At 61.3% G+C, this 114,019-nt stretch carries 109 protein-coding genes, 1 tRNA gene and 1 riboswitch (2 of these 111 only partly in view); of the genes, 48 read left to right on the top strand and 62 right to left on the bottom strand.

Annotation, left to right across the window (positions count from 1 at the left end):
- On the bottom strand, nt 1-113 hold the 5' end (the start) of the coding sequence (locus EDF61_RS06285; protein ID WP_133833588.1) for an acetate uptake transporter. 502 nt of this gene lie to the left of the window's left edge; only the first 113 of its 615 coding nucleotides appear in the window; its start codon is at nt 111-113; its stop codon lies beyond the left edge, outside the window.
- A gap of 122 nt (nt 114-235) precedes the next feature.
- Between EDF61_RS06285 and EDF61_RS06280 the strand changes: the two genes are divergently transcribed.
- Complete coding sequence (locus EDF61_RS06280) at nt 236-1,093, top strand: helix-turn-helix transcriptional regulator (RefSeq protein ID WP_133833587.1); 858 nt, start codon at nt 236-238, stop codon at nt 1,091-1,093.
- A gap of 58 nt (nt 1,094-1,151) precedes the next feature.
- On the opposite strand, the gene EDF61_RS06275 is transcribed toward EDF61_RS06280, so the two are convergent.
- The 3 genes from EDF61_RS06275 to EDF61_RS06265 are packed head-to-tail and all read right to left on the bottom strand — an operon-like array spanning nt 1,152 to nt 4,047.
- Nucleotides 1,152-2,024 (bottom strand): 3-hydroxyacyl-CoA dehydrogenase family protein, encoded by an 873-nt coding sequence (locus tag EDF61_RS06275; protein WP_133833586.1) that lies wholly within the window; start codon nt 2,022-2,024, stop codon nt 1,152-1,154.
- Between the two features lie 2 nt (nt 2,025-2,026).
- Nucleotides 2,027-2,821, bottom strand: coding sequence for an enoyl-CoA hydratase/isomerase family protein (locus tag EDF61_RS06270; protein ID WP_133833585.1), 795 nt, complete (start codon nt 2,819-2,821; stop codon nt 2,027-2,029).
- Nucleotides 2,822-2,823: 2 nt separating this feature from the next.
- The gene (locus tag EDF61_RS06265) at nt 2,824-4,047 is read right to left on the bottom strand and encodes a thiolase family protein (RefSeq protein WP_105656942.1); all 1,224 of its coding nucleotides are present in this window, start codon (nt 4,045-4,047) and stop codon (nt 2,824-2,826) included.
- A gap of 336 nt (nt 4,048-4,383) precedes the next feature.
- Here EDF61_RS06265 and EDF61_RS06260 point away from each other — a divergent pair, with 336 nt between their 5' ends.
- The gene (locus tag EDF61_RS06260; protein ID WP_133833584.1) at nt 4,384-5,811 is read left to right on the top strand and encodes an MFS transporter; all 1,428 of its coding nucleotides are present in this window, start codon (nt 4,384-4,386) and stop codon (nt 5,809-5,811) included.
- Between the two features lie 72 nt (nt 5,812-5,883).
- Here EDF61_RS06260 and EDF61_RS06255 read toward each other — a convergent pair whose 3' ends face one another.
- A complete protein-coding gene (locus EDF61_RS06255) occupies nt 5,884-7,323 on the bottom strand; it encodes an amino acid permease (protein WP_105656944.1) in 1,440 nt (479 codons plus the stop codon).
- Between the two features lie 185 nt (nt 7,324-7,508).
- On the opposite strand from EDF61_RS06255, the gene EDF61_RS06250 reads away from it, so the two are divergent.
- From EDF61_RS06250 to EDF61_RS06240, 3 genes are all read left to right on the top strand, one after another.
- Entirely contained in the window at nt 7,509-8,471 is a 963-nt protein-coding gene (locus EDF61_RS06250) for a 1,4-dihydroxy-2-naphthoyl-CoA synthase (protein ID WP_181148809.1), read from the top strand.
- 27 nt (nt 8,472-8,498) lie between these two features.
- A complete protein-coding gene (locus EDF61_RS06245) occupies nt 8,499-9,626 on the top strand; it encodes an AMP-binding protein (protein ID WP_105656945.1) in 1,128 nt (375 codons plus the stop codon).
- 75 nt (nt 9,627-9,701) lie between these two features.
- On the top strand, nt 9,702-10,586 hold the full coding sequence (locus tag EDF61_RS06240) for a 1,4-dihydroxy-2-naphthoate polyprenyltransferase (RefSeq protein WP_105656946.1): 885 nt from the start codon (nt 9,702-9,704) through the stop codon (nt 10,584-10,586).
- A gap of 133 nt (nt 10,587-10,719) precedes the next feature.
- Here EDF61_RS06240 and EDF61_RS06235 read toward each other — a convergent pair whose 3' ends face one another.
- The gene (locus tag EDF61_RS06235) at nt 10,720-11,010 is read right to left on the bottom strand and encodes a DUF4229 domain-containing protein (protein WP_105656947.1); all 291 of its coding nucleotides are present in this window, start codon (nt 11,008-11,010) and stop codon (nt 10,720-10,722) included.
- Nucleotides 11,011-11,063: 53 nt separating this feature from the next.
- Here EDF61_RS06235 and EDF61_RS06230 point away from each other — a divergent pair, with 53 nt between their 5' ends.
- Complete coding sequence (locus EDF61_RS06230) at nt 11,064-11,507, top strand: PLD nuclease N-terminal domain-containing protein (RefSeq protein WP_105656948.1); 444 nt, start codon at nt 11,064-11,066, stop codon at nt 11,505-11,507.
- Nucleotides 11,508-11,773: 266 nt separating this feature from the next.
- Here EDF61_RS06230 and ccsB read toward each other — a convergent pair whose 3' ends face one another.
- The 5 genes from ccsB to EDF61_RS06205 are packed head-to-tail and all read right to left on the bottom strand — an operon-like array spanning nt 11,774 to nt 16,515.
- Complete coding sequence (ccsB, locus tag EDF61_RS06225) at nt 11,774-12,838, bottom strand: c-type cytochrome biogenesis protein CcsB (protein WP_105656949.1); 1,065 nt, start codon at nt 12,836-12,838, stop codon at nt 11,774-11,776.
- The gene (gene resB, locus EDF61_RS06220; protein WP_133833583.1) at nt 12,831-14,459 is read right to left on the bottom strand and encodes a cytochrome c biogenesis protein ResB; all 1,629 of its coding nucleotides are present in this window, start codon (nt 14,457-14,459) and stop codon (nt 12,831-12,833) included. The genes ccsB and resB overlap by 8 nt, the downstream gene beginning before the upstream one ends.
- A complete protein-coding gene (locus tag EDF61_RS06215) occupies nt 14,459-15,214 on the bottom strand; it encodes a cytochrome c biogenesis CcdA family protein (RefSeq protein WP_105656951.1) in 756 nt (251 codons plus the stop codon). Before EDF61_RS06215 ends, resB begins: the two co-directional genes overlap by 1 nt.
- 8 nt (nt 15,215-15,222) lie before the next feature.
- Nucleotides 15,223-15,816: a TlpA family protein disulfide reductase gene (locus EDF61_RS06210; protein WP_332485937.1), complete on the bottom strand. Its 594-nt coding sequence runs from the start codon at nt 15,814-15,816 to the stop codon at nt 15,223-15,225.
- 36 nt (nt 15,817-15,852) lie between these two features.
- Nucleotides 15,853-16,515, bottom strand: a complete 663-nt coding sequence (locus EDF61_RS06205; protein WP_133833582.1) for a histidine phosphatase family protein — start codon at nt 16,513-16,515, stop codon at nt 15,853-15,855.
- Nucleotides 16,516-16,688: 173 nt separating this feature from the next.
- Between EDF61_RS06205 and EDF61_RS06200 the strand changes: the two genes are divergently transcribed.
- Nucleotides 16,689-17,465 carry an AI-2E family transporter gene (locus tag EDF61_RS06200; protein ID WP_105656954.1) on the top strand — a complete coding sequence of 259 codons (777 nt, stop codon included), beginning with the start codon at nt 16,689-16,691 and terminating at the stop codon, nt 17,463-17,465.
- A gap of 106 nt (nt 17,466-17,571) precedes the next feature.
- Here EDF61_RS06200 and EDF61_RS06195 read toward each other — a convergent pair whose 3' ends face one another.
- Nucleotides 17,572-18,246, bottom strand: coding sequence for a redox-sensing transcriptional repressor Rex (locus EDF61_RS06195; RefSeq protein ID WP_286134124.1), 675 nt, complete (start codon nt 18,244-18,246; stop codon nt 17,572-17,574).
- A gap of 27 nt (nt 18,247-18,273) precedes the next feature.
- Entirely contained in the window at nt 18,274-18,519 is a 246-nt protein-coding gene (locus EDF61_RS06190) for a glutaredoxin family protein (RefSeq protein ID WP_332485935.1), read from the bottom strand.
- A 62-nt stretch (nt 18,520-18,581) separates the two neighbouring features.
- On the opposite strand from EDF61_RS06190, the gene EDF61_RS06185 reads away from it, so the two are divergent.
- On the top strand, nt 18,582-19,388 hold the full coding sequence (locus EDF61_RS06185) for an HAD family hydrolase (RefSeq protein ID WP_105656956.1): 807 nt from the start codon (nt 18,582-18,584) through the stop codon (nt 19,386-19,388).
- A gap of 102 nt (nt 19,389-19,490) precedes the next feature.
- On the opposite strand, the gene EDF61_RS06180 is transcribed toward EDF61_RS06185, so the two are convergent.
- The 5 genes from EDF61_RS06180 to EDF61_RS06160 all read right to left on the bottom strand — a co-directional run bounded on the left by EDF61_RS06180 (nt 19,491) and on the right by EDF61_RS06160 (nt 23,452).
- Nucleotides 19,491-19,589, bottom strand: a complete 99-nt coding sequence (locus EDF61_RS06180; RefSeq protein ID WP_005504750.1) for a 30S ribosomal protein bS22 — start codon at nt 19,587-19,589, stop codon at nt 19,491-19,493.
- A gap of 139 nt (nt 19,590-19,728) precedes the next feature.
- On the bottom strand, nt 19,729-19,953 hold the full coding sequence (locus EDF61_RS06175) for a helix-turn-helix domain-containing protein (RefSeq protein ID WP_013349804.1): 225 nt from the start codon (nt 19,951-19,953) through the stop codon (nt 19,729-19,731).
- A 256-nt stretch (nt 19,954-20,209) separates the two neighbouring features.
- Nucleotides 20,210-21,553, bottom strand: coding sequence for an NADP-specific glutamate dehydrogenase (gene gdhA, locus EDF61_RS06170; protein ID WP_105656957.1), 1,344 nt, complete (start codon nt 21,551-21,553; stop codon nt 20,210-20,212).
- A 190-nt stretch (nt 21,554-21,743) separates the two neighbouring features.
- Nucleotides 21,744-22,187: an ArsR/SmtB family transcription factor gene (locus tag EDF61_RS06165; RefSeq protein ID WP_353615988.1), complete on the bottom strand. Its 444-nt coding sequence runs from the start codon at nt 22,185-22,187 to the stop codon at nt 21,744-21,746.
- A gap of 95 nt (nt 22,188-22,282) precedes the next feature.
- On the bottom strand, nt 22,283-23,452 hold the full coding sequence (locus EDF61_RS06160; RefSeq protein WP_208294237.1) for an acetoin utilization protein AcuC: 1,170 nt from the start codon (nt 23,450-23,452) through the stop codon (nt 22,283-22,285).
- Between the two features lie 205 nt (nt 23,453-23,657).
- Between EDF61_RS06160 and EDF61_RS06155 the strand changes: the two genes are divergently transcribed.
- Both EDF61_RS06155 and EDF61_RS06150 read left to right on the top strand, forming a co-directional pair.
- Nucleotides 23,658-25,091: a TrkH family potassium uptake protein gene (locus EDF61_RS06155; protein WP_105656958.1), complete on the top strand. Its 1,434-nt coding sequence runs from the start codon at nt 23,658-23,660 to the stop codon at nt 25,089-25,091.
- A gap of 25 nt (nt 25,092-25,116) precedes the next feature.
- Complete coding sequence (locus EDF61_RS06150; RefSeq protein WP_105657082.1) at nt 25,117-25,755, top strand: potassium channel family protein; 639 nt, start codon at nt 25,117-25,119, stop codon at nt 25,753-25,755.
- A 75-nt stretch (nt 25,756-25,830) separates the two neighbouring features.
- Here EDF61_RS06150 and proC read toward each other — a convergent pair whose 3' ends face one another.
- The 6 genes from proC to EDF61_RS06120 form a co-directional block, all read right to left on the bottom strand.
- Nucleotides 25,831-26,673 (bottom strand): pyrroline-5-carboxylate reductase, encoded by an 843-nt coding sequence (gene proC, locus EDF61_RS06145; RefSeq protein WP_105656959.1) that lies wholly within the window; start codon nt 26,671-26,673, stop codon nt 25,831-25,833.
- A gap of 4 nt (nt 26,674-26,677) precedes the next feature.
- Nucleotides 26,678-27,502: a sugar phosphate isomerase/epimerase family protein gene (locus EDF61_RS06140; RefSeq protein ID WP_105656960.1), complete on the bottom strand. Its 825-nt coding sequence runs from the start codon at nt 27,500-27,502 to the stop codon at nt 26,678-26,680.
- Nucleotides 27,503-27,556: 54 nt separating this feature from the next.
- Complete coding sequence (locus tag EDF61_RS06135) at nt 27,557-28,576, bottom strand: Ppx/GppA family phosphatase (protein WP_105656961.1); 1,020 nt, start codon at nt 28,574-28,576, stop codon at nt 27,557-27,559.
- Between the two features lie 32 nt (nt 28,577-28,608).
- The gene (gene topA / locus EDF61_RS06130) at nt 28,609-31,398 is read right to left on the bottom strand and encodes a type I DNA topoisomerase (protein ID WP_133833581.1); all 2,790 of its coding nucleotides are present in this window, start codon (nt 31,396-31,398) and stop codon (nt 28,609-28,611) included.
- A gap of 149 nt (nt 31,399-31,547) precedes the next feature.
- Nucleotides 31,548-32,198, bottom strand: a complete 651-nt coding sequence (locus EDF61_RS06125) for an ArsR/SmtB family transcription factor (RefSeq protein ID WP_105657083.1) — start codon at nt 32,196-32,198, stop codon at nt 31,548-31,550.
- Nucleotides 32,199-32,221: 23 nt separating this feature from the next.
- Entirely contained in the window at nt 32,222-33,811 is a 1,590-nt protein-coding gene (locus EDF61_RS06120; RefSeq protein WP_133833580.1) for a DUF7059 domain-containing protein, read from the bottom strand.
- Nucleotides 33,812-33,884: 73 nt separating this feature from the next.
- Between EDF61_RS06120 and EDF61_RS06115 the strand changes: the two genes are divergently transcribed.
- Nucleotides 33,885-34,463 carry a GNAT family N-acetyltransferase gene (locus EDF61_RS06115; RefSeq protein ID WP_105656964.1) on the top strand — a complete coding sequence of 193 codons (579 nt, stop codon included), beginning with the start codon at nt 33,885-33,887 and terminating at the stop codon, nt 34,461-34,463.
- Nucleotides 34,464-34,517: 54 nt separating this feature from the next.
- Here EDF61_RS06115 and trhO read toward each other — a convergent pair whose 3' ends face one another.
- Nucleotides 34,518-35,417, bottom strand: a complete 900-nt coding sequence (gene trhO, locus EDF61_RS06110) for an oxygen-dependent tRNA uridine(34) hydroxylase TrhO (RefSeq protein ID WP_105656965.1) — start codon at nt 35,415-35,417, stop codon at nt 34,518-34,520.
- 165 nt (nt 35,418-35,582) lie between these two features.
- Here trhO and EDF61_RS06105 point away from each other — a divergent pair, with 165 nt between their 5' ends.
- Both EDF61_RS06105 and EDF61_RS06100 read left to right on the top strand, forming a co-directional pair.
- On the top strand, nt 35,583-36,239 hold the full coding sequence (locus tag EDF61_RS06105; protein WP_105656966.1) for a GNAT family N-acetyltransferase: 657 nt from the start codon (nt 35,583-35,585) through the stop codon (nt 36,237-36,239).
- A 98-nt stretch (nt 36,240-36,337) separates the two neighbouring features.
- A complete protein-coding gene (locus EDF61_RS06100) occupies nt 36,338-38,668 on the top strand; it encodes a DEAD/DEAH box helicase (protein WP_133833579.1) in 2,331 nt (776 codons plus the stop codon).
- Nucleotides 38,669-38,683: 15 nt separating this feature from the next.
- Here the strand turns inward: EDF61_RS06100 and EDF61_RS06095 are convergent, their stop codons facing one another.
- The 7 genes from EDF61_RS06095 to EDF61_RS06065 form a co-directional block, all read right to left on the bottom strand.
- Nucleotides 38,684-39,079: an Rv3654c family TadE-like protein gene (locus EDF61_RS06095; RefSeq protein WP_133833578.1), complete on the bottom strand. Its 396-nt coding sequence runs from the start codon at nt 39,077-39,079 to the stop codon at nt 38,684-38,686.
- Entirely contained in the window at nt 39,076-39,411 is a 336-nt protein-coding gene (locus EDF61_RS06090) for a TadE family type IV pilus minor pilin (protein ID WP_105656969.1), read from the bottom strand. Before EDF61_RS06090 ends, EDF61_RS06095 begins: the two co-directional genes overlap by 4 nt.
- Before the next feature lie 3 nt (nt 39,412-39,414).
- The gene (locus EDF61_RS06085; protein WP_105656970.1) at nt 39,415-39,597 is read right to left on the bottom strand and encodes a DUF4244 domain-containing protein; all 183 of its coding nucleotides are present in this window, start codon (nt 39,595-39,597) and stop codon (nt 39,415-39,417) included.
- Nucleotides 39,598-39,723: 126 nt separating this feature from the next.
- Nucleotides 39,724-40,260 (bottom strand): type II secretion system F family protein, encoded by a 537-nt coding sequence (locus EDF61_RS06080; protein WP_133833577.1) that lies wholly within the window; start codon nt 40,258-40,260, stop codon nt 39,724-39,726.
- Complete coding sequence (locus EDF61_RS06075; RefSeq protein WP_133833576.1) at nt 40,257-40,937, bottom strand: type II secretion system F family protein; 681 nt, start codon at nt 40,935-40,937, stop codon at nt 40,257-40,259. Before EDF61_RS06075 ends, EDF61_RS06080 begins: the two co-directional genes overlap by 4 nt.
- Before the next feature lie 3 nt (nt 40,938-40,940).
- On the bottom strand, nt 40,941-42,182 hold the full coding sequence (locus tag EDF61_RS06070; protein ID WP_133833575.1) for a TadA family conjugal transfer-associated ATPase: 1,242 nt from the start codon (nt 42,180-42,182) through the stop codon (nt 40,941-40,943).
- Entirely contained in the window at nt 42,179-43,303 is a 1,125-nt protein-coding gene (locus EDF61_RS06065; protein WP_133833574.1) for a CpaE-like family protein, read from the bottom strand. The genes EDF61_RS06070 and EDF61_RS06065 overlap by 4 nt, the downstream gene beginning before the upstream one ends.
- Nucleotides 43,304-43,390: 87 nt before the next feature.
- On the opposite strand from EDF61_RS06065, the gene EDF61_RS06060 reads away from it, so the two are divergent.
- On the top strand, nt 43,391-45,040 hold the full coding sequence (locus EDF61_RS06060) for a bifunctional 3'-5' exonuclease/DNA polymerase (protein WP_133833573.1): 1,650 nt from the start codon (nt 43,391-43,393) through the stop codon (nt 45,038-45,040).
- A 6-nt stretch (nt 45,041-45,046) separates the two neighbouring features.
- On the opposite strand, the gene EDF61_RS06055 is transcribed toward EDF61_RS06060, so the two are convergent.
- Entirely contained in the window at nt 45,047-45,724 is a 678-nt protein-coding gene (locus tag EDF61_RS06055; RefSeq protein ID WP_133833572.1) for an NUDIX hydrolase, read from the bottom strand.
- The gene (gene nth, locus EDF61_RS06050) at nt 45,721-46,515 is read right to left on the bottom strand and encodes an endonuclease III (RefSeq protein ID WP_105656977.1); all 795 of its coding nucleotides are present in this window, start codon (nt 46,513-46,515) and stop codon (nt 45,721-45,723) included. Before nth ends, EDF61_RS06055 begins: the two co-directional genes overlap by 4 nt.
- A 203-nt stretch (nt 46,516-46,718) precedes the next feature.
- Between nth and acs the strand changes: the two genes are divergently transcribed.
- Together acs and aroQ are read left to right on the top strand one after the other, a co-directional pair.
- Nucleotides 46,719-48,695, top strand: coding sequence for an acetate--CoA ligase (gene acs / locus EDF61_RS06045; RefSeq protein ID WP_105656978.1), 1,977 nt, complete (start codon nt 46,719-46,721; stop codon nt 48,693-48,695).
- A 130-nt stretch (nt 48,696-48,825) separates the two neighbouring features.
- The gene (gene aroQ, locus EDF61_RS06040; RefSeq protein WP_133833571.1) at nt 48,826-49,278 is read left to right on the top strand and encodes a type II 3-dehydroquinate dehydratase; all 453 of its coding nucleotides are present in this window, start codon (nt 48,826-48,828) and stop codon (nt 49,276-49,278) included.
- Nucleotides 49,279-49,287: 9 nt separating this feature from the next.
- Here the strand turns inward: aroQ and EDF61_RS06035 are convergent, their stop codons facing one another.
- Complete coding sequence (locus EDF61_RS06035) at nt 49,288-50,478, bottom strand: MarP family serine protease (RefSeq protein WP_286134139.1); 1,191 nt, start codon at nt 50,476-50,478, stop codon at nt 49,288-49,290.
- 204 nt (nt 50,479-50,682) lie between these two features.
- Here EDF61_RS06035 and EDF61_RS06030 point away from each other — a divergent pair, with 204 nt between their 5' ends.
- Nucleotides 50,683-51,360, top strand: a complete 678-nt coding sequence (locus EDF61_RS06030) for a Crp/Fnr family transcriptional regulator (RefSeq protein WP_022874282.1) — start codon at nt 50,683-50,685, stop codon at nt 51,358-51,360.
- Between the two features lie 68 nt (nt 51,361-51,428).
- Here the strand turns inward: EDF61_RS06030 and EDF61_RS06025 are convergent, their stop codons facing one another.
- From EDF61_RS06025 to sp36, 3 genes are all read right to left on the bottom strand, one after another.
- Nucleotides 51,429-52,343 carry an NUDIX hydrolase gene (locus EDF61_RS06025; protein ID WP_105656981.1) on the bottom strand — a complete coding sequence of 305 codons (915 nt, stop codon included), beginning with the start codon at nt 52,341-52,343 and terminating at the stop codon, nt 51,429-51,431.
- A 61-nt stretch (nt 52,344-52,404) separates the two neighbouring features.
- Entirely contained in the window at nt 52,405-52,881 is a 477-nt protein-coding gene (locus EDF61_RS06020) for a RidA family protein (protein WP_105656982.1), read from the bottom strand.
- 32 nt (nt 52,882-52,913) lie between these two features.
- Nucleotides 52,914-53,069: a Sp36 family protein gene (gene sp36, locus EDF61_RS19260; protein ID WP_013349841.1), complete on the bottom strand. Its 156-nt coding sequence runs from the start codon at nt 53,067-53,069 to the stop codon at nt 52,914-52,916.
- A 37-nt stretch (nt 53,070-53,106) separates the two neighbouring features.
- Between sp36 and EDF61_RS06015 the strand changes: the two genes are divergently transcribed.
- From EDF61_RS06015 to EDF61_RS06000, 4 genes are all read left to right on the top strand, one after another.
- Complete coding sequence (locus tag EDF61_RS06015) at nt 53,107-55,407, top strand: transglycosylase domain-containing protein (RefSeq protein WP_105656983.1); 2,301 nt, start codon at nt 53,107-53,109, stop codon at nt 55,405-55,407.
- Nucleotides 55,408-55,526: 119 nt separating this feature from the next.
- On the top strand, nt 55,527-56,480 hold the full coding sequence (locus tag EDF61_RS06010; RefSeq protein ID WP_105656984.1) for a metallophosphoesterase: 954 nt from the start codon (nt 55,527-55,529) through the stop codon (nt 56,478-56,480).
- 174 nt (nt 56,481-56,654) lie between these two features.
- Entirely contained in the window at nt 56,655-58,478 is a 1,824-nt protein-coding gene (locus tag EDF61_RS06005; RefSeq protein ID WP_133833570.1) for an ABC transporter ATP-binding protein, read from the top strand.
- Nucleotides 58,475-60,283: an ABC transporter ATP-binding protein gene (locus EDF61_RS06000; protein ID WP_133833569.1), complete on the top strand. Its 1,809-nt coding sequence runs from the start codon at nt 58,475-58,477 to the stop codon at nt 60,281-60,283. The genes EDF61_RS06005 and EDF61_RS06000 overlap by 4 nt, the downstream gene beginning before the upstream one ends.
- A gap of 85 nt (nt 60,284-60,368) precedes the next feature.
- Here the strand turns inward: EDF61_RS06000 and EDF61_RS05995 are convergent, their stop codons facing one another.
- Both EDF61_RS05995 and purD read right to left on the bottom strand, forming a co-directional pair.
- Nucleotides 60,369-61,274 (bottom strand): phosphoribosylaminoimidazolesuccinocarboxamide synthase, encoded by a 906-nt coding sequence (locus EDF61_RS05995; RefSeq protein WP_133833568.1) that lies wholly within the window; start codon nt 61,272-61,274, stop codon nt 60,369-60,371.
- Nucleotides 61,275-61,289: 15 nt separating this feature from the next.
- Entirely contained in the window at nt 61,290-62,576 is a 1,287-nt protein-coding gene (gene purD / locus EDF61_RS05990; protein WP_133833567.1) for a phosphoribosylamine--glycine ligase, read from the bottom strand.
- A 302-nt stretch (nt 62,577-62,878) separates the two neighbouring features.
- Between purD and EDF61_RS05985 the strand changes: the two genes are divergently transcribed.
- The 4 genes from EDF61_RS05985 (at nt 62,879) to purM (ending at nt 66,441) form a co-directional block, all read left to right on the top strand.
- Nucleotides 62,879-63,259: a sterol carrier family protein gene (locus tag EDF61_RS05985; RefSeq protein ID WP_105656988.1), complete on the top strand. Its 381-nt coding sequence runs from the start codon at nt 62,879-62,881 to the stop codon at nt 63,257-63,259.
- Between the two features lie 4 nt (nt 63,260-63,263).
- Nucleotides 63,264-63,590 (top strand): hypothetical protein, encoded by a 327-nt coding sequence (locus tag EDF61_RS05980; protein ID WP_105656989.1) that lies wholly within the window; start codon nt 63,264-63,266, stop codon nt 63,588-63,590.
- Nucleotides 63,591-63,695: 105 nt separating this feature from the next.
- Entirely contained in the window at nt 63,696-65,219 is a 1,524-nt protein-coding gene (gene purF / locus EDF61_RS05975) for an amidophosphoribosyltransferase (RefSeq protein ID WP_105656990.1), read from the top strand.
- Nucleotides 65,220-65,298: 79 nt separating this feature from the next.
- Complete coding sequence (purM, locus tag EDF61_RS05970) at nt 65,299-66,441, top strand: phosphoribosylformylglycinamidine cyclo-ligase (protein WP_133833566.1); 1,143 nt, start codon at nt 65,299-65,301, stop codon at nt 66,439-66,441.
- Nucleotides 66,442-66,686: 245 nt separating this feature from the next.
- Here the strand turns inward: purM and EDF61_RS05965 are convergent, their stop codons facing one another.
- Both EDF61_RS05965 and EDF61_RS05960 read right to left on the bottom strand, forming a co-directional pair.
- Nucleotides 66,687-67,577: a Sir2 family NAD-dependent protein deacetylase gene (locus EDF61_RS05965; protein WP_133833708.1), complete on the bottom strand. Its 891-nt coding sequence runs from the start codon at nt 67,575-67,577 to the stop codon at nt 66,687-66,689.
- Nucleotides 67,578-67,768: 191 nt separating this feature from the next.
- Entirely contained in the window at nt 67,769-67,987 is a 219-nt protein-coding gene (locus tag EDF61_RS05960) for a DUF3073 domain-containing protein (RefSeq protein ID WP_105657086.1), read from the bottom strand.
- Between the two features lie 222 nt (nt 67,988-68,209).
- On the opposite strand from EDF61_RS05960, the gene EDF61_RS05955 reads away from it, so the two are divergent.
- Nucleotides 68,210-68,851, top strand: a complete 642-nt coding sequence (locus EDF61_RS05955) for a septum formation family protein (RefSeq protein WP_133833565.1) — start codon at nt 68,210-68,212, stop codon at nt 68,849-68,851.
- 73 nt (nt 68,852-68,924) lie between these two features.
- Here EDF61_RS05955 and clpB read toward each other — a convergent pair whose 3' ends face one another.
- Complete coding sequence (gene clpB / locus EDF61_RS05950; RefSeq protein WP_133833564.1) at nt 68,925-71,513, bottom strand: ATP-dependent chaperone ClpB; 2,589 nt, start codon at nt 71,511-71,513, stop codon at nt 68,925-68,927.
- 170 nt (nt 71,514-71,683) lie between these two features.
- On the opposite strand from clpB, the gene EDF61_RS05945 reads away from it, so the two are divergent.
- The 3 genes from EDF61_RS05945 (at nt 71,684) to EDF61_RS05935 (ending at nt 74,169) form a co-directional block, all read left to right on the top strand.
- The gene (locus EDF61_RS05945) at nt 71,684-72,178 is read left to right on the top strand and encodes a DinB family protein (RefSeq protein WP_133833563.1); all 495 of its coding nucleotides are present in this window, start codon (nt 71,684-71,686) and stop codon (nt 72,176-72,178) included.
- Between the two features lie 30 nt (nt 72,179-72,208).
- On the top strand, nt 72,209-72,676 hold the full coding sequence (locus EDF61_RS05940) for a GNAT family N-acetyltransferase (RefSeq protein WP_133833562.1): 468 nt from the start codon (nt 72,209-72,211) through the stop codon (nt 72,674-72,676).
- A gap of 308 nt (nt 72,677-72,984) precedes the next feature.
- Nucleotides 72,985-74,169 (top strand): TerC family protein, encoded by a 1,185-nt coding sequence (locus tag EDF61_RS05935; RefSeq protein ID WP_105656995.1) that lies wholly within the window; start codon nt 72,985-72,987, stop codon nt 74,167-74,169.
- Nucleotides 74,170-74,242: 73 nt separating this feature from the next.
- On the opposite strand, the gene EDF61_RS05930 is transcribed toward EDF61_RS05935, so the two are convergent.
- Entirely contained in the window at nt 74,243-74,653 is a 411-nt protein-coding gene (locus EDF61_RS05930; RefSeq protein ID WP_105656996.1) for a YccF domain-containing protein, read from the bottom strand.
- 126 nt (nt 74,654-74,779) lie between these two features.
- Between EDF61_RS05930 and trmB the strand changes: the two genes are divergently transcribed.
- Nucleotides 74,780-75,637, top strand: coding sequence for a tRNA (guanosine(46)-N7)-methyltransferase TrmB (gene trmB, locus EDF61_RS05925; RefSeq protein WP_133833561.1), 858 nt, complete (start codon nt 74,780-74,782; stop codon nt 75,635-75,637).
- A gap of 50 nt (nt 75,638-75,687) precedes the next feature.
- Nucleotides 75,688-76,314 carry a GNAT family N-acetyltransferase gene (locus EDF61_RS05920; protein WP_105657088.1) on the top strand — a complete coding sequence of 209 codons (627 nt, stop codon included), beginning with the start codon at nt 75,688-75,690 and terminating at the stop codon, nt 76,312-76,314.
- Here EDF61_RS05920 and EDF61_RS05915 read toward each other — a convergent pair.
- The 4 genes from EDF61_RS05915 to dnaK all read right to left on the bottom strand — a co-directional run bounded on the left by EDF61_RS05915 (nt 76,311) and on the right by dnaK (nt 80,361).
- Entirely contained in the window at nt 76,311-76,739 is a 429-nt protein-coding gene (locus EDF61_RS05915; RefSeq protein ID WP_105656998.1) for a heat shock protein transcriptional repressor HspR, read from the bottom strand. The genes EDF61_RS05920 and EDF61_RS05915 overlap by 4 nt on opposite strands.
- 113 nt (nt 76,740-76,852) lie before the next feature.
- Nucleotides 76,853-77,827 carry a DnaJ C-terminal domain-containing protein gene (locus EDF61_RS05910; RefSeq protein WP_105656999.1) on the bottom strand — a complete coding sequence of 325 codons (975 nt, stop codon included), beginning with the start codon at nt 77,825-77,827 and terminating at the stop codon, nt 76,853-76,855.
- 85 nt (nt 77,828-77,912) lie between these two features.
- Nucleotides 77,913-78,494, bottom strand: a complete 582-nt coding sequence (locus EDF61_RS05905; protein ID WP_105657000.1) for a nucleotide exchange factor GrpE — start codon at nt 78,492-78,494, stop codon at nt 77,913-77,915.
- A gap of 13 nt (nt 78,495-78,507) precedes the next feature.
- Nucleotides 78,508-80,361: a molecular chaperone DnaK gene (dnaK, locus tag EDF61_RS05900; RefSeq protein WP_105657001.1), complete on the bottom strand. Its 1,854-nt coding sequence runs from the start codon at nt 80,359-80,361 to the stop codon at nt 78,508-78,510.
- Between the two features lie 249 nt (nt 80,362-80,610).
- Here dnaK and EDF61_RS05895 point away from each other — a divergent pair, with 249 nt between their 5' ends.
- On the top strand, nt 80,611-80,829 hold the full coding sequence (locus tag EDF61_RS05895; protein ID WP_105657002.1) for a PLD nuclease N-terminal domain-containing protein: 219 nt from the start codon (nt 80,611-80,613) through the stop codon (nt 80,827-80,829).
- An 82-nt stretch (nt 80,830-80,911) separates the two neighbouring features.
- On the opposite strand, the gene EDF61_RS05890 is transcribed toward EDF61_RS05895, so the two are convergent.
- The 3 genes from EDF61_RS05890 to EDF61_RS05880 all read right to left on the bottom strand — a co-directional run bounded on the left by EDF61_RS05890 (nt 80,912) and on the right by EDF61_RS05880 (nt 85,565).
- Complete coding sequence (locus tag EDF61_RS05890) at nt 80,912-81,385, bottom strand: small multi-drug export protein (RefSeq protein ID WP_105657003.1); 474 nt, start codon at nt 81,383-81,385, stop codon at nt 80,912-80,914.
- Between the two features lie 191 nt (nt 81,386-81,576).
- Complete coding sequence (locus EDF61_RS05885; RefSeq protein WP_133833560.1) at nt 81,577-83,118, bottom strand: DEAD/DEAH box helicase; 1,542 nt, start codon at nt 83,116-83,118, stop codon at nt 81,577-81,579.
- Between the two features lie 305 nt (nt 83,119-83,423).
- Entirely contained in the window at nt 83,424-85,565 is a 2,142-nt protein-coding gene (locus EDF61_RS05880) for an MMPL family transporter (RefSeq protein ID WP_133833559.1), read from the bottom strand.
- A 129-nt stretch (nt 85,566-85,694) separates the two neighbouring features.
- Between EDF61_RS05880 and EDF61_RS05875 the strand changes: the two genes are divergently transcribed.
- The 4 genes from EDF61_RS05875 (at nt 85,695) to EDF61_RS05860 (ending at nt 89,472) form a co-directional block, all read left to right on the top strand.
- Entirely contained in the window at nt 85,695-86,207 is a 513-nt protein-coding gene (locus EDF61_RS05875; RefSeq protein WP_133833558.1) for a MarR family winged helix-turn-helix transcriptional regulator, read from the top strand.
- Nucleotides 86,204-86,827, top strand: coding sequence for a LysE family transporter (locus tag EDF61_RS05870; protein ID WP_133833557.1), 624 nt, complete (start codon nt 86,204-86,206; stop codon nt 86,825-86,827). The genes EDF61_RS05875 and EDF61_RS05870 overlap by 4 nt, the downstream gene beginning before the upstream one ends.
- A gap of 139 nt (nt 86,828-86,966) precedes the next feature.
- A complete protein-coding gene (locus tag EDF61_RS05865) occupies nt 86,967-87,476 on the top strand; it encodes a low molecular weight protein-tyrosine-phosphatase (protein ID WP_105657007.1) in 510 nt (169 codons plus the stop codon).
- Entirely contained in the window at nt 87,463-89,472 is a 2,010-nt protein-coding gene (locus EDF61_RS05860) for a chorismate-binding protein (RefSeq protein WP_133833556.1), read from the top strand. The genes EDF61_RS05865 and EDF61_RS05860 overlap by 14 nt, the downstream gene beginning before the upstream one ends.
- A gap of 33 nt (nt 89,473-89,505) precedes the next feature.
- On the opposite strand, the gene cls is transcribed toward EDF61_RS05860, so the two are convergent.
- Nucleotides 89,506-91,002, bottom strand: a complete 1,497-nt coding sequence (gene cls, locus EDF61_RS05855) for a cardiolipin synthase (RefSeq protein ID WP_286134130.1) — start codon at nt 91,000-91,002, stop codon at nt 89,506-89,508.
- Nucleotides 91,003-91,168: 166 nt separating this feature from the next.
- On the opposite strand from cls, the gene EDF61_RS05850 reads away from it, so the two are divergent.
- Nucleotides 91,169-92,044 (top strand): aminodeoxychorismate lyase, encoded by an 876-nt coding sequence (locus EDF61_RS05850; protein ID WP_105657010.1) that lies wholly within the window; start codon nt 91,169-91,171, stop codon nt 92,042-92,044.
- Here EDF61_RS05850 and EDF61_RS05845 read toward each other — a convergent pair.
- Both EDF61_RS05845 and EDF61_RS05840 read right to left on the bottom strand, forming a co-directional pair.
- Nucleotides 92,041-94,368 carry an ATP-binding cassette domain-containing protein gene (locus EDF61_RS05845; protein WP_133833555.1) on the bottom strand — a complete coding sequence of 776 codons (2,328 nt, stop codon included), beginning with the start codon at nt 94,366-94,368 and terminating at the stop codon, nt 92,041-92,043. The two genes, EDF61_RS05850 and EDF61_RS05845, sit on opposite strands and share 4 nt — an antisense overlap.
- Nucleotides 94,365-94,973: an ECF transporter S component gene (locus EDF61_RS05840; protein ID WP_105657012.1), complete on the bottom strand. Its 609-nt coding sequence runs from the start codon at nt 94,971-94,973 to the stop codon at nt 94,365-94,367. Before EDF61_RS05840 ends, EDF61_RS05845 begins: the two co-directional genes overlap by 4 nt.
- A gap of 65 nt (nt 94,974-95,038) precedes the next feature.
- Nucleotides 95,039-95,159, bottom strand: a riboswitch (TPP riboswitch).
- A gap of 84 nt (nt 95,160-95,243) precedes the next feature.
- On the opposite strand from EDF61_RS05840, the gene EDF61_RS05835 reads away from it, so the two are divergent.
- On the top strand, nt 95,244-95,486 hold the full coding sequence (locus tag EDF61_RS05835) for a DUF4235 domain-containing protein (RefSeq protein ID WP_105657090.1): 243 nt from the start codon (nt 95,244-95,246) through the stop codon (nt 95,484-95,486).
- A gap of 56 nt (nt 95,487-95,542) precedes the next feature.
- On the opposite strand, the gene mnhG is transcribed toward EDF61_RS05835, so the two are convergent.
- From mnhG to EDF61_RS05805, 6 genes are read right to left on the bottom strand one after another with little or no spacing between them, the layout of a single operon-like run.
- Nucleotides 95,543-95,947: a monovalent cation/H(+) antiporter subunit G gene (gene mnhG / locus EDF61_RS05830; protein WP_105657013.1), complete on the bottom strand. Its 405-nt coding sequence runs from the start codon at nt 95,945-95,947 to the stop codon at nt 95,543-95,545.
- On the bottom strand, nt 95,947-96,213 hold the full coding sequence (locus EDF61_RS05825) for an MrpF/PhaF family protein (protein WP_105657014.1): 267 nt from the start codon (nt 96,211-96,213) through the stop codon (nt 95,947-95,949). The genes mnhG and EDF61_RS05825 overlap by 1 nt, the downstream gene beginning before the upstream one ends.
- 1 nt (nt 96,214) lies before the next feature.
- The gene (locus EDF61_RS05820) at nt 96,215-96,844 is read right to left on the bottom strand and encodes a Na+/H+ antiporter subunit E (protein ID WP_105657015.1); all 630 of its coding nucleotides are present in this window, start codon (nt 96,842-96,844) and stop codon (nt 96,215-96,217) included.
- Nucleotides 96,845-96,852: 8 nt separating this feature from the next.
- A complete protein-coding gene (locus EDF61_RS05815; RefSeq protein ID WP_133833554.1) occupies nt 96,853-98,454 on the bottom strand; it encodes a Na+/H+ antiporter subunit D in 1,602 nt (533 codons plus the stop codon).
- Nucleotides 98,451-98,900, bottom strand: coding sequence for a Na(+)/H(+) antiporter subunit C (locus tag EDF61_RS05810; protein WP_105657017.1), 450 nt, complete (start codon nt 98,898-98,900; stop codon nt 98,451-98,453). Before EDF61_RS05810 ends, EDF61_RS05815 begins: the two co-directional genes overlap by 4 nt.
- Nucleotides 98,897-101,866 (bottom strand): Na+/H+ antiporter subunit A, encoded by a 2,970-nt coding sequence (locus tag EDF61_RS05805; protein ID WP_105657018.1) that lies wholly within the window; start codon nt 101,864-101,866, stop codon nt 98,897-98,899. The genes EDF61_RS05810 and EDF61_RS05805 overlap by 4 nt, the downstream gene beginning before the upstream one ends.
- 226 nt (nt 101,867-102,092) lie before the next feature.
- Here EDF61_RS05805 and EDF61_RS05800 point away from each other — a divergent pair, with 226 nt between their 5' ends.
- The gene (locus EDF61_RS05800) at nt 102,093-103,415 is read left to right on the top strand and encodes an MFS transporter (RefSeq protein ID WP_133833553.1); all 1,323 of its coding nucleotides are present in this window, start codon (nt 102,093-102,095) and stop codon (nt 103,413-103,415) included.
- 80 nt (nt 103,416-103,495) lie between these two features.
- Here EDF61_RS05800 and dcd read toward each other — a convergent pair whose 3' ends face one another.
- On the bottom strand, nt 103,496-104,077 hold the full coding sequence (dcd, locus tag EDF61_RS05795; RefSeq protein WP_013349886.1) for a dCTP deaminase: 582 nt from the start codon (nt 104,075-104,077) through the stop codon (nt 103,496-103,498).
- A gap of 189 nt (nt 104,078-104,266) precedes the next feature.
- Between dcd and EDF61_RS05790 the strand changes: the two genes are divergently transcribed.
- Nucleotides 104,267-105,127 carry a M15 family metallopeptidase gene (locus EDF61_RS05790; protein WP_166650712.1) on the top strand — a complete coding sequence of 287 codons (861 nt, stop codon included), beginning with the start codon at nt 104,267-104,269 and terminating at the stop codon, nt 105,125-105,127.
- A 400-nt stretch (nt 105,128-105,527) separates the two neighbouring features.
- Here EDF61_RS05790 and EDF61_RS05785 read toward each other — a convergent pair whose 3' ends face one another.
- Nucleotides 105,528-107,234 carry a fumarate hydratase gene (locus tag EDF61_RS05785; protein WP_133833551.1) on the bottom strand — a complete coding sequence of 569 codons (1,707 nt, stop codon included), beginning with the start codon at nt 107,232-107,234 and terminating at the stop codon, nt 105,528-105,530.
- A gap of 111 nt (nt 107,235-107,345) precedes the next feature.
- On the opposite strand from EDF61_RS05785, the gene EDF61_RS05780 reads away from it, so the two are divergent.
- The 8 genes from EDF61_RS05780 to EDF61_RS05745 form a co-directional block, all read left to right on the top strand.
- Complete coding sequence (locus EDF61_RS05780) at nt 107,346-107,831, top strand: SseB family protein (protein WP_105662527.1); 486 nt, start codon at nt 107,346-107,348, stop codon at nt 107,829-107,831.
- A gap of 105 nt (nt 107,832-107,936) precedes the next feature.
- Nucleotides 107,937-108,007: transfer RNA gene (locus EDF61_RS05775), tRNA-Gly, on the top strand.
- 69 nt (nt 108,008-108,076) lie between these two features.
- Nucleotides 108,077-109,006 (top strand): AEC family transporter, encoded by a 930-nt coding sequence (locus tag EDF61_RS05770; RefSeq protein ID WP_133833550.1) that lies wholly within the window; start codon nt 108,077-108,079, stop codon nt 109,004-109,006.
- A gap of 87 nt (nt 109,007-109,093) precedes the next feature.
- Nucleotides 109,094-109,921, top strand: coding sequence for an amino acid ABC transporter substrate-binding protein (locus EDF61_RS05765; protein ID WP_105657024.1), 828 nt, complete (start codon nt 109,094-109,096; stop codon nt 109,919-109,921).
- Nucleotides 109,922-109,994: 73 nt separating this feature from the next.
- Complete coding sequence (locus EDF61_RS05760; RefSeq protein ID WP_105657025.1) at nt 109,995-110,660, top strand: amino acid ABC transporter permease; 666 nt, start codon at nt 109,995-109,997, stop codon at nt 110,658-110,660.
- On the top strand, nt 110,647-111,414 hold the full coding sequence (locus EDF61_RS05755) for an amino acid ABC transporter ATP-binding protein (protein WP_133833549.1): 768 nt from the start codon (nt 110,647-110,649) through the stop codon (nt 111,412-111,414). The genes EDF61_RS05760 and EDF61_RS05755 overlap by 14 nt, the downstream gene beginning before the upstream one ends.
- 18 nt (nt 111,415-111,432) lie before the next feature.
- Nucleotides 111,433-112,968: a helicase HerA-like domain-containing protein gene (locus tag EDF61_RS05750; RefSeq protein ID WP_133833548.1), complete on the top strand. Its 1,536-nt coding sequence runs from the start codon at nt 111,433-111,435 to the stop codon at nt 112,966-112,968.
- A 66-nt stretch (nt 112,969-113,034) separates the two neighbouring features.
- A protein-coding gene (locus tag EDF61_RS05745) for a zinc ribbon domain-containing protein (RefSeq protein WP_133833547.1) crosses the window boundary here: on the top strand, nt 113,035-114,019 show its 5' portion. Its footprint extends 38 nt past the window's final position; 985 of the gene's 1,023 nt are visible here — the first part of the coding sequence; the start codon lies at nt 113,035-113,037; its stop codon lies beyond the right edge, outside the window.

Below are 114,019 nucleotides of genomic sequence, written 5' to 3'. Positions count from 1 at the left end.
GTCAGCGCAAAGGCGCCCAATCCCAGTGCCGCGGGGTCAGCCAGGCCCGGCTTGGCCGGTGCGGCTGGTGAGGCGATTCCAACGGGGTCTTCTCGGGTCAGCAGTGCGGTCATGGCGGATACTCCATCGTGTCAGCGTTCAGTTCAATCCAGGCAAGTGATGCCGATCACTTGCCTTTAGCAGGTATCCTAAATTGATGGTGAGTCGGATCACTACCATCTAAAGGAGGTAGCCGGTGACCACTGATTCTTCGCACGAAATAGCCCTTTTGGACCGCACGCTCAATACTTTGGCGGCACGCACCGGCCTGCCAGTTGCCTTTGGCGGTTTCGCCCGGTCCACGGGTACGAACCTGACTTGTTTCGCAGGAACCCGCACCGGTTCGCTGCGTGGCCTGGTGGTCAAGCCCGGTGAGGGCCTAGGCGGCTTGGCGCTATCGCGGCGTCAATTGGCTGCCACGGATTCGTACCATGAGACCCCGGAAATCATTCACAGCTATGACCGGGAAACTGGCGGCGAGGGAATACTGGCCTTGCTGGCAGTACCGGTCGTGGTTGACGACCAGGTGCGTGCGCTGATCTATGCCGGACTGCGAAACCGCCGGCAGCTGACCGATGGAATGCTGTCCGCCGCCGCAGCAGAGGCCCGCCGGCTCGCTTGGGAACTATCGGTCCATGAAGAGACCCAGAGGCGCATGGCGGTGCTCAGTGCCTACGAACCGCAGGCCGCGCACCCCTCAGAGATGGCATTGAGCCAAGAAGATTTCAATGCGCTCTACACCGAGCTGCGCGATATTGCGCGGATGGTGCAGGATCCGGAGCTCGCCGCACGGCTCAGCACGGCCAGCACGATGCTGCGCCCAGGGCAGGGGCCAGCGCCGCAGGCAATCGACGGCCCCTCGAACCTTTCGCCGAGTGAGCTGGATGTGCTTTGCCATCTGGCGCTGGGCAAGCGCAACGCCTTGATTGCGACGCATCTGGGATTAGCCGAAAGCACCGTCAAAAGCTATCCGGCCTCGGCCGTGCGAAAGCTGGGTGCCACGAATCGCTTTGATGTGGTGTTGCGCGCTCGCAGCCGGGGCCCGATCCCCTAGGCGGCCATTCCGGCGACCCCGGGCCCGGGCTACGGGCGTCGCAACTGGCTTCAGCCGTTTACCAGCTGTAGAAGCCCTGGCCGGTCTTGCGTCCGAGCTTGCCCTGGGCCACCAGGTCCTTGAGGATCTGCGGCGGAGCGAAACGCTCCCCCAGAGTCTCGTGCAGGTACTGGGCAATGCCCAGGCGCACATCCAAACCGACAATGTCGGTGGTCTTCAGCGGGCCGGTAGGGTGCTTGTATCCCAGGACCATCGCGTTATCGATGTCTTCGGCACTGGCTACGCCGTCCTCGACCATGCGCATGGCTTCCAGAGCGATAGCCACGCCCAAGCGGGAAGAAGCGAACCCGGGAGCGTCATTGACCACCACTGCGGTCTTGCCCAGTGCTTGAACCCATCCGCGCGATGCGTCCACCAGGGTCTTATCGGTCTGCTTGCCGATCACGACCTCGATCAGGGTGGAGGCGGGAACCGGGTTGAAGAAGTGCAAGCCCAGGAAGTTCGCGGGACGCTGCAATTCCTTGGCCAAGCCGCTGACCGACAGCGACGAGGTGTTCGAAGCGAGCACCGCCTCGGCGTTCAGCGCCTGCTCCACGGCCTGCAGGGAAGAAACCTTCAGGTCCCAGATTTCCGGAACGGCTTCAACCACCAGCTGCGCGCTGGCGAACTGCTCGTAGTCGGTACTGGTGGAGAAGCGGGACAAAAGCTCTTCGCGGCTTTCGCTGATCTGGCCACGGGCAATGGACTTGTCCACGGATCCGGCTACGCGCTCATAGGCCGCCTGCGCCGCCTCGTCGTCGCGTTCAACAACGAGAACGGTGCTGCCGCTGGTCAAGAAGGCGTGGGCGATGCCTGCACCCATGCGTCCGCCGCCGAGCACGCCCATCTGCTGCGGCAACGCTCCGGTGGTGAAGCTGGTTTGTGCACTCATGGTTACTTCTTCTTTCGATCTAGGAATGCTTGCATGCGGTCGAATTTGGCTTGGGACTCGAAAAGCATGCCCTGGGCCAAGGTATCGATCAACGGATGGACTTCGCGCGGAGCATGGAAGACGGACTTGGTGATGCGCACCGCCAGCGGATCCTGGGCTGCTATGCGATCTGCCAGTGCATCGGCGGCGGCATCCAGCTCGGCAGCCGGATGCAGTTCGGTCACCAGGTTGGCGGCCAGGCATTGCTCGCCGGTGAGCACCTTGCCAGCCAGCAGGATTTCCTTGGCCAGCGGCTCGCCGACCAGTTCCTTCAGCCGCCAGGTGGCGCCTGCGGCGGCCATGATGCCCAGATTCGTTTCCGGGTTGCCCATGCGCAGCTCGGGGGTGCCGATGCGGAAGTCCGCGGCGTAGGCCAGTTCAGCGCCCCCGCCCAGGGCGAAGCCGTCCAATGCCGCAACCACCGGCATCGGCAACTTGGCGATCCTGTCGAAGATGCCCGAGTTGATCCCGGCGAGCGCGTCATCCCGGCGGCGTTCGCGCAACTGGGAAATATCGGCTCCGGAAGCGAAGATGCCCTTGCGCCCCTTGGGATTCGCTTCGCTCGCTGCCTCTGCGGGGGTGCCAGCCATAATCAGGATCTTGGGATTCTTCTCCAGATAATCGCAGATGGTGTGCAGCTCGTCGACCATGGCCTGGTCAATGGCATTGCGGACCGCTGGGCGGTGCAGGCGCACCCAGAGGCGGTCATCGGTTTCCGTCAGCTTGAGGGTGGTGAACCCGCTGTTCAAATCGCCCACTTCTAGACGCCTTCCAGCAAGATCGCGGTGCCTTGGCCCACGCCAACGCACATGGTGGCAATGCCCAGCTTGCGCTGCTCGGAAGCCAGCTCCCGTTCCATGCGCCCCAGCAGGGTGATGACAATGCGGGAACCGCTGGAACCCAGCGGATGGCCCAGCGAGATGGCGCCGCCGTCGCGGTTGACGATTCCTGCATCGACCCCCAGCTCGCGCATGCTGGCCAGGGACTGGCTGGCGAAGGCTTCATTGATTTCCATGGCACCGATCTGGTCAATGCCCAGTCCCGCGCGTTCAAGTACCTTGCGGGTCGCCGGGACCGGTCCCATGCCCATGATTTCTGGTTCCAGGCCCGCGGCCTGCCCGTCGACGATTCGGGCGCGCGGCGCCAGTCCGTACTTCTTGATGGCCCGTTCGGAGACCACGAGGATTGCCGACGCTCCGTCGTTCAGCGTCGACGCATTGCCAGCAGTGACGACGCTTCCTCCCTTGACTACTGGGCGCAGGGCGGAAAGCACATCCATGGTGGTCCCTGGCCGTGGCCCCTCGTCGGTGTCCACGATGCTCTCTGCCTTGCGTCCCTTGACAGTGACCGGAACGATTTCATCGCGGAAATGCCCGGCCTCGATGGCGGCAATGGCCTTGGCGTGGGATTCGACGGCGAACTGGTCGCAATCCTCACGCGAGATGTTGTAGACGCGGGCGACTTCCTCGGCGGTTTCCGGCATCGAGAAGGTGGCTTTGCCATCGCGCGAGTACTGGCCGGAGAGGAATTGCGGGTTGGTGAAGCGCCAGCCGATGGAGGTGTCGAAGGTTGCTCCTGGCTTGGCGAAGGCCTTGGATGGCTTTTCCATCACCCAGGGGGCGCGCGACATGGATTCGGTGCCGCCGGCGATCACGATGTCCGCAGCTCCTGCCTTGATCATATGGCTGGCCATCGTAATGGCGCTCATGCCCGAGGCGCAGAGGCGGTTGACCGTGATGCCCGGGACGGTCACGGGCAGGCCGGCCAGCAGCGCAGCCATGCGGGCAACATTGCGGTTCTCTTCGCCCGCGCCGTTGGCGTTTCCGTAGATGACTTCATCAACGTCGGCCGGATCGATGCCCGCGTCTTCAATGACTCGGCGAATAGTCAGCGCTGCCAGGTCATCGGGGCGCACGGCACTGAGCGCACCTCCATAACGGCCTACCGGCGTGCGTGCTCCACCTACGAGAAATGCCTCGGTCATCTGTGCTCCTTATGCCAAAATGGTTAGTGACCCTCAACACCTAAACTTACCGACCATTCGTTCAATAATAAAGTCGCGGGTCGCCGGATTTTCACAATTGAGCATTTCAAGGCCGCCGAGACCACATGGCCGGGCCACGGGCCAACCCCCGTTCTGTCCGCAATTGCGGGCAATCAATTCCATGTCAGTGGTTGATTTTAGAAATTGATTCGAATAGCCTCTGGTATTTAACCGACTCCGGGGAACTCCCGGATCGTGGACCGCGGCCAAGGCGATGAATTCCTATCTGGCCTTAGGGCGATCGGTCGACGGAAAGCTGAAAACAACGGAGCAGCAATGCAACCGGAACATAGCCAGCCAAACGACAACTCGAATGCACATAATTTCACTCCCGACCTGGACCATGACATCGGGCCGGACATGAACACGCAAGAAGGCCGGCAAGAAGTTCGCAAGGCCACTGCGGCATCGGCCATGGGCAACATGACCGAGTGGTTCGACTACGGTGTCTATGCCGTGGCCGTCACCTACATCACCGCCCACTTCTTCCCCACCGAGGGCGGCACCTTCATGGCCTTGGCCACCTTCGCCCTCTCCTTCCTGGTCCGCCCGATTGGCGGCCTGGTCTGGGGCCCGCTGGGCGACAAGCTGGGCCGCAAGAAGATCCTGGCCTTGACCATCATCATGATGTCGCTGGCCACCTTCCTCATCGGCATCCTGCCAACCTTCGAAGCCATTGGCGTCGCCGCGCCAATCCTGCTGGTGCTGCTGCGCATGATCCAGGGCTTCTCCACCGGTGGCGAGTACGGCGGCGCGGCAACCTTCATGGCCGAGTATGCGCCGGATCGCAAACGCGGCTTCTTCGGTTCCTTCTTGGAATTCGGCACTTTGGGCGGTTTCGCCCTCGGCACCGCCGTGATGCTGGGCCTGCAGGTGGTGCTCAGCGAGGAGGCCATGATGGCTTACGGCTGGCGCATCCCATTCTTCCTCGCTTTGCCCATGGGCCTGATCGGCCTGTACCTGCGTAGCAGATTGGAGGACACGCCGGTCTTCCAGGAGATGGAAGAATCCGGCGAAGCCCAGCAGGGCGGGTCTCTCAAGGAACTGGTGTTCACCTACTGGCGCCCCATGCTGACCATGACCGGACTGGTCATTGCGCTGAACGTCGTGAACTACACGTTGCTCAGCTACATGCCGACGTACCTGGAAACCCAGTTGGGGCTGGACCCCAACGCTTCGCTGGCCACCATCCTGATCGGCGAGGTGGCCATGATGGCCGTAATTCCATTTGCGGGCTCGCTTTCGGACAAGGTCGGACGCAAGCCAATGTGGTACGCCTCAGTCATTGGCCTGTTCGTCTTGGCAGTACCGATGTTCTGGCTGATGGGCAAGTCCTTCGCCTGGGCCATTGTCGGCTTCGCCGTGCTGGGTCTGCTCTACATTCCGCAGTTGGCCACGATTACCGCGACGTTCCCGGCGATGTTCCCTTCGCAGGTGCGCTTCGCAGGATTCGCGATTACCTACAACATCGCTACGGCGGTCTTCGGCGGCACCGCCGCGATGGTCAATGAAGCGGCCATCAATGCCACCGGTTTCCTGCTCTTCCCGGCCATCTACATGATGGCAGCGTGCGTGATTGGTGCGATCGCCATCAAGTTCATGCCGGAGACCGCCGGCGCTTCGCTGCGCGGCACCGCGATTCCCGATGCCTTGGACACCGGCATCCTCGCTGCGGTGCAGCGCGATGAAAACCGAACGTCCTGAGCCATCCAGCCGCCAAGGGGGCGCATCAGTTGAACTGCTCCCTTTAGCGGCTGGCGCATAATCGCTGGCGGCCTAGAAATCAATGCCCGGCCGGGCGTGCTTGCGAGCAAAATGCCATCCGCCCCACAACAGCAAGGCGAACACCGGAATTGTGGCGATCGTGTACAGCCCCACCGGGAAGACCTCGCCGTTTTCCCCGGTCAAGGTATCGAAAGAAATCAGGACGGTGATAACCAGCAAGGAAATCAATCCGACCCAACCGGTAATGGGCGACCCGGGCATGGGCAGCGAGGAAACAGAGCCCTTTTTCTTGCGCAGCATGAGCTGGCATCCGAAAATCGAGGCCCAGGTGAACAGCACGCCGATGGATGCGGTATTCAAGGCAAGGTCGAAGGCGAAGGAATCTCCGAGCCAGATGTTCAGGATGACGCCGGCAAGATAGACCACGCCCACGGTGATAATGCCGGTCGAGGGAACAAAGTGCTTGTTCATCTTCGCGAGCCACTGCGGAGCATGCCCATTGCCGCTCATGGTGCGCAGGATGCGGCCGATGGAATACAGGCCCGAGTTGCACGAGGACAGCGCAGCGGTAATCACCACCAGGTTCATCGCGCTGCCAACCCAGCCCAGGCCCATCTTCTCGAAGACCGTGACAAACGGGCTGACCCCGGATTCGTATTCGTTCCATGGCAGCACCATGGCCAGCAGGGAGACGCTGCCTACGTAGAAGACCAGGATGCGAACGACCACCGCACGGATTGCCGATGGAACTTCCTTTTCCGGGTTCTCCATCTCGCCGGCGGCAATGCCCACCAGTTCAATGGCGTTATAGGCGAAGATCACCGAGTTCAGGACCAGGATGCTGACGAAGAAACCACGGGGGAACATTCCGCCCTCGCCGTTCTCATCGCCGATGAAGAGGTTGGCCACCGACGCGGTGTGGTCTCCCACCTGTGCGTTGGTCACCACCATGTATGTACCCACGGCCAGGAACAGGACGATCGCGGTCACCTTGATGCAAGCTGCCCAGAACTCGAATTCTGCGAAAGCCTTGGCGCTGAAGAGGTTGATGGCCACCAGCAGCAGCAACGCGCAGAACGCGGAAACGGTTACCGGAACATTCGGGAAGAAATACTGGAAGTACAGGCCGATGGCGATCAGCTCGGCAATGCCGGTCATGATCCAATTCAGCACGTACATCCATCCGGAGATGAAGGCGCCCTTGGGGCCGAAGAGCTCAGCCGCATACGAGACGAAGGAACCGGAAGTCTGGCGGTACATGATCAGTTCGCCCAGTGCCCGCATCAGCAGGTAGGCCAATGCGCCAGCTACCAGATAGGACAGCACCAGCGCCGGACCGGTCGAGGCCAGGCGCCCGCCGGAGCCCATGAACAGGCCCACACCGATGGCTCCGCCGATCGCGATCATCTGGACGTGGCGGCGGCTCAGGGATTTCTTGTAGCCCTCGGCACTGATTTCCGGGGTTGCCGGGCGATGCTGACCAGATGGCATAGATGAACTCCTGACCTACGGACGCGTTCAATGAATCCGTGCAAAAATCGTGAAATGAATCCGGTGATTCACTGGATGGTCCAAGCCGTACGGGCGGGGATTCCACGCGCAACCGCGAGTCGGGCCGTGAAAAGTCTACTCCTCCTTTCTTAGAGTTCCGGACGAAACCGACTAGCATTCATAGGGTGAGTAGCCTGAATAATTCCGCATTGCCCGAGAAGGTCTCCGATGTCTTCGATCCAACGCGCTGGCGCGTGGTCGAGGGATTCGACTTCACCGACATCACTTACCATCGCCAGGTCCAGCGAGCGGCGGATGGAAGCATCGTGCGCGACCTTCCGACCGTGCGCATCGCTTTCGACCGCCCCGAGGTGCGCAACGCCTTCCGCCCGCACACCGTGGACGAGCTGTTCCGCGCCATGGATCATGCCCGCATGACCAGCGACGTGGCCACTGTCCTGCTGACCGGCAATGGCCCCTCGGAAAAGGACGGCGGACACGCATTCTGCTCCGGCGGCGACCAGCGCATCCGTGGCCGTGACGGCTACCGCTATGCCGAAGGCGAGACCCGCGAATCCATCGACCCGGCGCGTGCCGGGCGCCTGCACATCCTGGAAGTCCAGCGCCTGATGCGCACCATGCCCAAGGTTGTCCTCTGCGTCGTCAACGGCTGGGCTGCCGGTGGCGGCCATTCGCTGCACGTGGTCTCGGATCTGACCATTGCCTCGAAGCAGAACGGCAAGTTCAAGCAGACCGACGCTACCGTCGGTTCCTTCGATGCCGGATACGGTTCGGCATTGCTCGCCCGCCAGGTCGGGCAGAAGACCGCCCGCGAAATCTTCTTCCTTGCCCGCGAGTACTCGGCCGATGACATGGTCCGCATGGGCGCCGTCAACGAGTCGGTAGAGCACGAACGCCTCGAAGAGGTGGCCCTGGAGTACGCAGCCGACATCGCCCGCCAGTCCCCGCAGGCCATCCGCATGCTGAAGTTCGCTTTCAACTTGGCCGATGACGGCTTGGCCGGCCAGCAGGTCTTCGCTGGCGAAGCCACCCGCATGGCGTACATGACTGATGAGGCAGTAGAAGGACGCGACGCGTTCCTGGGCAAGCGCGACCCGGATTGGTCCAACTACCCTTACTACTTCTAATCTTCCGCGACGGAACGAGGACCGGATATGGACAGACAACTCTCTGAACTGCTCGCAGCCTTGGCCACGGCGGCCAATGACGGGGGGCCGGCCGTTGAGGTATTGCTCGATGAGAGCAACCCCAACGGCTGGCGCATCGAGTACTTGGCACCACAGGACCTGCCAGGTTTCGAGCAGCCCATGGCAGTGGTGCGGACTTCCGGTTCCACCGGCCGGGCCAAGCGCACGGTGCTCAGCGTTTCGGCGTTGGCATCCAGTGCGCAGGCCACGGCCGAGTTCCTCGGCTTCGAAGGCCAGTGGCTGCTGGCCTTGCCGGTGCACTATGTCGCGGGACTGAGCGTGCTGACGCGTTCATTGTTCGCCGGCACCAAGCCCGTGGTGATGGACACCGAGGGCAGCTTCTCGGCCACGGCATTCACCGAAGCCGCCAATCAAATGATCGACTCCCGCCGGATCACCTCGCTGGTTCCAACCCAGCTTGCCCGGCTGCTGGATAACCCGGCGCCGGAAACCTTGCAGGCGCTGAAGCGTTTCGACGCCATCCTCTTGGGCGGCGCGCGAGCCAGCAAGGACCTGCTGGTTAGCGCCCGACACCATGGGCTGAAGATTTTCCAGACCTATGGGTCCTCGGAAACTTCCGGCGGCCTGGTCTACAACGGCACGGCCCTTCCCGGCGTGCAGCTGGCAGCGCATGAGGGGCGCATCTGGGTCGCCGGCCCCATGCTCGCCGACGGATACGCCAACTCCCCCGAAGCCACCGCCGAGCACTTCATTGAACGCGATGGTGTCCGCTGGTACGTCACCGATGACCTGGGCACCGTTGAAAAACAGCGCTTGAAGATCATTGGACGCATCGATGATGTGATCAATACCGGGGGCATCAAGCTTTCGGCATCGAAGATTGAAGGGCTGCTGGAAGAATTCTTCACGCAGGCAATCGTGGTCCCGGTGCCCGATCCGCAATGGGGCCACAGCGTTGGCCTGGCCTATGCGGGCCCGACCAATACCGCCGATGCCTTCGAAGCGGTGCGCCGGACCTTGGGCAAGGAAGCGGTGCCCAAGCACGTGCGCCACTACCCTCTTGGCTTGCCGCAGCTGCCTAATGGCAAGTTCAATCGACAACTGGTCATCGAAGAACTAGGCGTTCGCGACTAGTCTCGATTCGCCTTGCACGCCTAATCGCGGGAAACTAGAGGGTACGAGTTTCCGCTTGCCCTGAAAGGACAGAAAGTGGCCACACTTTCCCAGTGGGTTTCTGGGGCGCGTTTGCGCACCTTGCCTATCGTCATTGCCCCGGTTGTCATCGGTACCGCAGCCGCGCTGGGCGAAACTGGAACCGTTCATTGGTTCCGTTTCGTCTTGGCTCTGCTGGTGGGCCTGCTGCTCCAGGTCGGAGTGAACTACTCCAACGACTACTCGGACGGCATCCGAGGCACCGATGACGAACGCGTCGGCCCGCTGCGCCTGACCGGTTCCAAGCTCACCGAGCCGAAGAACGTGCGCAATGCCGCTTTCGGCTGCTTCGGGCTAGCCGCCATCTTCGGTCTGGTCCTGGTCATCATTTCTTCCTCGTGGCCGCTGCTGCTGGTAGGCGTCGCCGCGATCTTCGCCGCTTGGGGCTACACCGGCGGCAAGAACCCCTACGGCTACCGTGGCTTGGGCGATATTTACGTTTTCATCTTCTTCGGCTTGGTCGCCACCTTGGGTACCACCTTCACCCAGATCAACCAGCTGACCATGGCTTCGCTGTGGGGTGCCATCGGCACCGGCCTGATTGGCTGCGCCCTGCTGATGGCCAATAACGTGCGAGACATTCCTACCGATAAAGAGGTGGGAAAGATTACCTTGGCTGTGCGCCTTGGCGAACACAATGCCCGCTTGAGCTACGTGCTGATGCTGACGGTAGCCATCCTGCTCCCCTTGCTGGCCACCAGCGCCTTCCCGTGGATGTGGCTGATCCTGCTCACCTTCGTTCCTGCAGTGGCTCCATCGCTGCTGATGCTTCGCGAGCAGCAGCTGCCAAAGCTGGTGCTGGTGCTCAAGCAGACCGGCATGGTCAATGTCGTATATGCGGTGCTCTTCTCCTTGGCTATCGCCATCGAGGTTTTGGCCTAGCCACCGCTGCAGAAGGAAAAACGAGATGGGCTGGCCGGATCAATTGATCCGGCCAGCCCATCTCGTTAATTGTTCTGCCGGCCATGCGTGAATGGCTGGCTATGCAGTTCGAGGTGAACCTGCGTGGGGAAATTTACTCGGCGCCAGGGGTCTGCTTGCGCTGTGATTCGTCGAATTCATCCTCAACGGCTTCATCAGCTAGCTGCATCCTGGTCTTGTTTGCCGAGGTCTTGCTGAAAGCGTTGCGGATATCTTCGTTCGCCTTTAGCCGAAGTTTATTGAAGAAAAGGTAGGCCACCGCGAAGGCCACGACCAGGCCAATGATTCCGGAAACGAAGATTGGCCACTTCATACCTAACCAGAGGCCCAAGAAAACGGCTAGGAATATGCCTAGGCGGATAACGGTATATTTCACAAACTGCATAGTCTCAATTCTACCGGTGAACCTGTGAACAGGATTATCACTAGAATGGAAGCATGGTCCGCTTATTGATTTTCGCCGCAGTGGTTTCGGTTGCTTTGACGATTTATACCCTGATCGAATGCGCTCGTGCAGAGCGCCGCAGCATTCGTTCATTGCCTAAGCCTGCGTGGATTGCGGTCGTCATCCTCCTTCCGCTAATCGGAGCCGGTTTGTGGTTCCTCCTAGGTCGCCCTGTTGCGTCAAATGGCACCCCTGCGCAGAAGTCCATGGCTCCGGACGACGATGAGGATTTCCTGCGCCAGCTGGAGGTCTGGCGCCGCCAGCAACAGCGTGAAGCCGACTCGAAAGCGCGTGAGCAAGACCTCACTAAACGTGAAGACGTGCAGAAGGCCGATGGCGAGAAACCAGCCAAGCCTGAGGCCAAGGAACCGAAGCCAGGTGCAGAACGCAAGAACAAGCCAGAAGGCACCGACAGCTCTTCGTCTGAAACCGAATAACCCCCTAGTACTGCCGGGATCCCGGCAACCAGCCCAGCACGCGTGCCAGCGCCGCTGGGCTTTTTCATGCCTCGCGAGAACTTCGGGCATTCTTGCAGGCGGCCAGGGACGCGGGGCTTCCTCTACGGGCGCTGGAGGGGCGGACGGGGGGCAGGCGCCGGTCAGTGCCCCGCACTTGAGTACCAGGGCCCGCAACGAACGCTTAAAGTACTGCGAGCGGCCTCCCCGCTAAAGGGAAACCGCTCGCAGTGCTGGATTCTTAGGAACTAGACTCCGGCGTAGGAGTGCAGACCGTCGAAGAAGATATTCACGATGGTGAAGTTGAAGACCACGCACAGGAAACCGATGATCGACAACCAGGCCGAGCGTGGGCCCGTCCAGCCACCGGTGGCACGGGCGTGCAGGTAGCCTGCGTAGACAACCCAGATCACGAAGGACCAGACTTCCTTTGGATCCCAGCCCCAGTAGCGGCTCCAAGCGGCCTCAGCCCAGATCGCACCAGCGATGACAGTGAAGGTCCACATCACGAAGCCGATGGTGTTGATGCGGTAGGCGAAGTTCTCCAATGCGCCGGCACCTGGCACCACGCGCATGAAGGGCAGCTTGTCGTCCTGTCCAGCGGCCAGCCGGTTCATGCGAGCATGCTGTACCAGCTGCAGCACATTCATGGCGAAGCTGATGGCGAACAGTGCCGATGCCAGGACGGCGATGGAGACGTGAATGACGATCCATGGCGACTGCAGGGCAGGAACGAGGTGGCCAACCGGTGTCGGGAAGCCGATGGTGGCACCGCACAGCATCAAGGTGACCAGGCCGGAGATGAAGGATCCCATGAAGCGCAGGTCCTTGAAGATCAGCACCAGCAAGAAGACCAGAGCCACCAGGAATGCACCGGTGGACAGGAACTCGTACATGTTGCCCCAGGGCACTCGGTGCGCGGCTATCGCACGGGAAACCACGGCACCGCCGTGCAGGGCAGCGGCCAGCCACATCAGCACCACGGCAATGCGAGCCGTGGGGCGCTTGGCCGACAACTGCGTGTACTCCATCTTGTCGGTCACGATATGCTCGCCGACGTTGTCGGCACGCACAGCGGCACCCCGGCGCGAACGGGGCTTGGTGCCCACGGCGCCGCCGGCGCTAACCAGCAGTTCCTCGTCGCGCTTGAGCGCTTCGGAATCCATTTCGCTGATGGACTTGTTGGTCTTTGCCAGGTCCAAGGCGAAAATGATGAAGACCACTCCGTAGACCATGGCGGCCAGCAGCATGAACAACTGGCTGTATTCACCCAGCGTTTCATTGATTGGCGCTAATGCCCCAGCGTTATCCATTTACTGCTCCTTGGTTCTGCTCCTGGCTTGCCAATGGCCAAGCCTTGTCAAAGATCTTCTGTAGTTCTGCAGCTTCGCGTTCCAGACGCGGATCCTCGCCACGTGCCAGCAGTGCGTACTCGATACTACGCTTGCCGTTTTCTTGTTTCAGCTTCACCCAGACGCGGCGACGCGGGGTGAACAGCGAGACCGCAAGGCCGATCAGCGCCAGACCTGAGAAAATGCCGATTGGCAGCTTGCCCGGGTCATGATTGATGTCCAATGCAACGAAGCGCTTGAGGTCGTCAAAGGTAATCGAGCCCTTGCCGTCGGGCAGCTCGTAGGTCTGCCCCGCTTCGAGGATGATGCCGCCGGCATCCAAATCACGGCTGTTCAGCGGTTCCATCTTCTCCGTGTCCAGCACGAACACGTTTTGCGGGTTGCCGTCGTCAAGGCCCAGATCCCCGAAGTACGAGTTCAGGTGCAGCTGGGGGTTGATGGCGTTGGGATCGCCCGAGATGCCGAAGCCGTTCTCATCCACCAGTGCGGTTGGCAGCAAGAAGCCCTGGAAGCCCAGCTGCGATGGCTCGGCGTCCGGAACCTTCAGCACGAACATCGAGGTGTAGACCGAATCCTGCGGAATGGAAACCGCCGGGCCGGAATAGGAGACATTGCCGTTGCCATCCTTGACGGTGATCACCGGGGCGTAGCCATTGCCGACCAGGTACACGTCACCGCCGCTGATCCGCAGCGGATGGTTGACCTTCAGCTCCTGCTTCACTGGCTCGGCATCGGGCGATTCGCGCACCTTGACGTGGGCGGTGAAGTCCAGCGGCTGTCCGAAATGCGATTCGGATTCGCGGTCGAAGATGATGTCGAATTTGTCCAGCGTCACAGCAAAGGGCGGCAAATTATCGGCATTGAAGCCGGTGCCCGGGGTGAAGGAGTCGTAGGCCACCAGCGAATTCACGAAGGTCTCCCCCTCGACAACCACGCGCTGCCCGGTGTAGCCCAGGGCTCCGCCGATCGCGGCCGAAGCCAGTACGCCCATCAGCGAGATGTGGAAGAGCAGGTTGCCGATTTCGCGGGTATACCCGCGCTCTGCGGCAACCGAGGCCCCGGTGGCATCCTCGCGGCGCTCGACACGGTAGCCGCGCTTCTTCAGGATCCTGAACGAATCCTCGATGACCTGCTGGTCATCGGGCGTATCCGTCTCGCCTTCCAGAATTTCATGCGAGCTGTACTGGGGAAGTCGTTCCAGGCGCACCGGGGTCCTCGGCGGCGGGGTGCGCAAGGCTTTGGCGTGCTTCTTCACACGCGGGATGATGCAGCCAATCAGCGAGACGAACAGCAAGATGTAGATCGCGGAGAACCACACCGATGAATACACTTCGAACATCTGGAAGCGATCCAGCCATGGACCAGCGGTGGTGTGCTGTTCCAGGTACTGGGCTACAGATTCGGGGTTGGCGTCGCGTTGCGGGAAGATCGATCCCGGTACCGCAGCGACGGCGAGCAGCAACAGCAAGAACAAGGCTGTTGGCATCGATGTCAGCTGGGTCCAGATCCAACGCATGGAACCCATGAATCCCAGAGCAGGCGCGTCGCCAGTTCCCTTGGAATTCCGTTGTTGTTTCGCCATTAAATTGGCAACCTCACTTCATTGGCAAACCAGTTTTGCAGTTCTGCTACCCATGTTCCCCACAGACCGGTCACCATGACCAGTCCCAAGGCAATGAGTAGTACCCCGCCCAAACGCATGATGAAAACCTGGTGCTTGCGGAAGAACGCCAGCGCCTGCATGCCGCGCTGCAACCCCATTGCAATCAGGATGAAGGGCAAACCCAATCCGAGGCAATAGAACACAGTCAGGAGCGTTCCACGCCCTACGTTCGCGTCCACACCGGTGGACATGATCAGTACCGCACTCAAGGTGGGGCCGATGCACGGTGCCCACCCCAGGCCGAAGGTCAGCCCCAGAACCGGGGCACCCCACAGGCCTGCGGGCGGTTTCCTGTGGATCTTGCGGTCACGCTGCATCCAGGAGAAGCCGCCCATGAACACGATGCCCATGAAGACCACGACCAGGCCCAATGCCTGGGTGACCCAGGAGCCGTTGAACCTGAGCCACGCGGAGGCCTGGCTGAAAAGCACGCCCGCTGCGATGAAGACCACGGAGAATCCCAGGACAAAGAGCAGTACGCCGGAGACCACGCGGCCGCGCCGGTGCTCCTTCAGATCCGCACCAGTCAACCCGGTGACGTAACCGAGGTAGCCCGGCACCAGCGGCAGGACGCAAGGCGAAAGGAAGGAGACCAGCCCGGCCAGCAGTGCTACTGGGGCAGCCAGCAGCAACGACCCGTCCAGGACGATGTCGGCAAAGGGATTAGTGGTCACTGATCAGCTCACAACTCTTCGGTCAGAGCGGAGTCGATCAATGACTTCAGGGTGCCAGGCTCTACGGCACCGATCACGCGGGCACGGACACGGCCCTGGCGGTCCAGCACCAAGGTGGATGGAACCGCTTGCAACGGGACGTACTTGGTCATCGCCAGCTGGATGTCCCCGGAGGTATCCTGTACCGACTCATAGGGAATCTCGAAAGTGCGCTCGAAGGCCTTCGCCGCTTCGGCTTCATCGCGTACGTTGACGCCAATGAATTCGACTTTCTCGCCGAAGCCTTCAGCGATTTCCTTCAGATCCGGTGCCTCGATGCGGCACGGAGCGCAGGCGGCATACCAGAAGTTCATGACTACGGGCTTGCCCTGCCACTGCGTGAAGTCGATATCGGTGCCATGGTAGGTGGTGGCCTTGAGGGCAACCGGTTCGCTGCGCTTGGAAACTTCGTACTCTTCCACGGCGCCGTCGCCAGCGATGTAGTTCTTGCCGTCGCCGCTGTTTGCTTGCGCGGTCAGCGCATCTTCCTTGCCGCTGCAGGCAGCCAAGGGCACCACGGCGGCGGCAACCATGAGCGAACGCAACATGGTGCGGCGGCTCAAGTGGCGAGGATTAGGCACAGGATCTGTCATTTTGCTTTAGGCTCCAGGGATATTCGCCGCGCCGGCAAGCAGCTCGGGGCACGGTTCGGTGTAACGCACGGAGACCAATTCGTCTCCCTCAAAATCAAAGCTGGTGATGGAAGCCAGGGTGCACTCGCGCTGGCGCGGATCGTGCCACAGCGGCTTCTTCTCGGCGGCGCGGCGCGTAACCCAGATCGGCAGCTGGTGGCTGACGATAATGACTTCCGCTCCTTCGCCGTGCTCGGCGAGGGCGGCCTTGCGGTGCTCATCCATGGCCAGGCGCATGCGAGCAACCTGCTGGGCATATGGTTCGCCCCATGAAGGCTTCAGCGGGTTGACCAGCAGCGGCCAGTACTTCGGCTGACGCAGGTGCTCCGCAACCTTGGACAGCCCTTGCAGCTTGTTGCCGGCTTCGATAACCCGCTCGTCGGTGTGGACCTGCAGATCCAGAGCATTGGAGGTCGGCGCGGCTGTCTGCTGGGCTCGCAGGAGCGGTGAGGCCACCAGACGCACCACGTTGCCGCCTTCTGCTTGGCGCTTGGCAAAATATTCTCCTGCCCCATCGGCCATCTGGAATCCGAGTTCCGAGAGCCCGAAGCCGGGGATCCTGCCGTAGAGCATACGGTCAGGGTTGAAAACTTCCCCGTGGCGCAACAAATGGACGGTCGATAAAGGCATGCCTCCAGTGTCTCAAATATTCGGTGCAAATTAGCCATATTGTGGCCACCGTCAACTATTCACAGGACACGCATTGGAATCCCATATGGAAAAACCATCCTTTCGGAGGGGTTGCTCACAATCGACTGCCACTACGCTTAGTCAATAAGACAGTTCGACCAGAAGGACGCATCATGAGCGACAACGATCCTAACCAGCCGGGCCAGCCCTACAACCCGGGCCCTTCCGGCCAGGGTTCATCGCAGAACCCGTACGGCGAAAACCCCTACGGCCAGCAGCCCTCGCCGTACGGCCAGAACCCGTACGGCCAGAATCCGAATCCTTACGGGCAACCGCAGGCACCGGGCTACGACCAGTATGCCCAGCAGGGAGGTTACGCCGGCGTGCAGCCGCCGACCGAGCGGCCACGGACCTTGGCTATCGCCTTTGGCTTGATCATGCTCGCGGGCATCTTCAGTGCCCTCGCCAGCTGGCTGATGACCAACTCCAACATGATGGCCAACATGATTGGCCAGCAGTGGTCGCTGGTGCAAGAAGAGTTCCAGAACCAGATGCAGAGCACCCCGGGCATGGAGCAGGATCCACTGGTTGAACAGATGATGGCAAGCCCTGAGGCCTTCATGGCCCAGGTTAATTCCATGATGTCGACCTTCGTGATTATCTCCATGATCATCACCTTGGCCCTGTATTTCCTGGTGGGCTTCTTCGTTGGCCGCGGCGTGGGCGCCATGCGAATTATCGCCACGATCCTCGGTGCGCTTTCACTGCTGAATCTGGTGACTATCGTTCCAATGATCAGCATGTTCGCTGACACTCAAGCCGGAATTATCAACGCTGTCTACGTTGTGGGCATCTTGTTGGGCATTGCAGGCGTGGTCTTCGCCTGGTTGCGCCCTTCTTCGCAATACATTGCGCAGCGCCGCCAGGCTCGCCTGGCCGGCTTCCGCTAAACGCATGGCCGAGCCTCTTCGCGAGGCCCTGCAGGGACAATAAAGGCGTAGCCGCTCCATCCACCCAAGGGATGACGCGGCTACGCCTTTTCTCGTCTGCGCGGCTTCAGCCTTGAACGGCGAGGTATGCCAGGATCTGCAATTCAGTGGAAAGATCAACGCGCCGCAGGTTCATGCCCGCGGGTACGCGAAGCGGCATCGGTGCGAACGAGAGCACCGAGCGGACCGAAAGCGCGGCCAGTTCGTAGACCAGGTCCTGCGCAGCATCGCCCGGAATTGCCAGAACAGCGATGTTGATTTCTTCGCGTTCAACCACTGCGGCCAAGTCCGCGATCGCTTCCACGTGCAGCTCGCCGACCGGGCTGCCGACCAGTGCGGGGTCGATATCCAGGATCGCCTTGACGTTGAAGCCACGAGTCCTGAAGCCTGCATATCCGCTGAGCGCGCGCCCCAGGTTACCGGCGCCGAGGATGGCCACACGCCAGTCCTGGTTCAGGCCGAGGGTGCGGCTGATATGTTCTGCCAGTTCGCGGACCACGTAGCCCACCCCGCGGGTTCCGTAGGAACCCAACCAGGAAAGGTCTTTGCGCAGGATGGAGGGGTTCACTCCAGCTTCCTTGGCCAGCACCCCGGAACTGGTGCGTTCCAGGCCCTGGGCTTCCAAGGCGTTCAGCGCGCGCAAGTACTGGGTCAGTCGAGCCAGCGTGGCCTCAGGCAGGACCCGGGCTTCAAGCTCTGACATCTTCGTTCTCCCGCACTTTTCGGTGCTCTTGAAGAGCACAACGCATTTTCATTTATTCGGCAGCGGCTAGCTGCTCAGTAGTCGTTCCAGACGCTGTGCGTCGATGTGCCAGAAGTCGCGGACTTCTCCGTTGATCAGCAGAACCGGCACTTCCTCGTGGTGCTTGGCCAGCAATTCAGGGTGCTGGTCAATATCCAGTTCGGAAAACTCCATATTCAACCGGCCAGTCACCTCGGCCACGGTTGCGCGTGCGGCCTGGCACAGGTGGCAGCCTTCTCGAACCAACAGCTGGATCTGATTCAAAGTACTCACCTGCCTATAATCTCACGAGCCGTAACCGCCCTTAAACTTGGCAATGAAATAAACTGGATCAAATGTCTTCCATCGATCATCACCCCAGCCCGAATTCCGCCCTGGCTCCGGACACGGTCGCCGCTTTCTTCGATGTAGATAACACCCTTGTGCGCGGTGCATCGCTGTATCTGCTGGCCCGGAAACTGCATGAGCGCCGCTTCTTCCAATTCCGCGAAATCCTCTGGTTCGCGCTCAAGCAGTTGCGCTTCGCCGCGCGCGGTGAGCACCTAGGGGACATTCACCAGATTCGCGACCGTGCGTTGATGATGGTCCGAGGGATCCCGGTGTCCGAGATCGAGAAGATCGGCAACGAGATCTATGACGAATACATCGAACCCAAGCTATGGACCGGTACGGTAGCCATTGCTCGCCAGCATCGGACGGTGGGCCGTGAAGTCTGGCTAGTCACTGCCACTCCCCTGGAAGTGGCGAATGTCATCTCGCAACGTCTCGAACTTACCGGTGCATTGGGCACTGTAGTGGCCAGCGAAGACGGTTTCTACACCGGAGCGCTGGCCAGCCCGATCCTGCACGCTGCGGAAAAAGCGCAAGCGGTGCGCACCCTGGCGAAGGCTCGCGGCATCTCGCTGTCGAAATCATGGGCATACTCGGATTCCTACAATGATGTTCCCTTGCTTGAAGCTGTGGGACACCCCGTATGCATCAATCCCGATGCGCGGCTTCGCGCCTACGCCAAGCGCCGCGGCTGGCAGGTCTACGATTTCCGCACCGGCCAGCGAGCTGCCAAACTAGGCCTGAAGGCCGCTGGAGTGCTTGGTGCGCTCTGGGCGGCGCGACGGTCCATTCTGCGCCGTTCCGGCTCTTAGGCCGGCGCTGGGCGGCTTTGGATAAAGCAATCGCCACCGTTCAACAGTTTCACTGTGAAGCGGTGGCGATGATTGCCAAGCGGCAAATGCTCAGAAGTAGATTTACTTCTTATTACGACGCTGGTGGCGGGTCTTACGAAGCAATTTGCGGTGCTTCTTCTTCGACATACGCTTGCGGCGCTTCTTGATAACAGAGCCCATAGTGGTTCCTCACAAACTAAATAAATGCGTCAACCCCAAATGCCTGCTTGCGCGCGAGCCCAAGGACAAGGTTGACCGGACGTTAAACGTTCCTTAACAGATTACCCGCTTTTCGGTCATGCTCTGACCATCGCGCGGACTATCGACCGTAAGAACCGGTACCGTGCTGCGGATCAATGGCCGCGGCATTCAGATATGATTCCACGGCGTTTTCCGGAACGCGATAGGAGCGACCGAACTGAACAGCAGGCAAATCACCGGCGTGGATCAGCCGATAAACGGTCATTTTGGAAACGCGCATCATGTCGGCCACTTCGGCCACAGTCATGAAACGGGCTCCGGCAAAATTCTGTTTATCCGTCATGCGGGATATTCTCCTGACGCTGATCTCTTATTCGTCGCGTTAATTTAGCGAAGATGAACTTACACGACTTTGGATCAACATCGGCGGTTCAGGTTCACGTTCGCTTTGTACTAGTCTAATCGCACTTTTGTAACTTTTGCATCACGAAACACACACGTGACCATCTGAATCACATTTTTTGATGCCTGAACGAGACAATCCGCGTGATTTCACCGGGTCCCCAATGAATTCACGCGGATTGCAGCGCTGCAGATTATTAGATGACGCCCTGTGCGAGCATTGCGTCTGCGACCTTCACGAAGCCCGCGATGTTGGCGCCGGCGACGTAGTTCCCCGGCATGCCGTACTCGTCTGCAGTAGCAGCACAGCTGGTGTGGATGCCGACCATGATCTCAGTCAGGCGACGCTCGGTGTGCTCGAAGCTCCATGCATCGCGGCTGGCGTTCTGCTGCATCTCCAGAGCGGAGGTAGCAACACCACCAGCGTTGGCTGCCTTGCCCGGGCCGAAGAGCACCCCTGCATCCTGGAAGATCGAGGTCGCTTCAGCGGTAGTAGGCATGTTGGCGCCTTCGGCCACTGCGATGGTGCCAGCAGCAACCATCTTCTTTGCGGCCTCAGCGCCCAATTCGTTCTGGGTTGCGCAGGGCAGCGCCACGGTGCCTGCAACGTCCCAGACGCTGCCACCGGCAACGTACTTCACCTTCTTGGTGCCACGGCGTTCGGCATACTCGGAGATGCGGCCGCGCTCAACTTCCTTGATCTGACGCAGCAGATCCAGGTCGATGCCGCCCTCGTCAACGATGAAGCCGGCCGAGTCGGAAGCCGTAACGACCTTCGCTCCCAGTGCCTGCGCCTTCTCGATGGCGTGGATTGCCACGTTGCCCGAACCGGAAACGACCACGCGCTGGCCATCGAAAGTCTGGCCGCGGGTCTTGAGCATTTCTTCAGTGAAGATCACTGCGCCGTAGCCGGTGGCTTCCGGGCGAACCAGGGAACCGCCCCAGCTCAAGCCCTTGCCCGTCAGCACACCGGACTCGTAGCGGTTGGTGATGCGCTTGTACTGGCCGAAGAGGTAACCGATTTCGCGGCCGCCAACGCCGATATCGCCGGCTGGCACGTCGGTGTATTCGCCAATGTGGCGGTAGAGCTCAGTCATGAAGGACTGGCAGAAGCGCATGACTTCGCCATCGGACTTGCCGCGCGGGTCGAAGTCCGAGCCGCCCTTGCCGCCGCCGATGGGCATGCCGGTCAGGGAGTTCTTGAAGATCTGTTCGAAGCCCAGGAACTTGACGATGCCAAGGTAAACCGATGGGTGGAAACGCAGACCGCCCTTGTATGGGCCCAGAGCCGAGTTGAATTCAACGCGGAAGCCGCGGTTGATCTGCACGCGGCCTTCGTCGTCAACCCATGGCACTCGGAAGATGATCTGGCGTTCAGGTTCGCACAAACGCTGCAGGATTGCGGCTTCGGCGTATTCAGGATGCTTGACCGATACAGCTTCAAGGCTGTCGAATACTTCCGTGACGGCCTGGTGGAATTCTGCTTCGCCGGGATTGCGGCGGAAGACTTCGTCGCGAATCGTCGCTAAGTGCTTATCCAAGTTTTTCTCCTCATCACTTGGGGCAGGCACAGGCGCACAAGGGGCCTCATTGCCGGCGTCACTGCCCCGCACACGAGAATGCCATGCTGGGCATTCTGAACAAAATTTTCATGTTATAAAACAGGATTGCGCGCGTAACTTAAAAGATTGACCATATTGCACGGTTGCAGCGCCGAAGACTGGACAAGAGCTAGCGCCGACGCCCGAACCGCGGAAGTTTCTCGAAAAACTCTTGCGCACGTCCAGTAACTTGTTCCAGGCCTTGGCCAACGCGCCGCCCGATCTGCTGAGCCGTTGGATTCGATACCGCTGCCAGCTGCCCCTCGGCTTCGGCCTGCGTGGTTGCCAGCTCCTGGCCCTCCGGTTGGGCAGGTACCAAATCGGCGCACCAGCGCACGAGATCTTCCAGCGCTGAGGTATCAATGCTGTAGATGCGCCGCTGCCCGGCAGCGGCCATGCTCACGAGTTCAGCTTCGCGCAGCACCTTCAAGTGCTTGGAAACAGTCGGCTGCGAGATCTCCAGTTCAGTGACCAGAGTGCCCACTGCTTTCGGCTCGTTCTTGAGCGCTTCTATTATCTTTCGTCGGGTTGGTTCAGCCAACGCCGAAAACACTTCATCAATTGCCACACACATAACCCTAACGGCATATGAACGGTTGGCAATCGATTTCCATGCCTAAAATGCTGTGAGGTCTCGCCTCTGTCTCCGTTGGCCGCAGCCATGCGAGGCTAGTCGAACCATGGATCGAGCCCGAAAAGCGGGAATATCTCCTTGCGTGTAGCAATGATGGTTCGGTCTACCGGATCGGCCGGATCATAGCCGACTTCCCAATTGCGCCACCACAGCTGGGCGTCATCGCCCATGAGGTAAGGCATGGCACGGCCGTACCTTTCCAGAACGTAGCGGCGGAAGGTCTCGGGAACATAGGTACGCAACGGCACCGGCTTGCCGGCAACAATCGCCGTCAGATGGGTCCAGGTACGCGGCACGACGGCGGTGACGTTGTATCCCCCGCCTCCGGTAGCCAGCCACCGGCCTTCGCACAGCTCATCTGCCAACTGGGATATGTCCAGGGCCGCCTGGCGTTGCGCATCAACAGACAGCTTCAAGTTGGTCATGTCATCATCACGGTGCGCATCGCAACCGTGCTGGGAGACGATGATTTCGGGCTTGAAGGCGCGTACCAGCTGCGGAACGATCGCATGGAAGGCACGCATCCACCCGGAGTCCCCGGTCATTGCCGGCAGAGCAACATTTACTGCGCTGCCTTCGGCGTTCTTGCCGCCAATTTCATTGGCGAATCCCGTACCGGGGAACAGTGACAGCCCGGATTCATGGATGGAAATGGTCAGCACGCGTTCGTCATCCCAGAAGATCGACTCGGTGCCATCCCCGTGATGCGCGTCCACATCGATGTAGACCACGCGTTGGGCACCCTGTTCCAGCATGCGATGGATCGCGGCAGCAGCGTCATTGTAGATGCAGAAACCGCTGGCCTTGCTTTTCGCGGCGTGGTGCATGCCTCCGGCGAAGTTCACTGCACGGACCACGTCATGGTCCATGATGGCTTGGGCCGCTGCTACCGAACCGCCAACAATGCGCCCGGCGGCTTCATGCATCCCGGCGAATACCGGGTCGTCTTCGGTGCCCAAGCCGAATTCTTCGGCAACGAGTGTTGGATCCTTGCTCACCCGCCGCACCTGATCGATATAGCTCTGGTCATGGACGGAGCCGATGACCGCATCGTCGGCAATATCCGGAGCCTGTATCGTGACGTTCGGCGCATCGAAGATATCCAGCTCATCGCTGAGCCGATAGGTCAGTTCTAGCCGCGAAGGGTGCATGGGATGCCAGTCGCTGAATTTGTACTTCAGATACTCTTCATCCCACATCACCATGGTGGGCCGTGGGGCATGCTGCGGATCTAACACGATTTCAGGCTACCCGATAGTGACCCAACTCATGAATTCATGGCAGTTTGCGCGGCTTGTCGGGTCTTTAGCCGGGCAACACAAGCGTTTAGCGGTGGAAACGCGTAAATTACTAGAAGGACTTCAAATCCTCATGGCAAAGAACTGTTCCCCAGGAAACGGCGAGTAATAAATGAGCACAGCCAGTGCATCGGGCCCCAGCGCCCGGGCAGCTGAAATGCGCGAACAGCGACGCAAGAAATGGCTGACCGTTCGCATCGCAGTTGCGGACTTCACCGTGCGCTCCCCCGCGCGCTTGACTCTTGGCGCCTTCTTGCTGGCAATCACGTTGTTCACCTCGCTGCTCGCGGCGCCGTTTTCCTCGGCCACGGGGGAAGCCACCGCGCTGCATGACGCATTATTCACCGCTGTGTCGGCAGTTTGCGTTACTGGCCTAACGACCGTCTCCACCGCTGTGCACTGGTCATTCGCCGGTCAGCTGATCATGCTGGTCGCAACGTTCATGGGCGGCCTGGGCATTTTGACCCTGGCCTCCATCATGTCCCTGGCGGTATCCCGCAAGCTGGGCGTGCGAGCCAAGCTGATGGCGCAGAATTCGATGAACAGTTCTGGAGCCTCAGCCCTGGGTGAAGTAAGTTCATTGCTGCGCATCGTGATCCTCACAGCGATCAGCCTGCAGGCGGTCATCGCGCTCTTTCTGATCCCGCGCTTCTACATTCTGGGTGAAAGCGTCCTGTCCGCCATCTGGCATGGAATCTTCTATGCCGTCTCGGCTTTCAACAATGCAGGCTTCACCCCGCACTCCGACGGATTGGTTCCCTACGAAACCGACCTGTGGATCCTGGGCCCATTGATGGCCGGCGTGTTCACCGGTTCCTTGGGTTTCCCGGTGATCATGGTGCTGCTGGCGCACAAGTTCAATATGAAGAAGTGGAACCTGCACACCAAGCTGACCATGCTCACCACCACCATCCTGCTCTTTGCCGGATCCTTCCTGTGGCTGATTTTCGAATGGGCCAATCCCAAGACCATCGGTGGCTTATCCATCAGCGACAAGCTCATTCATGGCTTCTTCGCCTCCACCATGACCCGTTCTGGCGGCTTCAACCTGGTGGATCAGAACGACATCCACCAGGTGACCATCTTGTTGACCGACGCATTGATGTTCGCCGGTGGCGGTTCAGCTTCTACTGCTGGCGGCATCAAGGTCACCACCATTGCCGTGATGTTCTTGGCGATCTTGGCCGAGGTCCGTGGCGATACTGACGCGAAGGCCTTTGGCCGGCAGATTCCGCAAGGCACCATGCGCGTGGCCATCTCCGTGGTCGCCATGGGTGCTTCGCTGGTGATGGTCGCTACCGGCGCACTCGTGACCATCGACGAATCGGTGGGCTTCTCGCGAGCCCTGTTCGAGTCGATCTCGGCCTTTGCTACCGTGGGCCTGAGTAGCGGGGTTTCGCAAGAAGTGCCTCCGGCCGGCAAGTATGTGCTCAGCGCGTTGATGTTTGCCGGACGCATCGGCAGTATTACGCTCGCCAGCGCGTTGACCATGCGCCACCGCAATACGCTGTTCAGACTCCCAGAAGAAAGGCCGCTCATTGGCTGACAAGAACATAGACCACAATGCCCCGGTGCTGGTTATCGGCCTGGGCCGCTTCGGTGCATCTGTCGCTGAAACGCTGGTCAAGCAGGGGCGCGAAGTGCTGGCCATTGAGCGCAGCCCGGAGCTCGTTCAGCAGTGGGCCAGCACCTTGACCCACGTGGTCGCGGCCGACGCGACCAATATTGACGCCCTGCGCCAGCTCGGCGCCCAGGAATTCTCCTCTGCCGTCGTGGGCGTGGGTACCTCCATCGAATCATCCGTGCTGATCACCGTGAACCTGGTGGATCTGGGCATTGAGCATCTGTGGGTCAAGGCCATTACGCCCTCCCATGGCAAGATTCTTACCCGCATTGGTGCCAACCACGTCATCTACCCGGAAGCCGATGCCGGTGTGCGTGCCGCGCACCTGGTCGGTGGCCGCATGCTCGACTTCATCGAATTCGATGACGGCTTCGCCATCGTGAAGATGTACCCTCCGAAGGAGACCCAGGGCTTCACCTTGGCCCAGTCCCAAGTCCGCTCCAAGTACGGGGTGACGATCGTTGGTGTGAAGTCCCCGGGCGAGGATTTCACCTACGCCATGCCGGATACCATGGTGACTCGCCGAGATGTCCTGATCGTCTCGGGGCACGTGGACCTGCTCGAGCGTTTCGCAGCACGCCCGTAGGGCACGAGGATCGTGAATACGGCGGTGGCCGGCAACCAATCGGTTGCCGGCCACCGCCGTATTGAATGCTCGTTCCTAGCCGAGCTCTTCACTCAGCTGCGCTGCACGGGCGGCTGCCGCTTGCGTGCCCGCAGCAATAATCTTTGGAATTCCCTGCTCATCGAAGGTGGCGATAGCCTGCTCGGTGGTGCCCTTCGGGCTGGTTACCGCCTTGCGCAGGGTCGCGGGATCCGCGTCAGGGTTCGAGAGCATCTTGCCGGCACCGGCCACAGTGGCACGTGCCAGCGCGATTGAAAGCTTTTCATCCAAGCCCATGGCCACACCGGCATTGGCCATGGCCTCAGCCAGGTAGAAAGCATAGGCCGGACCGGACCCGGAAATTGCCGAGAGCGCATTTTGCTGCTCTTCGTCGATGACGTGCACGTCGCCGGATCCGGAGAGCAGATCGGTGACCAACTTGGTCTGCTCGTCGCTCACGCTTGCCGCCGGGCTGATTCCCACCACGCCGGCACCGACCATCAAAGGGGTGTTCGGCATGGAACGGATGACCGGCTGGCCAGCTGGCAGATGAGACTGCATGCTGCTCAGGGTGATAGCGGCGGCTACGGAAACAACGACCTTCTGCGCGTCCAGCGATCCGGAAATCTCCTCGCACAGTTCGGTGATGCCTACCGGCTTCACGCCCAGGAAGATAATGTCTGCGCTGGCGGCAGCCCGGCGGTTGGCTTCGGGATCTTCCTCGCTGACCAAGACGTTGATGCCCAATTCGCGCAGTTCCGCTACGCGGTTATCGCTTCGCACGGTAGCGGTGATGAGCTGCGGGTCATGGCCCGAGGCGATAATGCCACGCAGGATGGCGCCGTTCATGGAGCCGGCGCCGAGGAAGGACAGGGACAGATTCTTTGTTGCTTCACTCATATGGCTATTGTGTCATTGGCTTGGGGTCGCTGCCGACTGTTAAGTGCTGGCGGGCAAATTCTAGGGTCTTTCCCAGCCATTCTTCTTTTTGCCCGGTGTTGCGAGCTTTGCGTGTGGAGACCTCGACCGCTACGGTTCCGCTCCAATTGGCATCACGCAGATATTGCAGCGTTTCGGCCACCGGTTGGGTGCCCAGGCCTGGCACAAGGTGCTCGTCTTTGCCGTTATCCAAACCATCGCACAGATGAACGTGCGCCAGTCGCTGGCCCAGGTCCTCGACGGCTTGGCGCGAATCCATATTGGCAATCGCCGCATGGGAGAAATCCCAGGTCACATGCTGGTAGTGCTGCGGGACTGGGTTCCAGTGCGGAAGGTACATTTTCGCTTCACGGCCCCGGGCACGCCATGGGTACATGTTTTCCACGGCGATTTTCATCCCCGTGGTCTCAACCAATCGCTGCACGCCTTCGGCGAATTCTTCGGCGTAGGCGCCCTGCCACCTGAATGGCGGATGGGCGACAACCACATTTGCGCCGACCGCTTGGGCCAGGATGACCGAACGTTCGATCTTGGCCCAAGCAGAGCCCCACACCTGCTGGGTGAGCAGCAGTGTCGGTGCGTGGATGGCCATGATCGGCAGTTGGTACTTGTCCATCAAGGCTTTGAGCGCGGTCGCAGATTGGCTGGCTGCGTTGCCGGTAATCAGCACTTCCAGCCCGTCGTATCCCACGTCCTTGGCCATCGCGAAGGCGTCATGGACGGTCAGCGGATAAACTGACGCGCTAGAGAGGGTGACTGGCACCTTCATTGTGCTCTTCTGGTCTTCCATGCTCTTGCCTCCTGTTACCGTGTCCACTGTGCGGGCACCGCTTAGCCAAGAAGGTTAGCTGCTGGGTTTGGCGAGAAATTTGTACTTCTCGTTATCCAGAGCTACTTCCCCAACTCCAACGCTACTACTGAGCGGTGTCGCAGAGTCAAACATCACGTGATCAAAACGTCGCAGCATCAAGCCTTCACGAATCGCCCAAGGGCAAATCCGCACAGATTTCAGTTTCAAGGCATTCATCGCTTCGTGAGCAACAATCGCCCCGGCAAGCAGTTGCGGGGCGCGAATCTCCGAGACACCGGGCAATTCTGCCCGTTCAGCCCAGCTCATCGCGGTCAATCGGTTGGTCCACAATTTCAATGCGTCACGATTGAGCACGCGCTTAACATAGGGGCCTTCCGTGCTCGGCGCGGCTCCGGTGATGCGAGCCAGCGAGCGGAAAGTCTTGGAAGTAGCGGTGGCCAAGGTGGGCTTGCCATACTGGCGCAGCTCGGTAGTCGGGTCCGTGAGAACGTCACGCACGTACGTACGCAGTTCCTTGACTTCCTTGATGGACGGCAGGTCGTTAGGAAGCCATTCGCGGGTCAGCCGGCCGGCACCCAGGGGCACGGAGAAGGCTGTTTGCGGGAACTCGTCAACGCCCAAGGCCAGCTCCAGCGAGCCTCCGCCCATATCCAGGTTCAGGATGGATTCCGAAGACCAGCCAAACCAACGGCGTACGGAGTAGAAGGTCATGCCGGCTTCTTCTTCGCCGGTCAGTTCCATCAAGCTCACGCCTGTCTCGACTTCGACGCGTTCCAGGACGGCAGCACCGTTGGAGGATTCGCGAATCGCTGAAGTGCAGAAAGCCATGAAGTCCTCAACCTGGTGGTTTTCGGCGAACTTGGCGGCTTCCTTGATGAAGGAGATCAGCTCGCGCTGGCCCTCTTCAGTTATGGCGCCATACTCATTGAGGTAGCGCACCAAGGACAAGGGTCGCTTGTGCGAGGCATAGGGAACCGGGCGGGCTCCCGGATATGCATCGACGAGCAACAGGTGAACGGTATTCGAACCGATATCCAATACACCGAGTCTCATGGTGCGCTCCTCGTTAGGCCTGGCAAGAAAGACTAGTCAGTCTTTTTCGCGGTCGTCTTCTTGGCCGTAGCCTTCTTCGCCGGGGTCTTCTTGGCTGCTGGCTTCTTGGCCGGCGCCTTCTTTGCCGTGCGCTTCACCGGTCCGCGGGCACGTTTGTCGGCCAGCAGCTCGATAGCCTGCTCGCGTGTCAGTTCCTCCATGGAGGTAGTGCGCGGAACAGTGATGTTGGTGACGCCGTCGGTGATGTATGGACCGAAGCGGCCATCCTTGACCACGATGTTCTTCTCGCTGGTCGGGTCCACTCCGAACTCGGCCAATGGCGGTACCGCGGCACGACGGCCACGCTGCTTCGGCTGCGCGTAGATCGCCAGCGCTTCGTCCAAGGTGATCGTGAAGATCTGCTCTTCGCTCTCGATCGAGCGCGAATCGCTGCCCTTCTTCAGGTACGGACCGAAACGGCCGTTCTGCACGGTGATCTCTTCGCCGTCAGCGTCAGCACCCAGTACACGAGGCAGGCTCATCAGCTTCAGGGCATCTTCCAAGGTCACTGATTCGACAGTCATGGACTTGAACAGCGACGCGGTGCGCGGCTTGACCTTGGTTGGCTTCTTCGGCGGCTTCGGCTTGCCATTCTTGTAGTACTCGACCGGCTGGGCCGCCAATTCCTCTTCGGTTGGCTCCGGGATGATCTCGGTGACGTAGGCGCCGTAGCGGCCATCCTTGGCTACGATCTGGCGACCGGTTTCCGGATCAATGCCCAAGTGCATTTCGGAGACCTGCGAGTTGGCAAAGAGCTCCTCTGCCTTTTCGGCAGTCAGCTCATCCGGGGCCAGATCCTCAGGCACGTTGGCGCGCTGCGGCTCGGTGCCTTCCTCGGCGCCTTCCGGGATGGCACGTTCCAGGTACGGGCCGAACTTGCCCACACGCAAGGTGATGTCGTCGGTGACCTTGATCGAGTTGATCGCACGGGCGTCGATGTCGCCGAGGTTATCGACCACATGCTTCAAGCCTTCGGATTCGGTCTCCGCGCCCTTGCCGAAGTAGAACAGGTTCAGCCAGTCGGTGCGGGCACGATGGCCCTTGGCGATCTCATCGAGATCATCTTCCAGGCGGGCGGTGAAATCGTAGTCCACGTACTTCGCGAAGTGCTCTTCGAGCAAGCGGATCACCGAGAAGGCGATCCAGCTCGGCACCAGGGCGCCGCCTCGCTTGGTGACATAGCCGCGGTCCATGATCGTGGAGATGGTTGGCGCGTAGGTCGACGGGCGGCCGATCTCGCGCTTTTCCAGCTCGGCCACGATCGAAGCTTCGGTGTAACGAGCCGGCGGGGAGGTTTCGTGGCCTAGAGCGGTCAGCTCATCGCCGGCCAGCTGCTGGCCCACAGCCAGCTGCGGCAGGCGGGCTTCGGCATTCTCTGCCGCGGCTTCCAGGGCCTGTTCGTCCTTGCCCTCCTCATAGGCGGAAAGGAAACCGCGGAAGGTGATTACGGTGCCGGAGGCCGAGAACTCGGCCACGCGCTGATCGCTGGCGGTGCCCTGCAGCTTGATGGTGGCGGTGAAGCCCTTGGCATCGGCCATCTGCGAGGCGACGGTGCGCTTCCAGATCAGCTCGTACAATGCGTACTCGTCCTTGGACAACGAGGAACGCACGTCCTTCGGGCGGCGGAACATGTCACCGGCCGGGCGGATTGCCTCGTGGGCTTCCTGCGCGGCATCGTTCTTCGCCTTGTAGACGCGCGGCTTGGCTGGAACGGAATCCGCGCCATACAGTTCGGTTGCCTGCTTGCGCGCGGCATTCACTGCCTCGCCCGAGAGGAAGACCGAATCGGTACGCATATAGGTGATGTAGCCGTTTTCATACAGCCGCTGAGCGATCTGCATGGTGATCTTGGAGCTCCAGCGCAGCTTGCGGGATGCTTCCTGCTGCAGCGTGGAGGTGGTGAAAGGGGCGGCCGGACGACGGGTGTACGGCTTGTCCTCGACGGAGGTCACCGCAAAGCCGGTGTCCGACAGGTTCGCCACCAGCGACTGGGCCGACTCCTGATCCAGGTGGGCCAGCTTATTGCGGGTGGTCTTCAGCTGGCCGCGGTCATCGAAGTCACGGCCGGAGGCGACACGGGCGCCGTCCACTGCCGAGAGCTTCGCTGCGAAGCCTTCGCCTTCACTGGTGGCGAAGTTGCCCTTCACATCCCAGTATCCGGCGGGGATGAAGGCCATGCGTTCGCGTTCGCGCTCGACGACCAAACGGGTTGCCACGGACTGCACGCGGCCTGCGGACAGCCCGCGAGCCACCTTGCGCCAGAGCACCGGTGAAATTTCGTAACCATAGAGGCGGTCCAGGACACGGCGGGTTTCCTGGGCGTCGACGAGGTCGGTATCGAGCTCGCGCATGTTTTCCAGTGCGCGGGCGATGCCTTCCTTGGTGATTTCGGTAAATGCCAGGCGGCGTACCGGAACCTTTGGCTTCAGGACCTGCAGCAGGTGCCACGCGATGGCTTCGCCTTCGCGGTCCGCATCGGTTGCGAGGTAAAGTTCGTCAGCTTCTTTGAGCTTCGCCTTCAGTTCGGAAACGCGCTTCTTCTTGTCCGGGTAGACCATGTAGTAAGGCTCAAAGTCGTTGTCCAGATCGACAGCGAACTTGCCTACTGAGGTCTTTTTCAGCTCGGTTGGCAGTTCTGAGGGCTGCGGAAGGTCGCGGATATGGCCCACTGAGGCATCCACGTCAAAGCCTTCACCCAAATATTTGGCGATCGACTTCACCTTGGCAGGAGACTCCACGATTACGAGTTTCTTACCAGTCTTTTCCTTGGCCTTGGGGGGCACAGCACTCCTTTAGACAACACGGACCTAGGACACCCATTTCCGGGCCCTGATCGATCCGCCATCGCAGCTTCGTTCTTCATGCCTACTCTATAAGCACATTTCCCGATGATCTTACACCGAAGAATCTGCGCTCCCTGAGCCGGGCATACTTATGATGATGCCTCCCCCATGCTCTGGTATTCGGGAAGCAATGAGATTAAGTAGAACATACGCCGCGAATCAATACTGCGTTCCTCGGCTGTTGCCTGTGCCTCGTATTCGTAGACCAGATCCAGCATTCTGCGGTTGAACTCGCGTTGCTTGGCTTCCGAGAGGAAGACCAAACCGCTAGTCAGCATCGGCGGACGATCCGGGTCCGGAGCGATTCCGGTCTTCGCTTCTGCCTCGCGCCGCTGGACTTCAGCATTGAGCCGGGTGCGGAATGCGTTCAATTGCACGTTCAAGTACGCAGTTTTGGCGTTCGCCGAGTCGATCTGCGTGTTCAGCTCTAGCCGTTCACCAGCCGCTCGCCACCGCCGCTCGCGTGCGTCTCCTTCGCTGGCAGCACGAATCACGTACCCGTACTTCTCCAGGGCCCGGAGGTGATAGCTCATGGCGCTAGGTGTCAGCGCACACAAGGATGCAAGTTCTGTAGCGGTGCGGGTGGTCTGCGAAGCAAAGAGCTCATCCAAGACGATCAGTCGAGCGTCATGGGCCAACGCTCGAATCGCCTGAGGGTCAGTGATCGAGACAACTTGTGGGATTTCCGCCTCATCGCGCGAGGCGGCCCCACCTTGTTCCTCAATTGTGTTCCGTGTCATAGGGAAAAACTTTAGCGCTTGTTTCACATTTTCTGAAGCAGGCCATGTCGCAAGAGTCGCTTCACTGCTTCATAAAGCAGGTCCGCGAAGTCTTCTTGCCCTTCTCCAATCAAGGAATCCAACGCGTTGACTAGTTGCGATACCGACAAATCACCATCGCAGGCGGAAACAAATCCTGCCTGCGCGGTATCAAGCAATTCAGTACGGCGCAGCCCTGCCCCCTGCCGCAGCAAGATCACGCCGGGGTGCTCCGCCCCCGGACGCTGATGGCGCTCCTCAGTAACATCCTCGGCCACCAGCAGGTGCCAATCCTTGAACCCTTCATTGGCGGCGGCCAGCTGGTCGGACATGGCAATGTCCCGCTGCAGGGTCGGGGCCAGCGGCTGTTCCACCTGGTGCGAGATCTGCTCGTAGCGCTGCAGTACCGGATGGCCTGCGGCTGGACGGCGGAAGTACACCAGACCGAAGCCGATGGCACCCACGCCGCGGGACTCGAAGTCATCGAGGTATGCGTTGTAGGCGGAGATGTATGAAGTGCTGTCCTCGGTCTGGGAAGCGTCGCGCAGCCATGTCTCGGCGTAGCCGCTTGGCGTTGTTTGCTCGCGCTCGATCACCCATACGTCCAGCTGGTCGCCGAACCACTGGCGCACGCGGGCATCCCACGGCTGGTTGGATTCATCATCTAGGCGAGGAATCTCCCAGTTTGACAGCATTTGCATGCAGCCACCCGGCGCCAGGAAGCCAGGAGCCTGCTCGATCAAGGTGCTCACCAGCGTATCGCCGGCCATCCCGCCATCACGGTAGGTGAACCGGTCCTTGGCGCGCTCGTTGCTGCTTCGCGGGGTAATCACGAACGGCGGGTTGCTGGCGATCAGGTTGAAAGTGGATCCAGCCACCGGATCGAACAGGCTTCCCTGGAGCAGGGTGACCCGCGATTCGAGGTTATCCGGATCCAGCTCCAGGGCCTGGTAGTTGAGCATCAGGTTGAAGCGGGTGAAGCCCAGGGCTCGGGCCGACAGGTCTGTGGCCGTAACATGCTCCGCGTGCGATAGCAGATGGAACAGCTGGATGCCGCAGCCGGTACCCAAGTCCAGTGCGCGCTCGACCTTTTCGCGGATCGTGATCTGCGCCAGGGTCAGGGACGCCTGGCCAATGCCCAGCACATGGTCGGTGCGCAACACGCCGGGACGCTGGTGGGCACCCAGGTCGTGGGCCACCCACAATTCACCGTCAGCATCGGAGGAATGCAGCGCCAGGGCAATCTTGGCCCGGTAACCGGTAGCCCAGGACTCGATCAGGCCCAGCTTGAGCAATCCGTCGGTCTTCAATGTCGGGAAGGCGGCATTGATGGCCGCGTCTTCCTGGGTCTGGCCCATTTGGAAGAGGCGAACCACACAGCCAAGCGAGCTATCTGGCCTGCTACGATCCAGGTTTCGCAAGGCAGGGTGGAGCTGGTCGCGGGCAAATGCTGCCGCAGCTTCCTCACCAAGCAGCCCCGCAACATTTTCATAGTTGTACCCGACATCAGTGAGGTCTTTGGCTAGCGAGTCGATGAGCAGTTGATTGTAGCTCTGGGGAGCGTCATCAATGGAAGAAAATTCAGCAGCATTCACACCTCCAAGTCTACCGAGTAACTCAACGGGTGATAGCTAGGCCAGGCAAACTACGGCGACCTATGATGTGGGCATGACCCAAGTAACGGTGACCTATCTCCAGCAACTCGACTCCGCTGATGTCATTCGCTCGGCCAAGTCCTTGCCCGAGGACGCCCGGATCGAGCTGGCCAAGGAGATCACCCCGGAATTTTCGCGGTTTCTGTATCAGAGCGTGGGCAGCGAATTGAACTGGTCTGACCGCCTGGGTTCGACCCGAGACCAGTGGGACGAAGTGCTCCGACGCCCGGGCTCAGAAACCTGGGTGCTCTACCAGCACGGTGCTCCCCAGGGGTACGTGGAGCTCGTCACGGAAGTCGCGGACGCCGGCAGCGAGGTCGAGATCTTCTACTTCGGCTTATTTCCCGAAGCTACCGGCCGCGGCCTTGGCGGGGTGCTGCTCAGCGAAGCACTGCAACAGGCCTGGGCCCTGGGTTCACGATGGCCGCAGCTGCCTGAGGTCAGCCGGGTATGGCTGCATACCTGCTCACTGGACGGACCGGCGGCGCTACCGAACTACCAGGCGCGAGGGCTGAGAATCTACCGGACCGAGGTGGAACAGGTCGACGTCAAGGATGCGTCGCGCGGAATGTGGCCGAAGGTGACCGCATAGAAAACGCGGCCTGGACTTATGGAAAGTCCAGGCCGCGGTTGGTGAAAGCTGAAGTTAGGCGTCTACGGTGCTGCAGTCTGGGCAGCGGCGCAGTGCTTCGTCCTTTGCGCAGTCCTCGCAGAACAGGCGCAGGTTGCGGCAGGCCGGGTCCGAACAGTTCTCGAACTTGTTGGTTGGACCTTGGCAGCCCACGCATTCACCGATGGTGACAGCGTCTTCGGAGAATTCGGTATGCATGCGCTTATCGAAAACGTAGAGAGAGCCTTCCCATAGGCCTTCATCCCCGTACTTCTCGCCATAGCGGACGATGCCGCCCTGCATCTGGTACACCTCTTGGAATCCGCGTTTGACCATCAAAGCCGAAAGCACTTCGCAGCGAATGCCGCCGGTGCAGTAGGTGACCACCGGCTGGTCCTTCAGGTGGTCGTACTTGCCCGAATCCAGCTCGGCAACGAAATCGCGGGTGGTGTCCACTTCGGGGACAATCGCGTCCTTGAACTTGCCGATCTGCGCTTCGAATGCGTTGCGGCCATCGAAGAAATGGACCTTCTCGCCGGTCTTCTTCTTGTTGTCAACCAGCTCGTGAAGTTCTTCGGGGCGCAAGTGGGTGCCACCACCGACAACACCGTTCTCGTCAACTTCCAGTTCGCCAGGAGCGCCGAAGGTCACGATCTCGTCGCGAACCTTGACGGAGATACGCGGGAAGTCTTCTGCCGAACCTTCCGACCACTTGATATCCATCTTCTTGAAAGCTGGCAGTTCTCGCGTGGCCTTGACGTAGGCCTTGACTGCGGAGATCTCGCCACCAACGGTGCCGTTGATGCCGTCTTTGGAGATGATGATGCGTCCGCGCAAGCCCCAGCGCTCCAGCAGCGAGCGCTGCCAAAGGCGGATTGCCTCCGGGTCTGGGAGCGGAGTAAAAGCGTAATACAGAACAATACGATGAATGGCCACCCTACAATGTTAGTAGCTTTTGGCCGCGAAACGCCGAGGAAAAGAGCAATGTCACATTGATCTTTCCCGAAAATATCGAGCTCTCGGCCAGTGCAATAGTTCCAAGTAGGCAACGATTAGTTCAATGTCAGCTAATTCCTAGGAAAGACAAGGTAGGGTCAAATTATGGCATCAAACGCAAGCGATGAACTGATTGGCACCTGGGTAGCAGGCTGGGCTGGGGCTCGTGGTTATGAAACCCGCAACGAAGGACGGGTCCACGCTGCGCTGCGCCACGACACCACTGAAGACTGGGAATACGTCATCTATGGTCCCTCCAAAGAGGAACTCGCAGCAGTAGCCGAGACCCTGACGAAGCACCCGAACCGTCGGCTGACGGCTTTCGACGACTCCGCCGAGAATCTGGTTGCCATTGCGGCTGAAGTAGGCCTGCAGGTCACTGCCGATGACGAAGCACTGATGGTCACCGAACTAGCCGTGCACGACGTCGAGGTCCCACTGCCTGCAGACGGGTTCGTCTTCCAGATTGAACGCGATGGCACTCATGCCTACGTTTCGCTGCATCCCGAGGACAACCAGGAAGTCGTTGCGGCATCCGGCCATGTCTCAGCAGTTGGCGGATACGCAATCTTCGACCGCATCATCACCGGCGCCGATTTCCGCCGCAAGGGCCTAGGTACCCTGATCATGCGTGCGCTGGCTTCGCTGGCTCAAGAACACGATGTTGATGAAGGCCTGTTGATCGCTTCGGTCGATGGCCAGCAGCTTTACGCTTCGCTGGGCTGGACTTCGCTGGGCAAGGTTGTCATGTTCAAGGCCTAGGGCCTCCAAGATTACTCTTATCGCCGTGCTTGACGCTTCCGCGTCAAGCACGGCGATAGTCTTTAACTCCAGCAGTTCTCGGTCCGGAAGGCGTCCTCGTGAAGTCAGTGCGTTCTCTCTTAGATCCCTATGACCGGACCAATGATCCCGATGCTGTGGTGCACCGCCGCACCAGGACTGCCAAAGACGAGATCACCAGCCAATGGCCAGCGTGGCTCAGCGCTGAACTAGTTGGGATATTCCAGGGACTGGGCATCCAACAGCCTTGGCTACACCAGGCCCAAGCAGCCAACCTCATCCACGAGGGCCACCACACCATAGTTTCCACCGGTACCGCCTCAGGCAAGTCCATGGCCTACCTGATGCCAAGTCTGGAACAGTTGTACCAGGCGAAGGACAGCGGATTCAACGATGCTGATGCCGGTGCATCGGTGCTTTATATCTGCCCAACCAAAGCACTGGCAGCCGACCAGCTTTCCGCTGTGGAGTCCCTAGGCGTTCCCGGGGTCCGAGCCGCTCCCTACGATGGCGATACCGACCAGGCCACCCGTGCTTGGGTACGCCAGCACGCCAACTTCGTCTTCACCAACCCAGATATGCTGCACCGCGGCATCCTGCCCAACCATCCGGCCTGGTCCAGATTCTTCAAGCGCCTTCGCTACATCATTATCGACGAGGCCCATTCCTACCGTGGGGTCTTTGGCGCACACGTAGCCAACCTGATGCGCCGGTTGCGTCGCATTTGCGCCTATTACGGCAGCTGCCCGGTCTTCATCGGTGCGTCCGCGACGAGCTCAGACCCCGAAGCATCCTTCGGGCGTCTCATTGGGGCGCCAGCTCAGGCGGTGACCAACGATTTCTCCGCCAGCGGTGAACTGGTGATGGCCTTGTGGGAACCTCCGATGAGTGATCACCGCGGTGAAAACGGTGCGCCGGTACGGCGTACCGCCATCGCCGAGAGCGCTTCGATCCTCACCGATCTGATGGCTGATCATATTCGAACCATTGTCTTCATCAAGTCCCGCCGCGGTGCTGAAACAATCGCAACGCTCACCCGCAAGCATCTGGAAAAATTTGCACCGGATCTATCCGTCCGGCTTGCAGCGTACCGCTCGGGCTACTTGCCTAATGAACGCCGTGAGGTGGAAAAGCAATTGCGCAGTGGCGAGCTGCTGGGTGTCACCTCAACTTCGGCGCTGGAACTGGGTATCGATATTGCGGGGCTGGACGCGGTAGTGGTGGCTGGGTGGCCAGGCACCCGCGCATCGTTCTTCCAGCAAATCGGCCGTGCCGGACGTTCGGGCCAGGATGCGCTGGCGATCTTTGTCGCAGCTGAAGATCCGTTGGACACCTACCTGGCACATCATCCCGAAGCCATCTTCGATTTGGGTGTCGAAGCGACAGTCTTTGATCCGCAGAATAAGTATGTGCTTAGCGGCCACCTCTGCGCCGCCGCGCAAGAATCTCCCCTGCGCCCGGAGGAGTTGGAAATTTTCGGTCCGCAGACCGAACAGCTTCTGGATTCGCTGGTGCAACGCGGCTACTTGCGCCGGCGCCCGGCTGGATGGTTCTGGACGCATCCGCAACATGCGGCAGGGATGTTCTCCATTCGGGCCGATGGCGGTGGACCAGTGGACATCATCGATGCGGAAACCGGCGCTCTGCTAGGCACGATGGATTCCCCGCAAACGCATTATCAGGCGCATCCCGGGGCCATCTACGTCCATCAGGGTGCCAGCTACCATGTGGAAGAACTTGATGAGCAGAACCACGTGGTGATCGTGACTCGGGTGAATCCTGATTACTACACCACGGCGCGTGATCTCACCACGGTTGCCATTGATTCCGAGGAACGCAGCCGTAACCACCGAGAACTGACGATTCATTTCGGTGAAGTCACTGTGACCACCCAGGTCGTGTCTTTCCAGCGGAAGTCGGTGGCTTCTAATGAAGTGCTGTCCGAAGAACCGTTGGAGCTTGAAGCCCGGGATCTGAATACCAAGTCCATTTGGTTCACCCTGACCGAGCAGCGATTGCTTCGAGCTGGTTTGGAGGTAGATCAGTTCCCCGGAGCCTTGCATGCTGCCGAGCATGCCATGATCGGGTTGCTGCCGCTGGTTGCTACCAGCGACCGTTGGGATATCGGCGGAGTATCCACTGCGCTACACATGGATACCGGCCATCCGACAATTTTCGTCTATGACGCGCAGCCTGGCGGTGCTGGATTCGCCGAGCGTGGTTTCGAGCGCTTCACCGATTGGATCCGGGCCACCCGGGATGCCATCGAGGCCTGCGAATGCCAGCACGGCTGCCCAAGCTGCGTGCAGTCCCCCAAGTGCGGTAACCGCAATAATCCATTGGACAAGGCTGGAGCGATCTTGCTGTTGACGGCCGTGCTTGACGACGTGGAGCCAGCGCACCACCGCTAACCGCTTCCGCCATGCTCACCGCCCCGGTGCATCCAGTGGCGGTGCTCCCGCCCGTGCCTGGGCTTCGGCCAGATACAGTTCTATGCCCAGGGCACGGAATCCGACAGGAACGTTAGTCGTAACGCGCACCGACTGGCCGTCGGGTTCCACCGTGCATGCTGCCAGCAGTGCACCGTTGGATTCGGCCAACAACGCCGCAACTGTGCAGGGGTCCCCGGGGCGCAACCCGCGGGCCGTATCCGCAGCAGCCAGCGCCGACAGATCGGCGGCGCTGGCAGCCTGCATCGCGGCTCGGGTTGCTGCAACCCATGCTAAAACGGCACCGGCAATTAGCAGTGCAACAACCACGAGCGCTGTTGCCATGACCGTTCCGCTACCCTGTTCGCTTCGAAGGCTCCGCCGCTTTTTCATTCGACGGCCACACTGGCTTGTCCATGGATTTGAAGGCTGCCAACGATTGGAAGGCTCACCGATTTGCTGACGTGAACCTGCCAGTAGCCGTTGGCTGTTGAGAGCGAGAAACGGGCTTGGCTTCCTGCCAGCCTCACGCCGCTGGCGCGAGCGGTTGCATCGTCCTCGCCGCGGGCCAATTCCCTGGCCATGGCACCGGCTGCCTGCTGAACTTGGATCTGCTGGATCCCGACGACACCCAAGCACAAACCCAAGGACAGCATCATGGCAACCGCGGGTAGCAGCACCGCAAATTCGGCGGTACTGCTACCCGATTCGTCGCTGAAGCTCATGGCCTACAGCGACAGCGCTTTAGTAATCAGGCCCATCAGCATGCCACGTACGTCGCCGCTGGACAGGATGCTGATCAGCAAGCCGGCAAAAGCCACGGCAGCCAGCGTGACCATAGCAAATTCGGCGGTGGTGGATCCCTGCTCTTCTCGCAGCAGATCCCTGATTTCCCGGAACCGTCGGTTCATTGTGTTGTCCTTTCTAGACTGTCATCCCCGGCGTCGATACCGTGGATGTTGTGCTTCTACCATCGGCGAGCGCCGCGGGCAGCAACATGGGTTTCCTACGAGCTGGGCATAACCTTCGGCCGGGGATTACTGGTAGCTGGGGAATAGCGCGATGATCAGTGGAACCACGCCCAGGGCGATGAAAGCCGGCAGTGCGCAGGCCCCTAGAGGCAGTACGAGCCTGGTACCGAATTGTGCTCCGAGGCGCGCGACTTTCTGTGCATGTTCACGGCGTTGCAGAATCGCGGTATTTCGTAGCAGATTGGCTGCCGGCGCTCCGGTCATGTGGGCAAAGTGCAGTGCTTTCCGCAGCGGGTCGAGCCAGGGCGGAACGGCTTCCCAGGCTTTGTCCCACGCCATGTTCATTTCCAAGCAGCGCGCTACGCTGCGCAGCACCGCGCACTGTTCAATGCTGTGACCGAGCAGATCGAGGATCTCGGTGATGGGCATCCCCGAGTCCAACAGGCTGGCGCTCAGATCCAGGATCAGCTCGACAGGTTTTTCATCTTCCTGCCGTCTTTTCCCAAGGCACTGCGGCGCCTTGCCTTCTCGACTTTTCGAGTTGGGCCGTCCTAATGCCAAAGCGATGGAAAGCGCCCCTAGAAGCAGAATCAGAACGATCATGACAGTGCCTGGCTAGTGGTTGCCTGCATGAGCCGCCGGCACCAGATCCGGTTGGCGATCCACAGCAATGCTCCAATGAGCACGCTGAGTTGCGCCGCCCATGATCGGCCTATTGTGCCCAGAACATCAATGCCCACAAGCAGACCGAATCCAAACCCGACTAGTGGAAGCCATGTCAGCAACTTAGTCGTTGCTTTCGGGCCAGCCATAGCCGCCTCGAATGCTTGCTGGGCTACTAGGGCGCATTCGAGGTCTTCGGCTAGCCGTTCCAGCACATCGGCAAGGCTTGCGCCGCTGCGTTCGGAGAGTTCCAGGCACCAGTGCAGTCGTCGCACCGCTGGACCTTGTCCCTGCTCCGCCGGAAGACCGGGTCCGGGAGCGCTGTTGCTTAGCCGATGCGTTGCTTGGAGGTCTTTGAGCGCTCGGATGATGTTCCCGCTGTCGTCCTCGGCCTCCAGCAACGCATCAACTGCGGGATGGAAATCCAATCCGCTTCGGAGCAGCGCCGAGAGTTCACGAATGATGCGGGCATCGGTGCTCAGTACCTGGTCATCGTCCGTGTGGCGTTCCGCCCCGCGATCCCGGAGCCTGCGCAGGGAACCCGCTTTGATTTTGCTTGCCGGGTGCGCGGGGATCCACAGCCACAAGGCCAGTGCGCCAAAGATGAGGATCAGCATTGGTCAACGCTCCTTGGCGTGCTCATCGCCTAGCGCCTTGGCAATGGTGCACGTGAGCGATGGGCCAAATCTGTTCGCCAGGAAGTTGTGCCCGTAGTCGGCCAGCGGTTCGGCGGCGTCCAGGTCTATCAGGCGCCGCATGTGCATCTGGCCATCGCTACCGGTGTCCAGGCATCCAAGGGCCACCGGTCCGCGCTGCCCTTGGCTCCCCCTGTTCATGTGAATGACAAGATCCAAGGCGCTGGAGGCCTGCAACGAAGTCGCCTGCACGCTCCATCCGGCGAGCGCACCCAGCGCCGCCAAGCGGGCCGGAACTGACTGCGGGTTGTTGGCGTGCATGGTGCCTGCGGCTCCCTGATGCCCCGTGTTCATGGCTGCCAGAAAATCGCGTATTTCCTCCCCACGGCATTCGCCAACGACCAGACGGTCAGGGCGCATGCGCAGGGCTTGGACAACCAAATCCTTCAGCTGCACCTGGCCGGCAGATTCGACGTTGGCCGACCGGGTTTGCAAGGACACAACATGCGGGTGCGGTACATGCAGTTCTTGCGAGTCTTCCACGATGACCAGACGGTGCCGCGGATTGGCTTCGGCAAGCATGGCTTGCAGGAGGGTAGTTTTGCCGCTGCCTGTTCCTCCGGTAATCAGGAAGTTCATCTGGCGTTCCACGATGGCTTGAAGCAGCGGTAGCCAGAACCCGTTCGATCCTTCCAGGACGGTGCCCAGTTCGAGCTGGGCACTGCGCTTGACGCGAATCGAGATCAGCGGTCCGGCTGTGGCAATTGGAGGCAGTACAGCGTGGACGCGGTAATTCTTCAAGCTCATGTCCATGAACGGGCTAGCTGAATCGAGCCGTCGGCCCGCAAGGGTTGCAAGATGGACGGCCAGGGTCCGAACCTGCTCTGGGGAAGAAAACCGGAATTCGGTGGGCTGCAGGCCGGCCGGAGAATCCGTCCAGACCATCCCTTGCCCGTCGACCAGGACATCGGTCACCTCGGGCCGCTGTGCGAAAGGCTCGAGGATTGATAATCCTGCCACTTCGTTCTGCAGCGATTCCAGCGATTGTGCGGCACCTTGGGAACCCAGAGCCGCGCCGGAGTCGTGAACGGCTCCTGCCAAGGCAATCGCATCAAGCTGCCCGCCGGTGAGCAATGCGCGTTCACGCACGGATTCAAGGATTTTGGCATCCAGCACAGGCCCGCCCGTTGATGGGTTGGCGTTGTGGCTATGCCGGCCCGGGCTCATGGGTGCTGCTCCTTCATTTGCGGTATCAGGCAGAGGTTGGACAGGTGCTGGCGCAATGCCCGGGATTTGAAACTGTCGTATAATTGGCCGCGCTCGATCGCTTTGCTGATCCGGGGAAAATCGGGGAAGGCACCAAGAATCTGAGGAAAACCCGCAGGGGTGCTGCGTAGTTTCTGTTCCCCGCACAGCACCACTTCCCCAGAGGCTGGCACGGTCAGCGAACTGACAGTGGCGATATTCCGGTCTATGAATTGGTTCAGTGCCAGCCGTTGCGGATGCGGTGCGCGCCCGGCATCCACTACGACCAGATCGAATCCTTGCCGGGCGGCGGCCAGCAGGCGGATCACCAGCTGGTCCTCCAGCTCATGCGTTCTGCTTGCCTGGGACCAGGTCAAGATCGCGGTATCGCGAAGCTTCGGCAGCGTTTCAGCCAGTTGATGAGCAGCAAGCGCGCCACCGGATTGCCGCAATTCTTCCCATCCAATTCCCGTTGGCGGTTGGGTGCAAACCAGCGGCCAAGCGCCCTGGGAATGCGGATCCAGATCAATCATGGCGCTGCGAAGACCACTTAATGTCCCGGCATGCGCCAGCAACAGGGCCAGGGTCGTTGTTCCCAGCCCGCCTGCTGTGGAATGCAGTGCCAGTGTGTGTCCATGCCCTGCCCTCATGGCCCATAGACCCAGGTACTCGCCGAGCCATTGGCTGGCCGAGGGCAAAACTGCCACCCTTGCCTTGGGAATTCTGCTGGCCAAGCTCCACACGATGGCCTCGCCATCTTCCAGACCGACCAGGACATCCACCGGCCGGCTCGTATTTTCGGCTAGTGCTGCCATGTCGCTGCCCCACAGCACCGGCCCAGAACCATCGGCGGGCAGCAGCTGCGGGTCGGTGCATTTGTTGATTCTCACCGCCGCGCCGACCGCGATCACTGCGCATCGCTCAATAATCCGTGCATCGTTGCTCACGATGGTGCAGATCGGTTCATCTTCCGCCGTGTGGTCAGCCGCTGCCGGCCTCCTGGTGCTGTTCGGAGGCGCCTGCGCGAAATCCAGTTCAGTCATCACGAATCGTTGGGTGTCCTTCAGCGGTTTAGCCGATGAGGACTCTGATAGCCATTTCATGCATCGAGCGTGGCATCTGCCTAATCATTTGCGTGCCGCTCGCCAACCAACTGGGGATATCGGCCGCTGGCACGGCACAATAGATCCATGAGTGCCATCGCTTTCCTTGCTGCCGATCCTGATGGCTATGCCCTGATCGATCTTCGCGACCAGTATTCTGGCAACTCGCTGCAGCCGGTCGTCTCGGTATCCCGGGATGATTTTGCCGGATTTGTTGCCGAAATCGAAGCACGGCATTCGCCCCGATGGGCCATGCTCCGCACCACCCCGTGGATGCAGCCACTTGTTTCTGCGGGTGTTCATCTGGCCAAGGCCTGCATTCTCTCCTTGGCCCAACGCATCTTGCACCGCTCGCCGCTGAGTGAGGAAAAGCTCGAAGACTTCGATCTTGAACGACCAGTTCAGGCTCACGAAAGGGCCAACCAGGATGCGCTCTTTGCCGCCCCGACCTCCGGCGAATCCCTTTCCGAGCTCGTAGCCATGTACGTTGCCCAGCGCAAGGCGTTGCCGCAGGATCCCAGCACCCGTCAGCGTCTGGAATTATTGATCCACGCCGAATCGGTAGGTGCGTTGATTGCCTGCGAGATGGAAGCGGCCGGTTTGTCGTGGGATGAAGCCGGACACCGCGCCCTGCTGCGCGAGCAATTGGGCGAACGCGTATCCGACTATGGACGGCCGCCGAAACTCGCGGCCAAGGCCCAGCAATTGGCCAAGGCATTAGGCAGTCCCGGGCTCAATCCGGATTCGCCGCAGGAGCTGTTGCGCGCCCTGCATAAGGCCGGTTTCGCGGTGAGCTCGGTGCGGGCCTGGGAACTGGAGCAGATCAAGCATCCATTGATTTCTGAGGTTCTTGAATACAAGAAACTCTCGCGTCTTGCCAGCACCCATGGTGATGCGTGGTTGGATCAATGGGTGAAAGGCGGCCGTTTCCATCCGCATTATGTGCTGGGAACGGTGACTTCAGGACGCTGGGCCGCTTCTGGTGGCGGGGCGCTCCAATTGCCGCATTCCATCCGGCAGGTCGTGCGCACCCGTCCCGGCTCGACGTTTGTGGTGGCCGACGGGAGGCAACTGGAACCTCGAATCCTGGCAGCTATTTCCAATGACCAGCAATTGCAAAAAGCAGGCCAGCAAGATGACCTGTACCAGTGGCTGCTCGATGCCCAGCTCGTGGCTTCCCGAGATGAGGCCAAGCTGGGCATGCTCTCGGTCATCTACGGCGGTGGCGGCGGTGCTTCAGGTGCAGTGGGTGCGGCCCTGACCCGCAGTTTTCCCACCGCCATGCGTTTTGTCGAACAGGCAGCTCTTGCCGGCGAGCAAGGTGAAGGCGTGCGCAGTTTCCTCGGCCGCGGCTGCCCGCCAGCCGATGAGCAGTGGCTGCAGGCGCAGAAAGCTACCAACGATGAAGCATCGCAGCGGGCTGCTGACGGCGCGGCGAGAGCCCGCGGCCGGTTCACCAGGAACTTTGTCGTACAGGCGACCGCCGCGGAGTGGGCTTTGGTGTGGATGGGCCACGCACGGCACCTGATCCATCAGGCCGGGTGGAGCCAGACCTGCCGCCAGGTGTTCTTTGTCCATGACGAAATCGTCTTTGAATGCCCCACCGAATTGGCTGGGCAACTGCAGGAGCTCATCCGGCATGCGGCCATGCTCGCCGGGCGTTCCCTGTTCGGCCAGGCCTCGCCGCGCTTCCCGGTCAGTGTTGCGATCTCCGGGAACTACGCGGATGCGAAGTAGCCGGCTTCAGGCCATGCGCAGTTCACGGCGGTTGTTCCACGGCTGGGTCCAACCCAGCTCGTTGAACAGCCTGTCCAGCACGATCGCGGTGAAGCCCCAGATGATCCGGTCGTCAAAATCGAAGGCCGGGGACTTGAACTTCTGATTGCCGCGCTGCACCACGCCGGTCAGGCGATTCCTCGGCTCCAGCAGGTGCGCCACCGGGGCGCGGAATACGCCGGCGCTTTCGGCCGGGTCAGCCGGATAGACCCTGGATTCGGTATGCCACCAGCCAATCACCGGGGTGACCAGGAAGTTCGAAACCGGCAATTCGGTTTCCCCCAAGGTGCCCAGGACCTCGATCCCGGAGGTGTCCACGCCAGTTTCCTCCCACGCCTCGCGCAAGGCGGCGTCGGCAACGCTCGAATCCTCCTGGTCGATCCCGCCTCCGGGGAAAGCGATCTGGCCCGCGTGCTTGCGCAGGGTCGCGGCGCGCTCCACGAACAGCACGTCCAGATCGCCGGCCCGGGAGTGCGGCTCCAGGGCCGCTTCGCCGGCAGCACCGAACAGGATCAGGACCGCGGCACGGCGCGCAGCACCGAGCTCGATATCGCTCATCACCCATTCGCTGGGCAGTTTCTGCGTTGCCCCGACCTGTGCCGTGTGGCGGGCAATTACTTTTTCCAGTTCCAAGCGCGCGCTCATGCGTCCAATCCGTATCCTTCAGCCCTCAGCTCGCGGCGGGTTGCGCCGGCGATCATTTTCGCCAGCAATTCTTCCCGTCCTGGTGCGAGCTCATACTTGAGCAACGCTGTGGCCTTGGCAGGTATTTCCTCGCCGATGCCGAACGAGGGGCAAAGCTTGGCGATGGCGCAGGCCCCGCAGGCAGGTTTGCGCGAGTGGCAGACGCGGCGGCCATGGAAGACCACGCGGTGGCTGAGCATCGTCCAGTCGCGTTTTTCGAACAGTTCCCCCACCGCGTGCTCGACCTTGACCGGATCGGTTTCATCGGTCCACCCAAAGCGGTTGGCCAGGCGCCCGAAGTGGGTGTCCACGGTGATTCCGGGAACACCGAAGGCATTTCCCAGCACGACGTTGGCGGTTTTGCGTCCCACCCCGGGAAGCTTCACCAGCTCTTCGAGCTTGGCTGGCACTTCTCCGTCAAAGCGCTCAACCAAGGCGGCGGATAGCCCGAGCAGGGAGTCCGTCTTGGCGCGGAAGAAACCGGTGGGGCGGATCAGCTGCTCAAGCTCGCCCCGTTCGGCTTGGCTCATTGCGTGGGCGTCCGGGAAACGGGCGAAGAGCGCTGGAGTGATGGCATTGACCCGCACGTCGGTGGTCTGCGCGGAGAGCACGGTGGCTACCAGCAGTTCGAAGGGGTTCTCGAAGTCCAGTTCGGGCACCGCGTAGGGGTAGGCCTTCGCCAGTTCCCGGTTGATCTTGCGTGCCCGGCGCTTCAGCCCCAGCTCGGTTTCGTTGTCCAATTTCTTCGCCACGCTTTAGATCGTGTCATGAGGGCGTGAAGTTTTCACCCTTGGACACCACCTTGGCGTGCTGTTCATCGCGTGCAGCTAACCGCTCGGCGCACAAATTACCCCATTTCCCCTTTCCCGGTGACACAAAGCACACCGGCCCTGCTGGAGGATGTAACTTTGATCACAGGGAAATATTTGTGACTACGCGGAAGGACGCGAACCCAGTGAGTGATTCGAAAACCTTGGATAACCTGTCGACCGAAACCCGTTCCTTTGCCCCGAGCAAGGACTTCAGCGATCAGGCCATCGCAACGCAGGCCCGCTACGACGCAGCCAAGGCAGACCGCTTGGGCTATTGGGCGGACCAGGCACGCCAGGTACTGACCTGGGACACCGATTTCACTGAAACCTTGGACTGGTCGCAGGCACCGGTGGCCAAGTGGTTCGTCGGCGGCAAGCTCAACGCGGCCTACAACGCGCTGGACCGCCATGTGGAAAACGGCCTGGGCGACCGCGTCGCCATCTACTTCGAAGGCGAGCCGGGCGATACCCGCACCTACACTTACGCGCAGCTGACCGAAGAGGTCAAGAAGGCCGCCAACGCTTTCGAATCCCTGGGCGTGGCCAAGGGCGACCGCGTGGCCGTCTACCTGCCAATGATCCCGGAAGCCGTCATCACCATGTTGGCCTGCGCCCGCATCGGCGCCATCCACTCGGTGGTCTTCGGCGGCTTCTCCGCCGACGCGCTGCGCAGCCGCATCGATGATGCGGACGCCAAGCTCGTGGTCACCGCCGATGGCACCTGGCGCCGCGGCAAGCCGTCCTCGCTGAAGCCGGCAGTCGATGCGGCGCTGGAAGCACCGGGCCACACCGTGGAAAACGTTCTGGTGGTCAAGCGCAACGGCGAGCCCACCGAATTCGGCGCACTGGACAAGTGGTGGGATGACGTCGTCGGCACCGCCGCCACCGAGCACACTGCGGTAGCCCACGACTCCGAGCACCCGTTGTTCGTGCTGTATACCTCGGGCACCACTGGCAAGCCCAAGGGCATTGTGCACACCACCGGCGGCTTCTTGGCCCAGGGCGCCGTGACCCACCGCGACACCTTCGATTTGCACCCGGAAACCGACGTGTACTGGTGCACCGCGGACATCGGCTGGGTGACCGGCCATTCCTACGTCACCTACGCGCCGCTGGTCAACGGCGCCACCCAGGTGATCTACGAGGGCACCCCGGATACCCCGCACCAGGGCCGCTGGTGGGAACTGGTGGAAAAGTACGGCGTCACCATCCTGTACACCGCGCCCACCGCAATCCGCACCTTCATGAAGTGGGGCCGCGAGATCCCCGATGGCTACGACCTGTCCTCGCTGCGCGTGCTGGGTTCGGTGGGCGAACCGATCAACCCGGAAGCATGGATGTGGTACCGCGATGCCATCGGCACCAACAACGGCAAGAACGGCGAGCGCAAGGAACACCCGGCCCCGATCGTGGACACCTGGTGGCAGACCGAAACCGGCGCGCACATGATCGCTCCGCTGCCGGGCGTCACCGCAACCAAGCCGGGTTCGGCCCAGGTGGCCGTGCCGGGCATCGCCATTGACGTGGTGGATGAAGCCGGCGAATCCGTGGCCGACGGCGAGGGCGGCTTCCTCGTCATCCGCGAGCCGTGGCCAGCGATGCTGCGCGGCATCTGGGGCGACATGGAACGCTACAAGGACACCTACTGGTCGCGGTTCGAGAACATGTACTTCGCTGGCGACGGTGCGAAGAAGGACGCCGATGGCGATATCTGGCTGCTGGGCCGCGTGGATGACGTGATGAACGTCTCCGGGCACCGCCTGTCCACCACCGAGATCGAGTCCTCGCTGGTCGCCCACCCATACGTGGCAGAGGCCGCCGTGGTGGGAGCGAAGGACGAGACCACCGGCGAGGCCGTGGTGGCCTTCGTGATCCTGCAAACCGAGCCGGCGGAAGGCGAGGATGTGGTGGCGACCCTGCGCAACCACGTGGGCAAGGACATCGGCCCGATCGCCAAGCCGAAGCATGTGCTGGTGGTTCCGGAACTGCCTAAGACCCGCTCGGGCAAGATCATGCGCCGCCTGCTCAAGGACGTGGCCGAGGGCCGCGAGGTCGGCGATGCCACCACGCTGTCCGATTCAACGGTGATGAGCCAGATCGCGCAGTCCATGGGCAAATAGCCTCAGCACGCCCCAGTGCAGCAAGCCGCCGTTCGTCCACACCGCTGGTGTGGACGCACGGCGGCTTCTTGTATTACGGGGCCAAAGAATTCGGGCGGGAATTTCCCGGTTGTGTAATAGATTTGAGTTCATGACTGAGAACGCATCGAACACCATCTTGCTGCTCAACGGCCCCAACCTGAATCTGCTGGGCACCCGGGAGCCGGAAATCTATGGCCACGACACCCTGGCCGATGTTGAGCAGCTGGCCCGGGAAACCGCTGCGGCCCTCGGCTTCGAATTGCGCGCCTTGCAGTCCAACCATGAGGGTGTGCTCATCGACGCGATTCACGAGGCCCGCACTACCGCAGCCGGCATCATCATGAACCCCGGCGCATTCACCCATACATCTGTGGCTATTGCCGATGCCATCAGCGGCGTGCAGTTGCCAGCCATCGAGGTGCACATCTCGAACGTGCACAAGCGTGAAGCGTTCCGCCACCATTCCTTCATCTCGCCGGTAGCCAGCTCGATCATCATCGGTGCGGGCGTGCACGGCTACAAGCTGGCGGTTCAGCAGCTCTCGCATTTGCTGGGCAAATAGCCGCAAGCCCTAGCCGGTGACGCAGTCGCCTGTTTTGATGCTGGTGCGCCGATCGCCGCCCAGCTCCATGGCGTTCTCGATCTCTTCGAGGCTCAGGGCGAAGCCGACCTCGTCATCGCTGCGCGACTTGGCGAAGATCAAGCCCACCGCGTCGCCGGATTCATCCAGCAGCGGTCCGCCGGAATTGCCCTGGGCTACTTCCGCGGTGAGCTGGTAGACAGAGATTCGAGATGGGTCCGCGCCATAGATATTGGCAATGGAGACGAAGGCACGGGAAGCGATCAAGGCTCCGCGGATCTGCTGCGGGCCGCCCGCTGGGTGCCCGACAAAGGTTGCCGAGTCGCCGCGCATCAGGTCATCAGCGGCGAGGTCGATAGGCTCTGCCTCCAGCCCTTCGACGTAAAGCAGCGCGATGTCGGCCTTGGGATCGAAATAAACAACCTTTCCGCGGTGAACTTCATCACCGCCGACCTCCACGGTTGCCGCGCTCAATCCGGCGACCACGTGCGCGTTGGTCATGACCAGCTCGTGGTCGACAACGAAGCCTGAGCCGGTCAGGTTCACACCGCATTGCACCGCGGTACCGGAGATCTTGGCGGCCGATTGGGCAGCGGCCAGCTGCAGGTCGTTAGCTGCCCATTCGGTGTTGGCCGGCGCCTGGACCGGGGGCGCGAAAGGCTCCAGGAATGCGGGGAGGGTTTCGGCGATCACCTTGGAGCGTGCGGTGGAAATCGCGGCATCGACAAACTCGGGTGTCAGGCCACGAATCGAGTCGATCATCTTGGACTTGCTGATCTCCAGCGAAAGCCTTGGAATACCCATGCTTGAAGTGGAAAAGGCCAAGCCACCGATGATTGTGGCGGTAATGAACACCGACAGCACGCCACCGGCAATGCGGTCCGCGGCACGCAGGAAATCGACATTCATCCAGTGGCGGATGCGGGTTGCAATCACCCGTCCCAGAGCTTGCCCGAGAATGATCAGCACGGCTGCGGTAGCTATCATCAGGCCGACCCGCCACCAGGGGTTCGTGGCGAAGGTGGAAACCAGCGGGATGGCGAAGAATGCGGCGACGCCGCCGACAATCAGGCCGAGCATGTCGCCAATGGTCAGCAGAAAACCTCGACGCACTCCAACAACGAAAAACGTCAGCAAAACAGCGCAGATGACTACGTCGAGCCAGCTGAAAATTCCGAGCACCAAGACCCCAGTTCATTCATAAAGTTCGTATAGACCCAAGGTACCCTTAGAAGCTGATGGATTTCTGCGAGCAGATTCGCGAGTTTTAGTCGAATGTGCGTGATTTTCAACATTTTCTTGGTTAAACCACGTGTGGAAACTGTCACATTGTTACCGAATACGGCACAATGAAGTAAGCGCCTACTACTGTTGACAGGAGATTTAATGGATATCGAGGTACTGCGTCGCGCGCCACTGTTTGCGTCGCTTGGTGATGAAGTATTCGCCGCGCTAACCGAAGAATTGACCGAGGTTGATCTCTCCCGCGGCGCATCGGTGTTCCGTGAAGGCGATCAGGGTGACCGTCTGTACTTCATCGTTTCGGGCAAGATCAAGCTGGGTCGCACCTCTTCGGATGGTCGCGAGAACCTGATTGCTGTTCTTGGCCCAGGCGAACTGTTTGGCGAGATGGCATTGTTCGATCCACACCCACGCAACGCAACTGCAACCGCCGTGTCCGAGACCCGCTTGGCGGGCCTGAGCCACGAGAACATGCGCAAGGCTATCTTGAACTCCCCTGAGGTCTCGATCCAGCTGCTGCAGGCTCTGGCTGCACGTCTGCGTCGTACCAATGAGTCCCTGGCCGATCTGGTCTTCTCTGACGTTCCTGGCCGTGTTGCCAAGGCTCTGTTGGATCTGGCTGACCGCTTCGGTCGCCCAGCTACCGACGGCATCCTGGTTGCCCACGAACTGACTCAGGAAGAGCTGGCTCAGCTCGTTGGTGCTTCCCGCGAAACCGTGAACAAGGCTCTGGCCGAGTTCGTGCAGCGCGGCTGGCTGCGCCTGGAAGCACGCGCCGTCGTGATCCTGGATATCCAGCGTCTGCGCCAGCGCTCGCGCTAAACCGCAGTGATGCAAACAGGCCGGGAATCCTTCAAGGATTCCCGGCCTGCTTTGTTTAAGTTCTGCTCTCAGTGCCCGGCAGTAGTCTGCCATGGGCGGGAGGATTCAGCGCTCATGGAGCCAAGGACTTCCAGATAGTAAATGCCATCGCGCACCAGCAGGTCCGGATGCTTGAGATTCAACGAACGGGCCCGCGAAAGGTAGGCGACCACTCCATTGGCCTCCGCCATGGCTTCCAGGATCATTTCCACCGCCGGGTAGCTAATCTCCGAGAGCGCGAGGTTCACTGTGTTGGGTTGGCCAACGCTGTCCCCCAGCTCGCTGGTGCTGCGTTTGGCCAATATTTCCCCGGCGGCACACCAGCGCCCCCATTTGCCTTTGCCGCGCAGCAAGGCAGCCTCCTGGCGGTTGGGCACGGTGGCAGTGAAGTACCAGGTGTCGAAGCGGCGCAGGGCAAAGTTCGGGTTGAGCCAGTGGGATACCGGACGCAAAAGGTCTGTGCGCAAGCCCAGTCCGCGGCGGCGCAGGAATTCGTCGAAGGCCAGGTCCTGTCCGGCGATTGCTTCGCGGGCGGTCATCCAGTCTTCTGCATCGGTCATTTCGACCACGGATTGCTCATCGGTGCCGGCCAGCAGGATTCCGGTCTCTTCGAAAAGCTCGCGGATGGCGCAAACGATGTATGCCTGCGCCAACTGCTGGTCCAGCATGTCCATGCGCTTGGACCATTGGGACAGGCTCGGACCGAACCATTGGTAGGTGGCACGGTCGCTCGCCTCGTGGCTGCCGCCTGGAAAGGCCACGTTGCCCAGTGGGGAGCCCCCGGGGCGATAAGTCAGATAGGTCTCCACGCCGTGGGAAGAATCCCTCACAAGGCAGATGGAGGACGCGCGCCGCGGGGTGCGCGGCGTGCGCGAACCGAAAGAGAACCAGTTTTCGGCGGTGGCAATTTGATGCGGTGGCAAATCAAAGAGCCGGCGCACCATACCGCTGCGCGGCCCCGCCGGGAATGCCCGTCGGGACCGCGCAGCAGGAATCTGGCTTGAATTACTCAAATTCGGCGATGACCTCGACCTCGACAGGTGCATCCAGCGGCAGAACGGCAACGCCGACGGCCGAGCGTGCGTGCAAGCCTGCATCGCCGAGTACCTCGCCGAAGAACTCCGATGCCCCGTTGATGACGCCTGGCTGTCCGGTGAAGTCCGGTGCCGACGACACGAAACCGACAACCTTCACGATGCGCTTAATGCGATCTAGATCACCAATTTCGGCCTTGATGGCGGCTAGCGCGTTAAGCGCAGCGGTCTGCGCCTGGGCCTTCGCCTCCTCGGCCGAAACCTCGGCACCAACCTTTCCAACGGCTGTGAGTTCACCCTTAATCAGCGGAAGCTGGCCAGAGGTGTAGACATAGTTGCCGGTGGTAACGGCTGGCAGGTAGGCGGCTACCGGCTTTGCCACAGCTGGCAAGGCATGACCGAGCTCGGCCAGACGAGCCTCGACACGCGAGGAAGTAGCTTCTTGCATGGGATTTCTCCTTCAGTAAATGTTGTTGCTAGTTACGCTTTCGGACGCTTCATGTAGGCCACTGGAGATGAGCCGTTGGGGCCTGGAACCACGGTTACCAGCTCCCAGCCATCGTCACCCCACTGGTCCAAAATCTGCTTCGTAGCGTGAATCAAAAGCGGCAAAGTGGCGTATTCCCATTTAGTCATACTCGATACGTTAGCGCGTCCTTGTAAACTAGTGGGTATGGCAGCCAAGAAGTCCCCTTTTTTTGATACCGCTACCACCCTGGGAAAAGTCGTTGCATTCTTCGGAATCAGCGCCCTGTGTGGTGTGCTCGCAGCAGGCATGCTCGTGCCCATTGCAGCTATCGCAAAAACCGGTTTGACCACCGGTAACAACATCGTCAGCGCGCTCCCGAGCTCGTTTGAAAAGCTCCCCATCCCGGAGCCTTCCACGATCCTTGACGCTGATGGCAAGGCCATTGCGAACTTCTACCAGCAAAATCGCCAGCCTGTGAAGCTAGATGACATCTCGCCAAACATGCGCAAGGCGATCATCTCGGTGGAAGATGAGCGTTTCTACGAGCACAAGGGCATCGACCCCAAGGGCATCGCCCGTGCAGTAGTTGGCAACCTCACCTCTTCGAGCCGCTCTGGTGCTTCCACCCTGACCCAGCAGTACGTGAACAACCTGCTAGTGAATAACCAGGTGCTCACCGGTTCGGACGAATCCACTGTTTCCGGCCAGAAGGGCTACTCGGATAAGATCCGCGAGCTGAAGTACGCGGTGGCCATCGAGAAGGAAATGTCCAAGGACCAGATCCTGGAGGGCTACCTGAACCTGGTGCTCTTCTCGGGTCGCGAGTACGGCGTGCAGGCTGCCGCTCAGCACTTCTACTCAACCGATGCCAAGGACTTGAACGTGCAGCAGTCGGCCATGCTTGCCGGCATGGTCCAGCTGCCAAACGTCTACAACCCGATCAACAACCCTGAGCGATCCATCGACCGCCGCAACAAGGTGCTGGGCAACATGTACCGCACCGGCGCAATCACCAAGAAGGAATACGACAAGGCGGTGAAGTCGGACCTGGAACTGGATCCGCGCACGTCCCCTTCCGGTTGCACCGCGGCCAAGGAAAATGCCTACTTCTGCGACTACGTCACCAATCTGATCCTTTCCGATGACACCTATGGCAAGACCAAGGAAGATCGCGAAGGCCTGCTGTACCGTGGCGGCTTGACCGTCAAGACCACCCTGAACAGCAAGCTGAACAAGAAGGCCGCCAAGGACGCAGCGAAGGCTATCGATCCAAAGGCCAAGTCCAACACCGACATTTACTCCTCGATCGTTTCGGTCGAGCCGGGCACCGGCAAGATCCTGACCATGGCGCAGAACACCACCTACGGTCCGGAAGTCAAGAACTCGGGCGAGAACACCTATTACAACTTCGCTGTCGAGCGTTCCCTGGGTGGCGCTGGCGGGTTCCAGGGTGGTTCTACCATGAAGCCGTACACCACCTTGGGCTGGCTGTCCGAAGGCAACCGCATGTACGACAAGATCAATGCCAAGAAGCAGGTTTTCGTACCCGGCTCCAAGTGGCGGGCATCTTGCCTTCCCGGAGGAACGACAACTGTTGGTTCTAATTGGGAACCGAAGAATGCATCGCCTGGCTTCTACCGCTCGATGACCGTGGATACCGGCCTGTACTGGTCGATCAATACCGCGACCGTGCAGGAGGCCTACAAGACCGACCTGTGCACCATCGCCGATTACACCAAGAAGCTTGGCGTACTGGATCAGGGCGCCAAGGGCGGCCCTGCCCCGATCTCGCCTTCGAACCCTTCGTTCATCATCGGCTCGGCAGAAATCACCCCGCTGTCCCAGGCCGCCGCATTCGCTGCATTCGCCAACAAGGGCGAGTACTGCGAACCACGCGCCATCAACAGCGTGACCGACAAGGACGGCAACGAGTACAAGGTCAAGAAGGAATCCTGCTCCCAGGAAATCGACCCGACCTACGTTGCCGATCTGAACGGCACCCTGAAGAAGATCGCCACCAACCGCGTCTCCAAGGGCCGCGTCGACGGCCCAATCGCTGGCAAGACCGGTACCAACAACTACGCGTCCTCGACCTGGTTCGTCGGCTACACCACCGGAATTTCCACCGCCACCTGGGTCGGCCGACTCAAGGGCAAGGCCGGCGAAGAGAAGAACCAGATGCACGGCGCGATGGTCAACGACAAGAAGGCCCCTTGGATGGTCGATTCCTCGACCTTCGCCGCCCCGCTGTGGGTGGACTTCATGGAGGAGGCCGTGCACGAATACGAGCGGAACAACTTCGGTTCGGCCCGTCGCCAGCCGCCTCCGCCAAAGCCGAAGGAAGAAGACGATTCCAAGTCCGACTCGGATGAGAAGGACAATGACAAGGAAGAGTCGAAGGAAGATTCCAAGCCTAAGGAAGAATCCTCGCCGAAGCCCGACTCCGATAACAAGGGCAACGGAAACGGCAATGGAAACGGCAACGGCAAGAAGTCCGATGACTAGCTGAATATTCGAAAGGCCGCGTTCAACTTTGGTTGGACGCGGCCTTTCGGTTTAGATTGGCATAGGAGAACTCCACCAGAAGTTGCCTCCGGGCTTGAAAGGACGATGGCACAGAAGTCATGGTTGAACAGAATAATTTCGCTTCGGCATTACGTCATGCCAGCGGTACTGCGGCCCTTGCCGCCACCGGCGCTCTGGCCATCGGCGGAGCTCTGGTGGGCTATGGCATGCTGGAGGCCCAAAAGTTCGGGCTGCGCCACGAATCGCTTAAGGTCCTGCCCCGCGGATACGGCGACATCAAGGTCCTGCACCTTTCGGACATCCACATGGTTCCAGGGCAGGAAGCCAAAACCCAGTGGCTGCGCGGTCTGGCTGATCTGAAGCCCGACTTTGTCATCAACACCGGGGATAACCTCAGCCACCGCAAGGCCGTGCCGGCTTTGATCAAGGCGCTGGAACCGCTGATGGCTTTCCCTGGCGCCTTCGTTCCCGGGTCCAATTGCTACTACGCTCCGAAGCTGAAGAACCCGTTCAGGTATTTGGCTCCTTCCACCGGAACTCCCAACCCTGCCCCGCGGGACCAGTTGCCGTTCGAAGAAATGCACCGGGCCTTCGGCGGAGCCGGCTGGATCAACATGTCCAACCGTGCGCATTCCACGGTGCTCAATGGCCTGCGCCTGGATCTTACCGGCGTGGATGATCCGCACATCGACCGGGACCTCTTCGCTGGCTGGCCGCGTGGTTCCTCCTCAAGCAGCCAGGCGCCCCACGTGCGCATTGCGCTCACCCACGCGCCCTACCAGCGGGTTCTTGACCAATTCACCGAGGCGAAGGCTGATGTCATTTTCGCTGGCCACACCCACGGCGGCCAGGTGTGCATCCCGGGCTATGGCGCATTGGTCTCCAACTGCGATCTGCCTACGTGGCGCGCCCGCGGCCTGAGCGATTGGGAATACAACGGCAACACCGTTCCGTTGAATGTTTCCGCTGGCGTGGGCACCTCGCGCTTCGCTCCGATTCGCTTCGCCTGCCCGCCGGAAGCCATCATGGTTACCCTGGCTGCCCGCGACTAAGCCACGAAATTTCTTCGGGTAATCCCCGGTCAAGCACCTTCTTGGTGCTCGACCGGGGATTATTTGCCTCCAATGTGAAGCACTTCTTTCCAATAGTTGCCTATTGATTGAATTATCCCAACTACTGCCGGTAGTCTGTAACTCTGTCAAACTTCTGGATGAATGCGGGGTACCGTGGCTCAAGCTCAACAGGCCGGTTCGAAAGATCCGGTCCCGCTCTCCGCAACACTGAAACGGCTTGCTCCATTCGTCAAGCCGATCTTCCCCCGGCTCTTTTGCGGTTTCCTCTGCGCGCTCGGCGCCGGAATTGTCGCGCTGGCCATCCCCCAGGTGCTCGCCTGGCTGGTCAATGTCGTCCTGCATCGTGATGGGGCAGCCTCGGAGGTGTGGCTCTCTGTTGGCATCGTTGCCGCATTGGGCCTTGTCGAAGCCCTGCTGATCTTCCTGCGCCGCCAATTCGTGCTGAATCCCGCAGCAGGCCTTGAAGCGCAGATGCGCATCCGCTTCTACAAGCACCTGCAGCGCCTGCCCGTGGCGTTCCACGAACGCTGGGGCTCGGGGCAGCTTCTCTCCCGCTCCATGTCGGATCTCTCCTTGTTGCGCCGCTGGCTCGCGTTCGGCGCGATGATGCTGGTTGTTGAAACCGTCACCGTCATCACCGGGCTGGTGCTGATGTTCACCCATTCATGGATCCTGGGACTGCTCTACCTGCTGGGATCTATCCCGATTGCCATCAAGGCCTACCGTTTCCGCAACGACTACCGGGCCGCCAGCCGCCGCAGCCAGGACCAGGCTGGGGACCTGGCCACCGCGGTGGAAGAATCAGTGCACGGCATCCGCGTCATCAAGGCCTTCGGCCGCGGGCCGCATGTCTACGCGGGCTTCAGCGCCCAGGCAAAGTCCCTGCAGGAAACCGAAATAACCAAGGCCAAGACGCTGGCCAGCTTCCTGCTCACCGTCGTTGCGGTGCCTGAAACCATTCTGGGCATCGGCCTGCTGATCGGCATTGCCCAGGTCGCCAACGGCACGCTGAGCGTCGGCTCGCTGGTGGCCTACTTCGCCATCGCCGCGGTCATCGCCGGCCCCGTCGAGGGCATGGGAATGCTGCTGGGCATGACACTGAGCACCAAAACTGCGCTGGACCGCCACTTCGAGGTCATGGATTCAATCAATGACATCGATTCCCCCGCGCAGCCCCGGGTCCCTGCAGAACGCGATGGCAGCGTGAAGCTGGAGCATGTGCGCTTCGCCTACCCGGATACCGCCGGTACCCACCGGCCGATCCTGGCCGACATCAATCTGGAGATCCGTCCCGGGGAAACCATGGCCCTTGTCGGCATCACCGGTTCGGGCAAGTCCACCTTGCTGAACCTGGTTCCGCGCCTGCATGAAGCGACCTCCGGCGAGGTGCTCATCCACGGACAGGACGTCAAGGACTGGGACCTCCAGGAACTGCGAACCGAGATCGCCGTGGCTTTCGAGGACACCACCTTATTCTCCACCTCCATCCGCGGCAACGTGCTGCTCGGCGCCCCGGAAAACCTGGATGAGCAGCAGCGCGAAGCCCTGCTCGCCGAAGCCCTGGACGTCGCCCAGGCGCAGTTTGCCTACGCGTTGCCCGAAGGGGTAGACACCTTGATCGGCGAGGAAGGCCTGTCGCTATCGGGCGGGCAGCGCCAGCGCATCGCCTTGGCCCGCGCCATCGCAGCGCGCCCGAGCGTGCTGGTCCTCGACGATCCGCTGTCCGCCCTGGATGTGCGCACCGAGGAACTGGTCACCGAGAGGCTGCGCGAAGTCCTGGCCGGAACCACCACGCTGATCGTGGCCCACCGGCCCTCGACCGTGATGCTCGCCGACCGCGTGGCGCTGCTGCGCGATGGCCGCATCGACGCGGTGGGAAGCCACGCCCACCTGTTGAGCACCAATGAGCATTACCGATTCGTCATCGCCAGCCTGGATGACGAAGACCAGCCAGCCACCGTGGAGGTCTCCCGATGAGCAAGCCACTGGGCGTCGCCAATGAAGACGCCATCAAGCTCTCTGCCGCCGAACGCAAGGTCGTGCGGCAACGTTCCTTCCGGCTGCTGGCCTCGCTGGCCGTGCCGCAGAAGAAGCTTTTCGTCCTCACCGTGGTGCTGGTGCTGTTCTCCAACGCGGCACGCGTGCTGCTTCCGGTGCTGATCGCCTTCTCGATCGACTGGACCCTGCCGCAGGTGCGCGAAGGCAACTGGGGTGCCCTGGGGATGACCGGGGCCGGATACATCGTGTGCGCCGTGCTCAGCGGCGTGCTGCTCTCCTGGTACATCACCAGCGCGGCGAAGATCTCCCAGGCGATGCTCCTGGATCTGCGCCAGCAGGTCTTCCGCCATACCCAGCGGCTGAGCCTCGAATTCCACGAGAACTACACCTCCGGGCGGATCATTTCCCGGCAGACCTCCGATCTGGAAACGCTGCGCGAGCTGCTCGATCAAGGCGTCTCGGAACTGGCCTCCTCCTGCGTGTTCGTGGTCTTCACCCTGGTCTCGATTTTCTTCCTCGACTGGCGCAGCGGCCTGGTGGTCTGCGTGGCCGTCCTTCCGGTAGCGATCCTCTTCTTCTGGTACCAGCGCCGCTCCGAGCTGCTCTACCGCGAATCCCGCGTGGTCTCGGCCAAGGTCATCTCCACCTTCGTGGAAACCATGACCGGCATCCGCGCGGTCAAGGCCTTCCGCCGCGAGGAAGCCAACGACGCGAACTACTCGGATCTCGCGGAGCAGTACCGGGTGAACTCGGTGCGTTCCTTCAACCTCTTCGGCGTCCTGCAGCCGGGACTGGTCCTGATCGGCAACCTGACGGTGGCGGCATTGCTCGCCTACGGCGGATTCCGCATCATCGACGGCACCATGCAGGTCGGTGCGATGGTGGCCATCCTGCTGGCCTCCAAGCGCCTGTTCCAGCCAGTCGAGCAGATCGCCATGTTCTATTCCTCGCTGCAGTCGGCCACCGCCGCCCTGGAGAAGGTTTCGGGGCTGCTGGAGGAAGAACCGACGGTGCGCGAGCCTGCGGCCCCTCGCACCATCCGCAAGGTGGCCGGCGAGCTGGTCTTCAAGGATGCGGTCTTCGGCTACGGCGAGGGCCCGGTGATCATGGAGGAATTCGACCTGCGGATCCCGGCGGGCCAAACGGTGGCCGTGGTAGGCCAGACCGGTGCCGGCAAGTCCACGCTGGCCAAGCTCATTGCCCGCTTCTACGACCTGCGTTTGGGCACCTTGGAACTGGATTCGGTGCCGATCAACGAGCTGTCGAACAAGGAACTGCGCCAGCACGTGGTGATGGTCACCCAGGAGGCGTTCCTCTTCTCCGGATCGGTGGCCGAGAACATCGCGCTGGGCCGGCCGGGCGCCTCGCCGGAGGATATCGAGTACGCCGCCCGTGCGGTCGGCGCCCACGAGTTCATCTTGGATCTGCCTGAGGGCTACGGCACCGACGTGAACAAGCGAGGCGGACGGGTCTCGGCCGGCCAGCGCCAGCTGATTTCCTTTGCCCGCGCCTTCCTTGCCGATCCTGCGGTGCTGATCCTTGATGAGGCCACCAGCTCCCTGGATATCCCTTCGGAACGGGCAGTGCAGCGCGGACTGCAAACCCTGCTGGGCAACCGCACCGCGCTGATCATCGCGCACCGCCTGTCCACCGTGCAGATCGCGGACCGCGTGCTGGTGGTCCACGATGGCAAGATCACCGAGGACGGCACCCCAGCGCAGCTGATTGCCGATGAGGGGCGCTTCGCGGCCCTGCACAAGGCGTGGAAGGACTCGCTGGTCTGATCCCGTCCAGGACAGCGCAAAGCCCTCCGCAGATCACTTCGATCAGCGGAGGGCTTTGCCGTGCGTGGTTGTTCTTCGCCTGCGCCTAGGCGCTGAAGACCTGGCCGGTGAGCCGTTCGTAGGCCTCGATGTAGCGGGCACGGGTCTTCTCGATGATTCCGGCTGGCAGCTGAGGCGGTTCTTCGCCCGAGTTCTTGTCCCAACCCGATTCGGCGGAGGTCAGCCAGTCGCGGACGAACTGCTTGTCGAAGCTGGCCTGCGCCTGGCCCGGCTTGTAGGATTCGGCATCCCAGAAACGCGAGGAATCCGGGGTCAGCACCTCATCGCCCAGGGTGATCTCGCCGGTGGCCGGATCAGCTCCGAACTCCACCTTGGTATCGGCCAGGATGATGCCGCGCGCGCGGGCGGTCTGCTCGGCCTGCTCGTACAGGGCCACGGTCTTCTCCCGCAGCGCCTCGGAAACTTCGGCGCCAACGCGTTCCACGGTCTGCTCGAAGGAGATGTTCTCGTCGTGCTCCCCCACCTCGGCCTTGGCCGATGGGGTGAACAGCGCCGGTTCCAGGCGCGAGCCATCCACCAGTCCTGCCGGCAGTGGCAGCTCGCACACGGTCTGCGAGGCCTTGTACTCGGCCAGGCCCGATCCGGTCAGGTATCCGCGGGCGATGCACTCGATCGGGTACATCTCCAGCTTCTTGCACACCATCGCGCGTCCGGCCACCTCGGCTGGAACATCGGTGGAGATGACATGGTTGGCGAAGTCGCCCAGCTGCTCGAACCACCAGAGGCTGAGCTGGGTCAGCACCTTGCCCTTGTCCGGGATTTCGCTGGCCAGCACGAAGTCGTAGGCGCTGATGCGGTCGGAGGCCACCACGAGGACACGGTCGGTGCCTTCGAAGCTGGCGCCCGCAGGCACGTACAGGTCGCGTACCTTGCCCGAGTAGTAATGGTCCCAACCTTCTAGGTCGAGCACTTCAGTCTGGAATCCTGCCATGAGTTCTGTAGTCCTCTACTTGCTTTCGTTGGCGATGGCGATTTCGCCGCGTTCGGCCTTCAACGCAATGTCGGTGCGCGACTGGGCACCGTCCCAGCTGATCTCGGCAACCCCGGCGTACGCTGCGGCGCGGGCCGCGGCGAGGCCATCGCCCAGGCCCACCACGGCCAGTACGCGGCCACCGGAAACAATGATGTTCCCTTCAGCATCCGCGGAAGTTCCGGCATGCATCACGTGCACGCCGTCAATTCCGTTGGCTGCCTCCAGCCCGGAGATCACCGCTCCCTTGACCGGGGTGTCCGGGTAGTTCTCGGCGGCGATGACCACATCAACTGCGGTCTGCGCGGACCAGGTCAGCTGCTCGGCATCATCGAGCCGGCCCTTGGCGGCAGCCAGCAGCACACCGCCCAGCGGAGTCTTCAGCCGGGCAAGGACAGCCTGGGTTTCCGGGTCGCCGAAGCGGGCATTGAACTCGATGACGCGGATGCCGCGCTTGGTGATCGCCAAGCCGCAGTACAGCACGCCGGTGAATGGGGTGCCGCGCTTTTCCATTTCGCGCAGGGTCGGGTAGGCGACGCGGTCCATGACCTCGTCGACGAAGCTCTCCGGCAGCCATTCCAGCGGCGAGTAGGCACCCATGCCACCGGTGTTCGGGCCTTCGTCGTTTTCGAAGATGCGCTTGAAGTCCTGTGCCGGGGCCAGCGGAACAGCATGCTTGCCATCGCAGATGACAAACAGGGAAACTTCTGGGCCATCGAGGAATTCTTCGATCACTACGGTTCCGCCGGCGGCAAAACAGGCTTCTGCGTGCTCCAGCGCTTCGTCGCGATCGCCGGTGACCACGACGCCCTTGCCGGCGGCCAGGCCATCGTCCTTGACCACGTACGGCGCACCGAAGTCATCCAGCGCGCTGGCGGCTTCCTCGCGGTTGGTGGCCACATGGGCCATGGCGGTGGGAACCTCAGCGGCAGCCATGACGTTCTTGGCAAAAGCCTTGGACGCTTCGAGCTGCGCGGCAGCCTGGGTCGGGCCGAAGACCGGGATCTGCGCTGCGATCAGCGCATCGGAAACACCGGAAGCCAGCGGCGCTTCGGGGCCGACGACCACCAGATCGCTGCCCAGTTCCCGGGCGAGCGCGACGACTGCGGCAGGATCCTGCGCATCGATCGCGTGGGTAGTGACGTCCTGTGCGATACCGGCGTTGCCGGGGGCGCAATGAACTTCGTTGACGTAGGGGTCTGCACTCAGTGCACGGACAATTGCATGCTCACGGCCGCCTGGGCCAATAACCAGTACCTTCACCCGGTCGAGTTTACCGGAGATCCAGCGGGTCAACCGCGTCTATGACGCGCAGGCATTAGCCGCAGGCCCCGTCCATCTGGCCGCCCGCCTGGCACCGGGCCGAGGGGCGAATTCGGCGCCAGCAAGCCCAAAGCGCCCCCTGGAAGTCTTCGGCACAGCATCATGCCGGCATCCAACCGGCGCTGCGTTGGCTGAACTAGAGTTGGCATGGCTGGATTTCTCGGTTTTCCAGATCCACAGTAGATGCCCAGCGCACGCAAATATGACGTTTCTCCGTCATTGAGAGAAAGTGGAATCGACCCATGGCAATCAAACGGCGCGTTGATGAAACCGCTGGCCGAGCGGCCCTGCGCGAATGGTCCGGAACCACGCAGGGACAAGGAAAAATAGCCCGCCCGGTGCTCGCCACCGCGGTGCGCTTTTCGCTGGAGGAGCTGGCCTCCCGCGCCGAGGGCAACTCGGTCGAGGTACGCGTTCCGCCCTTCGGTGTGACTCAGTGCATAGCGGGTCCCCGGCACACCCGCGGAACACCTCCGAATGTAGTCGAAATGCCTGCTGAGCTCTGGCTTTCCCTTGCTACTGGGCGTATCGGCTGGGCCGAGGCCTTGCAGACTGGGCAATTGCATGCTTCGGGACTTAGGGCAGACTTGTCAGCGCACCTACCACTTATTGAGTACCCTTAAGGGTATGGAGCAACACCCCGCTACCCCGTCTTCTGCCGATCAGAGTGTTGAAGTGCATATTCACTCGTCGCCCAAGTTCTGGCCGTTCATTTTGACTTTCGCGGTCCTTGGCGCGCTAGCCGGGCTCATCATTGGCCTGCTTGGCGAACCATCGCAGGATTACACCCGCACCTCGGCGTCCGGATTCTTCGCCATATTCGGTGCAGGCCTGGGCGTAGGCATCGGCGCATTGGCGTATGTGATTGTTGATCGCGTGACCTCACGCAAAACCACCAAGCATCTGGCAGTTCCTCTGGCCGAGGACACTGACTCCAGCGGACTACAAGGCTAGGCAGCTTTTCTCCTGAATTAGAAGAGCAGGCGGCCGCGCACCTGGCCGCCACCCACCACATTTTTGGTCGGTGTCGACCAACTGGAACATGAGAGAATAACCAACATGGCGCGTGGCGATGGATTCTTAAATCACGACCTGCTTCCAAACGAAAAGGGGCCGCAGGATGAATGCGGCGTTTTTGGCGTTTGGGCTCCTGGCGAAGAGGTCGCAAAACTCACCTATTACGGCCTGTATGCCCTGCAGCACCGCGGACAGGAATCCGCTGGTATTGCCACGAGCGACGGTGCGCGTATCAACGTCTACAAGGACATGGGCCTGGTCTCCCAGGTGTTCGACGAGAATACGCTGAACTCCATGGCCGGCCAGCTGGCTATCGGCCACTGCCGCTACTCGACCACCGGTGCCAGCCACTGGGCCAATGCGCAGCCGACCTTGGGCCCGACCCAGGCCGGTACCGTCGCCCTGGCCCACAACGGCAATCTGACCAACTCCGCTGATCTGGCCGATATGGTCTCCGCCAAGCAGCAGGCCGAAGGCGGCAAGGTCCGCGGCGAACTCGCCCAGGGCAACACCACCGACACCGCCTTGGTCACCGCCTTGCTGGCCGGTTCCGAAGGCCAGTCGCTGGAAGAAACCGCGCTGGAGCTGCTGCCGAAGATCGAAGGCGCCTTCTGCTTCGTCTTCATGAACGAGGACACCCTCTACGCAGCCCGCGACCCGCATGGTGTTCGCCCCCTGGTCCTGGGCCGGCTGGACCGAGGCTGGGTTGTTGCTTCGGAGCAGCCTGCACTGGCTACCGTTGGCGCCTCGTTCATCCGCGAAATCGAACCCGGCGAAATGATCGCCATCGACGAGAACGGCGTGCGTTCCACCCGCTTCGCCGAAGCCACCCCCAAGGGCTGCGTCTTCGAGTACGTCTACCTGGCTCGTCCCGATGCTGCCATTGCCGGCCGCTCGGTCTACGAATCCCGCGTGGAAATGGGCCGCCAGCTGGCCCGCGAGAACAGCGCGGACGCGGACATCGTGATCCCGGTTCCGGAGTCCGGCACCCCGGCCGCCATCGGCTACGCCGAGGAATCGGGCATTCCATTCACCCACGGCTTCGTGAAGAACGCCTACGTGGGCCGTACCTTCATCCAGCCATCGCAGACCCTGCGCCAGCTGGGCATCAAGCTCAAGCTCAATGCGCTGGAAACCGTGCTGCGCGGCAAGCGCGTCGTGGTGGTGGATGATTCGATCGTCCGCGGCAACACCCAGCGCGCGGTGGTGCGCATGCTGCGCGAGGCCGGTGCCGCCGAGGTGCATGTGAAGATCTCCTCGCCTCCGGTCAAGTGGCCTTGCTTCTACGGCATCGACTTCGCCTCGCGTGCCGAGCTGATCGCCAACGGCGCTGCCGTGGCTGAGATCGCGACCTCCATCGGCGCGGACTCCTTGGCCTACATTTCCGAAGACGGCATGATCGAAGCGACCCGCCAGCCGCGCGAGCGCCTGTGCACCGCGTGCTTCACCGGCGAGTACCCGATCGCCTTGCCGAACGAGGAGCGCCGCGGCAAGAACCTGCTGGAGCGCAGCAACCAGGGCGGCTGCGAGCCAGGTCCTGATGCCGAGTTCGAAACCAACAGCTAATCCCCTCCACGATCCCAACCATCTCGTTGCAAAGGGCGCCGGAAATGCGGCGCCCAGAACAGAAAAGGAACCGACTGCCATGAGCGGCAATGATCAGCAGCCAACTTCCATCACCTATGCCGGTGCCGGCGTTGACGTTGAGGCCGGTGACCGTGCCGTTGAGTTGATGAAGGGCGCGATCAAGGCAACCCACACCGCGGGCGTTGTCGGAGGGGTCGGCGGCTTCGCCGGGCTCTTCGATGTATCGTTCCTGACCGGTTACAAGAAGCCGTACCTGGCTACCTCCACCGACGGGGTGGGCACCAAGGTTGCCATCGCCCAGAAGCTGGACATCCACGACACCATCGGCCAGGACCTGGTCGGCATGGTGGTCGACGATATTGTCGTGGTGGGCGCCAAGCCGCTGTTCATGACCGACTACATCGCCACCGGCAAGGTCGTCCCGGAGCGCATCGCGGATATCGTGCGCGGCATCGCGGAAGGCTGCAAGCTGGCCGGCACCGCGCTGGTTGGCGGCGAAACTGCGGAGCACCCGGGCCTGCTAGCCGAGGACGAATACGATGTTGCCGGTGCTGCTACCGGTGTCATCGAAGCTGACCAGCTGCTGGGCCCGGAGCGCGTGCGGGCCGGCGACGTCGTCATCGGCATGGCGTCCTCGGGCATCCACTCCAACGGCTACTCGCTGGTGCGCCGCGTCATCGCCCACGCCAAGTGGGAGCTGGAACGCGAAATTGCAGAGTTCGGCAAGACCTTGGGCGAGGAACTGCTGGTTCCGACCCGCATCTACACCACCGCTTGCCTGGATCTGGTGGGCGAGCTGAACGACGGCGAGAACTTCGGCGTGCACGGCTTCAGCCACGTCACCGGTGGGGGCCTGGCTGCCAACCTGGCTCGCGTGCTGCCCCAGGGCCTGATGGCCCGTGTGGACCGCTCGACCTGGTCCCTGCCAGCAGTCTTCTCCACCATCGCCCAGCTGGGCAACGTGCCACAGCCTGACCTTGAGCGCACCCTGAACCTGGGTGTGGGCATGGTTGCTGTTGTTGATCCAGCTGTAGCTGATCGTGCCGTAGAGCTGCTGAACAAGGCTGGCATGGGAGCTTGGGTCATGGGCGGCGTCGAGAATATCGATCCAGCGGCAGCCGATGCCGGACTGGACTACGTCCAGGGAGCCAAGGGCGTTGACGGCGGCGCAGTGCTGCTGACCGGCAACTACGCCAAGTAGTACTCGCAGGATCCGCTTCCTTGCCGATGCGCCGCACTGATCCCAGTGCGGCGCATCGGTTCTTTAACGCCATCGCCATGCGAATGGGGATGCAGGGTTGACCGGAGCCCTCTTGCCCGGCTTCCAGGCGCCAGGCAATGCTGCCGGTGGTGCTGCACCAGTGCGAGCTTCCTGCCGGGCTGAGTGCCCAGAGCAGCATTTGGCACGCTTCATTGGTGTCCCTTGCGGGACGAAATACCGGCCTGCTAGTCCAGTTGCTTCAGGGCGTGCTCCAAAGGCACACGCCAGCGCCAGGTTGCTTTTTGTTCACCGCGGACGTGGCCGTTGGTAATCAGCGCCACCGGCAAATCCCGCTTGACGAAGTTCAACAGGATCTTGTACCCGCTCATCACTGCAAGGGAGGAGCCCAGCACCAAGAGCGATGTGGATTCCGCTTCCAGTGCCGCAATGCGTTCCTTGCGTTCAACCGGAACGTTCTCGCCGAAATACACCACATCAGGCTTCAGGGCCAGCGAGCCGCAGCTCAAGCAGGCCACCATGTTGAACCGGTCAACCAGATACTGGGGCAGCTCCACATCCCCATCGGGGTTCACCGCGCTGGGGTCGATTTCCACGGCTTCCAAATAGCCTTCGTTGGCCGCCTGCAGGCGCAGATCAAAGTCATTGCGGTTCTCGCTGTACCCGCAGTCCAGGCAGCGGACGATCGACAAGTCGCCATGGACCGGAATGACCCGTTTGGATCCGGCCTGCTGGTGCAGCCCGTCAACGTTCTGCGTAATGATTCCACTGAGTTTCCCGTGCTCTTCCCACTGCACCAAGCGCTGGTGAATGTGGTTAGGCTCGGCTTTGTCCATATGGCGCCAGCCGACGTAGCCACGGGCCCAATAGCGCTGCCGGGCTTCAGGACGGAATCGGAATTCTTGATAGGTCATCGGCCGGTGGCGCTGCAATGAACCGTTGGGTCCCCGGTAGTCGGGGATTCCGGAATCGGTAGAAACACCGGCTCCGGTGACCACCAGGACCCCGCCAGCGGAAAGCATTTGGCGCACCCCGGCACGCGCTTCAGCTTCCGGGGATTCAGGTGCCTGCTGCTCGACAATGCGCTGCATCGACCGGATGGCCGAATGATGCGCCATCTGGATGGATAGCTCTTCTGGAGTGCTCACGTTCCACCTAACAATTACTGGGCACGACAAAGGCCGCAACGACTAAAAGCTAATTTAGCTTAGTCGCTGCGGCTTGTCGCAAAATGTACTGAAGAGCTGTACCACTCAATGCTTAAGGTGTGGCACTCTGAGCCAAGGACTCCCGGCATCAGAAGACGAGGCTACTCGTCTTCGTCATCTCCCGAGTACTTCTTAGTCAGCTCGTCGTATTCCGAATATTCTTCGTCATACGATGAATCATTACGCTCAGTGTTCTGAGCATGATGATCGGACTGAACGCCCAACTCGCGTTCAAGTGCCGAAAGGTCAGTGGACGGCGAGTAGTACTTGATATCTCGCGCCTGACGCTGTGCTTTAGCCTTTTGACGGCCGCGCCCCATGGCGTGACCCCCTCTTTTCAGTAGAGTCGGGAGGTGGTCCACCTTGAAAAGATGAAGGCCCCCGAATATGTGATCAGTTCTTTCGTAATTAAAGGTTAACACGATTCACCGGCGAGCGCTGAATGCAACACCCTCCGAAACCGCTAGACTGTCGATTAGTCCAACGACTATGTATTGAGCCGGCGAGCGATCGCCCGACCCAACCACGAAGGAGCTCAACAGGTGGTGGAAAACAATCTGCCCGAGCCGCAGGCGGCTTTGCCGCCATTGCAGCCAGAACCGGAGAAGCCCAAGCGTCAAAGTGCCCAATGGGCCTTGATGATTGTCGCCGTTCTCGCACTGGCCGCGGCAGTGGTTTTCGTGGTGTTGAGACTAGTGGATCCCCCTGCTTCGCCAACTGCGAACAACGTGGAGCGCAACGAGAATCCAGGCCTCGACGGCATTGTTGCCACCGAGATGCCTCCAACCCAGTTGGAGCAAGGCGACTGCCTGCGCGGATTCAATTCACCACTGGATCCGCAGACGGTCGTAACCTGTGATTCCTCCCACAATGCCCAACTGATCGGCATCTTCCAGGTCACTGGCGAGGAGTACCCGGGAGCCAACGTGCTGCTCACCCAATCCGAAGACCTGTGCAAATCGGTGTCACTGGATCCTCGTGCAGGGCTGGACTCCACCTGGACCTATCACTTCTCGCGTCCCTCGGAGAGCACCTGGGGCCAAGGCGACCGCACCGTTTCGTGCTTCCTGAGCCTGTCCGAGGGCGACGTCCGCAACTCATTGCTGCCAGAGGGCTCTACGGATGGAGAATCGGAGAACTCCGAAGAGGAGCCGTCCAAGGCACAGGAGACCACCGACAGCTAAGTCTGCGTTCAGGAAAAATGGCGAGGGCATGAACGGGATTCCATCCGTTCACGCCCTCGCCATTGCCAGGCTCCTAGGCCTTCTTGGCAACTTTGAGCTTGTCGCCAACTTCGTCCAGGGTGACCCCTACAGTATCCCCGTCCTGCACCGTTCCAGCCAGGATCTCCTTGGCCAGCCGGTCTCCGATCTCGCGCTGCACCAGGCGGCGCAGCGGACGAGCGCCGTAGGCAGGATCGTAACCGGTCAGGGCCAGCCAATCGCTGGCGGCCTGATCCACCTCCAGGTTCAAGCGGCGGTCGGCCAAGCGCTGTGCGAGCAGGTCGATCTGCAGCTTGACGATGCTGCCCAGCTCTTCGATGCTCAATGGGTCGAAGAGGATGACCTCATCGAGACGGTTCAAGAACTCCGGCTTGAACGATGCATTGACCACGCTCATCACCGCTGACTTCTTGGCCTCGTCTTCCATGCTCTGGTCCACCAGGAACTGGGAACCCAGATTCGAGGTGAGGATCAGAATGGTATTCCTGAAGTCCACGGTGCGGCCTTGGCCATCGGTCAGCCGCCCGTCATCGAGCACCTGCAGCAGGATATCGAATACTTCCGGATGCGCCTTTTCCACCTCGTCCAGCAGAATCACCGAGTACGGGCGGCGGCGCACAGCTTCGGTCAGCTGCCCGCCCTCTTCATACCCTACGTAGCCCGGAGGGGCACCGACCAGGCGCGAAACCGCATGCTTCTCCGAGTATTCGGACATGTCGATCCGCACCATCGCCCGTGGATCATCGAAGAGGAAGTCAGCCAGGGACTTGGCCAACTCGGTCTTGCCGACACCGGTAGGACCCAGGAACAGGAAGGATCCGGTAGGCCGGTTCGGGTCGGCAATGCCGGCGCGGGTACGGCGAACGGCGTCAGAGACAGCGGCAATAGCCTGCTTCTGCCCCATCAGGCGCTGCCCGATGATTTCTTCCATATCCAGCAACTTCTGGCTTTCGCCCTGCAGCATGCGCCCGGCCGGAATACCGGTCCACGCCGAGATGACTTCTGCAATGTCATCCGCGGTGACTTCCTCGGCAACCATGGTGTGCGTATCGGCCTTATCGGCTTCGGCAGCTGCCGCCGCATCCAGTTCCTGCTGCAGCGTTGGGATCTCCCCGTAGAGCAGGCGAGAGGCCTGCTCCAGGTCGCCCTCGCGCTGGGCCTTGTCGGCCTGGCTGCGTAATTCGTCGAGCCTGACCTTCAGGTCGCCGACGCGGTTCAAGCCAGCCTTCTCGGCTTCCCACTGGGAGTTCAGCGCGTCCAGCTGTTCCTTCTTGTCGGCCATGTCCTTGCGCAGCGCATCCAGGCGTTCCACCGAAGCTGGATCCGTTTCATCGGACAGCGCCAGCTCCTCCATGGTCAGCCGGTCCACCTCGCGGCGCAGCTCATCGATTTCCTCCGGAGCCGAGTCGATCTCCATGCGCAGGCGGCTAGCGGCCTCATCGACCAGGTCGATGGCCTTGTCTGGCAGCTGGCGGCCGGAGATGTACCTGTTGGACAGCGTGGATGCTGCCACCAAGGCGGAGTCCGCAATGGAAACCTTGTGGTGCGCCTCGTAGCGCTCCTTCAACCCACGCAGGATGGCAATGGTGTCATCCACGCTGGGCTCACCGACATACACCTGTGCGAAGCGGCGTTCCAGGGCGGGATCCTTCTCGATGTTCTCGCGGTACTCGTCCAAGGTAGTAGCACCAATCAAGCGCAACTCGCCGCGGGCGAGCATTGGCTTGAGCATGTTCCCCGCGTCCATGGCGCCTTCGGAGGCTCCGGCGCCGACCACGGTGTGGATCTCGTCAATGAAGGTGACAATCTGGCCGTCCGAAGCCTTGATCTCTTCCAATACCGACTTCAGCCGCTCTTCGAATTCGCCACGGTACTTGGCGCCGGCGACCATGGCGCCCAGATCCAGCGAGATCAGGGTCTTGCCACGCAGGGATTCCGGCACGTCGCCCGCGATCATGCGCTGGGCAAGCCCCTCAACGACAGCGGTTTTGCCAACGCCTGGCTCGCCGATCAGCACCGGGTTGTTCTTGGTTCGGCGGGAGAGCACCTGGACCACGCGGCGGATCTCGCGGTCGCGGCCGATGACTGGATCCAGCTTGCCCGAGCGCGCCAGGGCGGTCATGTCGGTGCCGAACTTCTCCAGGGACTGGAAGGTGGCCTCCGGATCCGGATTATCGACCTTGCGGTCGCCGCGGATGGTGGGCAAGGTGCCCACCAGCAGTTCGCGGGTGGCCCCGAATTCGCGCAACGCGTCGCCGGCCTTGGTCTGGTCTGATGCCAAGGCGATAAGCAGGTGCTCGGTGGAGACGTAGGTGTCCCCCATTTCTGCGGCAGCCGCTTGGGCGTTGCTCACAACCTGCAGCACCTGTCGGGAGTACTGGGCTTGGGCCACTGAACTGCCGGAGCTGGAAGGCAATGCGTTGATGACAGCGCTTGCCTTGACCGAAAGCGCGTCGACATCCAATCCGGCGGTCTTCAGGAGGGCGACTGCGACGGAGTCGCGCTGGTCCAGCAAGGCCTTCAGCAGGTGCGCAGGTTCAATCTGCGGATTGCCTGCGGTTGAAGCGTTCATCCCGGAAGCCGAGAGGGCTTCTTGGCTCTTAGTGGTGAGTTTGGTGTCCACGCGCATCCTTTCTCTAATTGGGTGAACCCATAAACTTGAGTGTACTTAACTCAACTCTACTCGCACTCTTCGTATTCCAGCTAGAGCAAGATTTTCGAAAGATTTTCCATTTCACTTGCCCCAGAGGCAAAATACCTTGTCACTGACGATTTGCCGACTTAAGATAAGGCATGGCCAACCCGGATTCCAAAGACATTTTTTCACTGACCCACGATGATATGGTCCAAGTTTTCATCGATCAGCACCGGCAGATGCTGCTTTCCTGCACCGGCGGACTGAGTGAAGCCGAAGCCAGATTGAAGTTGGTTGAATCCAAGACCACGCTGCTCGGGCTGGTGAAACATGCGATCTTCGTGGAACGGGTCTGGTTCGGTGAAGCAGCCACCGGCCGGAGCCGTGCAGAGCTGGGCATTGCCTCTTCGCCCAGCAAATCATTCGACTTGGAGGCTTCCGACACCATCGATTCGATTCGGCACGAATATGCCCAAGCCATCGAACTGTCGCATCAAGCAGTCGAAGGCAAAACAGGAGATGACGTCTTCTCAGGCAACCGGCGTGGACCGCTGCCGCTGCGCTGGATCCAGCTGCATATGCTGCGTGAACTGGCACAGCATTGCGGACACGCAGATATCCTGCGTGAACAAATCCTGGCCGCGCGGAAATAGCGTGCCGCCCTCAACCGGTAGACTCCGGGCATGCCATTAGAACTCCACCCGCTTCCCGCTGAAGAATTCCATTCGTGGATGGCACGAAGTACCGCCGAGTACGTATCGGACCTTGTTGCCGCTGGCAGTTCCCAGCACAAGGCGCAGGAAGATGCAGACCGGGCCATGACCCGGGCCTTTCCCACCGGATTGCCAAGTTGCACCAATGCGGTATTCACCCTGGAGCATGGCATTTTCGGCGATGTGGGCTATGTCTGGATCGGCCACGACACCTCAGGCGATCCGGCTTCATGGTGGGTTTGGGACATAGTTGTCGACCCCGGGCACCGCGGCAAGGGGTTCGGACGCCAGGCCATGAATTTGGCCGAAGAATACGCCCGTGCCCACGGCGCACGTACCCTGGGGCTGAATGTGTTCGGATTCAACCAGAGCGCTCGCGGCCTCTATGAATCGCTTGGATATGAAACCACCAGCATCAAGATGCACAAGTCGCTCTAGCAGCGCCTAGTTCCTGCCCCTAGCCCACGTTGCTCCAAGCAAAGTGCATTCTTCGAATTGCTATTGACGCCTACCCAACTGCACAAAGACAAAGTACATTACAGATCATCATGACATCCACGGACCAAGATTTTTCCAGAAGCATCGCATCAGGATAAGCTGGTAGAACGTAAGGGAGTATTCATAATCGTTGAATCCGTCAATACGCAGGACTTCATGGTCCTGCCGGGTTTTGCGGCCAGCCCCGGGGTCGGTGAAGAGACTTACTCAGATGCGTTCGCGCGCTACTTACGAAAGCAGGAATCCCTATGGGAGTTTCCCCTATGATTTGGGGCATCACGATTGTCGTGATTCTCGCCCTTCTGGCCTTCGACTATTTCTTCCACATCCGCAAGGCCCACGTTCCATCGCTGCGTGAAGCAGCCATCTGGTCCAGCATCTATGTTGGCTTGGCCCTCGTTTTCGGTGTGCTGGTGCTGGTCTTCGGCGGAATCGACATGGGTGCCGAGTACTTTGCCGGCTACATTACCGAGAAGGCCCTGTCGGTCGACAACCTGTTCGTCTTCCTGATTATCATCGCCAGCTTCCGCGTACCCCGCGAAGACCAGCAGAAAGTCCTGCTCTTCGGCATCGTCTTCTCGCTGATCGCACGTACCGCCTTCATCTTTGTCGGCGCGGCGCTGATCAACCAGTTCGCTTGGGTCTTCTACCTGTTCGGCCTGATCCTGCTGTTGACCGCAGGCAACCTGCTGAAGAAGGATGACGAATCCGATGAGGCCAACAACTTCATCATCCGGATCGCCAAGAAGCTATTCCACACTACCGACAACTATGACGGCGACAAGCTGTTCACCAAGATCGATGGCAAGAAGGTCCTGACTCCGATGCTGCTGGTCATGGTGGCCATCGGCGGTACCGATATTCTCTTCGCTCTGGATTCCATCCCTGCGATCTTCGGACTCACCCAGAACGTCTACATCGTGTTCACGGCTACCGCCTTCTCGCTCATGGGACTGCGCCAGCTCTACTTCCTGCTCGACGGATTGCTGGACCGCTTGATCTACCTGTCCTACGGGTTGGCAGCAATCCTGGCATTCATCGGCGTGAAGCTGATCCTGCATGCACTGCACGAGAACAACTTGCCATTCATCAATGATGGTGAGCACGTGATGGTCATTGAAATCAGCACCGGCCTGTCGCTGAGCGTCATTATCGGTGTCCTGGTGCTGACAATTCTCGCTTCGCTGTTCAGCAAGGCAGGTAAGGCCCAGACTGCCATCGGCAACCTGCGCCGCCATGCCAACAGCTACAACGACCTGAGCTACACCTCGGACGCGGTCGAACGCGAACGCATCTACCGCGCCTTGGTGGAGGAAGAAGCGTATGTGAAAACCATGGAAAAGAAGTACCGCGACAAGGCCAAGGACGTGGACAAGATCCGTGTCGAGGTCGCCGAAGCGCACCGCCAGCACGATGAGTACCTCAAGAGCTGATCAGGTTCGTACATAAAGCGAATGGCTGCCAACCCCATCAAGGGTTGGCAGCCATTCGCTGTCTTGGCGCAGCCTAGCGGCGAACACCGCCGATGAAATAGTCCGAAGGCACAATGACCTTGCCCAGAGGCATCAGGGAAACCGGGATCATCTTCAAGTTTGCGATCCCCAGCGGGATGCCGATAATCGAAATGAACATCGGGATCGCGGTTACCACGTGCCCAACGGCAATCCAGATACCAGCAAAAATGATCCAGATGATGTTGCCCAGGGTGGAGAACGCGCCTACCGGGCCGTTGTCGACCACGGTGCGGCCAAACGGCCACAGCGCATAGCCGGCAATGCGGAACGAGGCGATGCCGAATGGAATGGTCACGATCAGCACGCAGCAGATGATGCCTGCCAACACGTAGCCCAAGGCCAGCCACAGGCCGCCGAAAAGCAGCCAAATAATGTTGAGAATACCGCGCACTAAATCAGTCATGGTTATATTCTCTGTCTTTTGCCTGTTTTACTCCATCGGGGATCCCCCCGATTTTCTTCTAGGGGTGTCCAATCCCCTACCGTTCGGCAAGCATCGAAGCAGCTTGCTCGGATAGGATTAATCATCATGAGCGAATCGAGCGAGCAGCAGCGCCCAGCCCACGGCACTGCCCCTAGGAACCCAGACCTTTTCCGTGCCGAGCCGGTATCCTTCGTGCGCCGCGGCAACCGCCTGCAGGGCCGCCGTGCCAGCGCCTGGGAGCGCAATGCCGATCAGTACGTCATTGAGCCGCCCCGCAAGATCGCCGACACTTCGGTTGCCGATGACTTCCAGCTCGATCCTGCCGAGGCTTTCGGACGCACCGCACCGCTGATCGTGGAGATCGGCACCGGCCTGGGCGAATGCATCGCCAACGCCGCCAAGGATGATCCCGAGCGCAACTACCTCGCCGTTGAGGTCTACCGTCCGGGCCTGGCCCAGCTGATGCTGAAGGTCGAGTCTTTCGGCATCACCAACGTCCGCGCAGTGCAGGCCAATGCCCCAGAGGTTCTGGATGTCATGCTGGACGAGAACAGCGCCGATGAGATCTGGATCTTCTTCTCAGATCCATGGCACAAGCCGCGCCACCATAAGCGTCGCCTGATCAAGGCCTCGTTCCTGGACAAGGTCTCCCGCGTGCTCAAGCCGGGAGGCACCCTGCGCTTGGCCACCGACTGGTCCAACTACGCCGAGCAAATGCGCGAAGTCCTCGAAGCCCATCCGGACTTCGAGAACCAGCATCATGGCAATCTGTCCGGCACTGAGAGCAACCTGACCAAGGTGCGCCGCGAGGGCATGGAAGGCTTCGACCCCGAGCCAGAATTCACCGATGCCCAGGGTGGCTGGGCCCCGCGTTTCGAGCGCCGGATCCTGACCAGCTTCGAAGGCAAGGCGCTCAAGGCTGGTCGTCTGGTCTTCGATCTGGCGTACACCCGCATCGGCTAGTCGCCGAAATAAAGCATTGAAGAGGCCATGGAATCCATAGGATGGATTCCATGGCCTCTTCTTCTGCGCAAAGTCTGCACTACGCCCAAGCTCCGAGAATGGACTATGCCGGGGTGCGGCTAGAACAATTGTCAATGGACCACGCCCCGGATCTGATCCAGCTCGCAGCCAACGGCCAGTTGGATGAAGCGTGGTTTGCCACCACTCCATCGGCCGAATCCATGCGCTTGGATATCCAGCGCCGCTTGGCATTGCAGGAAACTGGCGAGATGGCTCCCTTTGCGATCATCGACCTGTCCACCGGCAAAGCGGTGGGGGCCACGACTTACTTGAATATCGACGCGGCAAATCACCGCGTGGAAATCGGCTCAACGTTCCTGGCCATGCCAGCCCAAGGCACCGGGATCAATCCAGCTGCCAAGTTCATGCTGCTGCGCCGGGCTTTCGAGGAACTGGATTGCTATTCAGTGGCTTTCTGCACGCACTGGCACAATGCCGCTTCACGCGCCGCGATTGCACGGCTCGGCGCCAAGCAGGATGGCGTGCTGCGCAATCACAAATATGATCCAAAGAGCGGCACCCTGCGCGATACGGTGATGTTCTCAATACTCCCGCACGAATGGCCTGCCGTGCGCACCCAATTGGAAGCGCGCTTGGCCCGGCACGGACGGATCTAGCGTCCGATAGCGCGGCGCGCGGTAAACAGCGTCACGGTCGGTTCACGGCGTTCAGGGCGCATGCCCCTAGCCAACGAAACGATGTCGCCTCCAGCGGTGCCCGCAGCGAAGATGCGAGATTGGCCCTGGCGTACGGCGGAAAGTTCTTGGCGAAGCCCATTGACTTCGGTTTGCAGATAGGCGACTTGATCTTGCAGGTCCAGGATGCGCTTGATGCCCTCGAGCGAGACGCCTTCCTTGCTCAGGGCCTGCACCTGGCGCAACAGTGATACGTCGCGCTGCGAGTAGCGGCGTTGCTTTCCGCTCTGGCGGCTGGGCGAAACCAAACCAATGCGGTCATACTGGCGCAGCGTCTGCGGATGCATGTCTGCAAGTTGCGCGGCGACGGAAATGACGAAGACAGGTCGCAGGTACTCCCCGTTCACGTTGCTTCTACCACCTTTCTGCAAGGACCTTGGATTCGGTCCCTATTGCCTTCGAGTCTATCTTCCCTGCCCAGCCAATTCGATGACGGGGCAGGGAAGACAGCCTATTGGGTTCAGAGCTTGGCTTTGGCAGCCAAATCCACTCGTGGATCCTCGCCCTCGGTGGCTGATGCGAAGTCCTCCACGGCCTTCTTTGCAGCATCCGAGAGGTTCTGCGGAATCGCGACATCCAGGACGATCAGCAGATCGCCGGTGGCCTTGGAGGTCTTCACGCCGCGGCCCTTCAGACGCAAGGTGCGCCCGGAGTTGGATCCAGCGGGAACCTTCACCGCAACGGAATCCCCGTCCAGGGTCGGTACGTGGATCTTTGCTCCAAGCACCGCTTCAGCGAAGGTCACCGGCACGTGGATGCGGATGTTGTTCTCTTCGCGCTTGAAGAACGGGTGCTCGCTGACCTTGACCTTGACCAGCAGGTCGCCGTTGCCGGCAGCACCAGGCTGGCCCTTGCCGCGCACGCGCACCGACTGGCCATCCTTGATGCCCGCCGGTATGCGCACGTCAATGACCTCGCCATTCTGCTCGCGCAGGCCAATGGTGGTGCCCTTAATTGATCCGGAGAAGGAAATCGTGGTGCTCGCCGTGCGGTCAGCACCCTTGCGCGGTGGTGCGCTCTGGCCGAAGCCGCCGCCACCGAAACCGCCGCCACCACCGAAGAGGTCGGAGAAGTCCGGCTGCCCGCCGCGGCCACGTGGGCCCGCTCCGCCGCCTCCGAAGAGGTTGGAGAAGATGTCCTCGAAGCCGGCTTGCCCGCCGGGGCCGCCCGGTCCGCCACCAGCAGAGAATCGCGCTCCGCCGCCCATGGCGCGGATCGCGTCGTACTGCTCGCGCTCTTCCTTGTCCGAAAGCACCGAGTTGGCTTCGGAGATGTCCTTGAATTTCTTTTCAGCGGCCGCATCACCCTGGTTGGTATCCGGGTGGTACTTGCGCGCAAGCTTGCGGTACGCCTTCTTGATGTCCGCCTCGCTGGCGTCCTTGGAGACGCCCAGAATGGCGTAAAAGTCTTTTTCGATCCAGTCCTGACTTGCCATCAGGGCCCCATCCTTTCAGTGCCAATTCGACACTGCCCACTGTCGAAGACTCGGCAGTGGGCAGTATCGATTGTGCTATTCGTGGCTATTCGCCGGTTGCTACCAGCACCTGAGCTGCACGCAGGATGATGGTTCCCTTGCGGTAACCGGTGCGCAGCACCTGTCCCACGTGGTCGGCTGGAATCTCGTCAACAGCCTGGCGAAGCAGGGCTTCGTGGATGTTCGGGTCGAATTCCACGCCGGCCTCGTTGATGCGCTCCAGGCCATGCTGAGCCAGAATTCCATCCAGCTTGTTGGCGATCGATGCGAACGGGCCGTCGGCGAGGTCGCCGTGGGCTCGCGCCGCATCGATGTCGTCAAGCACCGGAAGCAGGGTGTTGAGCACTGACTGCACGGCGTTTTCACGCGCTACGGCCCGGTCGCGTTCCACGCGCTTGCGGTAGTTGACGTATTCGGCCTGCAGGCGCAGCAGGTCGTTGCGCAGTTCGGTTTCCACCGCACCGGCCTCTTCCGGCTGCGCCGAATCGGCTTCAGCGCCAGCAGCAGCTTCGTTCAGGATCGCCTCGGCCTGACCCAGGGCGTCAGCGGTTGGCTGCTCGTTGGCGGCCTCTGGCTGGTTCTCCGGCTCCTGGCCGGAGTTCTCGTTCTGGTCCTTTGCCTCGGACATATTCCTAAACTCCTTACTTCTTGTCGGCTTCGTCTTCGTCGATGACCTCGGCGTCGACGATGTCTTCATCAGCGTTCGGTGCCTGCTCGCCCTCAGGAGCCTGGGCGCCCTCGGCCTGCGCGTTGGCGTAGATTGCCTCGCCCAGCTTGGTCTGCGATGCCTGCAGCTTCTCGAACGCGGCCTTGACCTCGTCGTCGTTGTCCTGCTTCTCCAGGGCAGCCTTCAGGGCGTCGACGTCAGCCTGGACCTCGGTCTTGACCTCTTCAGGCAGCTTGTCTTCGTTGTCCTTGATCAGCTTGTCTACGGAGTAGGCAGCCTGCTCAGCGGCGTTACGGGTCTCAGCGGCCTCGCGGCGTGCCTTGTCTTCTTCGGCGTGTGCTTCAGCTTCCTGGACCATGCGCTCGATGTCTTCCTTGGACAGCGAGGAACCACCGGTGATGGTCATCGACTGCTCGGTGCCGGTGCCCTTGTCCTTGGCGGATACGTGCACGATGCCGTTGGCGTCGATGTCGAAGGTGACCTCAACCTGCGGGATGCCGCGAGGAGCCGGTGCGATACCGGTCAGCTCGAAGGTGCCCAGCGCCTTGTTGTCGCGGGTGAACTCGCGCTCGCCCTGGAAGACCTGGATGGATACCGAAGGCTGGTTGTCCTCGGCGGTGGTGAAGGTCTCCGAACGCTTGGTCGGGATCGCGGTGTTGCGCTCGATCAGCTTGGTCATCACGCCGCCCTTGGTCTCGATACCCAAGGACAGTGGGGTGACGTCGATGAGCAGAACGTCCTTGCGCTCGCCCTTCAGCACGCCTGCCTGCAGCGCTGCGCCCACGGCGACAACCTCATCTGGGTTCACGCCCTTGTTCGCTTCCTTGCCGGCCAGGTCCTTGACCAGTTCGGCAACGGCTGGCATGCGGGTGGAACCGCCAACCAGGATCACGTGGGCGATGTCCGAAACCTTGACGCCTGCCTCGGCGATGACGTCGTTGAATGGCTTGCGGGTGCGCTCCAGCAGGTCCTTGGTCAGGTCCTGGAACTTGGCACGCGAGAGGTGCTCGTCCAGGTGCACTGGGCCTTCCGGGGTCACCGAGAGGTACTGCAGCGAGATGTTGGTGCTGGTAGCCGAGGACAGTTCCTTCTTGGCCTGCTCAGCAGATTCCTTCAGGCGCTGCAGCGCGATCTTGTCCTTGGACAGGTCCGCGCCCTTGGCCTTGGCCTGGGCCAGCAGCCAATCCACGATGCGCTGATCCCAGTCGTCGCCGCCCAGGCGGTTATCGCCTGCGGTAGAGCGGACCTGGATGGTCGAGAAGCCGTCGTCGTCCTTGCCGACTTCCAGCAGGGAAACGTCGAAGGTGCCGCCACCGAGGTCGAAGACCAGGATGAGCTCGTCTTCCTGGCCCTTTTCCAGGCCGTAAGCCAGCGCAGCTGCGGTTGGCTCGTTGACGATGCGCAGGACGTTCAGGCCGGCGATCTCGCCAGCTTCCTTGGTGGCCTGGCGCTCTGCGTCGTTGAAGTATGCAGGAACGGTGATCACCGCGTCGGTGACCTTCTCGCCCAGGTACGACTCAGCGTCGTTCTTCAGCTTCATCAGGGTACGAGCCGAGATTTCCTGAGCGGTGTACTTCTTCTCGTCAACGTCAATGGTCCAGTCGGTACCCATGTGACGCTTGACCGATGCGATGGTGCGGTCGATGTTGTTGACGGCCTGGCGCTTGGCGATATCGCCAACCAGGACTTCGCCGCTCTTCGAGAAAGCAACGATCGACGGGGTAGTGCGGTTGCCTTCCGCGTTTGCGATAACGGTTGGCTCACCACCTTCGAGCACGGAAACGACGGAGTTGGTGGTTCCTAGGTCGATACCTACGGCACGCGACATAATGGCTCTCCTTTGCCTTGGTTGAAAGTACTAACGCTGAGGACATTTATCCTCATTGAGCGTTCTGCACTCAAGTTTACTCAGCCACTTTCGGCTGTCAAATCAACTTGAGCGAAGGTGACTCAACTTTGCGTTCTGCTCATTTCAACTGCGGTGGTGAGAGAATAATTCCCGTCCTGAAAAAATTTTTCATTCATCCGCTTTCAACGCTTCCAGCGGGCGGGAAAAGCGGCAGCTAGGAGCCACCTCATGGAAACGAAGCGCAAGTTCCAGGATCTGCCACCGGGCGGAAAGATCGCGGTCGCCTCTGCGGCAATTGCCGAGCTGACCTTGATGGTTGCGGCACTGCGGGATTTGTACAAGCGCCCTGCCGAACAAGTCAAGGGTCCAAAGCCGGCATGGGCAGCGGCCAGCATGATCAATTTCCTTGGCCCCATCGCCTATTTTGCTTTTGGACGCCGCAAGTAATCCCTTGGCATTCCATAGCCACTGGAAAGCAAGCCGTCCTCGTTGGTTCGAGGACGGCTTGTTCGCTTTCAGCGAGTTCCGGTTAGCCCATCAGGCTAATTCCCCGGGCAGCCAGAACGCCAAACGCGGTGCCCCACAAGATAATCGAGATGATCTGCCAGATGATCACCTTCTGCTTATTGGCGCCGAAGGAGACCAAGGCAGCCGAGGTCACCTGCGAAGGCAGGATGGTCTGCCCCAGAAGGCTCACCCCGGCAATGCCGTATTTATCGAAAGCTCGGCGCAGCTTCTCGAACTTGCGTTCCTTCTTCTCCGAGTCCTTGCCCTTGCGAACCTTGTTGCGCACGGCGTGGGCGCTGTTGACGAACAACAGCATGGAAATCACGTTGCCGATCACGGCGGTGGCGATGGCAGCAACCACCGGAACACCGATGACCACGCCAATGGCCGAACCAAAGTAGGACTCGATCAGCGGAATGGCAGCTAGCAAAGCAACAGCCAAGAACTGTAGCGGTTCTGGGAAGGACGCGGCGAAGTTCTGCAGGGATTCAATCATGGCTGGTGCTCCTGAAGCGGTGAAGGTTAATCGGCGACTCGTTGCTTCAATCCTATGTATCGCCTAGTCGAGGAGGGATCAATCAGCGGAGCTAAACTTTTGACGCGCAATTTCCCGGGTATAACGCAAAACTCCCCCGCATCCATTGGGATGGATGCGAGGGAGTACTCCGCAAGGATTAGTGCCAGCGCCTAGTTGCCACGACCAGCTGGGCTCGATGCGCGACGCGGGCCACGCGAACGGCCACCGGTTGCACCGCCAGCGGCATTGCGGCCGCCGGTTCGCGGTGAGCGCGAAGGGCTCGACGGGCGTTCAGCGTTGGCACCTCGTGCGCCGCGGGCTGGACGGTCGGAGTTCGCACCGCGGGCGCTGCGCGCTGGACGCTCGCCCTGGCTAGCGCCGTCACGTTCCGTACGGCGGCGTTCGCCGCCACGGCCCTGGGCTTCGGCAGCTGGCTTGGCGCCACGCGCCGGGCGCTGGCCGCGGCCACCGCGGCCGGCACCTTCACCGGCAGGCTTGCTCTTGGCAGGATTGCGCTTCTGCTGAACCGGAGCAACGTAGGCAACCGGCTCGGCAACTTCGCCGACGACCTTGGCCACAACCGGAGAATTCAGGTTGACCTTTTCGAAAGGCACCTTCAGTCCGGCCTGCTTCAGCAAAGTCGAAACGTCGCCCTGCTGATCAGGGGTGCAGATGGTCACTACAGTTCCATCCGAACCCGCACGTGCGGTACGGCCGGAGCGGTGGGTGTAGGCCTTGTGCTCTGCTGGTGGATCAACGTGGACAACCAGCTCCACACCATCAACGTGCACGCCACGAGCGGCTACGTCGGTGGCGACAAGAACCTTCGCCTCGCCTGAAGCAAAAGCAGCAAGGTTGCGGTCACGGGCATTCTGCGAGAGGTTACCGTGCAGGTCTACCGCCGGAACGCCAGCCTTGGACAGGGTGAGCGCCATCTTCTTGGCGTGGTGCTTGGTGCGCATGAACATGATGCGACGGGCAGTGCCCTGGGCCAGAACGCGGATCAGGTCCTTCTTATCATCGTTGCCGATGACGAAGACGTGGTGCTCCATGGTGTTCACAGCGGCCTTGGGTGCATCCACCGAGTGAATGGTCGGGTTGCTCAGGTAGCGCTTGACCACCTTGTCCACACCGTTGTCCAAGGTAGCGGAGAACAGCATGTGCTGGATGCCGGTTGGCATGCGGTCCATGATGCGGCGAACTACAGGCAGGAAGCCCATGTCGGCCATGTGGTCGGCTTCATCCAGCACGGAGATTTCCAGCTGGGACAGGTCCACGACCTTCTGCTTGATCAGGTCATCCAGGCGGCCCGGGCAGGCGATGACAATGTCCACGCCCTCGTTCATGGCCTTTTCCTGGCGGCTCTGGGCCACGCCACCGTAGATCACGGTGGTACGCAGGCCTGCGGCCTTTGCCAGGGGGTCAACGGTCTTGGCAATCTGGGTCGCCAGTTCACGGGTTGGAGCCATGATCAGCGCGCGTGGGAAACGGGCCTTGCGGCGCTGTGGGCGATCTGCCAGCCGGGCTACCAGGGGCAGCGAGAAGGCCAAAGTCTTGCCGGAGCCGGTCTGGCCGCGGCCCAGGACGTCGCCGCCGGCCAAGGTCGAAGGCAAGGTGGCTTCCTGGATCGGGAAAGCGGCTTCGATTCCGCTGGCAGCAAGGACCTTCGACAGGTATTCGGGCACGCCGAGGGCGCTAAAAGTTACGGACATATTCAAACTTTCTCTCTGATTCGCACGCCTGCTTCAGGCGTTGGGTTTCGCCGAGCCAGGAGGAAGTCCGCAACATGCAAGGCCAAGGAAGGCCTGCTGCCAAAAGTGGACCGGCGGAGGTTTTCCGGGCGATTCACAGGAGGGAAATCTAAACTGTCGACGCATGCGCCACAGAATTTTCCGGTGACGCACAAGTATCCATACTACAGTGCGAAAGCGGGGCCCGTCTGTGAGCGGCCCCGCTTTGCACTGCTGCCCCGGGAGACGTTCACCACTAGGGATCCCGGGACAGGCCGCCGCGCTGCCTAATTCAGCTCGAATTCCTTCTTCGCCAATTTCGAGGGCCACCAGACCTTTGGTCCGATTTCTTCGACCAGCGCCGGCACCAGCAGGCTTCGCACGACGAAGGTATCCAAGAGCACCCCGAAGGCCACGATGAAGCCCAACTGGCCCAGGAACATGATTGGCACCACACCCAGTGCGGCGAAGGTAGCGGCAAGCACCACGCCGGCGGAGGTAATCACGCCGCCGGTGACCTTCAAGCCCACCCGCATGCCCTCACGGGTTCCGCGCTTCAAGGATTCCTCGCGCACACGGGTCATCAAGAAGATGTTGTAGTCAACGCCCAGCGCCACCAGGAAGACAAAGCCGAACAGCGGTACGGATGGATCGGCACCCACGTAGCCGAAGACATTGTTGAAGACCAGCGCACTGACACCCATCGCCGTGCCGTAGGACAGTACGGTGGTCAGGATCAGCAGCACCGGAGCCAGAATGGAACGCAGCAGCAGCATCAAGATCAGCAAGATGGCCAGGAGGGTAATCGGAATGATCTTGAACAGATCCGCGATGGCCGTCTCATTGGTATCGAGCTGGGTCGCAGTGGTGCCGCCGACCAGCGCGTCGGCGTCGACCGCATGCAGCTGCTCGCGCAGCTCGACCACGGTCTGCTTGGCGGCATCCGAGTCGGCCGCATCGGCCAGCGTCACCGACATCAGGTTGCGGCCTTCGACGCTCATTGGCTCGGCCCCGCGGGCGGCCATGGCCGGTCCGCCGTCTTCAGCCTGCAAGTAGGCCGAATCCACGCCGGTGACATCAAGGGCCTTTTCCAGGGCCGTCTGCGCTTCGGCTTCATCGACAATCACCGTGGCCGGGGATCCCGAGCCGCCAGGGAAGTGCTCGCCCAGGGCGATCTGCCCGTCACGCGACTCCGAACCGCCTACCACCAGCTCGCTCTGCGGCACGCCATGGGCCTTGAGCTGGGTCATGCCCAGCGCTCCCACGGCGAGCACCAGAGCGGTGATGATCCAGATCGGGCGCGGATGGCTGGCAACGAACCGCGCAATGCGGCCCCACAGGCCTTCCTTCTCCTGGCCTTGGGCGTCCACGGCCACCGGCTTGGGCGGGAAGGGCCAGTAAGCGGCCCGTCCCAGCAAGCCGAGCACCGCCGGCAGGAACGTCAACGCGGCAACGATCGAGAAGATGATGCCCGAGGCGCCAATGGGTCCCAGTGCCTTATTGGAGTTCAGATCGGAGAACAGCAGGCACAGCAGGCCCACCGTCACGGTGCCGCCCGAAGCGACAATCGGTTCCAGCGAGCCTTTCCATGCGGAAGCCACGGCCTGCCACTTGTCCTGGCCGGCCATGAGCGCTTCCTTGTGCCTGGCCACGAACAGCAGCGAGTAGTCGGTAGCCGCACCGATGACCAGGATGGACAAGATGCCCTGGGCCTGGCCGTCGAGCCGGATCCAGCCTTCGGATGCCATGAAGTACACCGCGACAATTGCCGCGCACAGCGCGACGACCGAGGTGAGCAGCACCGTGAAGGGAAGCAGGATCGAACGGTAGACCAGCAGCAGGATCACCAGCACAGCTACCAGGGCCACGCCCAGCAGCACGCCGTCGATGCCGCCGAAGGCCTCGACCAGGTCGGCGCTGAAGCCTGCCGGCCCGGTGACATAGGCGGTGGTGCCCTCGGGCTTCTCGGCAGCCAGGAGCGCCCGCAGCTCTTCGACTCCGGTATCGGCCTCCACCTCGCCGGAGACCGGAACGATGAATTCAGCGGCCTTGCCGTCTTCGGAGAGGAAGGGCCCGGTGATCTGCCCGTCCAGATGCGTGAAGTCCTTCAGCGCCTCGCCGATCCCTCCAGCAGTTTCCTTGCTGACCTCGCCATCGCTGGTGAGCAGGACCACCGCTGGGATTGCTTCGGTGGAGCGGAATTTGTTCTGCCATTCCAGGGCTTCGGTTGCTTCGGCGGTGGCCGGGAGGAAGGAGGTCTGGTCGTTGGTCTGGACCTCGGAAAGCTTGCCGAAGGTCGGGCCGCCGATTCCGGCTACACCCAGCCAGAGGATGATCAGCAGGGCGTAGATTCCTGCCCTGATGCCGATACCCTTCTTGTCCAATCGCTTCTTGCCCGATGGCTGGTCGGTTTTCGCTACATGCGCCACTGATCCGTCCTCACTCGTGATTGCTGGCGGTGGATCAAAGGGCGATCCGAATGCCATACTACAAGACTTACTTCCATCGTAGAAATACTTCCCAGGCTATTAAATGCTTTTCCGACTAGGATTGCGCCTATGAGCGCAAGAGAACAGCACAATTTGGTCATGCTCCTGCAGGAATTCGGCCAAGCCTCGGACCGCTACGTTGAGTCCACCGGAGCACTTTACGCAACGCACCGCACGGATATGAATGCGCTGTCAATCATCATGAAATACGAGCAGCGCAGCCTTCTGCCTTCCCCGCGCGACCTGAGCCGCGACCTGCAACTGAGTTCTCCGGCTACCACCGCCATGCTCGACCGCCTGGAAAAACTGGGAATGATCGAGCGCCAGCGCTCGGACCGGGATCGCCGTGTCGTCCGCATCGCCATGACACCCAAAGCCCGCGGCAAGGGCATGGAAATGTTCATGCCGCTAGGTGCCAAAATGCGGGAAGTGATCAGCCACTACGACGAACAGCAGCTGCAGGTCATAGCCCGCTTCATGGCAGAAGCCGTCGCCGGCGTGGACAGCGCGCGCGAAGAAGTCGTAACACAGCGGGCAACGAAACCAGCCAAGAGCGCGACGGACACTAGCCTTAAGCAGTGACCCTTTCACTCTGGATATCCCTTCTCAGCGCCTGCATCGTCATCAGCTTCACCCCCGGGGCCGGAGCCATCAACACGATGAGCAATTCGATGCGCCAAGGCTGGCGTGCTTCCATTTGGGGCGTGCTCGGGCAGCAGATCGCCTTGCTGATCCATGTGGTGATCGTTGCCGCCGGAGTCGGTTTGCTCGTGGCCAGCTCGCCGTTGCTGTTCGCCATCATCCGCTACGCAGGCGCTGCCTATCTGGTGTATCTCGGTATCCGCATGCTGCTCTCCAAGCCGGAGGTCGCCTCCGATGGAACCAGCACCGGGCACCGCCTGACCCGCTGGTCCATGCTCAACCGGGGCATCCTGGTCAACCTGCTCAATCCGAAGGCCATCGTCTTCTTCTTGGCTTTCACCCCGCAGTTCATCCGCACCGATCAGCCGCTCCTGGCCCAATACGCCATCTTCATCGGCACGGTCATCGTGGTGGACATCGCGGTGATGTTCTTCTTCTTTGCCGGCACGGCCCGCACCTTCCAGCGCTTCACCGCGACCTACCGCGGCGCCAAGCTGCTGAACATCCTCTTCGGCGTACTGTTCATCCTGGTCGCCGCGCTCCTGCTGCTCATGCACTAGCATTTTCGCCCCGCTCTTGCCGCAGAACTCCTAGCCGTGAACCGATTCCCGGGCCAATTTCCGAATCGTTGCCGATTTGTTGCCGGGAAACGGGCGCGTAGCTATCGATCGAATCGCCTTGTGCCCATAGACTGATGCCATGTTCCGGATAATGATCGTGTGCACGGGAAATATTTGCCGTTCGCCTATGGCCGAGTACATGCTCAAGAATGCGCTCAAGGATGCCGAGGTCTCGCAGGTCGAGGTCATATCGCGAGCCATCACCGATGGTGAAGTCGGCAAGCGCATCGATGAGCGTGCTGCCAGTACTCTGCGCAGCCATGGACTTGATGCATCTGAGCACATTGCCGCCCAGATCGACTCGGACGAAATCGCCAAGATGGATCTCGTACTGGCGATGGACACCGACCACTTCGAGGAACTCGTTCCCGAATTGGCCGAAATCGATCCGAGCGAACGTCCGCAACTGCGGATGTTCCGTTCCTTTGATCCGGGAACCGCGAGCTCCCCGCACGACCAGCAGGGCATCTATGACCCCTGGTACGGTGATGCCGGAGACTTCCGCGAGACCTGGAAACTCATTTCTGCTTCCCTGCCTGCCCTTGTAGATTACGTGCGGAGTAACATCGCCTCTCGTGGAAACCGCTAGACCAACGCTGATTGCCATTGACGGGCGTTCCGGATCCGGCAAAAGCACCTTTGCAACAGACCTAGCGAAATACCTGGAAGCCACCGCCTCCGTAGCTATTTTGCGCCTTGAAGAGCTCTACCACGGTTGGGACGGGCTGCACCGGTCCTTCGATCTCTACCACCGGATCCTGCCTCAGCTCGCAGCAGGCAACACGATCACCTACCCCACCTGGGATTGGGCCGCGGGTGCCCTTGGCGCATCCAAGAACTTCACTCCGGCCGAGGTAGTGATCATCGAAGGCGTAGGAGCGATCCATTCCGACGCCCGAGAATTCCTCGATATCGGGATCTGGCTGGAAGCACCCGAAAGCTTCCGCCGCGATCGGGCGCTGGCACGCGATGGACAGGCCTACCGTCCGTACTGGCAGATGTGGGCCGAACAAGAGGAACGGTACCTGCTGGCCCATCAGCCGCACGCCGCAGCAACCCTGATCATTGATGCCGCTGGCGACCACGACCCCATCGAGATCTGGGCGCGTTCCTGCCGCTACCTGCCGGCCATGATGCGCCAGCTTTGCCTCCGCTCCAACCAGTCCCCCACTGCCCCAACCTTCCGCCAGAGCTACGAGGCGCCAGCCGATACGGCGTCACTCTTCGAGGAACTGGCCCGGTCCCTTCCGCATGCCGCACTACTGGAATCAACAAGCCATAAGCTTAGCGACCCGTTGGGACGCAACCGCTATTCGTTGATCGCGCTTTCGGCGGCAGAACAGCCCCCGGTACTGAGCGCCACCAGCCACGGCACCACCGTCAGCTTGCCCGGAGCGCAAGTACGGCTGGGCGAGGATTTCTTCCGCGCGCTGGCAGGCCTCTGGCCTGCCGGAACCACCGCTAAAGTCGGCTACCCGCTGCCGGCATGGGTGGGGTACCTCGGTTATGAGCTCAAGCGCGAGCTCGGCGCCGCGGATCTGCAGGCAGTGGTTGAACCCGGGCGGGTGCGCCCCGATGCCCAGTTCTTTGCGCCGGATACCGTGGTGGTCATTGACCATCAAGAAGGCCAGATGCATCTGCACAGCATTAGCGAACCGGCAGCAGCGCTGAGCATCCGGTTGGGCAATCCTCCAGAACTGCGCGCCCACCACCCGTTGCCTATCCCGCAGTTCAGCTGCGCGGATACCGAATCCGGCTACAAGCAGAAGATACGCCAGGCCCAACGCGAGATCTATGAAGGCAACACCTACGAAGTTTGCCTGACTACCGAACTGACGGCCCATGCCGAACTGTTCGATCCGTTCGAGGCCTACTGCCGGATGCGCCGCTCCAGCCCTGCACCGTTTGCCCACTACCTGCGTTTCACTGATCTCCAAATCGCCAGCATTTCACCGGAACGGTTCCTCGCGCTGTCCAAGGACGGGCAGTTGCGGGCCGAGCCGATCAAGGGCACCCGGCCGCGTGGCGAAAATGAAGAATCAGATCTCGCGTTGAAGCATGATCTGGCCACCCATCCCAAGGACCGGGCCGAGAACATCATGATCGTTGACCTGTTGCGCAACGACCTGTCGCACCATGCGGTTCCCGGGTCGGTGAAGGTTGCCCGGCTGTGCGCGGTGGAAACCTACGCGACAGTGCACCAGATGGTCTCCACCATCGACGCCACGCTATCCGCCCCGCAGCTGGCCGCCGAAGCCCTGCGCGAAGCTTTCCCGCCGGGCTCCATGACCGGTGCACCGAAGCTGTCCACGATGAGCATCTTGGATGAGCTCGAAGAGCACCGTGCCCGCGGCCTGTACTCCGGGGCCGTGGGGTATCTGGGTGCTGATGGTGCCGCCGATTTCTCCGTGGTGATCCGAACCCTGGTGTGCGACCGGCTAGCTGACCAGTCATGGCGGTTGAGCCTGGGCCTTGGCGGGGCAATCACCGCTGATTCGGTGCCCGCTGAAGAGTGGGACGAGGTCATCACCAAATCCCGCGGCGTGCTTCAAGCACTGGGCGCCAGTTTCCCGCAAGACACTTAAGCCAACTGAATTATTGCAAGGTGGCCGTCAAGATTATTGCAAGGTGGCCGTCAAGCGAGCCACATTGTCGATCCAGCGTTGCATGCGAGGACGGCGGCGCCACTGCGAGAGGGTGATTTCCGAGGAAATCCCGCGGTAGTGGTTCTGCACCTGGTTAACCGCATCGACCATTTCCTTGCCCAGCAGCATCACGGAAATTTCCATGTTCAGGCTGAATGAGCGCATGTCCATATTCGAGGATCCCACCACGGCCACGTCGTTATCCACGGTGAAGCACTTGGTATGCAGCACCATCGGTGCCGGGTAGCGGTGAATGCGCACGCCGGCTTCCAGCAGCTGCTGGTAGTAGGACTGCTGCGCGTGGTGCACCAGGAACTGGTCGCCCTCTTCGCAAACATACAATTCCACTTCTACTCCGCGCTGGGCGGCAGTGGTGATGGCATAGAGCAGCGAATCGTCTGGAACGAAGTAGGGGCTGGTGATTTCCAGGCGTTCGGAGGCAGAATAGATCAGCGTATTGAACAGCCTGAGGTTGTTCTCGGTACCGTATCCGGGGCCGCTGGGCAGCAGCTGCGCCAGGGTGGAACCGGGACGTTCCTCATAGGCCAGCGGGTGGCGGGCCTCGGCCATGTCCATCAGCACTTCCTGGTCGTCGTCCTCCTGCCACCAGTCGGTAGCGAAAGTGACGTCGAGGCTGCGCACCAGCGGACCTTCGACCCGGAGCATCATTTCAACCCATTCGCGGCCCACCTTATGCGAGGACTCGCGCTTGTAGCCGGGTTCAATCAGGTTCTGGCTTCCGGTGAAGGCCACCTCGCCATCAACAACGAGGATCTTGCGGTGGTTGCGCAGATCCGGGCGGCGCCAACGACGGCCGATCAGGTCGATGGGCAGCATCGGGCGCCAGTTGATACCGGATTTCTTCAGCCGCTTCTTGAAATCCTTGTAGCCCTTGACGCGCAAGGTTCCCAGGTGGTCGAAGAGCAACCGGACGTGCACGCCGCGCTCCGCGGCCGCTTCCAGCGCATCGAGTACCGGTCCAACATAATCCGGGTCATCGCCCATGATGTAGAACTGGATGTGCACATAGCGGGTGGCGTTATCGATTTCCTTGCGCATGGCATCGAGCGAAGCCCGGTAATCGGAAATGACCTCTACCTGGTTGCCGCCTTCCAGCGGCATGGCACCAAGATTGCGGTTGAGCATGACTGCCGATTCGACCCATTCCTCCTGGGAATGGAATTCTTCGGGCAGCTGCATGTGGCTCGTGGCCTTCATGATTTCATCGTGCGCACGCCGTTGCTTTTCCAAGCGGCGGCGCGACAGGTGCGGATTGGCGAAAAGCCAGTATGCGACAAGTCCCACAACGGGCAGGAAGAAGATAGCCAATAGCCATGCCATGGCGGTGGTGGGGCGCCGGTTGCCCGGAACGATGCCGATCATGAAGTAGCGAACCGCTAGCTCTATTGCGACCAGCACGCTCCAGAGAACGCCGCCAATCTGCAAGAAGACTTCATTACTTGGCCACACTCGGGCACCCCCTTGGCTACACCCCGCGAATTCGGCATTATCGGCCTCTGATCTGCGATGTACAGGCCAAAATCCTTCGCTTAGCTTATCGAACATTGCCGGACTTGTCTGAATCTCCGCCTGCAGAAATCGCGCAGAAGACGCTGGGGTTCGATAATCTGTCTTTATGAGCTCACTTGTATTCTTGGATCCGGCCTATCCGGCTGGTCGTCTTGCAGACATCACTGCACCGCAACTTCTGGTCACAGCACAGGGAGTGACGCGAGGTGATGGCATCTTTGAATCGATGCTCTACACCAACCAGGCCGTACGCAAATTCGAAGCGCACCTGGCACGCTTGGCGACCTCGGCTGAAGTTGCCGACTTGGCCATTCCCGATGCGCGCAGCTGGTTTGCCGCGGTAGATACCGCTGTGGCCGATTTCGATGCCACCGGCGGCGCTGAAGAAGCGGTGGTCAAGCTGGTCGCCGCGCGCGGCGAGCACGACAATGATCCTGCCATTTGCTGGGTCACCGTGACCCCTGCCCCGGCTTTGGGCAGGGAACAGCGTGAAACCGGTGTGGATGTCCTGATGCTGGATCGCGGCTACGACTCGAAGCTGGCCGAACGTGCGCCATGGCTCATGATGGGCGCCAAGACCCTTTCCTATTCGATCAACATGGCCGCCCTGCGCTACGCGCACAAGCACGGCGCCCATGATGTCATTTTCACCTCCGCCGACGGGATCATCCTGGAAGCTCCGACCTCGACCGTGCTGGTAGCCCAGCGCGATGGCGAGACCAAGCGGCTGCTGACCCCGATGCTTGAAACCGGCATCCTGCCAGGCACCACGCAAAGCGCCATTTTCGACGCCGCGGCCCAGGATGGCTGGGAGCTGGGCTACGGCCCGTTGCGCCCGGAAGACCTGTACCAGGCCGATGGCGTGTGGCTGGTTTCCTCCATCCGCCTGCTGACCCCGGTGCGCACCATCGATGCCAAGCCGTTGCGCCTGGACGCTGAGCTCCATGAAGAGCTCAGCGCCCTGAGCGAAGCAATCCGCTAGGACCACACCAAGTTGTAGGTCCCTGCCAGCACGGCCGCAGCCATTGCGGCCGTGCCAAACAGGATCCCCGTGGCCAGCACCATGCCATCACGCCAGGTGAAGGTGGCCGTGCGAATCCATGTGCGCTTGGCCGTGCCAAACCCCTTGGCCTCCATCGTGGTGGCCAACCGTCCGGCGCGGCGAATCGCTTGCACCAGCAAGGCCAGCACCTGGCCGAGGGTTGCCTTGATGCGTTGGCCCACGGTGCCGAAGTTCCCGACACCGCGAGCGCGCCGGGCCAGCGTGAGCGTGGTGAATTCTTCCACCATCAACCCGAGCAATCGCATGCCGGCCAAGGCCCCGAGCACAAACCGGTGGGGTACCTTCAGCTGCTGAGACAGCGCCCCGCCCAAATCGCTTGGATTCGTGGTGGCCAGCAGCAAGATGCACGGGATGGCCAGCGCGAAAGCGCGCAGTCCGGTGGCAATGCCCCCGGCCACCGATCCCTCGGTGATGCTGAAGGCGCCGAATTGGGCGTAGACCATGCCGCTATCCTGGCCCACCAAGGCGATGCCCCACGCCGCAAGGATTCCGGCAATCAGCAGTGGCCACGCGCGCTTGAGGAATTTCAGCGGACTCAGCCCTGCCAGGGGGAAGAACACCACGGTCGCCACGATCACGACCAGCGCCGAAACCCAATCCAAGGTGGTGATCAACGGCAGTGTTGCCGCAGCCACCGCACCGAGCTTGGCCAGCGGATTGATCTTCGCCAACCAGCTATGCCCTACCGGCGCATCAAGCACCGGCCCCTGTCGCGGGGTACCAGCTTCCGGGGTGCCGGCAGTGAGCACCAGGTCCCTTGCTTTGAGCACCGAGGCAAAGTGATCGTCGTGGGTCACAGCAATGATCGCGGTGCCCTGCTGCAATTCCTCAACCAGCAGCCCGGCCAGTTCCCTCCACGTATTCGCATCCTGCCCGAAGGTCGGTTCGTCGAGGATCAGCACCTGGGGGGATGCGGCCAGAACAGTGGCCACGGACAAGCGCCGCTTCTCGCCCCCGGAGAGAGTGAACGGGTTCGCGTCTGCCAAATGCGCCAGGCCCAAGCGTTCCAGCAACGCGTCCACGCGCGCTTGGACCTGGGCCGGCTCGTATTTCGGCGCATCGGCGCTGCTGGCCTGCGCGCGGCTGGGAGCGAAAGCCAGCTCTTCCCGAACGCTCTGGGTCACGAATTGGTGTTCGGGTTCCTGGAACACCGAACCGATCCGCCCAATCAATGCACCGGCCTTCCAGGCAAACGGGGAGTTGCCCAGACCGTCGGCCAGTTGCGCGGTGGCCGCCAACCCGCCGTCGGCCGGGACGAGCAATCCGCCCAAGGTCAAGGCCAGCGTCGACTTTCCAGCGCCATTCTCACCGCGAATCACCGTCGCGGTGCCCGCTTGCACATTCACGTCCACCGCTTGGGTGCGCGGTGCCGTGGCGGTGCGGGCGGATACCAGCTGCTGCGCTTCCAGCAGAATGGCACCGGCACCGTTCGTTGCCCGAGCCACCTGCGGGAAGTAGCCTGGAATCCACAGCCCGGCAGCAGCCAGCTCCTCGCGCACCGTTTCATCGGTGTACAGCTGCTGCGGGTCCAGATCGTGCGCGACTCCCCCACCGGGCTGCAGCACGATAACCCGGTCCACATGCTGCGCCCAGGCTTCAATCCGGTGTTCCACGACGACCAGCGTGGCACCGGAAAGCCGGGCGGCGTTCAGCACCGCATCGCGCAAGAGCTCAATGCTCTGCGGGTCCACATTGGCAGTCGGTTCATCGAGCAGCATGACGCTGGGTTCCATGGCCAGAATGCCGGCCAAGGCCAACCGCTGTTTCTGTCCGCCGGAAAGTTGCTGGGTGCGGTGCTCGAAGGACAGCGCACCCAGACCCACAGCGTCCAGCACTTCGGGGATCCGCTGGCGGATCAGTTCGGGATCCATTCCGAGGTTCTCCGCGCCAAAGGCCACATCATCGGCGACCCTGCTTTGCACTACCTGGGTTTCCGGGTCTTGCTGCATCAAGCCCACCGGGTGGCTCCGGATGAAGGCATCGCTGCCATCTATGAGCAGCCGGCCAGCGACCTGATCGTCCTCATCCGCTTCCAGCAACCCGGCCATCGCGTGCAGCAAGGTTGACTTGCCGGCGCCCGATGGACCGACCAGCAGCACCTTCTCACCGGCGTGGATCACAAGGTCCAGTCCCGAGATGGCAGGATTCTGCCTCTCGGAGTGCTGCCAGCCGAACCCCGTTGCGGTGATGGCGGCACCGCGCTGGGTCAGCGAGGCTGCGCCGGAATTGGCAAAGGAACTCATTTTGCGCTTTCCAGGTGCGCACGCCGGCTCGGCAGGGCGCTCAGAGCGCCGGTCTTCGCCAGTCCGCGCGTGGCCAACCAGGACAGAAGCCCTGCGACGACTACGCCGGAAATGCCGGTGGCGATCACGTGGAAGATCTTCATTCCGGCGGTGTACTCAACATAGTAGGCCAGGATGTAGGCCTCGGAAATGCCGGCGAACAAGCCGGCGAACAAGCCTGCCAGCAGCGCCACGCCCAGGTTCCACTTGCGGTAGCGGAATGCTGCGAAGACCAGCTCTGCACCCAGGCCCTGGACCAGGCCGGAGATCAGTACGGTCAAGCCGTAGTGCGAGCCGAGCAGCGCTTCAACTACAGCGGCCAGCAGCTCGCAGTAGATTGCGGCGCCTGGCTTGCGGATGATCAGTGCGCCGAGCACCGCCGGGAAGAGCCACATGCCGGTGAGCAACGCGGTGGCTGGCGGGAAAGCTGCAAAGGCGAGCGAGAACAGGCCATAGCCGGCACTCCACGCCCAGAAAATGACCCCTGAAGCGACGGCGATCACCGAGGCGACGACGATATCAACTACACGCCAGCCGGTCCGCTGCTTCGAAACTGTTTCGTTCATTGCTGGTCCTCCTGTGGAAAGGAGGGGAGATGGACGGAATGAGGGCATACTGCCGCGCCTATCCGCATCCGAGATGCTCGACTTCCTTCGCCGGTACTAGCCGGGGCAGGTTCGAGGGTCTGCGATCTATCGCACTCTCAGCGTCTTGCGACTTTTTAAAAGTCTGACGCTCCCCTGTCGGAATAATTACTGCTCCCCCACCATACCGCAGGTATGCTGGGCAGAGGAACGATATGTCAAGAGCTTGATCGCGAGGAAAAAATGGATAAAGTGCAGAAACTTGCCACTACCGGTATCACCGTTGGCGCTGGCATGCTCGGCGGCAAGCTGGTTGATTTCCTTTGGTTGAAGGCAACCGGCAGCAAAGCACCACGCAAGGGCACTGAGGAAGCAGCGGAAGCTTCTTTCCGCCGTGCCTTAGGCTTCGCAGTCGTTTCGGCCCTGGTCGCAGCAATCCTGCAGACGGTGGCTGACCGCAGCGCCAACAAGGTTGTTGCCAAGTTCACCAAGTAAGCTTCGGCGTTGAGCCAAAAGCGGGAGCCGCCCAGAGGGGCGGCTCCCGCTTTTTCTCAATCTTGTTCGTCTGGCGATCCGGTCTTGGAAACCGGGGTGGTTCCGGTCGGCGGTGTTCCGTTGACCTTGTTGACCACGTGGCTCAGCTCATCGGAGAACAGGGTTTCCTTGGCAGCGTGCTTGGTCCGGTAGCCGGAACGGCCAATCATGTGGGCCGAAACCGGTGCGGTCAATAGCTGCATTCCCCAGGCCAGCACGAGTACCGGGACCACCGCCCAGCTGCGCAGGTAAATGGCCAGTCCAGCGAAAATCAGCAGGAAGCCGAGTACCTGCGGTTTGGTCGCTGCATGCATGCGGGTGAGCATGTCCGGGAAGGTCAGCAAGCCGATACCTGCGATCAATGACATCAGGCAGCCAAGGATCAGCAGGACGGCAACGAGGACATCGAGGAAGATTTCCATTAGGCGTTCCTCTGATCCGAAACGAAGCGCGAGACGGTCACCGAACCGATGAACCCGAGCATGCAGGCGGCCACGACGAACAGCAAGTAGTCGGTGTGCTTGTGCAGCACCATTTCCAGGCACAGCGCGGCGGAGATGATCAGCAGCATCACGTCCAGGGCCAGCACCCGGTCAAGGATTGACGGCCCCTTGGCAACACGGACCAGGCAGGCGACAGCACCGAGCCCGAGCATGATGCCGCAGATCCAAATGACGATATCCAGCATGTTACCCCTTCCTCGCATCAAAGTTCGGTCCGCATTCGCTCTTGATCGCTTCGTACTCGTCTCGGCTGCCAATAGCCATGATCAGCCGGCGTTCGATGTCCCGGATGCCGGCACGCGCCTTCTCCACGTCCGCAGGCGACTCGATGTCGATGTAGTGCAGGTACAGCGTCGACGAGCTGCGGTCCACGTCGATCACGAAGGAGCCCGGGATCAGCGTGAGCACGTGTCCCACGGTCATCACGATCAGGTCCGAGTCGGTGCGCAGCGGGACCGCAATGACCGCGCTGCGGGTGCGCTTCCCGCGGACCAGCGCCAGCCAGGCCACATGGACGCTGGCGGCGAAGACCTGTCCGAGGAACCAGATGAACAGCTTCAGGCAGTACCAGGCATTGATCCGGCCCGAAAGGACCACCGGCGGCAGCGGGAACAGGTTCACGATCAGCAGCGCGATGATCACGCCGAAGACCATGTTCCCCAGGGAGAAGTCCTGCCAGAGAGCACCCCAGACAAAGAGCAGCAGCAGAAGCAGCGGCCATTCCTGCTTGAGTGTCGCGCGGTGGCGCACACCGGAGGTATCCAGCGCATCGTCAATGCGCTGGTCACGCGGTTCAAAGTTCTTGTTCGGCATCATCCCTCCAATCAGAATGGCAAGATCGAGCTGATATACGGTTCGCGGGCGATCAGTTCCGCAGCCACCCGCTGGCAGAATTCGAAGATCGGCCCGGCAAAGACGGTCAGGGCGATGCCCGCAAGCACCAGCGAACCGGTGGCGTAGCGCATGCCCCACGGCAAGGAGTCGGCTTCCAGCTGCTTGGCCAGTTTCAACCCCAAGCGGGGGTTCTGCGCGCCGCCGGCCAACGTCTCGTCGGCGACCTGCGTCGCTTCGGCCACCAGGTCCTGGTTGGGCACCTCGGCATCAGCGGCACGGCGCCAGAACACACGGGCCCACACGCGGATGATCGCCATCAAGGTCAGCAGGCTGGTCAGCAATCCGGCGCCGATCACGACCCAGGTCAGCGGATCGGCATCCTGCGCGGCCGCATGCAATAGCCCGAATTTGCCCAGGAATCCGGAGAACGGCGGGATGCCGCCCAGATTGATGGCCGGGATGAAGAAGAGCAGGGCCAATGCCGGGGAGAGCTTGGCCAGCGAGCCGAGCCGGGTGACATTCGAGCTACCGGCACGGCGTTCGATCAGTCCCGCCACCATGAACAGCGAAGTCTGCACGATGATGTGGTGGCCCACGTAGTAGATGGTCGCGGCGATGGCCAGCGGCCCGCCCACGGCCACGCCGAAGATCAGGTAGCCGATGTGGCTGGTGAGCGTGAAGGAAAGCATGCGCTTGAAGTCCGTCTGCGCCAGCGCACCGAGGATACCGATGACCATGGTCAGCGCGGCCACCACCAGCAGTCCGGCGTTGACCGAGCCGCCCGGGAAGAGCAGGGTTTCGGTGCGGACGATCGCGTAGACGCCCACCTTGGTCAGCAACCCGGCGAACACGGCGGTCACCGGGGCCGGTGCGGTCGGGTAGGAGTCCGGCAGCCACAGGGACAGCGGGAAGACCGCGGCCTTGATGCCGAAAGCGATCAGCAGCAGCACATGCAAGATCAGCTGCGGGCCCTGGCCCAGCTCGGGCAGCTTCACCGCAAGGTCAGCCATGTTCACCGTGCCGGTGGCCGCATAGGTCATCGCGATGGCCATCAGGAAGATCACCGAGGAAACCACGGAAACCACCACATAGGTGGTACCGGCGCGGATGCGCTCGGCGGTACCGCCCAAGGTCAGCAGCACGTAGCTGGCGGTGAGCAGGATTTCGAATCCGACGTACAAGTTGAAAAGGTCAGCGGCCAGGAAGGCGTTGGACACTCCGGCCAGCAGGATCAGGTACGCCGGGTGGAATATCGACACCGGTCCGGGCTCGTCCCCGTCGGCCAGGCCCTGGCTGGTGGCGAAGAGCAGCACAGCCAGCGAGACGACGGTGGAGACCAGCAGCATGAAGGCGCTGAACCCGTCGACCATCAGGGCGATGCCGAAGGGCGACTCCCAGCCGCCAATATGGATGGCATAGCTCTCCCCGCCCCATACGGCGGCGAGCATTCCCGCTTCGAGCACCAGGGTCAGGCACAGGATGCCGATGGTGATCAGGCGCTGCAGGCGGACCTGGCGGCGGACCAGGAAGGCTGCCCCGGCGCCGAAGATCGGCAGCACCACGGCCAAGGGGGCTAGATCCAGGAAATTCACTCTTCCCCCTCGCGCACTGGGCGTCCTTCTTCATCAACGAATTCGGTCGTATCCTCAGCCACTGGCGAGTCTTCTTCCTCGTCGTAGGCGGTCTTCTGGGACACCTTGATATCTTCGGTGTCATCGGTGAGCTCATCAGCGCTGGTCAAGGTCCAGGACCGGTAGATCATCGCCAGCAGGAAGGCGGTCACCGCGAAGGTGATCACAATGGCGGTGAGGATCAGCGCCTGCGGCAGCGGGTCCGAGTACGAGTCGGCCGCCGCATCCGGCTTGAACAACGGCGCCGCGCCCTTGCGCCCGCCGCTGGTGAGGATCAGCAGGTTGATGCCGTTGCCCAGCAGCATGATGCCCAGCAGCACCCGGGTCAGGGTGCGTTCGAGCACCAGGTAGAAGCCGGCCGCCAGCAGCACGCCGGTGACTACGAGGAAAGTGATGTTCACGCTCATCGGCCAACTCCAGTCCGGGAGGCCTGGATCTCGTCGTGGCGCTCCACCGGGCTGCGGCCCTCAGAGAGCGAATCAATCTCACTGCCCAAAGAACGCAGCACGTCCTGCACGAGGCCAAGGACCACCAGATACACTCCAATGTCGAAAATCGTTGAGGAAACGAACTTGTGCTCGCCGAAGAACCAGAATTCCAGGGCGTAGGTGGTGAAGATGCCATCACCCAGCAGCAGCGGCACGATGCCCGCCAATCCGGCTAGCGCTATGCCGCCGCCGATCAGCATGCCCGGAGCAATGCGCATCGACTCGGAAAGTTCCACGCGGCCGCCGGCCAGGTAGCGGATGGTCAGCGCCAAGCCGGCGATCAGCCCGCCAGCGAAGCCGCCGCCCGGGGTATTGTGCCCGGTCAGCAGCGTGTACACCGACATGATCAGCACCGTGTGGAAAATCAGCCGGGTGACCACTTCAAAGATGATCGAGCGGCGCTCGGCGACCAGGGTGCTGCCAGCCATCAACCAGTCCTGGTTGGAGCTGGAGGCAAAGCGGCGGGCAATGCGCAGCTCGGTTTCCTTGGAGTCCTTGCTGCCCATGGCTTCGGAACCCGCGTCGATGCTGCCCGGTGCCACCTGGTGGGCCCGCACCCGGTTGCCGAAGCTGCGCCCGGCGAAGATCAGCGAAGCCACACCGGTGGCAGCCGCTGCCAGCACGGTGATCTCGCCGAAGGTATCCCACACGCGCAGGTCCACCAGGGCCACGTTGACGATGTTCTTGCCGTAGCCCTCGTAGTAGGCCAGATCCGGCCAAGCCAGGGAAATGCGGGCCTCGTTGCGGGCGGCCATCATCGCGATAGCAATGTAGACGACCATCACGGCCAGGGCGATCGACAGGATGGCCCGGCCCCACTTGATCCGGGTCAGGCCCACCCACAGTCGCTTGGGCAGGGCGCGCAAGGCGAGCACGAAGGAAACCAGCACGATGGTTTCCACCAGCAGCTGGGTCAGCGCCAGGTCCGGGGCGCCTTGCAGGGCGAAGATCGCGACCATGCCGTAGCCGGTCACCGAAACCATCAGCACCGCCATGAAACGCTTCGGCGCGGTAATGGAGACCACCGCACCGGCGATGATCACCGCACCGATCAGCAGCTGGGCCGGGTGGTCGGCGATGATCCAGTTCGTTGGCCACGGGGTGTAGACGGTCAGCGCGATGGCCAGCGGGATCACCAGCACCACGACCAGGATGACGCCCAGGTAGAAGGAGAGCGAACCACGCTGGGTGCGACCGGTGATCCAGATGGCCACCTTGTCCAGCACGTTCACCGACATGCGGTAGATTTCCTCGGCCGAGGTGACCATGCGGCGCAGCGGTGCGCCGGTGTCGGTGCGGTGACGCAGCCAGAAGAAGCACAGGCCCAAGCCCACCGAAATGGCGCTCAGTCCCAGTGCCGCGTTGAAGCCGGCAAATGGCAGCAGGTGCATTTTGCCCGGTCCGCCCTGCGCGGCCGACCAGTGGATGGCCAGCGGCTCCACCAGCTGCGGGTACAGGCCCAGGAACAGCGTCGCCGCCGAAAGAACCAGCAAGGGCGCCAGGAAGATCAGTGTCGGGGCCTTGCACTGCAACGCAGGCAACTTCTTTTTCTTCACGCCGAAAGCCCCGAAGAAGAAGCGCAGCGAGTAGGCCATGGTCAGCGCCGCACCCATCAGGATGCCGACGAGCGCGGCCATCCCCCAGCCGGTTTCCAGGTGCAGGGCCGATTCGTAGACCGCTTCCTTGGCAACGAAGCCGAACAGCAGCGGCACGCCGGCCATGGACGCCGCGGCGATGCCGGTGGTCGTGGCCAGGATCGGCATGGCACGGCGCAAGCCGCTGAGCTTGCGGATATCGCGGGTACCGGTGTTGTGGTCGATGATGCCCACGCTCAGGAACAGCGTCGCCTTGAACAGGCCGTGGGCCAGCGTCATGGCCAGCGCGGCAAAAGCCGCTTCGGGGGTGCCGAAGCCGAAGACCGCGATGATGAAGCCCAGCTGGGAGACCGTGCCGAAGGCCAGGATCAGCTTCAGGTCGTATTGCTTGAGCGCCCGGTAACCGCCGATGAGCATGGTGAGAATACCTATGCCTACGGTCATGGGGACCCACAGGGTGGTCTCGGCGAAGCCCGGGGCCAGTCGGGCGATCAGGTAGACGCCGGCCTTGACCATGGCTGCCGCGTGCAGGTACGCGGACACCGGAGTCGGAGCGGCCATCGCACCGGGCAGCCAGAAGTGGAAAGGCACCAGGGCCGATTTGGAGATCGCCCCGACAATAATCAGCGCCACCGCAACATCGGTGAAGGCCCCCAAGGCCACCAGCTCGTCGGCCGATGCCATGATCTCCGAGAGCTGGTAGCTGCCGGCCGCCGCGCCGAGCATCAAGATGCCGGCGAGCATCACCAGTCCGCCAAGGGTCGTGATGATCAGGGCGTTCATGGCTGAACGGCGCGCGGTGATCAGGGCCTGGCTGAAACCGATGAGCAGGTAGGAAAGCACGCTGGTGATTTCCCAGAAGATGAACATGATGATGATGTCATCGGCCGTGACCAAGCCGGTCATGGCTCCGGCGAAAGCGACCATCTTCGCCGCGAAGCTGCCGATCTGCGGATCATCATTCTTGAAATAGCGGGCGCAATAGAACAGCACCAGCGCGCCCACGCCGAGGATCAGCAGCAAGATTGTCGCGGCCAAAGAATCCATGCGGAAATTCAGGGCGATATTCAGCCCGGGAATCCATTCCATTTGAACCGATGGCGGCGCATTTGGCGCACCATTGGCCAGGGAATTATCGGCAGAAAGCACCGCCGGCATGCGGGTCAGCAACCAGATGAATCCCACTGCGGGCACGGCCGCCACAACGTAAAAACCGTTTCGTTTCAAGGCCCGGAATATTAATGGGCATAAAACAGCGGTGGCAAACAGCGCAGTGAGAATTATTAGCACGCTTTTCCTCTGTCGGCTGGTGGTGGGCAGAGTATCCAGAGCACTTCGAAAAGCGCCTGCATCTGTAATTTTATCAGCCGTGGCCTGCCTGCAATCGCACGAATGTGCCCTTTAAGGAATATTCCCTGCGTTTTCCGCGACCAGCTGATTTTCCAAGCTAGCCGCTATTCTCCAAAAGGTCGTTCCTATTCATCGCCTGATTACCTGTTGCAGGTACGATGCCAGCATGGGAATCAATCAGGTCGAACCGTCGGCGATTCGTGAAAAGTGGCTTAATAAGTACACTTGGGCGTGGGCCAGCTGGGATTGGGGACAAGCCGCGATCAACGCTGTCATGATCACTTTCGTGTTCACCGTCTATCTCACCAGCGAGCTATTCGGCGACACCGACCATGCGTCGCTGGTCCTCTCGCAGGCACTGGCCATCGGCGGACTGGCCATCGCCCTGCTGGTGCCCGTCACCGGGCTTCGCGCCGATGTTGCCGGGCGGCGCAAGCTGTGGATCGTGGTCAACACCCTGGTTCTCGTCGCCATCTGCGCGGCCTGCTTCTTCGTCTACCCCGACCCTTCCTACCTCTGGTTCGGCGCGATCCTCGTCGCGGCCATGTCGGTCTTCGGCGAATTCGCCGGCGTGAACTACAACGCGGTGCTGAACCAGATTTCCACCAAGGCAACGGTCGGCAAGGTCTCCGGTTTCGGCTGGGGCATGGGCTACGTCGGCGGAATCCTCGCCCTCGCCCTGGTGCTCTTCCTGTTCGTGCAGCCAATCGTGGACTGGCCAGGTGCCAGCACCGAAGAATCGTTGAACTTGCGCTGGGTGGCAGTGTTCTCTGCCGCTTGGTGCTTGCTCTTCGCGCTGCCGCTGTTCTTCGTCATCCCCGAATCGCCACCGAGCACCTCGAAGAAAATCCCGCTGATGCTTACCTACAAGGTCCTGTTCAACAACATCAGGGAACTGTGGCGCAGCGACCGCAACCTGCTCTTCTTCCTCTGCTCCTCCGCCGTCTTCCGCGACGGGCTAGCCGCCATCTTCACCTTCGGCGGCGTCATTGCCGCGGGCACCTTCGGTTTCGAACTGACCGAAGTGATCATCTTCGCGATCGTCGGCAATGTCGTTGCGGCCCTTGGCGCGGTGCTTGGCGGCCGCATCGATGACGTGGCAGGCCCAAAGGCGGTCATTGTCGGTTCGCTGATCGGCCTGCTGGTTGCCGGCGCCGGAGTCTTCTTCTCCCCCGAAGCCGCGGGCTTCTGGATCTTCGGCCTGCTGCTGTGCTTGTTCGTCGGACCGGCACAGGCAGCTTCCCGCTCCTACCTCTCGCGCTTGATTCCCGAAGGACGCGAAGGAGAGCTCTTCGGGTTGTACGCGACCACCGGTCGCGCCGTGTCCTTCCTGGCACCGGCGTTGTTTGCCGGAGCCATCGCCATCGCTACCCCGCTGGTGGCATCCGGCCAAGCCCAGCGTTACGGCATCCTGGGCATCCTGGTGGTCTTGGCGCTCGGCCTGCTCCTGCTCCTGCCAATCCGGTCGCCGAAGAAGGTCACCGCGTAGCTTCCAGCCGCAAACGGCGCTGGCCCCCAACAAATGTTGGGGGCCAGCGCCGTTTGCGGGATCCTGAGCGGTACTGCCGCTTAGTTCTCGATGATGGTCCGGTGGAAGTTCAGGTGGCTGCGCGAAGCCGTGGGGCCACGCTGGCCCTGGTAGCGGTTGCCGTAGGGTCCCGAACCGTACGGATGCTCGGTGTCCGACGTCAGCTTGAAGAAGCACAGCTGGCCGATCTTCGATCCCGGCCACAGCTTAATGGGCAAGGTGGCCATGTTGGACAGTTCCAAGGTCACGTGGCCGGAGAACCCTGGATCGATGAACCCTGCGGTGGAGTGGGTGAGCAGGCCAAGGCGGCCCAAGGAGCTCTTGCCTTCCAGCCGGGCGGCCACGCCGTGGCCCAAGGTCACCACTTCGTAGGTCGAGCCGAGCACGAATTCGCCCGGGTGCAGGATGAATGGCTCATCGGGGTCGACCTCGACCAGGCGCGTCAGTTCATCTTGCTCCACCGAAGGATCGATGTGCGCATACTTGTGGTTATCGAAAAGCCGGAAGAACCGGTCAAGTCGAACATCCACGGATGCGGGCTGGACCATCTGCGGGTCAAAGGGCTCTAGCCCAATCTCACCGGACGCTATTTCTCGACGAATGTCACCATCTGAATACAACACGCGTATAAATTTATCCTGACTTTCCCCGGCAGCCGAACTATTAGGCCAATTATGTACAGTGAGTCGAGATCACTGGCCGCATCCTGTTCACCAGCTGGTCGCAGATTTCCCACGAATTACCCAGCGTTTCCAGCTATTGTTAAGGTGGGATTTCCCATCATCGCTCCGCAACTCAAGGGTTTATTCAACATGCGCCTAGCCTCCGCGCTGACTGGCACCGTACTCGCATCGGCATTGCTGCTCTCCGGCACCGCCGCACTCGCTGCGCCGGCCGAGGATCTGCCTGCTGTCGAGAGCTCGCAGCTGTCGAAGGCATCGAGCCCCTTGGCCTTGATCAACCCCACCACGAAGCTTTCGCCGGAGGACTATGTTCCCGGCAAGCTAGTTGGTGTTGCCGGCAGCTCGATGACCCTGCGTCCTGAGGCGGCAGAGGCCATTGAAGTGTTCATTGCTGATGCGCGCGCTGCCGGCCATTCGATCAAGCTGCTGAGCGCATACCGTTCGTACCAGCGCCAGGCGGTCTTGTTCAACCAGTACCAAGCCAAGTACGGCACCGCTTATGCCGAACGGATTTCTGCGCGCCCCGGAACCAGCGAGCACCAGCTTGGTTTGGCCGCAGACCTGGGCTACACCGATAGCCGCGCCGAATTGAAAGCCGAATTCGGCCAGACCCCGGCCGGCCTGTGGATTGCCGAGCACGCGGCGGAATACGGTCTGATCATCCGCTACCCCCAGGGCAAGGAAGAGATCACCGGCTACAAGTACGAGCCGTGGCATGTGCGCTATGTCGGCGTCGAGCATGCCGAAGCGATGCTTGCTTCCGGAGCGGAAACGTTCGAAGAGTACCACCAGATGCTGGCCGCCTCGATAGCGGATGCCGAGCAAAGCGAAGCAAAGGCAACGGTCGAGAAAGAACCCGCGAAAGCCAAAGACGAAGAGCCGCACGAAAAATCCAAGAAGGCCGGCGAAGATGTTGTCGTGGACGAGGACTTGATGGTCCTGCGTTTCCTTCCGCCGTACCGCGACTGGGGCTTCGGCTTCACCCAGTAGCCCGGTCTGGAACAGGCCGCTGCCAGGTCCACCAGAACCGCCGGAACCACGAAAATTGCCGCTGCGAGTCGCCATTTCGCGGCTCTGCCCGCAATCCGCTGGGCGTTGGGCAGTGCCCGAATCATGGTGCAGCGGGGCATCCAGTACTAGCGTCCAATATTAACTAGTGCCCGGGACGCGAAGCAGCAAGTTCACGCAAAGTAGCTTCGTCAGCACCCTGCCCCTCTGCGGGAGCATCCTGGAATCTGCCCTCCGCACCGGCATGCAATCCCGGGAACGGTTTTCCAGGTTGCGTGCCGCCGGACGGCATGAAAATGCTCCCCAAAAGTTGCTGGCTTCTACAGTCCAACTTTTGGGGAGCAGTTCATGGCAGGTGGTTCCTGCCCAGAGCGCTGGAAAATTACTTCGCGCGCACCGGAATGCCGGTGAAGGTCGGCTTCAAGGTCTCAGCGAAGAAGTCCTCGCCCTTGTCATCGACAACGATGAAGGCCGGGAAGTCCTCGACCTCGATCTTCCAGATCGCTTCCATGCCCAGTTCCTCGTATTCGAGCACCTCGACCTTCTTGATGCAATCCTGGGCCAGGCGTGCCGCCGGGCCGCCGATGGAGCCCAGGTAGAAGCCGCCGTGGGTGTTGCATGCCTCGGTGACCTGCTTGGAGCGGTTGCCCTTGGCCAGCATGACCATCGAGCCGCCGGCAGCCTGGAACTGGTCCACGTAGGAGTCCATGCGGCCTGCGGTGGTTGGGCCGAAGGAACCCGAAGGCATGCCTTCTGGGGTCTTGGCAGGACCTGCGTAGTAGACCGGGTGGTCCTTGAGGTATTGCGGCATTTCCTCGCCAGCATCCAGGCGTTCCTTGACCTTGGCGTGTGCGATATCGCGGGCCACAACCAGTGGACCGGACAGCGACAAGCGGGTCTTGACCGGGAACTTGGTCAGTTCGGCCAGGATTTCGCTCATCGGCTTGTTCAGGTCGATCTTGACCACCGAAGAGCCACCGGTGCCGGTGACGCCATCGGTCTCGTCGTCGTGCGCGGCCAGGGCCGGGTGGTCCTCCGCCGGCATGAAGCGGGCTGGATCGGTTTCCAGCTGCTCGACGAACAGTCCCGCTTCGGTGACCTTGGCCAGCATCTGGCGGTCAGCCGAGCAGGATACTGCGATGGCCACCGGCAGCGAGGCGCCGTGGCGAGGCAGGCGCACCACGCGCACATCGTGGCAGAAGTACTTGCCGCCGAACTGCGCGCCAATGCCGAAGTGGCGGGTCAGCTCAAGGACCTTGTCTTCCAGCTCGGTGTCGCGGAAGCCGCGGCCGGTCATCGCGCCTTCGGTCGGCAGCGAATCCAGGTACTTGGCCGAACCGTACTTCGCGGTCTTCAACGCCATCTCGGCCGAGGTGCCGCCGATGACGATGGACAGGTGGTACGGAGGGCACGCGGCGGTGCCCAGCGAGCGCAGCTTCTCATCGAGGAACTTCAGCATCGAGTTCTCGTTGAGGATCGCCTTGGTCTCCTGGTACAGGAAGGACTTGTTGGCCGATCCGCCGCCCTTGGCCATGAACAGGAACTTGTAGCTGGTGTCAGCGCCGTCCTTGGTGTTCGCGTAGAGGTCGATCTGCGCCGGGAGGTTGTTGCCGGTGGCCTTCTCTTCCCAGGTGGTGATCGGAGCCAGCTGCGAGTAGCGCAGGTTCAGGCGGGTGTAGGCGTTGTAGATGCCGCGCGAGAGCGAGATCTCGTCCTGCTCTTCGGTCAGCACGCGCTGGCCGCGCTTGCCCATGACGATCGCGGTACCGGTGTCCTGGCACATCGGCAGGATGCCGCCGGCGGCGATGTTGGCGTTCTTCAGCAAGTCCAGGGCGACGAACTTGTCGTTCGGGCTGGCATCCTCGTCGTCGAGGATATTGCGCAGCTGCTGCAGGTGGGCCGGGCGAAGGTAGTGCGAGATGTCGTGCAGCGCGGTCTCGGCCAGCTGCTCCAGTGCCTGCGGCGCGACCTTCAGGAAGTTCTTTCCATCCGGGCCGGCGACAACTTCGACACCTTCGGAGGAAATCTTGCGGTACGGGGTGGTATCTTCGCCAATTGGCAGAAGATCCTCGTAACGGAATTCAGGCATGCTCAGTCCTTGATTCAATCGTGTGTGCTCATCTGCCATTTTAGGCCTTTACCCCGAATTAACCGCATTCGGCGTTTGCACCTGGGGGTTTATCGCGACATGCTGTAGTACATGAGCAACGAGAACACCTCCGCCGCCGCTGAAGGCCAAGAACCAGACCAGGTCCCGGATGCGATCATCGAAACGCCAATGGACAAGCAGCGGGCACAGCCCAAGACGCATTTCGAAATGATGCTGCAGGCCGGGCTCAACAAACCTGAGCTGTCCGGCTCGGTCATCGGCGCTTTCATGAGCGCCGAGGTGTATTTCCTCTCCCGTGAAGAGGTCACCGGCGAGAACAAGAATGCCCAGCCGATGATGCTGACCAACCCTTCCGGCGAGGCCGTGGTAGCGGTCTTCACCACCTTGGAGCGCATCCCTTCCTCGTACATCGACATGGCGCCCTACGGCGTGAAGGTCCAGGGCGCCACCGTGGTGCGCGCCTTGGAGAACACCGGCTTCGTAGTGAACCCCGGCGACGAGCTCAGCTTCGAGGTCCCGGCCGATGGGGTGGCGATCCTGCGCGAGCAGCTGCTCAACGAGAAGCCCTCCGAATAGGCATTGCGTAACTTTGGCCACGATTTTCCGTGCCGTTTTCCGGTGCGCGGGATTCGTGGGATATGCTTTTGATGCCCGGGCCGTCAATAGGCCGCTCGGTGCACTGCGGGCGTAGCTCAATGGTAGAGCGCTAGCTTCCCAAGCTCGATACGCGGGTTCGATTCCCGTCGCCCGCTCAAGCGAACGCCGGGGCACCAATGGTGCTCCGGCGTTGTTGGTCTTCTGATAGCCAGCGAAGGAGCACGATGACCGGAGTCCTCGAAGGCTTCTCCATCATTTGGGTTGTCATTCTCGTCGGCTACTTGGTGGGCCGCACCGGGGTGCTGGGCGAGCAAGGCCGCCATGTGCTCAGCCGGGTCACCTTCTTCGTGGCCAGCCCCGCCCTGCTGTTCACCACCTTGGCCGAGTCCGATCCGGTTTCCGTGCTCGGGCCGCTGCTCTGGGTTGCCGCCCTGTCCGCGGCGCTGACCGCGGTGCTCTACTACCTGGCGACGGCCCGGATGCTCAAGCGCCCGGCCTCGGAAAGCATCATCGCGGCAATGTCCGCCTCCACGGTGAACTCCGCCAACTTGGGCCTGCCCATCGCGTTGTACGTGCTCGGCGACATGTCCTACGCGGCACCGATCATCCTCTTCCAGTTGGCCCTCTACCAGCCGATCAATCTGGCGATGCTGGATGCCACCACCTCGCGGCACCGCACCACCCCGATCGCTTTGCTGCTGGCCACCGCGAAGAACCCGATGATCATCGGGTCGCTGCTCGGCTTGGCCGTCGCGCTGACCGGCATCGAATTGCCCTCCATCGTGCTCGAACCGATCGACCTGATCGCCGGCGCTTCGATCCCCGCCATGCTCATGGCTTTCGGCATCTCCCTGGTGGGTTCCAAGCCGCTGGAAAAGAAGTCGGGCCGCCGCGCCGATGTGCTGATCGCCGCCGGGGCCAAGCTGCTGCTCCACCCGTTCCTGGCCTGGGCACTGGCCTACTGGGTATTCAATCTGCGTGGCGAGCTGCTGGTGGCGTCGGTCATCATGGCCGGCCTGCCAACTGCGCAGAACATTTTCGTGACGGCCATGCGCTATGACCACGGGGTGGTAATCGCGAAGGACACGGTCCTGGTCACCACCATCTGCGCGATCCCGCTGATGATGCTGCTGGCGATCGTCCTCGGAATTTAGCGTAACTTCCACCTGCAGGAATAAGCGATCATCACTAGAGTGTTCAGTAGGACAACAGCTTTTATCCACTCCCCTAGCGAGGTCACCATGAAGCGCACCGCACCACTGCTGGCTACTGCCGCAATTATCGCCCTGTCACTGAGCGCCTGCGGCTCGGCAGGCCCATCGACCTCCGCAAGCGAATCCGGTGGCGCCAAGTCCTCGGCGGACACCGGAGCCACCTTGAAGAAGGTCCAGGATTCGGGCGTGCTGACCGTGGGCACCGAAGGCACCTACCGCCCGTTCTCCTACCACGAGGGCAACGAGCTGACCGGCTACGACGTCGAGGTCATCGAAGCCGTCGGCGAGAAGATGGGCGTCGAGGTCAAGTTCCAGGAAACCCAGTGGGACGCGATCTTCGCCGGACTGGATGCCGGGCGTTTTGATGCCATCGCCAACCAGGTCTCGATCAACCCGGAACGCGAAGAGAAGTACCTGTTCACCGAGCCTTACACCGTCTCCACCGGCGTGGTGGTGACCAAGAGCGATAACAGCGAGATCACCTCTTTCGAGACGTTGGAAGGCAAGACCACCGCGCAGTCGCTGACCAGCAACTTCTACGAGACCGCCAAGGCCGCCGGCGCGAACGTCGAGCCGGTGGAAGGCTGGGCCCAGTCGATCACCCTGCTCAAGCAGGGCCGTGTCGATGCCACCGTGAACGACAAGCTGACGTTCCTGGATGCGCAGAAGACCAACCCGGATGACAGCATCAAGATCGCTGCCGAATCCGAGGAGAAGAGCGAATCCGCTGTAGCCCTGCGCAAGGATTCCACTGAACTGGCCCAGGCCATTGACACCGCGCTCGAGGAGCTGCGCGCCGAGGGGGAACTGGCAAAGATCTCCGAGAAGTACTTCGGCGAAGACGTCAGCAAGTAGCAAACACTATAAGTAGACTGGCTCCACACGTAAGAACGCGTGGAGCCAGTCTCATTTGCGCAAAAGGTAGCCCATGGATTCGAAATGGCAGTTATTCCTCGACTCGCTCGGGCCGTTAGCCCTCGGGGCGATCACGGCAACCATTCCGCTGGCCCTGATCAGCATGGCCTTGGGCCTGGTCATCGCCTTGCTGATGGCGCTGATGCGGATCAGCAAGAACCGGGTCATCTCCTCGATTGCCCGGATCTACATCTCCATCATTCGCGGCACGCCGCTGCTGGTGCAGCTGTTCGTCATCTTCTACGGCATGCCTTCGGTGGGCCTGACCATCGACCCGTGGCCCAGTGCCATCATCGCCTTCAGCCTGAACATCGGCGGTTACGCCGCTGAAATCATTCGTGCCGCGATCCTCTCGGTCCCCCAGGGCCAATGGGAAGCCGGCTACACCCTGGGCATGTCGCGCACGCGCACCCTGTACCGGCTGATCTTGCCGCAGGCCACCCGGGTGGCTGTGCCGCCGCTGTCGAACTCCTTCATTTCCCTGGTCAAGGACACCTCGCTGGCCTCCACCATCCTGGTCACCGAAATGTTCCGCAAGGCCCAGGAAATCACGGCCTCCACCTACGAGTTCCTGCTGCTCTATTGCGAGGCCGCAGCCATCTACTGGGTCATCTGCCTGGTGCTCTCGGCTCTGCAAAACTCTGTTGAAGGAAGGCTTGAAAAGTATGTCGCCAAGTAATTCCGCCCTGCTCTCCGTCACCGCCCTGCATAAGGCCTTCGGCGAGAACCAGGTGCTCCAGGGCATCGACTTCACCGTGCATTCCGGTGAAGTGCTGGCACTGATTGGCCCGTCGGGCTCTGGCAAGACCACTGCCCTGCGTTGCCTGAACGGCCTGGAAATCGCCGATGCCGGCACCGTCGGATTCGCCGGCGGGCCGGAAGTTTCCTTCAGCGCCGGGATGAAACCCAAGGCCGCACAGATCCTGCGCAAGCGTTCGGCGATGGTGTTCCAGGGACATCACCTGTTCCCCCATCTGACGGTGCTGCAGAACGTGAGCATCGGGCCGATCGAGGTGCAAAAGCGTCCCAAGGACCAGGTCCTGGCGCAGGCGAAGAAGCTGCTGGCCCGCGTGGGCCTTGAAGCCAAGGCCGACGCCTACCCGAACTCCCTGTCCGGCGGCCAGCAGCAGCGCGTGGGCATTGTCCGCGCGCTGATGCAGCAGCCGGATCTGCTGCTCTTCGACGAACCCACCAGCGCACTGGATCCGGAGCTGGTCGGCGAGGTGCTCACGGTCATCAAGGAATTGGCCCAGGAGGGCTGGTCCATGGTGCTGGTGACCCACGAGCTGGCCTTCGCCCGGGATGTGGCCGACACCGTGGTGTTCATGGATGGCGGGGTGGTCGTGGAGACCGGTCCGGCGGCCAAGGTGCTCGGCACGCCTGCCAACCCCCGCACCCAAACTTTCGTCCAGCGTCTGTTGCACCCGTTCTAAAAGCAATAGAGTGAAGCCATGACCCAGGAAACGAATACTTTGCTGACCAGCCTCGTTGAAGGCTACAACTTCGAATCCGATTGCTTGGAGCTCGGGGCTGCACTGATCGGCGGCAAGGCCGAGCCAACCGCGCAGGTCCGCCTGCCGTTGAAAATGCTCAACCGCCACGGCCTGATCGCTGGTGCCACCGGCACCGGCAAGACCGTCACCTTGCAGACCATGGCAGAACAGCTCTCTGTGGCCGGGGTTCCGGTTTTCCTCGCCGATGTCAAAGGCGATCTGAGCGGCCTGGCGCAGCCTGCCGAACCGTCGGAGAAGCTCAGTGCCCGACTGGCCGAGCTCGGCCACGAATTCGTTGCGCGCACCAACCCGGTCGAGTTCCTCAGCCTGGGTGGCAATGGGCAGGGCGTCCCGGTACGCGCCAGCGTGGACGCCTTCGGCCCGATTTTGCTGGCCCGTGTCCTGGAACTGAACGAAACCCAGGAAGAATGCCTGCAGCTGATCTTCCATTACGCCGATTCCAATAAGCTGCCGCTGGATGACCTCAGCGACCTGAAAGCTGTGATCAGCTTCCTGCTCAGCGACGACGGCGCCCCGGCGCTGGCCGCCCTGGGCGGCGTCTCCTCATCCACCGCATCGGTGATCCTGCGCGGCATCACGATCATGCAGACCCAGGGACTGGACCAGTTCTTCGGGCAGCCGGAGTTCGATACCGCGGACTTCTTGCAGGTGCGCGACGGCGCGGGCGTCATCAACATCCTGGAACTGCCCTCGGTCAGCTCCCAGCCAATGCTTTTCTCCACGTTCCTCATGTGGCTCCTGGCCGACATGTTCGAGGACCTGCCAGAAGCCGGGGACCTGGAGAAGCCCAAGCTGGTGTTCTTCCTCGACGAGGCCCACCTGCTCTTCAAGGATGCGACCAAGGCGTTCAGCGATGCGATCATCAACACCGTGCGCCTGATCCGCTCCAAGGGAGTGGGCCTGTTCTTCATCACCCAGTCCCCGACCGACCTGCCCGATGAGGTGCTCGGCCAGCTGGGTAACCGCATCCAGCATGCGGTGCGCGTGTTCACCGCCAAGGACCAGAGCGCGCTCAAGCAGATCATCAAGACCTTCCCAACCGGTGAGCTGGACCTGCAGGAAGCACTGACCCAGGCCGGTGTCGGCGAGGCTGTGGTCACCGTGCTGGGCGAGAAAGGTGCACCGACCCCGGTAGCGTGGACCAAGATGTCCTCGCCGGGGTCCAACATCGGCCCGGCCTCACCTGAGGTGATGGCCCAGGTCCGTGGCACTTCGACGCTGGCTGCGCAGTACAGCGCCGCAGTGGATCGTGATTCTGCCCGCGAAATGCTCGAGGCCAAAACCCGGGCCGCGGCGCCGGCGCCAGCGACTGCTCCCGAACCGGCGAAGGAGCCCCGACGGGAAAGCGCCCCACGCCAGAGCCAACCGCGCCAAGAAGAGAACCCGATGATGGACATGGCCATGGGCGCCGCCAAGGTGCTTGGCCGCGAGCTGATCCGCGGCTTCTTCGGCAACCGCAAGCGCCGCCGTTAGTAATACCTGGCTCTTCCAGCACGCCGTTTTCGGTCTGGGCCCGGAAACCAGATAGCCTAGCTACTGATGAACACTCGTAATTCCACGCCGATCTCCGCTGCCCGCCTGGCTCTTCGCTGGGCATTGGCTGCAGCGGCTGTCGTCGTTCTGGTCATTGCCGGAACGATCGCCGCCAACCGTACGCTCTTCTCCCCCCAGCACCAGGTGCAGGCACTGCAGCAGCATCTGGCCAGGGGCGAAGGCGCCGAAGCCCTGGGCCTGATGCAGGCCCAGGTCCCGCAGGGCGATGCTGTTGCCCTGGATGGGGACGTGCTCAAGCGCACCCAGGCCGGAATTACGGATTTCTCCACCGACAAGGCCCAGGCGGTAGAGGGCGATGAGCAGTTGCGCACCGTCACCGCGCATTACAAGGCCCACGGCGTGGACAAGGAATCGACCTACACGCTGCGCCATGCCGGCAAATCCTGGCTGCTGTTCGACAAGTGGGCCTTCGAGCCAAGCACGCTGCCCAGCGTGAAGATCAAGGCCAACACCGTCAACGAGGTCACGGTCAACGAGCAGAAGATCCCGTTATCGGCTGGCGTGAGCACCCTTCCGGTGTTCTACCCCTCGATCCTCGACGCGAGCTTCAGCACCAAGAACTTTGCGGCCGACACCCGCGGGATGGTGGTCACCAAGCCTGCCAAGGAGCCGGTGGAGATCGCGCTGAAGACCGAGCCGACCAAGGAATTCATCGCTGCCATCAATGCCAAGGTGAAGAACTACCTCAACGAGTGCGCCAGCGAGCAGGTGCTGATGCCTGCCGGATGCCCGTTCGCCTACAGCACCTCGGCGCGCGTGGACCCGGCAACCATCGACTGGTCCATCGCGAAGTACCCCACCATTGAAGTGAACTACTACAACGGCGCCTGGGTGCTGTCCCCGCTGAAGGCCACCGCTACCTTGACCCTGACCGAGCAGGATCTGCGCACCGGCGCCAAGGCCAAGAAGACCGTCAAGGATGACTACTCCTTCACCGCGCAGCTGACCACCAGCACCACCGAAGTTTCCG

It is taken from the genome of Arthrobacter sp. JUb115 (genome assembly GCF_004365035.1).
GTDB lineage: Bacteria > Actinomycetota > Actinomycetes > Actinomycetales > Micrococcaceae > Glutamicibacter.
The sequence above is the reverse complement of the archived record's forward strand: the minus strand, read 5'-3'. Positions and strand labels throughout refer to the sequence as shown.

Coding starts and splice junctions, on each gene's coding strand:
- EDF61_RS06275 (WP_133833586.1), bottom strand. CDS start 2,024: ATGAGTGCACAAACCAGCTTCACCACCGGAGCGTTGCCGCAGCAGATG.
- EDF61_RS06265 (WP_105656942.1), bottom strand. CDS start 4,047: ATGACCGAGGCATTTCTCGTAGGTGGAGCACGCACGCCGGTAGGCCGT.
- EDF61_RS06260 (WP_133833584.1), top strand. CDS start 4,384: ATGCAACCGGAACATAGCCAGCCAAACGACAACTCGAATGCACATAAT.
- EDF61_RS06255 (WP_105656944.1), bottom strand. CDS start 7,323: ATGCCATCTGGTCAGCATCGCCCGGCAACCCCGGAAATCAGTGCCGAG.
- EDF61_RS06245 (WP_105656945.1), top strand. CDS start 8,499: ATGGACAGACAACTCTCTGAACTGCTCGCAGCCTTGGCCACGGCGGCC.
- EDF61_RS06235 (WP_105656947.1), bottom strand. CDS start 11,010: ATGCAGTTTGTGAAATATACCGTTATCCGCCTAGGCATATTCCTAGCC.
- EDF61_RS06230 (WP_105656948.1), top strand. CDS start 11,064: ATGGTCCGCTTATTGATTTTCGCCGCAGTGGTTTCGGTTGCTTTGACG.
- ccsB (WP_105656949.1), bottom strand. CDS start 12,838: ATGGATAACGCTGGGGCATTAGCGCCAATCAATGAAACGCTGGGTGAA.
- resB (WP_133833583.1), bottom strand. CDS start 14,459: ATGGCGAAACAACAACGGAATTCCAAGGGAACTGGCGACGCGCCTGCT.
- EDF61_RS06205 (WP_133833582.1), bottom strand. CDS start 16,515: ATGCCTTTATCGACCGTCCATTTGTTGCGCCACGGGGAAGTTTTCAAC.
- EDF61_RS06200 (WP_105656954.1), top strand. CDS start 16,689: ATGAGCGACAACGATCCTAACCAGCCGGGCCAGCCCTACAACCCGGGC.
- EDF61_RS06185 (WP_105656956.1), top strand. CDS start 18,582: ATGTCTTCCATCGATCATCACCCCAGCCCGAATTCCGCCCTGGCTCCG.
- EDF61_RS06180 (WP_005504750.1), bottom strand. CDS start 19,589: ATGGGCTCTGTTATCAAGAAGCGCCGCAAGCGTATGTCGAAGAAGAAG.
- EDF61_RS06175 (WP_013349804.1), bottom strand. CDS start 19,953: ATGACGGATAAACAGAATTTTGCCGGAGCCCGTTTCATGACTGTGGCC.
- EDF61_RS06165 (WP_353615988.1), bottom strand. CDS start 22,187: ATGTGTGTGGCAATTGATGAAGTGTTTTCGGCGTTGGCTGAACCAACC.
- EDF61_RS06160 (WP_208294237.1), bottom strand. CDS start 23,452: ATGGTGATGTGGGATGAAGAGTATCTGAAGTACAAATTCAGCGACTGG.
- EDF61_RS06155 (WP_105656958.1), top strand. CDS start 23,658: ATGAGCACAGCCAGTGCATCGGGCCCCAGCGCCCGGGCAGCTGAAATG.
- proC (WP_105656959.1), bottom strand. CDS start 26,673: ATGAGTGAAGCAACAAAGAATCTGTCCCTGTCCTTCCTCGGCGCCGGC.
- EDF61_RS06140 (WP_105656960.1), bottom strand. CDS start 27,502: ATGGAAGACCAGAAGAGCACAATGAAGGTGCCAGTCACCCTCTCTAGC.
- EDF61_RS06135 (WP_105656961.1), bottom strand. CDS start 28,576: ATGAGACTCGGTGTATTGGATATCGGTTCGAATACCGTTCACCTGTTG.
- EDF61_RS06125 (WP_105657083.1), bottom strand. CDS start 32,198: ATGACACGGAACACAATTGAGGAACAAGGTGGGGCCGCCTCGCGCGAT.
- EDF61_RS06115 (WP_105656964.1), top strand. CDS start 33,885: ATGACCCAAGTAACGGTGACCTATCTCCAGCAACTCGACTCCGCTGAT.
- EDF61_RS06105 (WP_105656966.1), top strand. CDS start 35,583: ATGGCATCAAACGCAAGCGATGAACTGATTGGCACCTGGGTAGCAGGC.
- EDF61_RS06095 (WP_133833578.1), bottom strand. CDS start 39,079: ATGAAAAAGCGGCGGAGCCTTCGAAGCGAACAGGGTAGCGGAACGGTC.
- EDF61_RS06090 (WP_105656969.1), bottom strand. CDS start 39,411: ATGAGCTTCAGCGACGAATCGGGTAGCAGTACCGCCGAATTTGCGGTG.
- EDF61_RS06085 (WP_105656970.1), bottom strand. CDS start 39,597: ATGAACCGACGGTTCCGGGAAATCAGGGATCTGCTGCGAGAAGAGCAG.
- EDF61_RS06080 (WP_133833577.1), bottom strand. CDS start 40,260: ATGATCGTTCTGATTCTGCTTCTAGGGGCGCTTTCCATCGCTTTGGCA.
- EDF61_RS06075 (WP_133833576.1), bottom strand. CDS start 40,937: ATGCTGATCCTCATCTTTGGCGCACTGGCCTTGTGGCTGTGGATCCCC.
- EDF61_RS06070 (WP_133833575.1), bottom strand. CDS start 42,182: ATGAGCCCGGGCCGGCATAGCCACAACGCCAACCCATCAACGGGCGGG.
- EDF61_RS06065 (WP_133833574.1), bottom strand. CDS start 43,303: ATGAAATGGCTATCAGAGTCCTCATCGGCTAAACCGCTGAAGGACACC.
- EDF61_RS06060 (WP_133833573.1), top strand. CDS start 43,391: ATGAGTGCCATCGCTTTCCTTGCTGCCGATCCTGATGGCTATGCCCTG.
- EDF61_RS06055 (WP_133833572.1), bottom strand. CDS start 45,724: ATGAGCGCGCGCTTGGAACTGGAAAAAGTAATTGCCCGCCACACGGCA.
- aroQ (WP_133833571.1), top strand. CDS start 48,826: ATGACTGAGAACGCATCGAACACCATCTTGCTGCTCAACGGCCCCAAC.
- EDF61_RS06030 (WP_022874282.1), top strand. CDS start 50,683: ATGGATATCGAGGTACTGCGTCGCGCGCCACTGTTTGCGTCGCTTGGT.
- EDF61_RS06025 (WP_105656981.1), bottom strand. CDS start 52,343: ATGGTGCGCCGGCTCTTTGATTTGCCACCGCATCAAATTGCCACCGCC.
- EDF61_RS06020 (WP_105656982.1), bottom strand. CDS start 52,881: ATGCAAGAAGCTACTTCCTCGCGTGTCGAGGCTCGTCTGGCCGAGCTC.
- sp36 (WP_013349841.1), bottom strand. CDS start 53,069: ATGACTAAATGGGAATACGCCACTTTGCCGCTTTTGATTCACGCTACG.
- EDF61_RS06015 (WP_105656983.1), top strand. CDS start 53,107: ATGGCAGCCAAGAAGTCCCCTTTTTTTGATACCGCTACCACCCTGGGA.
- EDF61_RS06010 (WP_105656984.1), top strand. CDS start 55,527: ATGGTTGAACAGAATAATTTCGCTTCGGCATTACGTCATGCCAGCGGT.
- EDF61_RS06000 (WP_133833569.1), top strand. CDS start 58,475: ATGAGCAAGCCACTGGGCGTCGCCAATGAAGACGCCATCAAGCTCTCT.
- EDF61_RS05995 (WP_133833568.1), bottom strand. CDS start 61,274: ATGGCAGGATTCCAGACTGAAGTGCTCGACCTAGAAGGTTGGGACCAT.
- EDF61_RS05985 (WP_105656988.1), top strand. CDS start 62,879: ATGGCAATCAAACGGCGCGTTGATGAAACCGCTGGCCGAGCGGCCCTG.
- EDF61_RS05980 (WP_105656989.1), top strand. CDS start 63,264: ATGGAGCAACACCCCGCTACCCCGTCTTCTGCCGATCAGAGTGTTGAA.
- purF (WP_105656990.1), top strand. CDS start 63,696: ATGGCGCGTGGCGATGGATTCTTAAATCACGACCTGCTTCCAAACGAA.
- purM (WP_133833566.1), top strand. CDS start 65,299: ATGAGCGGCAATGATCAGCAGCCAACTTCCATCACCTATGCCGGTGCC.
- EDF61_RS05965 (WP_133833708.1), bottom strand. CDS start 67,577: ATGGCGCATCATTCGGCCATCCGGTCGATGCAGCGCATTGTCGAGCAG.
- EDF61_RS05960 (WP_105657086.1), bottom strand. CDS start 67,987: ATGGGGCGCGGCCGTCAAAAGGCTAAAGCACAGCGTCAGGCGCGAGAT.
- EDF61_RS05945 (WP_133833563.1), top strand. CDS start 71,684: ATGGCCAACCCGGATTCCAAAGACATTTTTTCACTGACCCACGATGAT.
- EDF61_RS05940 (WP_133833562.1), top strand. CDS start 72,209: ATGCCATTAGAACTCCACCCGCTTCCCGCTGAAGAATTCCATTCGTGG.
- EDF61_RS05935 (WP_105656995.1), top strand. CDS start 72,985: ATGGGAGTTTCCCCTATGATTTGGGGCATCACGATTGTCGTGATTCTC.
- EDF61_RS05930 (WP_105656996.1), bottom strand. CDS start 74,653: ATGACTGATTTAGTGCGCGGTATTCTCAACATTATTTGGCTGCTTTTC.
- trmB (WP_133833561.1), top strand. CDS start 74,780: ATGAGCGAATCGAGCGAGCAGCAGCGCCCAGCCCACGGCACTGCCCCT.
- EDF61_RS05920 (WP_105657088.1), top strand. CDS start 75,688: ATGGCCTCTTCTTCTGCGCAAAGTCTGCACTACGCCCAAGCTCCGAGA.
- EDF61_RS05910 (WP_105656999.1), bottom strand. CDS start 77,827: ATGGCAAGTCAGGACTGGATCGAAAAAGACTTTTACGCCATTCTGGGC.
- EDF61_RS05905 (WP_105657000.1), bottom strand. CDS start 78,494: ATGTCCGAGGCAAAGGACCAGAACGAGAACTCCGGCCAGGAGCCGGAG.
- dnaK (WP_105657001.1), bottom strand. CDS start 80,361: ATGTCGCGTGCCGTAGGTATCGACCTAGGAACCACCAACTCCGTCGTT.
- EDF61_RS05895 (WP_105657002.1), top strand. CDS start 80,611: ATGGAAACGAAGCGCAAGTTCCAGGATCTGCCACCGGGCGGAAAGATC.
- EDF61_RS05890 (WP_105657003.1), bottom strand. CDS start 81,385: ATGATTGAATCCCTGCAGAACTTCGCCGCGTCCTTCCCAGAACCGCTA.
- EDF61_RS05885 (WP_133833560.1), bottom strand. CDS start 83,118: ATGTCCGTAACTTTTAGCGCCCTCGGCGTGCCCGAATACCTGTCGAAG.
- EDF61_RS05875 (WP_133833558.1), top strand. CDS start 85,695: ATGAGCGCAAGAGAACAGCACAATTTGGTCATGCTCCTGCAGGAATTC.
- EDF61_RS05865 (WP_105657007.1), top strand. CDS start 86,967: ATGTTCCGGATAATGATCGTGTGCACGGGAAATATTTGCCGTTCGCCT.
- EDF61_RS05850 (WP_105657010.1), top strand. CDS start 91,169: ATGAGCTCACTTGTATTCTTGGATCCGGCCTATCCGGCTGGTCGTCTT.
- EDF61_RS05845 (WP_133833555.1), bottom strand. CDS start 94,368: ATGAGTTCCTTTGCCAATTCCGGCGCAGCCTCGCTGACCCAGCGCGGT.
- EDF61_RS05840 (WP_105657012.1), bottom strand. CDS start 94,973: ATGAACGAAACAGTTTCGAAGCAGCGGACCGGCTGGCGTGTAGTTGAT.
- mnhG (WP_105657013.1), bottom strand. CDS start 95,947: ATGGAAATCTTCCTCGATGTCCTCGTTGCCGTCCTGCTGATCCTTGGC.
- EDF61_RS05825 (WP_105657014.1), bottom strand. CDS start 96,213: ATGCTGGATATCGTCATTTGGATCTGCGGCATCATGCTCGGGCTCGGT.
- EDF61_RS05820 (WP_105657015.1), bottom strand. CDS start 96,844: ATGATGCCGAACAAGAACTTTGAACCGCGTGACCAGCGCATTGACGAT.
- EDF61_RS05810 (WP_105657017.1), bottom strand. CDS start 98,900: ATGAGCGTGAACATCACTTTCCTCGTAGTCACCGGCGTGCTGCTGGCG.
- EDF61_RS05800 (WP_133833553.1), top strand. CDS start 102,093: ATGGGAATCAATCAGGTCGAACCGTCGGCGATTCGTGAAAAGTGGCTT.
- EDF61_RS05790 (WP_166650712.1), top strand. CDS start 104,267: ATGCGCCTAGCCTCCGCGCTGACTGGCACCGTACTCGCATCGGCATTG.
- EDF61_RS05785 (WP_133833551.1), bottom strand. CDS start 107,234: ATGCCTGAATTCCGTTACGAGGATCTTCTGCCAATTGGCGAAGATACC.
- EDF61_RS05780 (WP_105662527.1), top strand. CDS start 107,346: ATGAGCAACGAGAACACCTCCGCCGCCGCTGAAGGCCAAGAACCAGAC.
- EDF61_RS05770 (WP_133833550.1), top strand. CDS start 108,077: ATGACCGGAGTCCTCGAAGGCTTCTCCATCATTTGGGTTGTCATTCTC.
- EDF61_RS05765 (WP_105657024.1), top strand. CDS start 109,094: ATGAAGCGCACCGCACCACTGCTGGCTACTGCCGCAATTATCGCCCTG.
- EDF61_RS05760 (WP_105657025.1), top strand. CDS start 109,995: ATGGATTCGAAATGGCAGTTATTCCTCGACTCGCTCGGGCCGTTAGCC.
- EDF61_RS05755 (WP_133833549.1), top strand. CDS start 110,647: ATGTCGCCAAGTAATTCCGCCCTGCTCTCCGTCACCGCCCTGCATAAG.
- EDF61_RS05750 (WP_133833548.1), top strand. CDS start 111,433: ATGACCCAGGAAACGAATACTTTGCTGACCAGCCTCGTTGAAGGCTAC.